This is a genomic window from Caulobacter vibrioides OR37 (assembly GCF_000372645.1).
GTDB lineage: Bacteria > Pseudomonadota > Alphaproteobacteria > Caulobacterales > Caulobacteraceae > Caulobacter > Caulobacter vibrioides_E.
In genome coordinates this window covers 1-98,146 of the sequence record NZ_APMP01000013.1, presented here as the reverse complement: position 1 = coordinate 98,146, position 98,146 = coordinate 1, and the positions used below count along the sequence as shown (strand labels likewise).

The 98,146-nt window shown below is 68.9% G+C and carries 71 protein-coding genes and 2 pseudogenes; 28 read left to right on the top strand and 45 right to left on the bottom strand.

Annotation, left to right across the window (positions count from 1 at the left end):
- Positions 1-80: 80 nt before the first annotated feature.
- The 3 genes from OR37_RS11770 to OR37_RS11760 all read right to left on the bottom strand — a co-directional run bounded on the left by OR37_RS11770 (position 81) and on the right by OR37_RS11760 (position 2,208).
- A complete protein-coding gene (locus OR37_RS11770) occupies positions 81-1,256 on the bottom strand; it encodes a phosphoserine transaminase (protein ID WP_004619966.1) in 1,176 nt (391 codons plus the stop codon).
- A 135-nt stretch (positions 1,257-1,391) separates the two neighbouring features.
- The gene (locus tag OR37_RS11765) at positions 1,392-1,823 is read right to left on the bottom strand and encodes a hypothetical protein (protein WP_004619964.1); all 432 of its coding nucleotides are present in this window, start codon (positions 1,821-1,823) and stop codon (positions 1,392-1,394) included.
- Between the two features lie 58 nt (positions 1,824-1,881).
- Positions 1,882-2,208, bottom strand: a complete 327-nt coding sequence (locus OR37_RS11760; RefSeq protein WP_004619963.1) for a hypothetical protein — start codon at positions 2,206-2,208, stop codon at positions 1,882-1,884.
- 185 nt (positions 2,209-2,393) lie between these two features.
- Between OR37_RS11760 and OR37_RS11755 the strand changes: the two genes are divergently transcribed.
- Positions 2,394-4,283, top strand: a complete 1,890-nt coding sequence (locus tag OR37_RS11755) for an ATP-binding protein (RefSeq protein WP_004619961.1) — start codon at positions 2,394-2,396, stop codon at positions 4,281-4,283.
- An 86-nt stretch (positions 4,284-4,369) separates the two neighbouring features.
- Here the strand turns inward: OR37_RS11755 and OR37_RS11750 are convergent, their stop codons facing one another.
- Positions 4,370-5,569, bottom strand: a complete 1,200-nt coding sequence (locus OR37_RS11750; RefSeq protein ID WP_004619960.1) for a glycosyltransferase — start codon at positions 5,567-5,569, stop codon at positions 4,370-4,372.
- Positions 5,570-5,815: 246 nt separating this feature from the next.
- Here OR37_RS11750 and OR37_RS11745 point away from each other — a divergent pair, with 246 nt between their 5' ends.
- Positions 5,816-6,160 (top strand): hypothetical protein, encoded by a 345-nt coding sequence (locus tag OR37_RS11745; protein ID WP_004619959.1) that lies wholly within the window; start codon positions 5,816-5,818, stop codon positions 6,158-6,160.
- Between the two features lie 11 nt (positions 6,161-6,171).
- Here OR37_RS11745 and OR37_RS11740 read toward each other — a convergent pair whose 3' ends face one another.
- A complete protein-coding gene (locus OR37_RS11740) occupies positions 6,172-6,993 on the bottom strand; it encodes a PhzF family phenazine biosynthesis protein (protein WP_004619957.1) in 822 nt (273 codons plus the stop codon).
- Positions 6,994-7,332: 339 nt separating this feature from the next.
- Between OR37_RS11740 and OR37_RS11735 the strand changes: the two genes are divergently transcribed.
- Together OR37_RS11735 and fixJ are read left to right on the top strand one after the other, a co-directional pair.
- On the top strand, positions 7,333-8,820 hold the full coding sequence (locus tag OR37_RS11735) for a PAS domain-containing sensor histidine kinase (protein WP_004619955.1): 1,488 nt from the start codon (positions 7,333-7,335) through the stop codon (positions 8,818-8,820).
- Entirely contained in the window at positions 8,813-9,424 is a 612-nt protein-coding gene (gene fixJ, locus OR37_RS11730) for a response regulator FixJ (RefSeq protein WP_004619954.1), read from the top strand. The genes OR37_RS11735 and fixJ overlap by 8 nt, the downstream gene beginning before the upstream one ends.
- Here fixJ and OR37_RS11725 read toward each other — a convergent pair.
- Together OR37_RS11725 and fixT are read right to left on the bottom strand one after the other, a co-directional pair.
- Positions 9,421-9,924 (bottom strand): hypothetical protein, encoded by a 504-nt coding sequence (locus OR37_RS11725; RefSeq protein WP_035017300.1) that lies wholly within the window; start codon positions 9,922-9,924, stop codon positions 9,421-9,423. The genes fixJ and OR37_RS11725 overlap by 4 nt on opposite strands.
- A 40-nt stretch (positions 9,925-9,964) precedes the next feature.
- Positions 9,965-10,324 (bottom strand): oxygen-responsive sensory/signaling system negative regulator FixT, encoded by a 360-nt coding sequence (fixT, locus tag OR37_RS11720; protein ID WP_004619949.1) that lies wholly within the window; start codon positions 10,322-10,324, stop codon positions 9,965-9,967.
- Positions 10,325-10,496: 172 nt separating this feature from the next.
- Between fixT and fixK the strand changes: the two genes are divergently transcribed.
- Positions 10,497-11,147, top strand: coding sequence for a transcriptional regulator FixK (fixK, locus tag OR37_RS11715; RefSeq protein WP_004619947.1), 651 nt, complete (start codon positions 10,497-10,499; stop codon positions 11,145-11,147).
- A 27-nt stretch (positions 11,148-11,174) separates the two neighbouring features.
- Here the strand turns inward: fixK and OR37_RS11710 are convergent, their stop codons facing one another.
- On the bottom strand, positions 11,175-12,497 hold the full coding sequence (locus tag OR37_RS11710; RefSeq protein ID WP_004619945.1) for an MFS transporter: 1,323 nt from the start codon (positions 12,495-12,497) through the stop codon (positions 11,175-11,177).
- A gap of 135 nt (positions 12,498-12,632) precedes the next feature.
- Between OR37_RS11710 and motA the strand changes: the two genes are divergently transcribed.
- Both motA and OR37_RS11700 read left to right on the top strand, forming a co-directional pair.
- Positions 12,633-13,499, top strand: coding sequence for a flagellar motor stator protein MotA (motA, locus tag OR37_RS11705; RefSeq protein WP_004619943.1), 867 nt, complete (start codon positions 12,633-12,635; stop codon positions 13,497-13,499).
- Positions 13,500-13,634: 135 nt separating this feature from the next.
- Positions 13,635-13,973 (top strand): hypothetical protein, encoded by a 339-nt coding sequence (locus tag OR37_RS11700; RefSeq protein WP_004619941.1) that lies wholly within the window; start codon positions 13,635-13,637, stop codon positions 13,971-13,973.
- Between the two features lie 110 nt (positions 13,974-14,083).
- Here the strand turns inward: OR37_RS11700 and OR37_RS22125 are convergent.
- Positions 14,084-14,167, bottom strand: a pseudogene (locus OR37_RS22125) (hypothetical protein); the annotation flags it as partial.
- A gap of 243 nt (positions 14,168-14,410) precedes the next feature.
- Between OR37_RS22125 and mnmD the strand changes: the two are divergent.
- Positions 14,411-16,162: a tRNA (5-methylaminomethyl-2-thiouridine)(34)-methyltransferase MnmD gene (gene mnmD, locus OR37_RS11695; protein ID WP_004619940.1), complete on the top strand. Its 1,752-nt coding sequence runs from the start codon at positions 14,411-14,413 to the stop codon at positions 16,160-16,162.
- A 241-nt stretch (positions 16,163-16,403) separates the two neighbouring features.
- On the opposite strand, the pseudogene OR37_RS22335 reads toward mnmD, so the two are convergent.
- Positions 16,404-17,623: pseudogene (locus OR37_RS22335) on the bottom strand (OmpA family protein).
- Positions 17,624-17,879: 256 nt separating this feature from the next.
- Here OR37_RS22335 and sapA point away from each other — a divergent pair.
- Complete coding sequence (sapA, locus tag OR37_RS11685) at positions 17,880-19,838, top strand: protease SapA (RefSeq protein ID WP_004619933.1); 1,959 nt, start codon at positions 17,880-17,882, stop codon at positions 19,836-19,838.
- Positions 19,839-19,967: 129 nt separating this feature from the next.
- Positions 19,968-20,180: a DUF5961 family protein gene (locus OR37_RS11680; protein ID WP_004619931.1), complete on the top strand. Its 213-nt coding sequence runs from the start codon at positions 19,968-19,970 to the stop codon at positions 20,178-20,180.
- Between the two features lie 3 nt (positions 20,181-20,183).
- Here OR37_RS11680 and OR37_RS11675 read toward each other — a convergent pair whose 3' ends face one another.
- The 5 genes from OR37_RS11675 to OR37_RS11655 all read right to left on the bottom strand — a co-directional run bounded on the left by OR37_RS11675 (position 20,184) and on the right by OR37_RS11655 (position 27,866).
- Positions 20,184-21,794 carry an alkaline phosphatase D family protein gene (locus OR37_RS11675; RefSeq protein WP_004619930.1) on the bottom strand — a complete coding sequence of 537 codons (1,611 nt, stop codon included), beginning with the start codon at positions 21,792-21,794 and terminating at the stop codon, positions 20,184-20,186.
- A 91-nt stretch (positions 21,795-21,885) separates the two neighbouring features.
- On the bottom strand, positions 21,886-24,150 hold the full coding sequence (locus OR37_RS11670) for a TonB-dependent receptor (RefSeq protein WP_004619928.1): 2,265 nt from the start codon (positions 24,148-24,150) through the stop codon (positions 21,886-21,888).
- A gap of 171 nt (positions 24,151-24,321) precedes the next feature.
- Positions 24,322-25,617, bottom strand: a complete 1,296-nt coding sequence (locus OR37_RS11665; protein ID WP_165570606.1) for a TetR family transcriptional regulator — start codon at positions 25,615-25,617, stop codon at positions 24,322-24,324.
- A gap of 135 nt (positions 25,618-25,752) precedes the next feature.
- The gene (locus tag OR37_RS11660) at positions 25,753-27,381 is read right to left on the bottom strand and encodes an ABC-F family ATP-binding cassette domain-containing protein (protein ID WP_004619925.1); all 1,629 of its coding nucleotides are present in this window, start codon (positions 27,379-27,381) and stop codon (positions 25,753-25,755) included.
- Positions 27,382-27,434: 53 nt separating this feature from the next.
- Entirely contained in the window at positions 27,435-27,866 is a 432-nt protein-coding gene (locus tag OR37_RS11655) for an Lrp/AsnC family transcriptional regulator (protein WP_004619924.1), read from the bottom strand.
- Positions 27,867-27,986: 120 nt separating this feature from the next.
- On the opposite strand from OR37_RS11655, the gene OR37_RS11650 reads away from it, so the two are divergent.
- From OR37_RS11650 to OR37_RS11635, 4 genes are read left to right on the top strand one after another with little or no spacing between them, the layout of a single operon-like run.
- The gene (locus OR37_RS11650; protein ID WP_004619923.1) at positions 27,987-29,087 is read left to right on the top strand and encodes a saccharopine dehydrogenase family protein; all 1,101 of its coding nucleotides are present in this window, start codon (positions 27,987-27,989) and stop codon (positions 29,085-29,087) included.
- Position 29,088: 1 nt separating this feature from the next.
- Positions 29,089-30,516: an FAD-binding oxidoreductase gene (locus OR37_RS11645; RefSeq protein WP_004619921.1), complete on the top strand. Its 1,428-nt coding sequence runs from the start codon at positions 29,089-29,091 to the stop codon at positions 30,514-30,516.
- The gene (gene amaB, locus OR37_RS11640; RefSeq protein WP_004619920.1) at positions 30,513-32,036 is read left to right on the top strand and encodes an L-piperidine-6-carboxylate dehydrogenase; all 1,524 of its coding nucleotides are present in this window, start codon (positions 30,513-30,515) and stop codon (positions 32,034-32,036) included. Before OR37_RS11645 ends, amaB begins: the two co-directional genes overlap by 4 nt.
- Before the next feature lie 11 nt (positions 32,037-32,047).
- A complete protein-coding gene (locus OR37_RS11635) occupies positions 32,048-33,064 on the top strand; it encodes a 2-oxoadipate dioxygenase/decarboxylase family protein (RefSeq protein ID WP_004619918.1) in 1,017 nt (338 codons plus the stop codon).
- Between the two features lie 98 nt (positions 33,065-33,162).
- On the opposite strand, the gene OR37_RS11630 is transcribed toward OR37_RS11635, so the two are convergent.
- Positions 33,163-34,695 (bottom strand): N-acyl-D-amino-acid deacylase family protein, encoded by a 1,533-nt coding sequence (locus OR37_RS11630; protein WP_004619916.1) that lies wholly within the window; start codon positions 34,693-34,695, stop codon positions 33,163-33,165.
- Between the two features lie 165 nt (positions 34,696-34,860).
- Here OR37_RS11630 and OR37_RS11625 point away from each other — a divergent pair, with 165 nt between their 5' ends.
- Entirely contained in the window at positions 34,861-35,370 is a 510-nt protein-coding gene (locus OR37_RS11625) for an Lrp/AsnC family transcriptional regulator (protein ID WP_004619914.1), read from the top strand.
- 13 nt (positions 35,371-35,383) lie between these two features.
- Here OR37_RS11625 and OR37_RS11620 read toward each other — a convergent pair whose 3' ends face one another.
- The 6 genes from OR37_RS11620 to OR37_RS11595 all read right to left on the bottom strand — a co-directional run bounded on the left by OR37_RS11620 (position 35,384) and on the right by OR37_RS11595 (position 40,407).
- Positions 35,384-36,370, bottom strand: a complete 987-nt coding sequence (locus OR37_RS11620) for a dipeptide epimerase (protein WP_004619910.1) — start codon at positions 36,368-36,370, stop codon at positions 35,384-35,386.
- Positions 36,370-37,374 carry a DUF1611 domain-containing protein gene (locus tag OR37_RS11615; RefSeq protein WP_004619909.1) on the bottom strand — a complete coding sequence of 335 codons (1,005 nt, stop codon included), beginning with the start codon at positions 37,372-37,374 and terminating at the stop codon, positions 36,370-36,372. The genes OR37_RS11620 and OR37_RS11615 overlap by 1 nt, the downstream gene beginning before the upstream one ends.
- Positions 37,375-37,419: 45 nt before the next feature.
- Positions 37,420-37,755 (bottom strand): Lrp/AsnC ligand binding domain-containing protein, encoded by a 336-nt coding sequence (locus OR37_RS11610; RefSeq protein WP_004619908.1) that lies wholly within the window; start codon positions 37,753-37,755, stop codon positions 37,420-37,422.
- 101 nt (positions 37,756-37,856) lie between these two features.
- Positions 37,857-38,306, bottom strand: a complete 450-nt coding sequence (locus OR37_RS11605) for an Lrp/AsnC family transcriptional regulator (RefSeq protein ID WP_004619905.1) — start codon at positions 38,304-38,306, stop codon at positions 37,857-37,859.
- Positions 38,307-38,336: 30 nt separating this feature from the next.
- The gene (locus OR37_RS11600) at positions 38,337-39,407 is read right to left on the bottom strand and encodes an isoaspartyl peptidase/L-asparaginase family protein (RefSeq protein WP_004619903.1); all 1,071 of its coding nucleotides are present in this window, start codon (positions 39,405-39,407) and stop codon (positions 38,337-38,339) included.
- Positions 39,397-40,407 carry a cyanophycinase gene (locus OR37_RS11595; RefSeq protein WP_004619902.1) on the bottom strand — a complete coding sequence of 337 codons (1,011 nt, stop codon included), beginning with the start codon at positions 40,405-40,407 and terminating at the stop codon, positions 39,397-39,399. The genes OR37_RS11600 and OR37_RS11595 overlap by 11 nt, the downstream gene beginning before the upstream one ends.
- Before the next feature lie 278 nt (positions 40,408-40,685).
- Here OR37_RS11595 and OR37_RS11590 point away from each other — a divergent pair, with 278 nt between their 5' ends.
- From OR37_RS11590 to OR37_RS11555, 8 genes are all read left to right on the top strand, one after another.
- Entirely contained in the window at positions 40,686-43,475 is a 2,790-nt protein-coding gene (locus tag OR37_RS11590) for a TonB-dependent receptor plug domain-containing protein (RefSeq protein WP_004619901.1), read from the top strand.
- A gap of 59 nt (positions 43,476-43,534) precedes the next feature.
- Complete coding sequence (locus tag OR37_RS11585; RefSeq protein ID WP_004619900.1) at positions 43,535-45,454, top strand: M61 family metallopeptidase; 1,920 nt, start codon at positions 43,535-43,537, stop codon at positions 45,452-45,454.
- Positions 45,455-45,735: 281 nt separating this feature from the next.
- Positions 45,736-48,441 carry a TonB-dependent receptor gene (locus tag OR37_RS11580; RefSeq protein ID WP_004619899.1) on the top strand — a complete coding sequence of 902 codons (2,706 nt, stop codon included), beginning with the start codon at positions 45,736-45,738 and terminating at the stop codon, positions 48,439-48,441.
- Positions 48,442-48,535: 94 nt separating this feature from the next.
- Positions 48,536-49,462 (top strand): LysR family transcriptional regulator, encoded by a 927-nt coding sequence (locus OR37_RS11575; RefSeq protein WP_004619898.1) that lies wholly within the window; start codon positions 48,536-48,538, stop codon positions 49,460-49,462.
- Positions 49,463-49,501: 39 nt separating this feature from the next.
- Positions 49,502-50,074 carry an HD domain-containing protein gene (locus OR37_RS11570; protein ID WP_004619896.1) on the top strand — a complete coding sequence of 191 codons (573 nt, stop codon included), beginning with the start codon at positions 49,502-49,504 and terminating at the stop codon, positions 50,072-50,074.
- Positions 50,075-50,231: 157 nt separating this feature from the next.
- Positions 50,232-51,545: a DUF5690 family protein gene (locus OR37_RS11565; protein WP_004619895.1), complete on the top strand. Its 1,314-nt coding sequence runs from the start codon at positions 50,232-50,234 to the stop codon at positions 51,543-51,545.
- Between the two features lie 29 nt (positions 51,546-51,574).
- Positions 51,575-53,707 (top strand): phosphocholine-specific phospholipase C, encoded by a 2,133-nt coding sequence (locus tag OR37_RS11560; protein WP_004619894.1) that lies wholly within the window; start codon positions 51,575-51,577, stop codon positions 53,705-53,707.
- A 495-nt stretch (positions 53,708-54,202) separates the two neighbouring features.
- On the top strand, positions 54,203-57,049 hold the full coding sequence (locus OR37_RS11555; protein ID WP_004619893.1) for a TonB-dependent receptor: 2,847 nt from the start codon (positions 54,203-54,205) through the stop codon (positions 57,047-57,049).
- A 121-nt stretch (positions 57,050-57,170) separates the two neighbouring features.
- Here OR37_RS11555 and OR37_RS11550 read toward each other — a convergent pair whose 3' ends face one another.
- From OR37_RS11550 to OR37_RS11510, 9 genes are all read right to left on the bottom strand, one after another.
- Positions 57,171-60,368 (bottom strand): efflux RND transporter permease subunit, encoded by a 3,198-nt coding sequence (locus OR37_RS11550; protein ID WP_004619892.1) that lies wholly within the window; start codon positions 60,366-60,368, stop codon positions 57,171-57,173.
- Positions 60,369-60,401: 33 nt separating this feature from the next.
- Positions 60,402-61,580: an efflux RND transporter periplasmic adaptor subunit gene (locus tag OR37_RS11545; protein WP_004619891.1), complete on the bottom strand. Its 1,179-nt coding sequence runs from the start codon at positions 61,578-61,580 to the stop codon at positions 60,402-60,404.
- 12 nt (positions 61,581-61,592) lie between these two features.
- Positions 61,593-62,822, bottom strand: a complete 1,230-nt coding sequence (locus OR37_RS11540; protein ID WP_004619890.1) for a TolC family protein — start codon at positions 62,820-62,822, stop codon at positions 61,593-61,595.
- Between the two features lie 57 nt (positions 62,823-62,879).
- Positions 62,880-63,263, bottom strand: a complete 384-nt coding sequence (locus OR37_RS11535) for a hypothetical protein (RefSeq protein WP_004619889.1) — start codon at positions 63,261-63,263, stop codon at positions 62,880-62,882.
- Positions 63,264-63,381: 118 nt separating this feature from the next.
- The gene (locus tag OR37_RS11530) at positions 63,382-65,790 is read right to left on the bottom strand and encodes a membrane-bound PQQ-dependent dehydrogenase, glucose/quinate/shikimate family (protein ID WP_004619888.1); all 2,409 of its coding nucleotides are present in this window, start codon (positions 65,788-65,790) and stop codon (positions 63,382-63,384) included.
- Positions 65,791-65,919: 129 nt separating this feature from the next.
- Positions 65,920-66,804 carry an ROK family protein gene (locus OR37_RS11525; RefSeq protein ID WP_004619887.1) on the bottom strand — a complete coding sequence of 295 codons (885 nt, stop codon included), beginning with the start codon at positions 66,802-66,804 and terminating at the stop codon, positions 65,920-65,922.
- A gap of 25 nt (positions 66,805-66,829) precedes the next feature.
- Positions 66,830-68,521: a carboxylesterase/lipase family protein gene (locus tag OR37_RS11520; protein WP_004619886.1), complete on the bottom strand. Its 1,692-nt coding sequence runs from the start codon at positions 68,519-68,521 to the stop codon at positions 66,830-66,832.
- A 250-nt stretch (positions 68,522-68,771) separates the two neighbouring features.
- Positions 68,772-70,943, bottom strand: a complete 2,172-nt coding sequence (locus OR37_RS11515; protein ID WP_004619885.1) for a TonB-dependent receptor — start codon at positions 70,941-70,943, stop codon at positions 68,772-68,774.
- Between the two features lie 107 nt (positions 70,944-71,050).
- A complete protein-coding gene (locus tag OR37_RS11510; RefSeq protein ID WP_054508548.1) occupies positions 71,051-72,064 on the bottom strand; it encodes an alpha/beta hydrolase in 1,014 nt (337 codons plus the stop codon).
- 221 nt (positions 72,065-72,285) lie between these two features.
- Here OR37_RS11510 and OR37_RS11505 point away from each other — a divergent pair, with 221 nt between their 5' ends.
- Together OR37_RS11505 and OR37_RS11500 are read left to right on the top strand one after the other, a co-directional pair.
- A complete protein-coding gene (locus OR37_RS11505) occupies positions 72,286-73,395 on the top strand; it encodes an alpha/beta hydrolase fold domain-containing protein (RefSeq protein ID WP_004619878.1) in 1,110 nt (369 codons plus the stop codon).
- Positions 73,396-73,420: 25 nt separating this feature from the next.
- Positions 73,421-74,347, top strand: coding sequence for an alpha/beta hydrolase (locus OR37_RS11500; protein ID WP_004619876.1), 927 nt, complete (start codon positions 73,421-73,423; stop codon positions 74,345-74,347).
- A 137-nt stretch (positions 74,348-74,484) separates the two neighbouring features.
- Here the strand turns inward: OR37_RS11500 and OR37_RS11495 are convergent, their stop codons facing one another.
- The 5 genes from OR37_RS11495 to OR37_RS11475 form a co-directional block, all read right to left on the bottom strand.
- A complete protein-coding gene (locus OR37_RS11495; RefSeq protein WP_004619874.1) occupies positions 74,485-75,813 on the bottom strand; it encodes an MFS transporter in 1,329 nt (442 codons plus the stop codon).
- Positions 75,814-75,893: 80 nt separating this feature from the next.
- Entirely contained in the window at positions 75,894-76,892 is a 999-nt protein-coding gene (locus OR37_RS11490) for an alpha/beta hydrolase (RefSeq protein WP_004619872.1), read from the bottom strand.
- A gap of 412 nt (positions 76,893-77,304) precedes the next feature.
- The gene (locus OR37_RS11485) at positions 77,305-78,291 is read right to left on the bottom strand and encodes a LacI family DNA-binding transcriptional regulator (protein ID WP_291843816.1); all 987 of its coding nucleotides are present in this window, start codon (positions 78,289-78,291) and stop codon (positions 77,305-77,307) included.
- A 316-nt stretch (positions 78,292-78,607) separates the two neighbouring features.
- On the bottom strand, positions 78,608-79,762 hold the full coding sequence (locus OR37_RS11480) for a glycoside hydrolase family 68 protein (RefSeq protein ID WP_004619866.1): 1,155 nt from the start codon (positions 79,760-79,762) through the stop codon (positions 78,608-78,610).
- Positions 79,763-79,964: 202 nt separating this feature from the next.
- Entirely contained in the window at positions 79,965-81,314 is a 1,350-nt protein-coding gene (locus OR37_RS11475) for an alkaline phosphatase family protein (protein WP_004619863.1), read from the bottom strand.
- Between the two features lie 187 nt (positions 81,315-81,501).
- On the opposite strand from OR37_RS11475, the gene OR37_RS11470 reads away from it, so the two are divergent.
- On the top strand, positions 81,502-82,467 hold the full coding sequence (locus OR37_RS11470) for a LysR substrate-binding domain-containing protein (RefSeq protein WP_004619862.1): 966 nt from the start codon (positions 81,502-81,504) through the stop codon (positions 82,465-82,467).
- Here OR37_RS11470 and OR37_RS11465 read toward each other — a convergent pair.
- Both OR37_RS11465 and OR37_RS11460 read right to left on the bottom strand, forming a co-directional pair.
- Complete coding sequence (locus OR37_RS11465; protein WP_004619857.1) at positions 82,456-83,589, bottom strand: SGNH/GDSL hydrolase family protein; 1,134 nt, start codon at positions 83,587-83,589, stop codon at positions 82,456-82,458. The two genes, OR37_RS11470 and OR37_RS11465, sit on opposite strands and share 12 nt — an antisense overlap.
- Before the next feature lie 73 nt (positions 83,590-83,662).
- Positions 83,663-85,984, bottom strand: coding sequence for a TonB-dependent receptor (locus OR37_RS11460; RefSeq protein ID WP_004619856.1), 2,322 nt, complete (start codon positions 85,982-85,984; stop codon positions 83,663-83,665).
- Between the two features lie 291 nt (positions 85,985-86,275).
- Between OR37_RS11460 and OR37_RS11455 the strand changes: the two genes are divergently transcribed.
- A complete protein-coding gene (locus OR37_RS11455; protein WP_004619855.1) occupies positions 86,276-86,818 on the top strand; it encodes an HD domain-containing protein in 543 nt (180 codons plus the stop codon).
- Between the two features lie 137 nt (positions 86,819-86,955).
- The gene (locus OR37_RS21825) at positions 86,956-88,230 is read left to right on the top strand and encodes a DUF5690 family protein (RefSeq protein ID WP_004619853.1); all 1,275 of its coding nucleotides are present in this window, start codon (positions 86,956-86,958) and stop codon (positions 88,228-88,230) included.
- A gap of 27 nt (positions 88,231-88,257) precedes the next feature.
- Here OR37_RS21825 and OR37_RS11445 read toward each other — a convergent pair whose 3' ends face one another.
- The 7 genes from OR37_RS11445 to OR37_RS11415 all read right to left on the bottom strand — a co-directional run.
- Positions 88,258-90,285 (bottom strand): M3 family metallopeptidase, encoded by a 2,028-nt coding sequence (locus tag OR37_RS11445; RefSeq protein WP_004619852.1) that lies wholly within the window; start codon positions 90,283-90,285, stop codon positions 88,258-88,260.
- Between the two features lie 138 nt (positions 90,286-90,423).
- Positions 90,424-91,035: a hypothetical protein gene (locus OR37_RS11440; protein ID WP_004619850.1), complete on the bottom strand. Its 612-nt coding sequence runs from the start codon at positions 91,033-91,035 to the stop codon at positions 90,424-90,426.
- Positions 91,032-91,379: a thioredoxin family protein gene (locus tag OR37_RS11435; RefSeq protein WP_004619848.1), complete on the bottom strand. Its 348-nt coding sequence runs from the start codon at positions 91,377-91,379 to the stop codon at positions 91,032-91,034. The genes OR37_RS11440 and OR37_RS11435 overlap by 4 nt, the downstream gene beginning before the upstream one ends.
- Positions 91,380-91,410: 31 nt before the next feature.
- On the bottom strand, positions 91,411-92,865 hold the full coding sequence (locus OR37_RS11430) for a metallopeptidase TldD-related protein (RefSeq protein WP_004619846.1): 1,455 nt from the start codon (positions 92,863-92,865) through the stop codon (positions 91,411-91,413).
- Positions 92,862-94,214 (bottom strand): TldD/PmbA family protein, encoded by a 1,353-nt coding sequence (locus tag OR37_RS11425; RefSeq protein WP_004619845.1) that lies wholly within the window; start codon positions 94,212-94,214, stop codon positions 92,862-92,864. Before OR37_RS11425 ends, OR37_RS11430 begins: the two co-directional genes overlap by 4 nt.
- The gene (locus OR37_RS11420; RefSeq protein WP_004619843.1) at positions 94,211-95,998 is read right to left on the bottom strand and encodes an ABC transporter ATP-binding protein/permease; all 1,788 of its coding nucleotides are present in this window, start codon (positions 95,996-95,998) and stop codon (positions 94,211-94,213) included. Before OR37_RS11420 ends, OR37_RS11425 begins: the two co-directional genes overlap by 4 nt.
- Before the next feature lie 16 nt (positions 95,999-96,014).
- On the bottom strand, positions 96,015-98,146 hold a 2,132-nt coding region (locus tag OR37_RS11415), incomplete at its 5' end, for a TonB-dependent siderophore receptor (RefSeq protein WP_004619841.1).

Genomic DNA, 98,146 nt, shown 5'->3' with positions numbered 1-98,146 from the left:
GCGAGCACTGAGGCGGCGGGGGGTCACCCCCACCCCTGCCCCTCCCCGCAAGGGGGAGGGGAGGCTCGGAGCATGAGAGTTTAAGCGGCGACCAGTTCGGCCGAGACGGTGGCGAAGGCCCAGTCGAGCCAGGGCGTCAGGGCCTCGAGATCCGAAGCCTCGACGGTGGCGCCGCACCAGATGCGCAGGCCGGCCGGGGCGTCGCGATAGCCGCCGATGTCGAGGGCCGCGCCCTCCTTTTCGAGCAGGCTGGCCAGCTTCTTGGCGAAGTCGGCCTGGGCGTCTTCCGGCAAGGCCGTGATCTTGGGATCCACGACCTTCAGGCACACCGAGGTGTTGGAGCGGATGTCCGGCGTGGCGGCCAGGAAGTCGACCCACGGGGTCTTGGCGACCCAGTCGGCCAGCACGGCCAGGTTCTGGTCGGCGCGGGCCTGCATGGCCTGGAGGCCGCCGATGGACGAGGCCCACTTCAGGGCGTCCAGCGCGTCCTCGACGCAGAGCATCGACGGGGTGTTGATCGTCGCGCCCTCGAAGATGTCGGCGGCGATCTTGCCGTTCTTGGTCATGCGGAACAGCTTCGGCATCGGCCAGGCCGGCGTGTAGCTTTCCAGGCGGGCCACGGCGCGCGGCGACAGGATCAGGATCCCGTGCGCGCCCTCGCCGCCCAGCGCCTTCTGCCAGGAGAAGGTCACGACATCGAGCTTGGCCCAGTCGAGCTCCTGGGCGAAGGCCGCCGAGGTGGCGTCGCAGATCGTGATGCCTTCACGGTCGGCCGAGATGAAGTCGGCGTTCGGCACGCGCACGCCCGAGGTCGTGCCGTTCCAGGTGAAGACCAGATCCTTGGCCGGATCGACCTTGGACGTGTCGGGCAGCTGGCCATACGGAGCGCTCAGCACCTCGACGTCGGGCAGCTTCAGTTGCTTGGTGACGTCCGTGACCCAGTCCTTGCCGAAGGACTCGAAGGCCAGCAGTTGGACGGGACGCGCGCCCAGCATCGACCACATCGCCATTTCGACGGCGCCGGTGTCCGAACCGGCGACGATGCCGATCAGGAAGTCGGCGGGAACTTCCAGCACTTCGCGCGTCTGGTCGATGGCGGCCTTCAGGCGCGCCTTGCCCAGCTTCGACCGGTGCGAGCGGCCGAGAACGGCGTTTCTGAGATTTTCGGGGGTCCAGCCAGGCCTTTTGGCGCAAGGCCCGGAAGAGAACTCGGGACGCGCCGGGCGGATCGCCGGCTTGGCGAGGGTCGTGGTCATAGCGATGTCTCCCATCCTTACAGATGGACTGCATCCCGTTGGGGGGATGTGGCCCGCAGGCGAAAAACCGCGTTTCGGGAGAGATTGCAAGAAAAGATTTTGCGGACCGACGAAGTCATCGTCCGCCCTCGGCAATTATTTTGCGGAGGGGGCCGACCGGCGGCGGGCCATGACCACGCCCGCCAGCAGGCAGACCAGCACGCCAAGGCTCACCAGATTGTTCACGAGGATATAGAAGGCGTCGTAACGCTTGGCCTCCACCAGATAGTAGGCATGGAGGCTGAACTGGACGGCCTGCAGCAGCACCGCGACGCCGAGCCAGCGCGTGGCGTGGCGTAGCGCCAGCATCAGAAGGCCTAGCGCCAGCAAGCCGTCCAGCGCCAAGTAGACGCCTTGAACGAGTTCCTTGCCGTGCAGCAGCCTGGCGAGGACGACGGCGACGAACGTCGCCAGAACCAAGGCCGCGCCGCTCCGCTCCGCCCGGCCGCCCCATCGCCACGCGCCAAGGCAGGCCGCCGCCAGCAGCAGCCAATTAATCCAGAATAACAGTTGCTGATACGCAAACATGCTTCGGGCCTCTAACCTAGATTAGAGGCCCGAAGGTATTAAACTATTGCAATGAGACTTAGATGGCCTCGCGCAGACCGGTCGGACCAGCGTCTTCCGGCTTGATGTCGCCGACCATGCGCGTGCGGAGGCCGAGGCGCAGACGGCTCTCGTCCAGCTGGGCATGGGCATCGACCATGGCCGTGCGCGCGGCGATCAGCGCCTGCATGGCATCGGCGACCTTGACGCTGACGTCATGGCCGAACGTGGCCGACAGGTTCAGATCCTTCCGCGCTTGCAGCAGCTCGGCCATCATCTCGCCGACTTCCACAATCGCCGCGTCCACGGCCGCCTCGGTCGAGACCAGCTTGTTGGCCACGCGTTTCGCAACAAAAACCTTTTCCAAGACCCGCCTCCGTTAATGAAACACTAAAAGTGAGGGTAAATAGATTGTTAAGGGAAAGGCAATCATAAAGTGTGTGTTAGTGATGATTTGTCGCGCGCGCTCGGAACATGGAAGCGAAGCGTTAGGGAGATTGTGGAACGCTACGCCTTGATTGGGTCTCCTCTTGATTGAGTCGACAACGCCGCATGAGCGAAAGTCACAACCATAGCGGGTCCACCCTCGCCCCGTTGCAGGCGAGAATCGCGGGTGTCGCCCTGGCGACGACCGTCCTCGCCCTGGTGGCCGCTTGTTTGTGCTTCATGTTGCAGCAGTGGAGCGTCGCGCGGCAGGAAGCCCGCGCCAATCACGAGATCCTGGCCAAGATGGCGGCCGCCGGCGCCGCCGCGCCGCTGGCCGATCACAACATGGTCGGCGCCTACCGCGCCCTCGAGGCCGTGGCCAAGGCGCCCGGCGTCGCCGGGGTGCGCATCAGCGACGAGCAGGGCCGCGTCGTGGCCCAGCTGGGCCCGGCCGATCTCGCCGACGTCGACACGCTGAGCCGCCCCATCAAACTGGGCGCCCAAAGGGTGGGCACGCTGGTGCTGCTGGCCGAGCATCCCGGCCTCGGCCAGACCCTGGCCCGCGACCTGGCCCTGACCGGCGCCCTGTTCTTCGGCGCCGCGGGCTTGGCGATCCTGTTGGCCAACAGCCTGGCCCGCCGCCTGGCCAAGCCCATGGAGCGCCTGTCCGAGGCCATGCACGAAACCGCCGTCGGCGGGCGCTACAAGCCCGTGGACCAGTGCGCCGACGACGACGTCTTCCACAGCCTGACCGCCAGCTTCAACCATCTGGTGGCGCGGCTGGAGACCAATGACGAGGACCTGCGCGGCGCCATGGCCGAACTGGTCCGCGCCCGCGACGACGCCAACGCCGCCAACGTGCTGAAATCGCACTTCCTGGCCAATATGAGCCACGAGATCCGCACCCCGCTGAACGGCGTGCTGGCCATGGCCGACATCATGGCCATGGGCGAACTCACCGACCCGCAGCGCGAGCGCCTGAGCGTCATCCGCGAGTCGGGCGCCGTGCTGCTCAGCGTCCTCAACGACGTGCTGGACCTGTCCAAGATCGAGGCCGGGCGGCTGGAGATCGAGGACCGCCCGTTCGACATCGTCCAGCTGGCCCAGTCGGTGCGCGAGGCCTACGCCCCCCAGGCGCTGGAAAAGAGACTCGCCTTCGAGGTCGCCGTCGCCCCCGAGGCCCAGGGCCTGTGGCGCGGCGACGCCGACCGTCTGCGCCAGATCCTGGGCAATCTGGTCTCCAACGCCCTGAAGTTCACCCTGGAAGGCGCGGTCGCCGTGCGCTTCGCCTCGGCCGAGGACGGCGACGGCCTGCGCATCGACGTGGCCGACACCGGCATCGGCATCGCGCCCGACATCCTGCCGCGCCTGTTCGACAAGTTCGTCCAGGCCGACAGCTCGACCACCCGCCGCTTCGGCGGCTCGGGCCTGGGCCTGGCCATCTGCCGCGAACTGGCCAACCTGATGGGCGGCACGATCAAGGTGCAGAGCCGCGAAGGTCGGGGCTCGACCTTCACCGTCCTGGTCAGCACGCCGCGCGAGGAGACCCTCACCGAGGTCCACTATATCGACGACGAGCAGCCCTCGCTGGCGGCTGTTCCGCGCGCCCCCTCCGTCGCTCGCCCGCGCGTGCTGGCCGCCGACGACAATCCGACCAATCAGAAGGTGGTCGAGGCCGTGCTGGCGCCGCTGAACGCCGAGGTGACCCTGGTCGCGGACGGCGCGGCCTGCGTCGAGGCCTGGAAGGCCGGCGACTACGACATCGTGCTGATGGACATCCACATGCCGGTGATGGATGGCGTGGAGGCCGCCCGGGCCATCCGCGCCCTGGAAATCGCCGAAGGCCGCGCCCGCACGCCGATCGTGGCCGTGACCGCCAACGCCCTGGCCCACCAGGTCGAGGGCTATCTGGCCGCCGGCATGGACGGCCACGTCGCCAAGCCGATCGAGGTCACCAAGCTCTACGACGCGATCGAGACCGCCATCGCCGCCGCCCGCATGGCCCGGGCGGCTTAGAGCGTGAGGCTGAAAGTGGGAACCGGTTTCAGCTTATCTCACGCTCTAAACAGTCTGTCCGTCCGAGCACGTCTCGAGGCCGAGGCTCAGGCCTCCGCCGTCGCTTCCGTCGCCCGCGTCGTCATCGGGGATTGCTCGGCGGACGTCCAGGGCAGAGCGGCGCGTCCGGCCACGCCCGCCATCAGGTCGAGATAGGCCGCGCCCGAGCGCTCGATGGTGAAGCGCGCGGCCTGGGCCCGCATCGCCGCCACGTCGCGGGGCCATCGCAGGATCCTTTGCATCGCCCCAGCCAGCGCCTCGACGTCGCCGGGCGGGGTCAGGTCGCCCAGCCGGCCGTGGTCCAGCAGCTCGGCCATGCTGACGCAGCAATCGGTGGCCACGATCGGCGTTCCGGCCGCCAGCGCCTCGATGACCACGGCCGGAACCCCTTCGTAGCGCGAGGACAGCACGAAGACGTCGGCCCGCCGCAGCCAATCCGAGGTGTCGGGCACATGGCCGACCAGCTCGACCCGGTCAGCGACGCCCAGCGTCTGGATCAGCTCGGTCAGACGCCCCCGCTCGGGGCCCTCGCCCAGGATCACCAGGCGGTCCCGCGCGCCCGCGAAGCTGGCGAAGGCGCGGATCAGCAGGCCAAAATCCTTCTGCGGATTCAGCCGTCCGACCCCGAGGAAGAGACGCCCGTCGCCGGGCGCGCGCGTCCGTTCGCCGGACGCGATGTCGGCCTGGCGGATGGCCGGATCCTCGACGATGGCCACCCGCTCGGGCGGCAGGTCCAGCGCCGCGATCATCTCGGGGCGCATCGGCTCGGCCAGCCCCACGAAACGCTGGATATGAAGGGCCTGAATCCGAAGCCACAGCCGGTAAAGCGCCCCCATCCAGGGCGAGAAGTCCTTGCGGTCCAGGCTGTTGCTGATCTTGCAGACGATGGGCGGGCAGCGCCGCCCCAACAGCAGCCGCACCAGCACGGCGACGATCGCGTAGGTGTTGCCGGCGCAGAATAGGACGTCGGGGTTCTCGCGCAGGATCGCCGCCGTCAGGTAAGGGACCATCCAGACCGACTCGAAGGCCACGGCCGGCGGAAAGCGCGGCGCGAACAGGTAGCGCACGGCGTCGGAGGCCTCCGCGGCCAGGGGGCCGTCCCGCCGGCCCATCACGGTCACGACCTCGCAGCCCGCCTCCGCCCACGCCCCGGCCAGCCGAAGCGCCACGCGCTCGACCCCGCCCGGCTGGAAGCTGTGCAGAAAGGTCATGATCGCGAGACTGCGCGACGGTTTGAGCGCGTTCATCACCCCTCCGGCGAACGGATCGACATTCCGACTAAGGATCACCCCCAACCGACGAGAGCGGGCCCACGGCCAAGATTACGGACGCTCGACGACGGTTCTGCTGGCGTTGACGCCACCGAGGCTCGGGTCCCTCAAACATGAACGGAACATAACGAGCGGCTCAGAACCGCTTCAGGCGAGGCGTGTTTTCCTGTCCCCATCGTCGCGATCGCCCGCGACACCCCATTTCGAAAGGAACCCGAACCGATGAAGAAGATCCTGATCTCGCTCACCGCGGTCTCGGCCCTGGCGGCCGTCACCCTTCCCGCCGTCGCCTCGGCGCAGTCGCTGTACGATCGACGCGACAATCTGGAGCGCCGCATCGACTGGGGCGTGCGCTCCGGCCAGCTGACGCGCGGCGAGGCCTGGCGTCTGCGCGGCGAGCTGCGCGACACCGCCCGCCTGGAGCGCGACTATCGTCGCGGCGGCTTGACCGGCTGGGAACGCGCGGACCTGGACCGTCGCTACGACAATATCAGCGCCCGCATCCGCTACGAGCGTCATGACAACCAGTACGGCTATGGCTACGGCCGCGGCCCGGGCCGCTGGTAAGCGGAAGGCCTTTAAGCCGGCTCCACCCGGAGCCGGCTCTCGATGACCGTGACGCCGCGGCCGCGCAACAGAACGCGCGCGCCGCGGCTTTCGCATTCCAGGTCGCCGCCCCGGCCGGGATAGGCCTGATGGAACCTCAGGACCGCCTGGCCCAGGCGCTCGCCGAACAGCGGCATCAGGATGCAGTGCGCCGAGCCGGTGGTCGGATCCTCGGGAATGCCGGCGGCCGGCGCGAAGAAGCGGCTAACCACCGCATAGGGCTGGTCCGGATCGGCCAGGGCGACGACCACGGTCTGGCCCGCCCCGTCGCGCGCCTCGCCGGCGATGCGGCCCAGCGCCGCCAGGTCGGGCTTCAGCCCTCGCACCGTCGCCTCGTCCTTCAGCACCGCGATCAGATAGGCCCCGGCCCAGACCTCGGTCGGCGCGACGCCCAGGGCGTCGGCCAAGCCCTCGGGAACGGGCGTCCGATGGGGCGGATCGGCGGGGAAGTCCATCTCCAGCCGCTCGCCGTCGCGCCGCACCGTCAGCGGTCCCGACAGGGTGTCGAAGGTCAGCAAGGGAACGTCGACGCCCATCTCGGCGAACAGCGCGTGGGCCGCCGCCAGGGTGGCGTGGCCGCACAGCGGCGCCTCGCGCGTCGGGGTGAACCAGCGCAGGCCAAAACGCGCCGAATCCTTGGTCTTCAGCAGATAGGCCGTCTCGGCCTGATTGTTCTCGGCCGCCAGGGCCTGAAGTCCGTCATCGGACGGCCAGGCGTCGAAGGGCTCGACCACGCAGGCGGGATTGCCCTTGAACGGGCCGCTGGCGAAGGCGTCGATGGTCCACTGGCGCATGGGGAAACTCCCGCGAAATCCAATGGTCATCGCTGTTATGCGCGGCGGGGGGCCGGCGCAAAGCCTTTATTGTCCCGGTGACAATCGCGCGGCCCGCCGCGCGCCATAGGCTTGAACAGCCCTATTTCATGTTCACCCGGATGTAGGTCACGAACAGCGTCAACGCGAAGGCCGAGAACGCCGCCACGACCAGACCCAGATAAGCCTCTTGTCCGCCCGACATATTCCATCTCCTCTGCAAGGCTGGAGGAGCATCTCGGTTACGCAAACGCCCTGCCTTGACCTGGCTCAAACGGGCTCGGCTATAACGGCGAGAGTCTGTTGGAGCTTTTCAAGCCAATGAAGCCGGCGCGAGGCCTGTCCTCGACCCTGTTCAGCGATCCGCGTCCCACCGCCTATCTGGCCGCCTGCGCGGCGGTGATAGCGACGGTGATCGCGCACCTCTATCTGCCGCAGGCCTTCACCGCGCCGTCGTCGTTCCTGCTGTTCGTGCCGGCGGTGCTGATCGCCGCGGCGCTGGGCGGCCTGGGACCTGGCGTCTTCGCCACCACCTTCGCCTGGGCCGCGGTCTGGTGGGAGACGCGGGGCGCTCCGTTCGACATGGTCAACGGCCTGGCGGCGGCGATCTTCCTGTCGGTCGGCTTCGGCATGGCCATCGGCGGCGGCTGGTTCCACGCCGCGCGGCGACGGGCGACGGCGGTCAATGACCACCTGCGCTCGATCCTCGACACCGTGCCCGACGGGGTGGTGGTCATCGACCGCGCCGGGATCATGACCTCGTTCAGCCCCGCCGCCGAGCGGATGTTCGGCTGGACCCAGGACGAGGTCCTGGGCCGCAACGTCTCGCTGCTGATGCCCGAGCCCTACAGGTCGGCCCACGACAAATACATGGAGCGCTACGCCCGCACCGGCGAGAAGCGGATCATCGGCTCCGGACGCGTGGTGGTGGGGCGGCGCAAGGACGGCTCGACCTTCCCGATGGAGCTTGCGGTCGGCGAGACCAAGGGCGCGACGCCCTCGTTCACCGGCTTCATCCGCGATCTGACCGAAAGCCAGGAGACCGAGACGCGCCTGCAGGAGCTGCAGAACGAGCTGGTCCACGTCTCGCGCCTGACGGCCATGGGCGAGATGGCCTCGACCCTGGCGCACGAGCTGAATCAGCCGCTGTCGGCCATCGCCAACCTGCTGACCGGCTCGCGGCGCCTGATCGACCGAGGCCGCGAGGCCGACCAGGCCAAGGTGCGCGACGCCATCGACCGCGCCGCCGCCCAGGCCTTGCGGGCCGGCGAGGTGATCCACCGGATGCGCGACTTCGTCCGGCGCGGGGCCAGCGAGCGCGCCGTCGAAAGCCTGTCCAAGCTGATCGAGGAGGCCTCGGCCCTGGCCCTGATCGGCGAGAAGGAACGGCAGGTCGACGTGCGCCTCGATCTCGACCCGCGCGCCGACGCGGTGTTCGCCGACCGGGTGCAGGTCCAGCAGGTGCTGCTGAACCTGATCCGCAACGGCATCGACGCCATGCAGGCCTCCGATCCGCGCAAGCGGGCGCTGCTGATCAGCACCGACCAGACCGAGGACGGCTGGGCCAGGATCAGCGTCGCCGACACCGGCCCCGGCATCGCCGAGTCGGTGCGCGAGCGCCTGTTCCAGCCGTTCATGACCACCAAGCCGCAAGGCATGGGGGTGGGCCTGTCGATCTCGCGCTCGATCATCGAGGCGCACGGCGGCCGCATCTGGGCCGAGGCCAATCCCGGCGGCGGCGCCCTGTTCCGCTTTACCCTGCCGCCCGTCGAGGCGCGCATCGCCCAGAAGGAGACCCTCGATGAGTGACGCCCCCCAGGTCGTCCACGTGGTGGACGACGACGAGAGCGCCCGCGAGTCGCTGGCCTTCCTGCTGGAATCCGCCGACTTCGAGGTCGAGTCCTACGCCAGCGCGCCGGCCTTCCTGGACGCCCTGCCGACCGCCAAACCGGGTGTGATCATCACCGACGTGCGGATGCCCGAGATGAGCGGCCAGGACCTGGTGGCCCGCCTGTCGGCGCTGAAGGTGCGTATGCCGATCGTGATGATCACTGGACACGGCGACATTCCAATGGCCGTCGAGGCCATGCGCTCGGGCGTGGCGGACTTCCTGGAAAAGCCGTTCTCGGAATCGCGGATGCTGGACGCCCTTCGGCGGGCCTTCGACCTGGTCGAGGCGCCCAGCGCCGTCTCCGACGACCAGGCGGCGATCCACAAGCGCATCGAGACCCTGTCGGAGCGCGAGCGCCAGGTGCTGGACGGCGTCGTCGCCGGCCACGCCAACAAGGTCATCGCCCGCGACCTGGGCATCAGCCCGCGCACGGTCGAGATCTACCGCGCCAAGCTGATGACCAAGATGCAGGCCGACAACCTGGCGGCCCTGGTGCGGATGACGCTGTCGGCGCGGGGTTAGGCGCGGGTTATCCCGGCCGAGCCGAAGGAAATCGCCGCGACGATCGCCGTCAGGCCGATCGGCAGCGGCCCGTCGAACATCATCGGAATGCCCGTCGCGATCGAGAAGACGTTGTCTGGCGACACTTGCGCGCTGATCGCCATCAGAACCAGCACGAGGCCGAAGATCAGCGCCGACACCAGGCCTCTGAGGACGCGCGACGGCAGGACGGCTCCGACGACGCCAACGCCCATGCCCAGCAGCGCCATAGCGACCAGGAAGGGGACGAGGCCTAGCACGAACACCGCGACCCAGGCGCCGCCCGTCGAGATGTCGCTCCGCGCGATCCGCAACGATACGAACTGGGTGGGGATCGTCCAGAGCAGCAGCAGGCCGCAAACAGCGTGGAACAGACCGACCAGCAGGCCCCGCGCCGCTCCCCCGCCGATGCTTCGGCTGTTTTCCACCATGTTGGAGACCTCGGGAAAACCATTACGATCCGCGCGCGCGAGCACGGCCATCGTCTTTAGCCCGTAAGGCGCCAGGGGGTAAGGCCGCCCTCTAGACCTGGGCGCCGAGGACCTCGGCCAGCCGGCGGCCCAGGGCGTCGTCCAGCAGGGGCTTTTCGACCACCGACACGCCGCGCACGCCCGCGCGCACCAGCCGCTCGGCGTCGCCGGTCAGGACGATGGTCGGACGCCCGCCCACCCGGTGGGGCCAGGAGCGATCGCTGTCGTCGATGACCACGCAGGCGGCGGCGCTGCAGTCGACGCAGGCCATGCAGGCGTCGGGCGCGGCCGGGGCGCTGACGGCGTAGCCTTCCGTCTCCAGGGAAAAGCGCAAGGCTTCCCTCAGCGGCTCGTCGGCCACCAGGAGCAGGATCAAGGGTCGGGGATCCGACAGGTCAGGCCGATCGCACATGGCGCCCAGACTCCGCGCGATCCCGCCGCCGCGCCTTGATCGGCGTCAAAACTCGACGGGTACGCGGACGCGCCTAAGCAATTCCCCTTAGCGAGGCTTCCTTAGGCGTGGTCCACGAATTTCCGCGCGGCGTCCGGGGCGCGATAACCCTCTCAAGCCAAGGGGGTTCTCCATGTTGTCTCCGATCCGCGCCAAAAGCTTTGACACCGATCATCTGTTCGACGCCGCCTTGCCCACGCCGGGCGCCTGCCTGCGGCTGACCCGCGACGAGGAGATCTTCGGCGAGGGCGAGGACGCCGACTACATCTACCAAGTGGTCTCGGGCTCGGTGCGCACCTATCGCATCCTGCGCGACGGCCGTCGCCAGGTGGACGCCTTCCTGTTCGCCGGCGACTATTTCGGCTGGGAGATGGGCGAGGCGCACCGCGTCACCGCCGAGGCCATGTGCGACACCAGCGTGCGGATGATCCGCCGGGGCGCGCTCAGCGACCTGGTGGCGCGTCGCGGCGACGCGGCCCGCGCGGTCTTCCACCTGACCGCCGAGGGCCTGCAACGCAGCCAGGACCACGTGCTGATGCTGGGCCGCCGCTCGGCGATCGAACGGGTCGTGGGCCTGCTGCTCGACATCGCCCAGCGCACCCGCGCCGACGCCGAGATCGACGTGCCGATGGGCCGCCAGGACATGGCCGACTATCTGGGCCTGACGATCGAGACCGTCTCGCGGGCCCTGACCAGCCTGCAGGACGAGGGCCTGATCGCCCTGCCGACCGTGCGCCACGTGGTGCTGAAGGACCGCCGCGCCCTGGAGCGGATGGTTCTCTAGAATATCGCGCGGAGTAGCGGGCGCCCCCTAAACCCCGCCCTCGTCGGCGCGCTCCAAGCCCGCGATCGTCGCCTCGGTCTCGGGTCCGGTCTGGGAGATCGCGCGCAGCATGGCCTGGCGCAGGGCGTAGGCCAGCAGGCCGACCAGGATGGCGGCGTTCAGCACGAACGGCCCCCATCCGACGCGCTCGTAGAGCAGCACGAACAGCGGCGCGACGACGACGTTGAGGCCGTTGATCGCGGCGATCGCGCCCGCCGCCCCGGCCTGGTCGCGCGCGCCGACCGACAGCGAGGCCCCGGCCGTGAAGCCGGGCCGCGCGAAGCCATAGCCCAGGCAGGCGATCGCGTAGCCGATGGCGACGGCGGCGTAGTCCGGGGCGAAGGCGACGACCGCGTTGCCCACCGCCGCGCAGCCGACGCCCCAGCGCATCAGCTCGCGCGGGCCCATGCGGAACATGCGGATCAGACCCCACTGGGCCAGGAGGCCCGCCACCGCCCCAGCCGCCATGGCCAGGGTGATGAAGCCCTGGGCCTTGATCGGCGAAAGGCCCAGCTTGTCGATGATCAGAAAGCCCAGGGTCTGGGTCTGGGCCGTCTGGCACGAGGCGACCAGGAAGCCGAAGATCAGGAACGGCTTGAGGCGCTCGTCCTTCCACAGGGCGACGTCGGAGCCGCCGCCCAGGAACGGCAGGGCCCGTCGGCGGCGCGGCGGCGTCTCGCCGCCCCCGACCGGCTTGAAGGTCTCGGGCAGGCCGCGATGCACGACGAACAGCATGACGGCCGCCAGCACGGCGAAGGCGAACATCGGCCCGGCCAGGGTGACGATCGGCAGCACGAACAGCGGCGCCAGCAGCGGCCCCACCACCGTGCCCAGGCCCGTGGCCCCGGCCAGGGTGGCCATGGTCTGGGTGCGCTCCTCGCGGCTGGTCCGCTCGGCCATATAGGCCTGGGTCGCCGGGTTGGCGGCCGAGCCGAAGCCGCCGAAGATCGCGCGCGACAGCAGGAACAGCACGAAGATCACCATCGGCGCGGCCACGTGGCGCAGGCCCGCCGAGACGACGATGGCGCACAGGCTCATCGACAGGCAGAACCCGCCCAGGCCCAGCAGGATCAGCGGCTTGCGTCCTCGGATGTCGGACTGTCGCGCCCAGATCGGCGAGGTGATCGCCCACAGCACCGCCGACAGCGAGAAGATGGCCGCGACCATGGCGTCGGGAATGCCGATCTGCCGGCCGATGGCGGGCAGCACCGACAACATGCCCGTGTTCCCCAGGGCGGTCGCCACGGACACGCCGAAGAGAATGGCGAATGGGCCTCGGTTGTCCCGGGCCTCTTGAGTCTCCCCTGTCATCAAACAACCGTTAGACCTACCCGCGACAGGGCGCAATCCGTCGCGGCCATCGCGGCCTTATGGTCGCGCAGGGAACCTTGGATTAATCATTAAATCCGATGATGCGCCGTCATTCGCGGGGTCGGCTAAAGCACCATGTTCCAGATCATCGGCATTGTCCTGCTCTTCGGCCTGGTGTTCGGCTCGTTCATCATGTCCGGCGGCAAGATGGACGTCATCATCGAGGCCGCCCCGCACGAGCTGATGTGTATCCTGGGCGCGGGCATCGCCTCGTTCCTGATCTCGAACTCGATGACGACGATCAAGGCCACGGCCGGCGGCTTCGGCAAGATCTTCAAGGGCCCCAAGTGGAACGCGGCCGACTATCGCGACCTGTTGAGCCTGCTGTTCCTGCTGACCAAGACGATGAAGTCCAAGGGCGTCATCGCCCTGGAAAGCCACATCGAAAAGCCGCACGAGAGCACGATCTTCGGCCGCTACGCCAAGATCACCCACGACCACTTCGCCGTCGACTTCATCTGCGACACGCTGCGGATGATGACCATGAACCTGGAAGATCCGCACCAGGTCGAGGACGCGATGGAAAAGCAGCTCGAAAAGCACCACCACGAGGCGCTCGAGCCCGCCCACGCCCTGCAATCCCTGGCCGACGCCCTTCCGGCGCTGGGCATCGTGGCCGCCGTGCTGGGCGTGATCAAGACCATGGGTTCGATCACCGAGCCGCCCGCCGTGCTGGGCGGCATGATCGGCGGCGCCCTGGTCGGCACCTTCCTGGGCGTGTTCATGGCCTATGGCCTGGTCGCGCCGTTCGCCCTGCGCCTGACCTCGGTCGTCAACGAGGAAGGCGCCTTCTACAAGATCATCCAGGCGGTGCTGGTGGCCCACCTGCACGGCAACGCCGCCCAGATCTCGGTCGAGATCGGCCGCGGCAATGTCCCCTCGCCGGCCCAGCCCAGCTTCGCCGAGCTGGAAGAGGCCCTGTCGCAGATGCCGAACGAATAAGACTCCCCGCGGCCTTCGCGGGCCGAGAGGTCGCCTGATCACGGCCCCGTGAAGTCCTGGCTTGCGCGGGCTTTCGAACCGGTATTCCCTTCGCTGAAGGCCGCCGCGAGGGCGGCCGTCGCCAGGGGAAACCTCATGAGCTCCACCGTTCTTCGCAAGTTCCTGATCGCCGGCGTGGCCGTCGCGGCCCTGTCGCTGGCCGCCTGCGGCAAGAAGGACGCCGCCGAGGGCGACAGCGCCGCCGCCAAGGCCGCCGCCGCCGACGCCAGCACCGTGACCGACGCCGCCTCGGCCAAGGACCAGGCCGCCGCCGACGCCAACAAGGCCGCCGCCGACGCCGCCGCGGCTCCGGCTGCGCCGCCCGCCGACAGCATGGCCGCGGACGCCGCCGCCACCGGCGCCACCTCGGCCCCCGCCTCCGCGCCCGCCGACGCCCCGGCCAAGAAGGAAGAGGCCAAGAAGGACGCCCACTAGGGACGCCCCACCCGGGATGGCGGCGGCGTCGCCATCTCGGTTGGGAACGCCGTTATGGGCGGCCCGAGGCGATGGTCTGGGCGGGTTGGGTTTCCGTCCTTATTTCAACCGTCATCCCGCGCTTTATGCGCGGGACCCATTTGTCCGCCGCAAGTGCAGCGCGGAACTAAGCGCTTAGGTGAAAGCTGAACCATGGGTCCCGCGCATAAAGCGCGGGATGATGGGCGGTAGGTGAGCGCTGAATATCCGAACGCCCGCCCTGGCTCGTGAAAAGCCATCACCGCCAGCGCCGAATGCGGACCCTCGGACCATTCCCGCCCGCGCGTGATGAAGGGTGGAAATAAGATCCCCTACCCATCAAAGCGGGAAGAGACAGACCGCCCAGCGACCGCCCTTTTCCGTTGACGCCATGCCCGCCTCGGCGCTCTAGCAGCGGCATGAGTTCCAACGTCTCTTCCGATGGCTCGCCGCTGGTCTGGCGCGAGGACGGACTGCCGCAGTCGAGTCTTTACGGCGACGTCTATTTCTCCAGCGTCGACGGCCTGGCCGAGACGCGGGCGGTGTTCCTGGCCGGCTGCGGCCTGCCCGAGCGGTTCGGCGCCCGCTTCACCGTCGGCGAGCTGGGGTTCGGCTCGGGACTGAACATCGCCGCTTTGCTGGACCTGTGGCGGCGGGAAAAGCCGGCGGGGGGGCGGCTGAACATCTTCTCGATCGAGGCCCACCCGCTGACGCGCGACGAGGCCGCGCGGATCCTGGGCCACTGGCCCGAGCTGGGCGAGGCGGCGAAGGCGCTGCTGGACCACTGGCCCGGCCGGGCCCGGGGCTTCCACCGGATCGACCTGCCCGGCTTCGGCGCGGTGCTGGACCTGGCCGTGATGGACGTGGTCGAGGCGCTGGAGGCCTGGGACGGGGCGGCCGACGCCTGGTTCCTGGACGGCTTCTCCCCCGCCCTGAACCCGGCCATGTGGCGCGACGAGGTGCTGGCCGCCGTCGCCGCCCGCTCGGCGCCGGGCGCGCGGGCGGCGACCTTCACCGTGGCCGGCGCGGTGCGGCGGGGTCTCGCGGCGGCCGGCTTCGAGGTCGCCAAGCGCCCGGGCTTTGGCCGCAAGCGCGAGCGCCTGGAGGCCTGGGTGCCCAGCCAGGCCGCCGGCGCCGCGCCCCCTCCGCCGAGGACCCTGGCCGTAATCGGCGGGGGGATCGCCGGCGCCGCCCTGGCCCGCGCGGCGCGCGCGGAGGGTCTGGAGGTCGTGGTCGTCGACGATCCGGACGCGGTCGCCGCCTCGGGCAACCCCGCCGCCCTGGTCACGCCGGCCCTCGACGCTGGCGGCGGCCCGCGCGCGGCCCTCTACGCCCAGGCCCTGGCCCGCGCCGCGAGCCTGTACGCCGCGCTGCCCGACGCGGTGATCGCGCGGGGCGTGCGGCAATTGCCCCAGACCGAGCGCGACCCGGCCCGCTTCGCGACCGTGGCGGGCCAGGACCTGTTCGAGCCGGGAACCATGACTCTGGACCAGGACGGCGCCCTGGCCATGGGTTCGGCCCTGGTCATCGCGCCGCCCGTCGTGACCGCCGCCTGGACCGGGGAGGTCCTTCGCCGCCGGGTCGCCAAGCTGGAGCGCGACGGCGCGGGCTGGCGGCTGCTGGACGCGGCGGGCGAAACGATCCTGGGCGTCGACCGCGTGGCCCTGGCGACCGGCGCGGCGATCGCCGACCTGGCCCCGGACCTGGTCGTCCGCCCGGTGCGCGGCCAGGCCAGCTGGACCGCCGGTCCCTCCACGCCCGCCGTCGCCTTCGGCGGCTACGCCGTTCCGACGCGCGAGGGCGTGTTGTTCGGGGCGACGCACGACCGTGACGACACCGCCACCGACGTGCGCTCCGAAGACCACGCCCGCAATCTGGAGACGCTGCGCAAGGGCCTGCTCGGCCTGGCCGCCCGGCTGGACGGCGCCGCCTTCGAGGGCCGCGCGGCGGTGCGCGCCACCACGCCCGACCGACTGCCGCTGGCGGGGACCAGCGACGACGGCCTGATCGTGCTGGCGGGCCTGGGCTCGCGCGGCTTCTGCCTGGCGCCGCTGCTGGCCGAGCACCTGGTCGCCCGGATGCTGGGCCGCCCCTCGCCGCTGCCGCGCCAATTGTCGCACCTGGTCGAACCCGGCCGTTTCGACTCGCCTGCCCGGCGATACGGCGTATAGTTGAACACGGTTATCGGAGCGCTCGGGGCGGTCGCTTGTCGCCTCGCACGTTCCACCCCACGCGGCCGGCGCCCCCGGCTTCGTCGACGGCGGACCTCCGCCCTCTTGGTTCCGCCGGATCGGACGCTCCCGACGCCCCATCGGGAGCGTCTTTTCGTTTCCGGACAGCGCTTGCCGACGCCCAAGAAAAAGGGGCCGGCCCGAAGGCCGACCCCCATTCCCACTTCCTTGATCGCTAGGATCAGAAGGTGATCGAAACCGTCGAACGGCGGTTCAGCGGTTCCTTGACGCCGTCCTTGGTCGGCACGGCCAGGTCCTTCTCGCCCTTCCAGTCGACCGACAGGGTCGTGGCCGGGACGCCCAGGCTGACCAGGCCGTCGGCCACCGCCTTGGCGCGGCGTTCCGAGAGCTTCTGGTTGTACTTGTCCGAGCCCGAGGTGTCGGTGTGGCCGACCACCACGATCTTGGAGGCGTTGCCGCCCTTGGCGTAGTCGGCGGCCTGCTGCACCACGGCCTGGGCTTCCGGCGTCAGGATGTACTGATCGAACGGGAAGTAGACCACGAACTCGCGAGCCTCATAGGCCGGAGCCGGAGGCGGCGGCGGCGGGGGAGGCGGCGGCGGGGGCGGAGGCGGCGGAGGGGGCGGCGGGGGCGGAGGCGGGGCGGCGGGGGCGGCGGGGCCGACCCGAAGGTGTAGCGCAGACCCAGCGTCACCGACGCGTCCTTGTAGCGACCCGAGGCGTAGCCGACGTCGTAGATGTTGCCGACGCCGGGGCCCGCGTTCTGGGTCACCGAGCCCCAGTTGAGCTTGGAGGTGCGCAGGTAGCGGCCGGTCAGGTCCAGCGACCAGTTGTCGGCGAAGTTCCACGCCACGCCGGCGATGGCCTGCAGGGCCATGGCTTGGTCGGTGTCGTTGAAGTTGGTGTTCTGGTACGGCGCGAAGCCGCCCGTGGCCGGCAGGCCCGACAGCTGGCCATAGGCCTTGTTCTGCACCCACGCCACGCCGACGCCGCCGCCGATGAACGGGTTGAGGCTCGAGTTCGGGGCGATGTCGAAGATGGCGTTGGCCATCGCCGTCTGGGCCTTCAGCGAGCCGTTCGGCTTGCCGCAGGCCGGCGAAGCGGCGGAGCGGGTCACGCCGGGCGCGCACAGGCCGATCGGCTGGGCGGCGTTGGCGGTCGGGCTCAGGACGCTCTTCAGATCGCCGGGGCGATAGCCGTATTCGGCTTCCAGACGGAAGTTCGGCGAGAACTTGTAGCCGAAGCGGCCGAAGCCGGTCCAATCGTGATCGCCCGAGAACGTCCAGTCCAGATTGTTCGTGGTGGTGGTCTTCACGCCCGACGGATCGTGATAGCCGACATCGGCGGCGACGTACCAACCACTGGTGGCGCTTTGCGCCAAGGCGCCCGAGGCGGCGCTCAGCGCAACCGCCGCGACGCCGACCAGCAACCGCATATTCATAAGCAAAACCCTCTGTTTGTGTCGCGGGTCAGACACGTCCCCGGACCAGCACCACAAACGCGCGATCCCCGAATTTGGGTGTTGCTGATAAGCAACAAAAGCGGAGCAAAAACGGTCGAAAGTTCGGAACCCGACACGGGACACCCTCTGAAAGCGTGACCGGAGCGCTGTGCCGTCATGTCGCAAATAGCGAAGATTGCAGAGGAATTCGACACCGCCCATACTCGCCGCGACGGGGACGCTAGGAGTACGGCGCTTGAGTCAGAATTTGTTCCCGGACGGCCCGGAACCCGCGTCGATCAACGGCGTCGAGGGGCCCAGCGCGTTCGTCAACGCCGACTCCCGCACCGGCGTGGTGGGCGGCAAGCCCAGCATGACGGTCGACCAGGCCGCCTCGCAACTGCTGCGCGGCGAGCCAGGATGGTCGGCGGCGCTGGGCGTTCCGGCGACCGTGACCTATGCCTTCCGCGCCACGGCCCCGACCAAGATGCCCTCCGACACCTCGGGCTTCTCTCAATTCAACGCGGCCCAGATCACCCAGGCCGAGAAGGCGCTGCAGGCCTGGTCCGACGTGGCCAACATCACCTTCGTCCGCGTCGGCTCGGGAACCAGCGGCGACGCGGCCTATAGCGACAGCGCCTCGATCCTGTTCGGCAATTACAGCGCCGGCGAGTCGGGCGCGGCGGCCTTCGGCTTCTATCCGGGCAATACCGCCGTCAGCAGCAGCTCCGGCGACGTCTGGCTCAACTCGACCCTGTCGTACAACACCAACCCGTCGGGCTCGAACTATGGCGGCCAGGTCCTGGTCCACGAGCTGGGCCATGCGATCGGCCTGGCGCACCCCAGCGACTACGAAGCCAGCGCCAACAAGACCCTGACCTACGCCAACGACGCGTCCTATTACGAGGACAGCCGCCAATACACGGTGATGTCCTATTTCAGCGAGAGCAACACCGGCGCGTCGTTCGGCGGCGCCTACGCGTCCTCGCCGCTGCTGGACGACATCGCCGCCGCCCAATTGGCCTATGGCGCGAACATGACCACGCGCACCGGCGACACGGTCTACGGCTTCAACTCCAACAGCGGCCGCGACTGGTTCACCGCCACCTCGGCGTCCAGCAAGCTGGTGTTCGCCGTCTGGGACGCGGGCGGCAACGACACCTTCGACTTCTCCGGCTACAAGGTCCCCCAGACGATCGACCTGCGGCAGGGCTTCTTCTCCAGCGTCGGCGGCCTGACCGGCAATGTCGCCATCGCCATGGGCACGGTCATCGAGAACGCCATCGGCGGCTCGGGCAATGACATCATCACCGGCAACGCGGCCGACAACATCCTGACCGGCGGGGCGGGCAACGACACCCTGGACGGCCAGGGCGGCTTCGACACCGCCGTGTTCGCGGGCAAGTTCGCGAACTACGCGCTGACCGCCAACGCCAATGGCGGCTGGACGATCAAGGACAATGTCGGAACCGACGGCACCGACACCCTGGTCAATATCGAGAGCCTGGCCTTCTCGGACCGAACGGTGTCGATGGTCGACAGCCGCGTGGCCTCGGCCATCACCGCGGTGCTGCGCCTGGCGCCGTTCATCCCGGCCGCGGAGCCGATCACCAAGACGATCGCCACCGCCATGGCCGGCGGGGAAAGCTCCGCCGACGCCATCGCTCAGGTGGTCAAGGCCGCCGCCGGCGCCAGCGCCGTGGCCGTGCTGTCCTATGAGTTCTTCACCGGCAAGACGCCGACCGCCGCCGGCATGGACTATCTGGTCTCGCCGACCGGCCCGAACGCCAACAACCTCAACAGCGCCTACTACCAGTCGTTCAATCTGGAGAACCGCTACATCAATTTCGCGGTCAATCTGGGCAAGCTGGGCGAGGGCAAGGACGCTTTCGTCGCCAGCTATGGCGCGCTGAGCCTGTTCGACGCCACCCGCAAGGCCTATGCGACGATCTTCGGCCTCACGCCGACCGACGCCAAGATCCACGCGCTGATCGATACGCGCGCCGACTATTTCGCCAGCTATGGCGGCGACGGCGCCAACGGCCAGGGAACCAAGGCGGCGATGGTCGGCTGGTTGATGGCCGAGGCGGTCAAGGCCGACGTCGGCGTCTACGCCAAGTCCGCCGACGCGCTCTTCGCCGACCAGGTCACCCACAACGTGTTCGGCGTCGACCTGATCGGCGTCTACGCCAAGCCGGAATACAATCTGACCTGAATCCGTTTCGCGTCCGGCGCGTTTCGAGGGGGCTAGAGCCTTATAAATCAAACATTTAGAGCGTGATAAACGCCGAAACCGCTCACACTTTCGGCTATCACGCTCTAAGGCCAGATCCGGAGCCGGTCCATGCCCTTCACCGTCCGCGTTCGCGATCCCCACGCGCGTCACGTGCGCGCGTTCGACGAGGCCACCCCCGAGGCGGCGGCGCTCGCCTATCTCGAGGACTTCGCCCACGCCCCGGACGCGGCGATCGCCGTCGTCGTCCGCGACGAGGACACCGGCCGCGAGCAGTGCTTCCGGGTCGATCTGGCGACCGGCGAGACCCGGCCTTGCGGCTGATGGTTAGCTCGACTGAGTCCAGGCGCTGACGCCGTCGCGCTCGGCGACCGCGCGAGCCCGGCGCTGGACGAAGGTCGAGGACGTCGGCGCGCGGGAATCGGCGACGGCGACGAAGCTGGTCTCCACCGCCTCGCGCGTCAGATGGACCAGGACGAAGCCGACCGCCAGCGGGTCGCACCACAGGACGTCGCGGTTGCGCTCGGCCAGGCGCTGGCCGAACGGGGTGTCCTTCATCTCCAGCACCACGCCCAGGGACGGGCCGGTCAGGGTGCTGGTCGACACCTCCACGGCCACGCGGCCCCGGTCGTCGTGCAGCTCGTTGACGAAGGCCATGTGGCTGTCGCCCGACAGCACCACCGTGCGCGCGCCGCTGGCGCGGATGGCGTCATAGATCCTCTGGCGCTCGGCGGCGTAGCCCGACCAGCCGTCGAGGTTCAGCATCGGCAGCTCCAGCTTGGTCAGCTCGAAGAAGCCCTTCATCGGACCCGAGGCCGGGGCCCAGCGGCTCATGTCCGGATAGACGTAGTCGGCCATCACCGTGGCGCTGCCCAGCAGCACCCAGGGCTTGCCGGCCGCCACCGAAGCCTTCATCTCGCCGGCCAGCCAGTCGATCTGTTGCTGTCCGACCATCCGGCGGGCGGGATCGGCGATCTTGCGGCGGAAGCCGTCGAGGTCCGGACGGCCGTCGGGCAGCCGGTCCAGATCCTTGGCCAGGGTCAGCTGGGCCTCGCGGGCCTTCAGCCGGGTCTCGGGCACGATCAGCGTGGCCAGGTCGCCGAACGCCACCGATCGCTGAATCCCGTAGGGATCGGCCGGGTCGGGATCGCGGATCGGCATCCACTCGTAATAGGCGCGGACGGCGGCCGCCTTGCGCGCTTCCCAATCGCCGTCCTTGGCGGGGTCGTGATGCTGGGCGCCGTGCATCCAGTCGTCATTGGCGATCTCGTGATCGTCCCAGGCGCAGATCCAGGGGGCGCGCTGGTGGGCGGCCTGCAGGTCGGCGTCGGCGCGCGCCTGGGCCAGGCGGCGGCGATAGTCGTCCAGCGTGACCGTGTCGCGCGGCGGGTCGACCTGACGCACGGCGGCGAGACCCGGATAGGTCGAGGCGCCGTATTCGTAGATGTAGTCGCCGATGAACAGCACCGCGTCGAGGTTCCGGCGCTCGGCGATGGCCCGATAGGCGTGGAAATAGGCCATGCCGTACATGGCGCAGCAGGCCAGGGCGATATCCAGATGATCGGTGCGCCCGACCGGCAGGGTGCGCGTGCGGCCGATCGGCGAGCGCTGGCCGCCGGCCTCGAACTGGTACCAGTAGTCGGTCGCCGGCTTCAGGCCGCTCGCCTCGACCTTGACCGTGAAGTCCCGCTCGGCGCCCGTCGCGAAGGCGCCCTGCCCGACCACGTCGCGCAGGCCCGGATCGGTGGCGATGCGCCAGCGGCCGGTCGGCTGGTCGAGGCCCGTGACCCGCGTCCACAGCAACATGCGGTCCGGCGCCGGCTCGCCGCTGGCGACGCCGTGACGGAACACCGGTTCGCGCGCCCGCGCCTCGGGGGCCAAGGCCGCGACGCCCAGGGCCAGGCCCGAGCCCACCACCCGCCTGCGATCCATCGTCATGTCCAGCTCCTATCCAAAACGCGAGAACCTCGCCCCGGCGCGCGCGACGCGCCGGGGCGAGGCCGATGGCCGAAGGGGAAACGGCCGTCGATCAGTAGCGGTACGACACCCGCACGCCATAGGTCCGCGGCTCGTGCGGCGACGCCGTCGCCGCCGAGATAAAGGCGTTCCGCGTTTCTTCGAAATAGCTGTTGGTCACATTGTTCATCCAGACGCCGACGGCGTACTTGCCGTTGGCAGGACGCGCCGTCAGGCTGGCGTTGAACAGCCAGTAGTCGCCGATCACCGAGTTCGACGACGTGCTGAACTGGTCGCTGCGATAGTTGTAGTTGGTCTCGGCCTCGACCTGCCAGGCGCCGACGTCCATCACGTAGCTGACGGAACCCTTGTAGTCGACGCGCGGGAACGGCAGGCGCTCGCCCGAACGGTCGCTGTAGATGATCTTGTTGTACTGGCCGGTCACCGGGTCCTTGGCGGCCTCGGTGGCGGTGGCGTTGACGAAGAAGAACTCGTCGTACTGGCCGTACTTGTAGCCCAGCGACTGGCTGATCGTCAGGCGCGCCGTCGGCTTCCAGGTGATTTCCAGCTCGCCGCCCTCGATGTGCGACTTGGGCACGTTGATGATCCGGCCGACCCGCCCCGTCTGGGTATAGAGCACGCCCTGCAGCTGCTCGTCGCGATAGTCGTAATAGAAGACGGCCGCGTTGACGCGCAGGCGACGATCGAAGAACTCCGAGCGCACGCCCGTTTCGTAGGCGATCAGCTTTTCCGGATCGAACGGGTCCAGCTGCGAGGGCAGGCCGCTGTTGTAGGTGGTGAAACCGCCCGACTTCACCCCGCGCGCCACGCTGGCATAGCCCAGGACGTTGCCGGTGAAGTGATATTCGGCGCCGACCTTGCCCGACCACTCGCCCATGTGGCGGTTCTTGCTGGTGCTGGCCAGCAGCGAATAGGTCGGGGCCAGGATCTCGGTCTTGAAGCCCTTCAGCTCGCGCGTCTCGTCCTCCCAGCGCAGGCCGCCCGACAGGGTCAGGCGCTGGGTCAGATCGTAGTCGAGGTTGAAGAACACCCCGGTGGTCTCGACGTCCTGCTTGTAGGTCGTCGACATCCAGTCCTTCAGGCTCGCGGCCTCGGAGAAGTCGGAATAGAAGCCGCCGTTGACGGTCTCGGTCGAGTGGTAGAGGCCGGTCAGCCAGCGGAAGGCCTTGTCGCCGGGCGAGGCCAGGCGGACCTCCTGCGACAGGGTGTCGATCTTGTTGAAGAAGTAGGTGCCGGCCTCGTTCGAGGCGGTGGCGTCCCAGTCGTTGAATTCGCGACGCTTGAAGTCCTCGTAGCCGACCACCGCCGTCAGGGCGGCCCAGCCGAAGTCGTGGCGCAGGCGGGTGTTGACGCCCCAGCCCTCGTTGTTGCGGAACGGCTTGGCGTTGGTCGGCGCGCCGATCAGCTGGGCGAAGTACGGCGAGATGCCCCAGCCGGTGATGCGCGGATCGGTGTCGATCGGATACAGCCGCCCGATCGGCGCGTAGTTGTGCGACTGGAACGGCCGCGTCACCAAGCGCAGGCCCAGGCCGTCGGACTGGTCGCGGTTGTAGTGCACCGAACCGTCGATCTCGGTCTTGTCGCTGGGCTTCCAGTCCAGCTTCAGCCGGGCGGCCCAGCGATCCTTGTCGCCCAGCTTCTCGTGGGTGTCGCGGTTATATTGCCAGGCGCCGCCCTGGTCGGTGGTCACGGCCAGGCGCGCGGCCAGGGTCTCGGTCAGCGGACCCGAGACGAAGCCGTCCACGTGCGCGGCGTCGAAGCGGCCATACGAGGCGGTGACCCCGGCGTCGAACGTCCGGGTCGGGGCGTTGGTGATGACGCTGACCGCGCCGCCGGTGGTGTTGCGGCCATAGAGAATGCCTTGCGGACCGCGCAGCACCTCGATGCGGGCCACGTCGAACAGCGCGCCCTGGGTCATCGAGCCATACGGATAGGCGATCTCGTCGACATAGACGCCGACCGTGCCGGTGTTGTTGGCGGCGTAGTCGGTCAGGCCCACGCCCCGGATGCGGAACTGCGGCTGGCCGCCGCCCAGCTGGCTGGTGACCTCCAGGTTCGGCACGCTGTTTTCCAGGTCGTTGACGGTCTGGATGTTGCGACGATCCAGCTCCGAGCCGCTGATCACGGTCAGGGCGGCGGCGACCTTCTGTTCGGACTCGGCGCGGCGGCGCGCCGTGACGGTCACTTCGTCCAGCCGGTTGGCGACGGCGTCGTCCGCGCTCGGCGCGGGGCTTTCGGCCGCGAGGGCCGGCCCGGCCAGCATGGCCGCCGTGCTCATCAACGCGGCGATGAATTGTGCTTTCGACAGTCTACGCATGACGCCCCTTCTTTCCCGGATACGATCGCCGGAAAAATCATCTGTTCGACAGCGAGGGCATATAGGGCGGCGGCGTGTCGCTTTGATGAACCCCTTTGAATTAGCCATACTGGCCGCACAACCCGCGCTTGAAACCCGGGATTGGCGGCCCTTCCGATATCGGACGTTCGACTAAGCCTGGATCAACGGAACCAGGGTCAGGGCGGCCTGGCCCAGCCGCGCCTCCAGATCGCGCCCCTCGGTCTCCGGAAAGGCCGCGCTCAGCAGGGCCGCGCCCTTGATCCAGATCGCGAAGCGCATGGCGGCCAGCCGCGTCATGTCGAACATCGGCGGCCAGACGGCGTGGCGGCGGGCATAGGTGCCGCCCCCCTCCGGCCCGCGCAGCAGCATGGCCAGGTTCTCGAAGGCCGGATCCCGCCGCGCCATCAGGCAGATCTGGGCGATCAGGCGGGCGTATTTGACATAGAAGCCCGCCAGGCCGGGCGCCTCCGGCGGGCCGGGACGCAGGGTCGGAGCCAGCAGAGCCGTCAGTCCGGCCAGATCCGACGGCCGCTCGCCGTCGCGCGGACTACGGACGTCCAGATAGCCGGGGATCTCTCGAAACACCGCGTGCCAGATGGCCTCGGTCAGGAAGCCGCGCATGTCGGCGAAGTGGTAGAGGATGGTCGAGGTCGAGACGCCCGCCGCCTGGGTGACCGTGCGGTTGGTCACCGCGCCGACGCCGCGCTCCAGGATCTGGTCGGCGCAGATATCGAGCAGGCGCAGCTTCACCGAGCCGGCCTCGTAACGCTTGCTCGGCGGTTCGGGCAGCGGCAGGGCGTCGTTGAACCAGTCCGCCACCGCCGGTTCGCCGTCGGGCGCGGCCGCGAACGCCATGGCGACCAGCCCCTCCAGGCTCTCGCGCAGCAGGAGCTCGTAGTCCAACCGCCGCGCCAGGGCGCTGGCGTAGAGCTCCTCCATCAGCAGGTAGGGCGGATAGACCGCGCTCAGCCGCGCCAGCCGCGCGTCGCGGGCCAGGAAGGCGCCGAGCTTGGCCTCGCGCATCGCCATCCAGCGCCGCATCGGCTCGCGGACCGCCCGCGGCGCTTCGGGATCGATCAGCACCTCTTCCCAGATCCGCGCGAAACGCGCGCCCGGCTCGGCGCGGGCCAGCACGTAGCGCGCGGTGATGTCGACCACCCGCCGCTGATCCAGCGCCAGCCCGTCGACCCGCGACAGGAACGCGTCGTGGAAGGCCGCGTCCTCGACCATCGCCGCCTCGACCATGGCCGCGACAACCCCGGCCTTGGTCTGGAAGAGGTTGAAGATGACGGTCGTGCTCTTGCCGATCGCCGCCGCCAGGTCGCGCACCGACAGCGCCGCCAGCCCCTGCTCGGCGACGATGTCCATCGCCGCGGCCACCGCGCGCGCCCTCGCCTCCTCGCGATCCGGAGCGGTGACGGCCATCGAAACAGAGCGCGCGGGCATGCCCGACATCTAAGCCGGATTCACCGTTGAGCGACCCACGTTTTTCGCGATGCGCGTCGGTAAATTCGCGAAGAGGCCGGGGGGCGGCCGCCCCGCCGCGCGAAAATGCTCTAAACTTTTGATCTATAGACCTTTTTATCCGCCCGGATGCAGGCCCGGCGCTTCCTGGCCGGTGCGGGCGACATATTCGGTGTAGCCGCCGCCGTACTGGTGGACGCCCTCGGGCGTCAGCTCCAGCACGCGGTTCGACAGGGCCGCCAGGAAGTGGCGGTCGTGCGAGACGAACAGCATGGTGCCCTCGAAGTCGGCCAGGGACGCCACCAGCATCTCCTTGGTCGCCATGTCGAGGTGGTTCGTCGGCTCGTCCAGCACCAGCAGGTTGGGCGGATCGAACAGCATCTTGGCCATGACCAGCCGCGCCTTCTCGCCGCCCGACAACACCCGGCAAGGCTTCTCCACGTCGTCGCCCGAGAAGCCGAAGCAGCCGGCCAGGGTCCGCAACGCCCCCTGCCCGGCCTGCGGGAACGAGCGTTCCAGCGACTCGAAGATCGTCTCCTCGCCGTCCAGCAGGTCCATCGAGTGCTGGGCGAAGTAGCCCATCTTGACGCTGGCCCCGATATTGACCGCGCCCTGGTCGGGCTTGATGTCGCCCGCCACCAGCTTCAGCAGGGTCGACTTGCCCGCGCCGTTGGCGCCCAGCACGGCCCAGCGCTCCTTGCGGCGCACCAGGAAGTCGAGATCGGCATAGATGGGCCGCTCGCCATAACCCTTGTGGACGCCGCGCAGGCTGATCACGTCCTCGCCGGAACGCGGCGGGCTCTGGAACTCGAACTGCACCGACTGGCGCCGGCGCGGCGGCTCGACGCGCTCGATCTTGTCGAGTTTCTTGACCCGACTCTGCACCTGGGCGGCGTGCGAGGCGCGCGCCTTGAACTTCTCGATGAACTTGATCTCCTTGGCCAGCATCGCCTGCTGGCGCTCGTACTGCGCCTGGCGCTGAGCCTCGCTGAGCGCCCGCTGCTGGTCGTAGAAATCAAGGTCGCCGGAATAGGTGATCAGCTGGCCGGCGTCGATCTCGATCACCTTGCCGATGATGCGGTTCATGAAGGCGCGGTCGTGCGAGGTCATTAGCAGCGCGCCGTCGTAATTCTTCAGGAAGGCTTCCAGCCAGATCAGGCTTTCCAGGTCCAGGTGGTTGCTGGGTTCGTCCAGCAGCATGGCGTCGGGACGCATCAAGAGGATGCGGGCCAGGGCCACGCGCATCTTCCAGCCCCCGGACAGCAGCCCGACGTCGCCGTCCATCCGCTCCTGGCTGAAGCTGAGGCCGGCCAGCACCTCGCGCGCCCGGGCCTCCAGGGCGTAGCCGTCCAGCTCCTGGAAGCGCTCCAGCACCTCGCCATAGCGTTCCATGATCGCGTCCAGCTGGTCGGCCTGGTCGGGATCGACCATGGCCGCCTCCAGCGTCGCCATCTCGGCGGCCAGGGCGCTGACGGGGCCGACGCCGTCCATCACCGCCGCCACGGCGCTCTGGCCCGACATCTCGCCGACGTCCTGGCTGAAATAGCCGATACGCATGCCCGGATCGATCGCGACGATGCCGTCGTCGGGCGGCTCCTGCCCGGTGATCATCCGGAACAGCGTCGTCTTGCCGGCCCCGTTGGGACCGACCAGCCCGACCTTCTCCCCCTTCTGGACGCCCATCGACGCCTCGATGAACAGGAGCTGGTGGCCGTTCTGCTTGGAGATGTTGTCGAGGCGGATCATGGGGCGGTCTGCTACCCGCTGGGAAGGCGGAACGCCAGCCCCGAGCGCCCGCCCTACCGGTCGAACTTGGTCGAGAGGATGATCGACGAGGTCGTGCGCTCCACGCCCGGGAGGTGGCCGATGCTGTCGATCACCTCGTCCATCCGGGCGACCGAACCGGTGGCCGCCACCGCGATCATGTCGTAGTCGCCGCTGACCGAGTGCAGGACACGCACCTCGGCGATGGCGCGCAAGGCGGCTTCGACCGCGCGGCTTTCCTTGGGCGCGACCTTGATCATCACCTGGGCGCGGACGGCGCCGTGCTGGTGGTCCGGCGCCAGGCGCGCGGCATAGCCGACGATGACGCCGTCGCGCTCGAGCCGTTCGATGCGGCTCTGAACCGTCGTGCGCGAGCGCCCCACGCGGCGGGCCAGGTCGGCGGTCGAGGCCCGCCCGTTCTCGCGCAGCGCGTCGAGCAGCTTCTGGTCGACCGCGTCGATCGTCATTTCGCCAAGACACCCCTGCGTTTCGCCGAAAATTTCCCATCATTTCGACGGGAGCGCCACTATAATTCGTTTATGCGCCCCGCATCATGGATCTCCGTCTTTCAAGGGAGAGCGAGACGCATGAAAGAGGTCGTGGTTGTCGGGGGCGGCAAGATCGGGTCGATGATCGCCGAGATGCTGGCGGGGTGCGGCGACTACGCGGTGACCGTGGCCGACGCCTCGGCCCAGGCGCTGGAGCGGCTGGAGACCACCGCGCCGGTGCGCAAGGTCCAGGTCGACATCGCCGACGCGGCCGCGCTGGATCGCCTGCTGGCCGGCAAGTTCGCCGTGCTGAGCGCCGCGCCGTTCCACCTGACCGTGGCCATCGCCCGCGCGGCCAAGACCGCCGGCGCCCATTATCTGGACCTGACCGAGGACGTGGCCAGCACGCGCGCGGTCAAGGCGCTGGCCAAGGACGCCCGCAGCGCCTTCGTTCCCCAGTGCGGCCTGGCGCCGGGCTTCATCGGCATCGCCGCCTATGACCTGGCCCAGCGCTTCGACGAACTGCACGACGTGCGCATGGGCGTGGGGGCCCTGCCGAAGTTTCCGTCCAACGCCCTCAACTACAATCTGACCTGGTCGACCGACGGCCTGATCAACGAATATTGCGAGCCGTGCGAGGCCATCGTCGGCGGCGTCCGTCGCGAGACCCAGCCGCTGGAGGACCGCGAGGAGTTCGCCCTCGACGGCGTGCTGTACGAGGCCTTCAACACCTCGGGCGGGCTGGGCACGCTGTGCGAGACTCTGGACGGCAAGGTGCGCAACCTGTCGTACCGCACCATCCGCTATCCGGGCCACGCCGCCCTGATGAAGGCCCTGCTGAACGACCTGCGCCTGCGCGAGCGCCGCGCGGTGCTGAAGGACATCCTGGAAAACGCCCTGCCCGCCACCCTGCAGGACGTGGTCATCGTCTTCGTCAGCGTCAGCGGCCTGCGCGGCGGGCGGCTGATGCAGGAAACCTACGCCCAGAAGATCTACGGCGCCCCGATCGGCGGCCGCGCCCGCAGCGCCATCCAGATCACCACGGCGGCCGGCATCTGTACGGTGCTGGACCTGCTGGCCGAGGGCAAGCTGCCCACCGCCGGCTTCGTGCGGCAGGAGGACGTTGTGCTGGCCGACTTCCTGGCCAACCGCTTCGGGCGCCGCTACGCCCCGAGCCAAGCCGAAGAGCTCGCCGCCTGACGTGCTGGACGCCCGCCATCTGACCGCGCTGGAAGCCCTGGTCGGTCCCGCCGGCCTGGCGTCGGATCCGGCCGCCTACGAGACTCCGGCCCGCTACGCCCGGGGCGTGGCGGCGGCCGTCGCGCGACCGGCGACCACCGCGGAGGTCTCGGCCGTGGTCGGCTATTGCGCGCGCGAGGGCCTGGCCTTCGTGCCGCAGGGCGCCAATACCGGCCTGGTCGAGGGCTCGACCCCCGACGCCAGCGGCCAGCAGCTGGTGCTGTCGCTGGACCGCCTGACCGCGCCAATGGAGATCGACGCCGCCGACCGCACGGCCACGGTCGGGGCCGGCGCGCGGCTGTCGGCCCTGAACGCGGCGCTGGAGCCGCACGGACTGTTCCTGCCCATCGACCTCGGCGCCGATCCCAGCCTGGGCGGCATGGCGGCGACCAACACCGGCGGCGCCCGGTTCCTGCGCTACGGCGACATGCGCCGTCACGTGCTGGGCCTGGAAGTGGTGCTGCCGGACGCCCACGGCACGGTGCTGACGCTGTCGCACGGCCTGCGCAAGGACAACGCCGCCATCGCGCTGCGTCAGCTGTTCGTCGGCGGCTGCGGGGCGTTCGGCGTGATCACCAAGGTCACGGTCGAGGTCCATCACCGCCCGCGCCAGACCGCCGCCGCCCTGCTGATCCCGCGCGACCTGGACGCGGTGCTGCCGCTGCTGTGCGCGTTCGAGGCCGAGGCCGGAACGATGCTGACCGCGTTCGAGGGCATGTCCGGGGCGGCGATGACCCGGGCCATCGCTCATGCGCCGACTCTGGCCAATCCGTTCGCCGGGGGCGTTCCCGACTACGCCGTGCTGGTCGAGCTGACCCGGTCGTGGGCGCCCCGCGACGGCGAGGCCAGCCTGGACGAGACGCTGCAACAGATCGCGGGCCGACTGCTGGAACGCGACGACGCGCCCCTGGCCGACGCCCTGTTCGGCTCGACGACGAAGATGTGGGCCCTGCGGCATTCGCTGTCCGAGGGCCTGCGGGCCAGCGGGCCGGTGATCGGCTTTGATCTCAGCTTCCGCCGCCGCGACCTGGCGCGCTTCCGGGCCGAGGCGACGGCGATGCTGGCCGCCGACTTCCCCGACTACGCGCTGTGCGACTTCGGCCACATCGCCGACGGCGGCGTGCACTTCAACCTGGTGGGTCCGGACGACGCCGACCGCCGCGCGGCCCTGCGCGAGGCGGTGCTGACCCTGGCCGTCGACGGATTTTCCGCCAGCTTCAGCGGCGAACATGGTCTGGGCCGAGCCGTGCAGACCGCCTATGACCGCTTCACGCCGCGCGCGGTGCAAGACTATTCGGCCGCCGTGGCCGCCGTGTTCGGACGCGGATCGGCCAGCGTCCGGCTGGCGTCCGCCGCGTCCAGCCCTTTCTCAGTCCAGGAGTCCCGATGACCGCCCTGCCCTCCGCCATCGCCGACGCGCGCGCCCTGCTGGAACGCCTGGGCGTCGATCCCGCCGCTCTGGACGGCGGCGCGCTGGCCGCCCGCTCGCCGGTGACCGGCGAGGTGCTGGCGCGCCTTCGCGAACACACCGCCGACGAGGCCGGCCGCGCGATCGAAACCGCCCACCAGGCCTATCTGGCCTGGCGCAAGGTCCCGGCGCCGCGCCGGGGCGAGCTGGTCCGCCTGCTGGGCGAGGAGCTGCGCGCGGCCAAGACCGACCTCGCCGCCCTGGTCACCCTCGAGGCCGGCAAGGTTACGTCCGAGGGGCTGGGCGAGGTGCAGGAGATGATCGACATCTGCGACTACGCCACCGGCCTGTCGCGCCAGCTGTTCGGCCTGACCCTGGCCACCGAGCGTCCGTCGCACCGGATGATGGAGACCTGGCACCCGCTGGGCGTCGTCGGCGTGATCAGCGCCTTCAACTTCCCGGTCGCGGTGTGGTCGTGGAACGCGGCCCTGGCCTTTGTCTGCGGCGACGCCGTGGTCTGGAAGCCCTCGGAAAAGACCCCGCTGACCGCCCTGGCCGTCCAGGCCCTGTTCGAGAAGGCCCGCGCCAAGTTCGGCCCGGACGCGCCCGACGGCCTGTCCGCCCTGCTGATCGGCGGCCGCGCCGTGGGCGAGGCGCTGGTCGATCACCCCAAGGTTCCGCTGGTCTCGGCCACCGGCTCGACGGCGATGGGCCGGCAGGTCGGCCCGCGCCTGGCCGCCCGCTTCGCCCGCGCCCTGCTGGAGCTGGGCGGCAACAACGCCGCCATCGTCGCGCCGTCGGCCGACCTGGACCTGACGCTGCGCGGCGTGGCCTTCGCGGCCATGGGCACGGCCGGCCAGCGCTGCACCACCCTGCGCCGCCTGTTCGTGCACGACAGCGTCTATGACGCCTTCGTGCCCCGCCTGAAGGCCGCCTATGCCAGCGTGCCGGTCGGCGATCCGCGCGCCGACGGCGTGCTGGTCGGCCCGCTGGTCGACAAGGCCGCGTTCGACGCCATGCAAGCCGCCCTCGACCAGGCCCGCGCGGCCGGCGGCGCGGTCACCGGCGGGGCCCGCGTCGATATCGCCGGGCCGGACGCCTTCTATGTCGCCCCCGCCCTGGTCGAGATGGACCGCCAGGCCGACATCGTCCGCCACGAGACCTTCGCGCCGATCCTCTATGTCATGCGCTACGGCGACCTGGCCGACGCCATCGCCGCCCAGAACGACGTGGCCCAGGGCCTGTCATCGTCGATCTTCACCCTGAACCTCCGCGAGGCCGAGCTGTTCGTGTCGTCCGAAGGCAGCGACTGCGGCATCGCCAACGTCAATATCGGTCCCTCGGGCGCCGAGATCGGCGGGGCGTTCGGCGGCGAGAAGGAGACCGGCGGCGGCCGCGAGGCCGGCTCCGACAGCTGGAAGGCCTATATGCGCCGGGCCACCAACACCATCAATCACGGGACCACCCTGCCGCTGGCGCAGGGCGTGACCTTCGACGTCTGAGGACCTTGCCCATGTCGCATCTCTCCACCCTCGTCGCCTCGGTCCGGGGCCAGAAGGCGGCCACGGCGATCCTGGACGTCCTGGACATCGCGCCCGTCCTGACCGCCGAGACCGACGGCCCGGTCTCGCGCGCGGTCTTCGCCATGGCCCTGAACGCGGCGCTGTTCCATGACGTGATGAACCGCGTGCCGCTGGGCGCGGCCTACGTGACCGAGCGTCGGGCCGAGGGCCACAAGATCCTGTTCGACCATGGCGCCCTGCGGACGATCGACTTCGGCGACGGACCGACCGGCGCCTTGCCGGCCGGACACCTGGCCTTCGCCCGCATCCTGGCGCCGCTGGGCTACGCCGTCGCCGACGTCTATCCGCTGGACCGGCTGAAGATGACCGGCCGGGCCTACGCCCATCTGGACCTGCCCGAGGCGATCCCGCAGTTCTTCGTCAGCGAGCTGCACGTCCAGCGTTTCTCGCCGGCCTTCCAGGTCATCGCCCACGCGGTGTTCGACTCGTCGGCCGATCCGCTCGGCGCGGCGGCCCGCGCGGCGCTGGAGGCCTTCGCGGCCCAGGGCGCGTGCGATCTGGACCAGGCCCGCGCCGCTCTGCCGGAGGTGATCGCCGCCTTCGCCCGCACCCACGGTCCGCTCCGCCTGGAGCACTACGAGGCGCTGAAGGCGGAGTCGGCCGAGGCCGCCTGGATCGCCACCGAGGGCCAGGCCTTCAACCACGCCACCGACCGCGTTCCCGACGTCCAGGCGGTGTCCGACGCTCAGAAGGCGCTCGGCCGACCGATCAAGGACGCCGTCGAGATCTCCGGTTCGGGCCGCGTGCGCCAGACCGCCTTCAAGGCCCAGCCGGTCACGCGGGCGTTCGTCACCGACGCGGGCGAGGAAAGCCGGGTCGTGCCGGGCTCGTTCCACGAGTTCATCAGCCGCGACCGCTTCGTCGACGCGCACGGCGTCGAGCGCCTGGACCTGCGGTTCGACAGCGGCAACGCCCAGGGCATCTTCAAGATGACGGAAGCGGCTTAGAGCAAGAAGCGCGATGAAGCCATCGCGCTTCTTGCTCTAGATTCTTGTTTTCGCATCGCTTTAGCGGAAAACCGGCGTCCACTTTTCCGCGCGATGCTCTAGCCCCCTGGCCGCCAGCCGGCCCGGCGCACGACCTGCCCGGGCCGCGCGGCCGTCGGGACGCCCTTGTCGAACACGACGGCGCCGTTGACCCAGACGGTGCTGACGCCGCTCGCCAAGGCGTTGGGATGCTCCAGATCCGCGCGGTCGGCGATGCGCGCGGGATCGAACAGCACCAGATCGGCGTGGAAGCCGGGCGCGATGGTTCCGCGCTCGGCGATCCCCAGCTGGGCGGCGGTCTGGGCCGACATCTTGTGAACCGCCTGCTCCAGCGTCAGCAGATGCTTTTCCCGCACATACACCCGCAGGATCTTGGCGAAGGCCCCGAAGCCGCGCGGATGCAGGCCATGGGTCATGCCGTCCGAGCAGATCACCGAATGCTTCCAGGCGACGAAGGCGGCGATGTCGGCCTCGGACATGGCCGAGCCGATCACCGCGTCGACGCGCTCGACCTCCGGATGGGCCGAGCGGTAGGCTTCCGATTGCTTGGTCAGGGCCAGATAGGTCTCGACCGGATCGGCGCGCCGCTCGGCGGCGATCTGGGCGATGGTCTTGCCGACCAGCGAGGGATCGGGCGCGAACACCGCGATCCGCAGGCCCTCGGGCGTGGTCAGCTTTGTCAGGGCAAACCGCGCGGCGGCCCGGTCCTCGAAGTTCCGCTCCGGCAGCAGCACCGACAGATTGCTCTGCCAGTAGCCGTAGGGATAGACGTCGGCGGTGATGTCCACGCCCTGGGCGCGGGCGGCGTCCAGCTTGGCCAGGATCTTCGGCGCCTCGCCCCAGCGGTCGACGATGCCGATCTTCAGGTGCGAGATCTGCACGGGCAGCTTGGCGTCTCGGCCGATCGCGATGACCTCGTCGATCGCCGCGTCCAGCTTCACGTCCTCGCTGCGCATGTGGCTGATATAGCGTCCGCCGCCCGCCGCCGCCGTCTTGGCCAGGGCCACGACCTCTTCCGGCGGTCCGTAGATGCCCGGATCGTATTCCAGCCCCGTCGACAGGCCCAGCGAGCCGGCGCGCAGATCGCGGGCCAGGTCGGCGCTCATGGCCGCCATCTCGGCCGGGGTGGCGGGACGCTTGTAGTCCTGACCCATGGCCCGGGCCCGCAGGCTGCCGTGGCCGGTGTAGGAGGCGACGTTGACGGCCAGCGGCGAGCGGGTCAGCTGGTCGAAATAGGCGCCGATCGGCAAGGCCGACTCGCCGTCCTGCCCGACCACGATGGTGGTCACGCCCTGAGCGGCCAGCATCGCCATCTCCGGCGTCTTCTCGGCCTGGCGGTCGTGGTGGCTGTGGGCGTCGATGAAGCCGGGCGCCAGGGTCAGGCCCTTGGCGTCGACGATCGCCTCGCCGGGCCGGGGCTTGAGCTTGCCGACGGCGACGACGCGGTCCTTGTCGATCCGGACGCTGGCGGCCCGCGCCGCGGCGCCGGTCCCGTCCACTACGCGCGCGTGGACGATCAGGGTCGAGGCCAGGGCGCTGGACCCCAGCAGGCAGGCCAGCCCCAGGGCCGAACCGAAAAGGGAAAGTCTCATGCGCTCACGCTCTGTTGCCCGCCCGGACTCTAGCGCGCGCCGGCGAGGGTTTCCGCTGTTTCGAGGCCTTCGGACGCGAGGAGCCTTCCCGCGAGGCGGCGCGGGCGCTTACCTTCGCCGCCCGCTTCGCGCTAAGCCTTTGGGCGACACCCGCAAGGAAGGCTCATGAGCGATCAGCGCAAGGATCTCGATCGGATCGACATCAAGATCCTGGCGCTGCTGCAACGCCAGGGTCGGGTCACCAAGGCCGCGATGGGCGAGCTGGTCGGCCTGTCGGCCTCGCGCTGCTGGGAGCGGATGAAGCGGCTGGAGAAGTCCAGGATCATCCGGGGCTACCACGCCGAGATCGATCTGGGCCGGCTGGCCAAGCTGTCGACCTTCGTCGTGCAGATCAAGCTGACCGACTATTCCTACGCCCGGGCCAAGGTGTTCGAGGCGGGGATCGCCGACCTGCCCAACGTCATCGGCTGCCAGGCGGTGCTGGGCGACGTCGACTATCTGATCACCATCGCCGCCTTCGGCATCGAGCACTATCAGACGATCATGGAGCACATGCTCGACACGCTGAACGTCTCGTTCGACTACGTCACCCTGCCGGTCACCAAGAAGCTGAAAGGCGAAGGCGCCCTCGACCTGGCGGCGCTGCTGGCGACAGGTCAGGACCTGGAAAGCTGAAACCTAACGCGCTCTATCCCCAGAGATCGGGGCCGTTCGGCCTCAGCCAGCCGTCCAGGTAGCCGAAGCCGCCGTCGACGTCGCGGACCAGCTGCATCGGGCAATCCAGGTCGACGATCTCGCACGTCTGGGCCAGCAGCAGCGCCGGGGCGATGCCCAGAGACGTGCCCTCCATGCAGCCGACCATCAGCCGCAGCCCCCGGGCCCGCGCCGCGTCGGCCAGGGCCAGGGCCTCGGTCAGCCCGCCCGCCTTGTCCAGCTTGATATTGCCGAACGCGTAGCGGCCGACGACCCGGTCCAGATCGGCGCGGTCGTCCAGCGACTCGTCCGCGCACAGCGGCACCGCGCCGCGATAGTCGAAAAGCTCGTCGTCGCGGCCGACCGGCAAAGGTTGCTCCAGAAGCTCCACCCCCAGCGCCGCCATGCGCGGCGCGCGGTCGTTGAGCTGGGCCAGGGTCCAGCCCTGGTTGGCGTCGGCGATCAGGCGGGCGCGCGGCGCCGCCGCCCGGATCGCCTCAAGCCGCGCCATGTCGTCGGCGTCGCCCAGCTTGACCTTCAGCGCCGCGTAGCGCGCGGTCCAGCGACGGGCCTTGGCTCCCATGGCCTGGGGCGTGTCCATGCCCAGGGTGACGAAGGTCTCGAGGGTGCGCAGGGGCGCGAGGTTCGCCCGGATCGTGGCCGAAACGCCCGACCGCTTGGCCTCCAGGTCCCAGAGGGCGCAGTCCACGGCGTTGCGCGCGCCGCCAGGCGGCAGAAGGGACGCCAGCGCCTCGCGGTCCAGGCGCTCGCCACGATCCAAACGTTCGGAAAGGTCGCCTAGTTGTTCCAGCATCCGGTCCGGCGTGTCGCCGCGATAGTCGACCCCGGCCGCCTCGCCGCGCCCGATCGCGCCGTCGGCCTCGATCTCGACCTCGACGACCACCGCCTCGGTATAGGCCTTGCGGGCGATGACGAAGGGCTCGATCAGGTCGTGGACGCGCCTGCGCGCGGTCAGGCGCATCAGGCCGCGACCAGGCCGTCGACGATCGCCGCCACGCCGGTGCGGACGGGATCGCAGCACGGAATCCCCAGCTGGGCGGCGACGTCGCGCAGGTAGTCGGCGGCGGCCTCTGGCGACAGGCGCGAGGTGTTGACGCAGACGCCCACCACCCGCGCCGCCGGATTGGTCAGCCGTGCGTGCCGCAGATTGAGCTCGATCGCCTCGGCCAGGCTGGGCGTCGGGAACGACTCCAGCCCGTCGATGGCCGCGCGGGTGGCGTCGTGGCAGACGACCAGGGCGTCCGGCTGGCTGCCGTGCAGCAGGCCCAGCGACACCCCCGCATAGGCCGGGTGGAACAGCGAGCCCTGCCCCTCGATGACGTCCCAGTGATCCGGGTGAGCCGCCGGGCTCAGGACCTCGGCCGCCCCGGCCACGAAGTCCGAGACGATGGCGTCGATCGGCGCGCCCGAGCCGGCGATGAAGATGCCGGTCTGGCCCGTGGCGCGGAAATCGGCGCTGACGCCGCGCGCCTTCAGGTCCTTGGTGATGGCCAGGGCCGCGTACATCTTGCCGACCGCGCAGTCCGTGCCGACCGTCAGCAGCCGCTGTCCGTCGCGCTTGACGCCCTCGCCGACGACGATGAAGCGCGGATCGGGCTCGCGCGCCTCGAACAATCGCCGCCCCAGGCGCTCGGCCGTCTCGCGCACGCGCGGCAGGCTGGCCAGGCGGGTGTGCAGCCCGGACACCAGGTCCAGCCCCGCTTCCAGCGCCTCGATCAGCACGGCCTCCCAGTGCGGCGGGATAAAGCCGCCGGCGTTGGCGACGCCGATCAGCAGCGACCGCGCCCCGGCGGCCTTGGCCGCGCCGGGCGTCATGTCGGAGAGACCCAGATCGACCTCGCAGCCCGGCAGGCGCAGTTGGCCGACGCAGGCGTCCGGCCGCCAGTAGGCGACGCCCAGGGCGGTCTTGGCGCTGACGCGATCGACGTCGGCGAGGAACATCAGGCACGGATAGGGAAAGTCCACGGCGGATTCTCGTGTTGGCGTTTTTTTGGGAGCGCGCGGCGGTCTTCAGGTCGCGAACGACGCGGCGCGGGAAAGGCTGGCGGAGGGGGTCAGGCGCGAGGCCAGGGCGGCGCTGACGCCGCGCAGGCGGGCGATCTCGGCGATCAGCGCGTCCAGCGCCTCGTCGTGGGCGGCCTCGACGACCGCGACCAGGTCATAGTCGCCGGAAATCTGGTGCAGGGCGGTCAGGCCGGCGACGTCGGCCAGGGCGCGCTCGGCCTCGGCCATGTCGCGGCGCGCCAGCCGCAACATCACGTGGGCCCGCGGCGCGGCGCGCGCGCGGCCGGCGTCGGCCGCGACGCCCAGGAAGCCCGGTCCCGTGTCGATCCGCTCGAGGCTCAAGAGGTTTCTCCGCTGAAGCTCACGCGGCAGCTTATGCCGCGCGCTCCCCAGGAAACCGTCGAGTTGGGCGGGTCCGGCGAGAGAAACCGCCGCGCTTGCCCCTAACGCAGGACTTTCGTCGCCAGCAGGATCGACGAGGTCGTCCGCTCGATGCCCTCGATCTCGCCGATGCGGTCGATCAGCGTGTTGAGCTCGCCGACCGTCTCGGCCTCGACCACGGCGATCAGGTCGTACTCGCCGCTGATCGCGTGCAGCGCCGAAAGCTCCGAGATCGCCGCCAACGACTCCTCGATGGCCTTGGCGTGCTTCAGCTGGGCCTTGATCATCACCTGGGCGCGGATCAGCCGTCGATCATAGGGGTCGCCGAGCCGCACGGTGTAGCCGCCGATCACCCCGTCCTCCTCCAGGCGGCTGAGGCGGGCATAGACGTTGGCGCGCGACAGGCCCAGGTCGCCGGCCAGCTTGGTCACCGGCTGGCGGGAATCCTCGCGCAGCATGGCCAGCAGGCGGCGGTCCAAGTCGTCCAGTCCCCGGTCATCCGATTTCGTCACGCCGTCAGCCCCCCTGCTTGGCGCTTCAAATCAACGCGGTGAAGGCTCGTCGGCATAGATCGCCGTGCGCGGCGTCGGCGCCGCCGAGGAGATCGCGCCGCGATACATGCCCAGGTCGTTCATGCCGAACGCCGCCCGGCCCTGGCCGTCGATGGCGATCAATCCGCCGTCGCCGCCGATCTTGGTGATCGAGGCCATGGTCCCGTCGGCGGCCTGCTGGATGGTCTCGCCCTTCCAGGCCACGCGGTCGCAGACCTGGCGCGCCGCGGTTTCGCGGATGAAGTACTCGCCCGAGCCGGTGGCCGACACCGCGCAGTCCCCGTCGCGGGCATAGGTCCCCGCGCCGATGATCGGGCTGTCGCCGATACGGCCCCAGCGCTTGCCGGTCATGCCGCCGGTCGAGGTGGCGGCGGCGACGTGGCCCTTCTGGTCGAGGGCCACCGCGCCGACCGTGCCGAAGAGGTGGGTGGGATCAAGCATGGCGTGCTGATCCTTGCGCCAGGCCAGCAGCTGTTTCCAGCGATCCTCGGTATAGAAATACTCTGGCGGCGCCTGTTCCAGACCCATTTCCTTGGAGAACTGGTCGGCGCCCTCGCGCGCCAGCATCACGTGGGGCGACTTCTCCATCACCGCGCGAGCCAGGCTGATCGGATTGCGTGTGCGCGTGACGCCGGCGACGGCCCCGGCCTTCAGGGTCGCGCCGTCCATGATCGCCGCGTCTAGTTCGTTGCGGCCCTCGGCCGTGAACACCGCGCCCTTGCCGGCGTTGAACAGCGGATTGTCCTCCAGCACGCGCACGGCGGCCTCGACGGCGTCCAGGCTGGAGCCGCCGGCCTTCAGGATCTTGGCGCCGGCTTCCAGGGCGGCGTTCAGTCCGGCGCGATAGGCCTTGTCCTTCTCGGGGGTCAGTTCCCCGCGCTCGAGCACGCCCGCGCCGCCATGCACGGCCAGCGACCATTTCGGCGCGGCGTCGCCGTCCGCCGGCGATGAAAGGGCCGGAGAGGCCAGGGCCAGGCCGCAAAGGGTCAGAAGGGCGAGGCGGCGAGCGGTGTTGAGCGTCATCTTGATCTCGGTCTGGAGCGCGCGGGCGTTATCGGTCACTGCGGATCAGGGTTCCCTTGTCCACGCGCGCGGTGATCGTGAAGTCGGGCTTGGTGACCTGGAAGGTCTTGAAGTCCAGCGTGCTGTCGGGACCCAGCCCGACGATGGGGAAGGACGCGTAGGTCAAGGGCTGTCCGGCGATGATCGTGGCCGGCGCCTTCAGCGGCCGCACCAGCCAGGCGTGGCCCGGCCCGTAGTAACGGCCCACGCCCTGACCGTCGATCAGCACGGCCCCGGCCTCGTCGACGCCCAGGCCCGTGATGGAGGGGTCGTTCTCCTCCTGGATCAGGCGTCCGACGAAGGTCACCAGCCGGCCCTGGCGATCGCGCTTGTCGAAGTGGGTGTCGGTGATGACCTTGGACAGATAGGGCAGGTGCAGGAAGTCGCGCACCAGGGTCACGCTGGGCCCGGTGGGGTTCTTCAGGGCGTCCGGCGAGGTCAGGCTGATCGAGTCCAGGCAGCCATAGACGTAGCCGCCCAGCACCGCCAGGCCGGCGCTGGTGCCGCCGATCGGCTTGCCGGCCTTGACGTGGGCGTCCAGCGCCTTGTTCAGCGCCGAGCCCTTCCAGGCCCGCACATAGTTGCTCTGGTCGCCGCCGCCGAAGAAGATTCCGTCGGCGTGGGCGATGATCGCCAGCAGCTTGGGATCGTTACCGGCGTCCTCGTCGTGGATCACCAGGGTCTCGACCGAGGCCGCGCCGCCGACGTCGTTGTAGATCTCGTCCTGCAGCTCGCGACCGCCCCGGGCGCGCAGCACGACGATATGGCCGCCGCCCGACTGCTTGACGAACTGCCGGAAGGCTGCGACCGGCCAGTCGCCGCCGCCGAACAGGCCCAGCAGCGGGCCCGTCTTGCCGGGCGTCGGCGCGTTCACGTCGCCGATCCGATAATATTCGTAGCCCGGGCCGACCGCGTCGGGTCCCGCCGGAATCGCCGCGCTCGCGGCGCCCGCGCCCAGCAGCAAGGCGGCCATGGCCGCCGCCGTTCCCCATCGAGCCATTCGGTTTCCTCCGTTCGCCCCCAGCCTAGTCACCGGACGGGCTTTCGCGAGCGGTGACAACGCGTTCCACCGTCGAAAACAGCAAGCCGCCCGACCTTGCCGGCTTTATGACCAAATTGCTGCACGATGTGCGCAATATGTCCATAAGTTTTGACAAAATGACTTTTCCGACTTCCAATCTGAGAAAGTCGCGATCCAAATGGGGCCAATTCCCATGCGGCGCCGGGGCTCGAGCGCCCCGGGGCTGGACCGACGACGCAACAAAAAAGGGGGACAGGATGAAGACGCATCTTCTTCGCGCCAGCGCGCTGGCCGGCATGGCCGGCTTCATGATCATCGGCCAGGCCAACGCTCAGACGACGACGTCCAGCAACGGCGACGCGGTCGAGGCGCTGGTGATCACCGGCTCCCGCATCCCCCGCATCGCGACCGAGGGCCCCGCGCCCGTGACGGTGATCACCAGCGACAGCATCAAGGCCGCCGGCTTCAACAGCGTGCCGGACGTCATGCGCTCCCTGACCCAGAACGGCGGCGAGACCCAGACCCAGCAATCGTCCAGCGGCATGGACTGGACCCCCGGCGCCCAGCAGGTCGACCTACGCGGCCTGGGCCCCAACCACACGCTGGTGCTGGTCAACGGCCGCCGCATCGCCGACTTCCCCCTGCCCTACAACGGCAAGAGCGCGTTCACCGACACCTCGTCGATCCCGCTGGGCATGATCGACCGGATCGAGGTGCTGAGCGGCAGCGCCTCGGCGGTCTACGGCTCGGACGCCATCTCGGGCGTGGTCAACTTCAACCTGAAGAAAAAGGTCGACGGCACGACCGTCGACGTGACCTTCGGCGACTATGAGCACGGCGGCGGCGCCAGCAAGCGGGTCAATGTCTCGACCGGCTATTCGAAGGGCGACTTCAGCCTCGCGATCGGCGGCGAGTTCGTCGACCAGCACCCGATGTGGGCCTACGACCGCGCCATCCAGGACAGCACCAAGGACAGCCCCAGCCGCCGCACCGCGATCGCGCGGCGCGACTTCCTGCGGATCGATCCGTCCGAGGACGTCTATGTCGATCCCGGCGCGAACACCTGCAAGGCGCTGTCGAGGCTCAACAACGGCTCGATCGAGTACGCCAGCCGGCCGGGCTGGGGTCCCGACGGCGATCCGGGCTTCTATTGCGGCAGCTACAGCTCGATCGGCTACGGCACCATCGTCAGCGAGCGCAAGAGCGCCAATGTCGTCGCCTCGCTCAACTACGCGCCGCGCGACACCCTGTCCTTCTTCGCCGACATCTCGGCCGGCTATAGCCGCACCCGGCAGTTCCAGGACGTGCTGAACTGGGAATATCAGGACGCCAAGGGCAGCGAGGACGGCATCTTCTACAACCAGTTCAGCGGCGGGCTGGACGAGTGGCACCGCAACTTCACGCCCGAGGAAATGGGCGGGCTGAACAACGGCTTCATCAAGAACGTCTCGCGCACCTTCAGCATCACCCCGGGCGTCAAGGGCGCGCTGGGCGGCGGCTGGAACTACGAGGCCTTCTACAATTTCAGCCAGTACCGCTCGTCGATCAGCTGGCCCAAGGTGGTCGCCGCCAAGGCCAACGCCTTCTTCCTGGGTCCGCAGCTCGGCGTGGATCCCGACACCGGCTACGCGATCTTCAACGCCGATCCGGCGCGTCTCTACAAACCGCTGACCACGGCCGAGTACGACTCGATCACCGCGCGCACGACCTATGAGCCCGTCGCGCGCCAGCAGGGCGTGTCGTTCCAGATCAACCAGGCCGAACTGTTCCGCCTGCCGGCAGGTCCGGTCGGCTTCGCGGCCGTCGCCGAGTACGGCCACCAGTCCTACAAGCTGGGCCTCGATCCGCTGGCCACCGTGAACTACTACTATCACCTGCGCGACGCCGACGGGTCGGGCGCCCGCGACCACTGGGGCGCCGGCTACGAATTCCGCGCCCCGCTGCTGAGCACGGTCGAGCTGTCCACCGCCGGCCGCTATGACAGCTACAAGTACGACAGCAACACGATCGACAAGTTCACCTACAACGGCGGCGTCGAGTGGCGGCCGATGAAGACCCTGCTGCTGCGCGCCGCCTACGGCACCGGCTTCCGCGCCCCCGACCTGCACTATGTCTTCGCCAAGGAGGGCATCAGCCACCCCTCGGGCACCGACTATTATCGCTGCCGCGTCGAGCAGCCCGGCCAGGACATCGGCGACTGCAGCTACGCCGACGAGGGCCTGGTCAAGGTGCGCCTGGGCAATCTCGACCTGAAGCCCGAGACCTCCAAGTCGTTCAACTACGGCGCGGTCTGGTCGCCGGTGCGCAATTTCGACATCTCGGTCGACTACTTCCGGGTCCAGCTGGACAACGCCGTGCTGGACATGAGCCTGGACAGCGTCCTGCGCCAGGAAGCCGACTGCCGGATCGGCCAGACCTCGGCGGGCACGCCGGTCAGCGTCGGCTCGCCGACCTGCGTCGACGCCCTGGCCCGCGTGAAGCGCAACCCGCTGACCGCCGCCATCAATCCGGGCGCGATCAGCAGCGTGGCCATCAACCCGATCAACGTCGCCACCGAGCGCACGACGGGCATCGACGTCGCGGCGCACTATCGCTTGCCGACCAGCGCGCTGGGCGTCTTCGACTTCAGCCTGGCCCACACCTGGGTGCACAATCACACCAGCCGCCAGTATCCGGGCGACCCGATCAAGAACGAGTTGGCCTTCGACAGCGGCTACGACATTCCGCGCACCAAGAGCAGCGCCTCGATCAACTGGCGTCTCAACGCCCTCAGCGTCGGCCTGCACGGCCAGCGCCTGAGCCGGATCCCGAACTACAACAACGACGGCTGGACCAAGGCGACCTACATGGTCAACGGCACGGTGCAGTATGACCTCACCGATCGCACCCGCCTGAGCCTGGCGGTCGACAACCTGTTCGACCAGAAGCCGCCGCGCGACCCGACCTATTCGGGCTATCCGTACTATGACACCTCGTGGTTCTCGGCGACCGGGCGCAGCTATTACCTGCAGCTGACCCACAAGTTCGGCGGCGCCAGCGGCCTTTGATGGCGCGGTCCGGAGCGGTCGCGCCGGCGGCCGCTCCATCCCTTCGCGCGGGAGTGTCCATGACGCCGAAGCTCTTCCTGGCCGCCTGCCTGGCGCTGTCGATGTCGCCGGCGCGGGCCGATCCCCGCCCGGCCCCGCCCACGCCGCCGATCCCGGAGGCGCGGGCGGTCGACTATCCCGGCGTCATCGACCTGAAGGTCGATGTCAGCGACACGACGCGCAAGGTGTTCCGGGTCACGGAGACCCTACCCGTCACGCCGGGTCCCCTGGTGCTGTCCCTGCCCAAATGGATCCCGGGCGAGCATTCGCCCAGCGCCCAGATCGTGCTGATGAGCGGCTTCACGATCACGACCGACACCGGCCAGCGCCTCGAATGGCGGCGCGATCCGGTCGAGATGACCGCCTTTCACGTCGACGTGCCGGACGGCGTCCGCGCCCTGACCGTTCGACTGGAACAGCCCACGGCCCAGCCCGGCGGTCCGGTGCGGATCGCGGTGACGCCGAACCTGGTGCTGCTGAAATGGACCGCCGTCGCCCTCTATCCGGCCGGCCACGCGGTCGGCCGCATCCGCGTCAGGCCCACCCTGACCATTCCAGAGGGCTGGCGCCTGGCCACCGCCCTGGACGGCGCCGAGACGACCGGCGCGACCACGCGCTTCGCCGTCACCAGCTTCGAATCCCTGATGGATTCCCCGGTCTATGCCGGGCGCTACAAGGCCGAGTTCGATCTCGACCCCGGCTCGCCCCGGCCCGTTCGCCTCAGCGTGTTCGCGGACGCGCCCAAGGACCTGAAGGCGACGCCGGCCCAGATCGACACGCACCGCCGCCTGGTCCAGCAGGCCGACAAGCTGTTCGGCGGCGCGCGCAACTTCGATCACTACGACTTCCTGCTCAGCCTCAATCCCACGGCTGGCTATCTGGGCGCCGAGCACCAGAGGTCCAGCGAGAACGGCTACAACTCCGGCGGATACTTCACGGCCTGGGACACGGCGTTCAACGGCCGCGACATCCTGGCCCACGAATATGTCCACGCCTGGAACGGCAAGCACCGGCGTCCGGCCGACCTCTGGACGCCCGACTACACCACGCCGATGCGCGACAGCCTGCTCTGGGTCTATGAGGGCCTGACCGAGTACTATGGCGACACGCTGGCCACGCGGTCGGGACTGTTCTCGCCCGACCAGATGCGCCAGCGCCTGGCCCTGATCGCGGCCAACGCCCAGGCGACGCCGGGCCGCTGCTGGCGCGCGCTGCGCGACACCACCAACGCCTACATCATCAATTCGGTGGGCGGCACGGGGTCGACCAGCTGGCTGCGGGCGCTGGACTATTACGAGGAAGGCCAGCTGGTCTGGCTGGACGTCGACACCCTGATCCGCGCGCGCACCGAGGGCGCCAAGTCGCTGGACGACTTCGCCCGCGCCTTCCTGGGCGTGGACGACGGCGACATGACCGTCTCGACCTACCAGTTCGAGGACGTGGTCGCGGCCCTGAACGCGGTGACACCCTACGACTGGGCGAGCTTCCTGAACGCGCGCCTCGACGCCCACGACCACGCGCCGATGGACGGCCTGACCCGTTCGGGCTGGACCGTGGCCTTCGAGACCCGCCCGTCGGCCTATATCCGCGCCACCGAAAGGGACGCCAAGTCGAGCCTGCTGACCTTCTCGCTGGGCGGGGAGATCGGCTGGGACGGCGCGGTCAAGGAGGTCCTGTGGGACGGGCCGCTGTTCCAGGCGGGCGTCATCGCCGGGACCCACATCGTCAAGGTCGGCGGCAAGCCCTATGCCCCCGAGACCCTGAAAGCGGCGATCACCGCCGCCGCCAGGCCCGGCGCGCCGCCGATCGTCCTGACCGTCAAGGCCGACGACAAGGCGCGGATCGTGCGGATCGCCTATCACGGCGGCCTGAAATATCCGCGCCTGAAGCGCCTGACGGACCAACCGGACCGACTGACCCAGATCCTGTCGCCGCGCTAGAGCCAGCGCGTTCGAGCGGTTTAGCCGCTCACACTTAAGCCTGACGCGCTCTGGAGCCCGCGCGGCTCCCGACAAGCGAACGGACGCCGAAGCCGGCCCGGCCCCGGCGCGCGCCCACGCGCGCTTTTCGACACGGGTTCGCGGCCTCGCTGTCAACAAAGCATCATAATCTGTAATTATAGAACTCTCGTTGTCATAACTAATATCAATTTTTAGCCGGAAGCCGACGCTTCCGGCCCTGCCTCCGCTCGTCCTTCTTCTCACCAGATAGGAACCGCTTCATGCCGCCCTATTTCCCGGGCAAAGCGCAGCGATGCGCCGCCCCTTCGCTCGCCGTGCTGACGCTGCTGGCCAGCGCCTGCACGCCCGCCCTCGCCTGGGCCGCCGACGCCCCTGACGATCAGGTCGACAAGGTCGTCGTTCTCGGCGCGAAGGCCGGCCGCGACAAGCCCAACGACGTCAGCCAGACGACCACCATCTCGGCCGCCGAGATGCTGGCCATTCCCAACACCAACGTCGTCGACGTCCTGGCCCGCACGCCGGGCATCTCCGTCAGCGCCACCGAGGGCCTGTCGCCGTCGGAAGGCAACCACGGCGGGATCGACGGCGCCGGGCGGGGCACGAGCAACTTCGTGTCGATCCGCGGGCTGTCGGGGTCGTACAACGTCAACCTGCTGAACGGCGCCAACGCCGCCCAGGGGATGCCCTACAGCCGCAACATCTCGCTGGGCCTGCTGCCGCCGATCGGCCTCAAGCAGATCGCCGTGTCGAAGACCTCGACCGCCGACATGGACGGCGACGCGGTGGGCGGCACGCTGGACTTCCAGACGCCGGTCGCCCGCGATTTCGGCAAGCGCTACAATCGGGTCTATCTGCAGGGCGGCTACTCGCCGCTGGCCCATGATTATCACGCGCCGGCCGGATCCTATCTGGGCCAGGCGGAATTCGCCCGCCAGTTCGGCCCCGGCGACGCGTTCGGCGTCTACGCCACGGCCTATTACGGCAAGCGCCGCTTCGCCTCGACCATGCTCGACTTCCAAGGCGGGCAATGGGGCTACGCGGTGTCGGTCGGCAAGCAGGGAACCAATCCGGACGGCTTCAGCCGCCAGGACAATCTGATCCTCAAGAGCGTCAACGCCCAGTTCAGCCGCGGCGAGGAGCTGCGCTATGGCGGGGCGCTGTCGCTGGACTGGCAGGGCGAGAACGCCAGCCTGTGGCTCAAGGCGACCCACGCCCGCTCGGACATCACCCAGCAGATCTATCAGAAGGGCATTCAGGCCGGGAACTATCCGGCCCCCGTGCTGCGCCCGGACGGGCTGTACCAGAACGGCGAGAGCGACGGCGAATATCACTACTGGTTCGAGACCGCGCCGTCGAACGCGCGGCTTTCCTCGGTCCAGCTGGGCGGCGAGACGCGGCTTGGCCGTCTGAAGCTCAGCGGCTCGGGCTTCTACAGCTATGGCCTCAGCGCCGCCCCGGACCACGCCGAGATCACCTTCCTGGCCAGCGCGGCCAACGACCTGAACGGTCCGTTCCAGGTGACCTATCGCGACCGCTACCCGATCCCGCTGCTCAGCGCGGCCCAGCTGGCGCGGCTGAACGACAACAGCCTGTTCGCCTATCAGGTCGGCAGCGGCGAATACACCGCCGCCACCTCATCGGCGAAGGTCTATGGCGGCAAGTTCGACGCCGCCTACGCGCTCGACGGCCTGTTCAAGGAAGTGGCGGCCGGCGCGAAGTTCACGCGCAGCGACCGCGACAGCGACAATGTCGACTACTCCAACATCGACTTCGCGCCGCTGAACGCGACCCTGGCCACCAGCAGCCTGTTCAACGGCCAGGTGATCGCCGACAAGGACCGCTACCCCTACACCCTGCCGACCGGCGACGCGGCGGAGCTGACGCGGCTGGCGGCCAACGCCGCCGCGGCGGTCACCCTGTCGCCGGACTCGCGCTACAAGAACGTGCTGGCCGGCAATGAAAGCGTCGCCGCCGCCTATGCGCTGACACGGATGCGGTGGGGCGCGCTGGAGATCCAGCCGGGCGTTCGCTACGAGGACACGGTCATCCACAACCGCTTCTGGTCGAAGGCCAATAGCGCCGGCCAAGTCTCGGGCTTCCAGACCAACCGCAGCGCCTATCACATGCTCCTGCCGTCGCTGCACGCGGTGCTGCGGAGCGACGACGCCGGCGTCTTCCGCGCGGCCATCTGGCGGAGCTATTCGCGTCCGGCCTTCTTCCAGCTGGGCGGCGGGCGCACGGTCAAGCGCAATACCGACGGCACCTTCTCGGTCACCGAGGGCAACCCCAACCTCCGGCCGATGACCTCGACCAACTACGACGTGTCGTGGGAGCGGACCCAACCGGTCTATCGCGTCGCGGTCGCGGCCTTCTACAAGGACATGAACGACTACATGTACGATCGCGGCACGGACTATCGCAGCACGCCGGCGATCGTCACCAACGACACGACGGTCAGCAAGCCCGTCAACGGCGGCCGCGCCCACGTCTATGGCCTGGAGCTGGACGGCGAGTACCGCTTCCGCGACATGCCGGGCGCGCTGTCGGCCCTGGGCGTGGCCGGCAACGTGACGCTGCAGCGCTCGCAAGCGCGGCTGCTGGACCCGACCACCGACCCGACCCAGCCGATGGCGGGCACGCCCCGGACTCTCTACAACGCCGCGATCTTCTTCAATCCGAACAAGTTCGAGGCGCGCCTTTCCTATCACTTCAACGGGCGCGTGCTCAGCAAGTACAAGTTCGGGACCACCGGCGGCGCGCTGATGAGCGAATGGACGCAATCGACCCGTTCGCTGGACGCCTCGTTCGCCTATCTGCCGACCCCGTCGGTCCGTCTGGCGGCGACGGTCAGCAACCTGCTCGACAACTATAGCTTCTACCGCACCGTCGGCCGGGACGCCGAAACCGTGCCGCAGATCGTCCGCGCCGGCCGCCAGGCGGCGCTGTCTCTGTCGGTGACATTCTAGCGAAAACCTCGAATACAGCCTGGGGGCGTGGGTGTTGCCGCGCCCCCAGAACCGACTAAAAGAGCCCATCATCAATTTTGGTTATGAGCTCGCGATGACCGGCGACGACCCTCGTTCCGAACGCGCTTCCCGTCGTCGCGAGGGCAGCGGTTTGTCGATCGGCGCGCTGCGCGCCTTCGTCGGCGTGGTCGATCACGGCTCCTTCTCGCGCGCGGCCGCGGCGATGGGCGTGTCGCAGCCCAATATCTCCAACCAGATCAACGCGCTGGAACAGGCGTGCGGAGCGCGCCTGCTGAACCGCCGGTCTCACGACCAGAGCCTGACCGATGTCGGCCGCGAGCTTTACACCCGCGCGCGCCTGGTCATCAGCCGGATGAACGACTTCGAGGCCACCGCCCGGCTGTTCGGCGGCATCAAGCGCGGCCGCCTGGTGATCGGCTTCTCCACGCCGCCGTTCACGATGCCGCTGATCGCCGAATATCGCCGCACCTATCCCGACATCGAAATCGGCACGCGGCTGGGCAACACCCAGTCCCTGATCCGCGACGTGATCGAATGTCGGGTCGACGTGGCGATGGTCTCGATGCTGGAGCCCGACAACAGCCTGGCCTGCCATCTGCTGCGCGAACAGGGGCTCAACCTGGTCGTTCCCGCCGATCACCCCTTCGCCCAGCGCGAGGCGATCGACGTCAAGGAGCTGGCCGGACTGTCGCTGATCCTGCGCGAGGAGGGCTCGGTCACCCGCGCGCTGACCGAACAGGCGCTGGCCTGGGTCGGCGCAACGCCGACCACCGCCCTCGTGCTCGAGAGCCGCGAAGCGGTCAAGGAAGCCGCCGCGTGCGGGATCGGCTTCGCCTGCATTCTCGAGGGCGAAACCGGCAGCGACAGACGCCTCAAGGCCCTGCCGATCCGCGGCTTCCGGCGCACGGCCGGCGTCTATCTCGTCTCGCTGCGCGAAAGCGCCGAGATTCCCGCTCTGGGCGCGTTTCTGGGGCTTGCTGGCGGCGGCGGCGAAATATAAACATCCAAAATCAAAACCTGATTTGGATTTGTATAAATTATGACGTCGTCGCCTTCGGAAGCGCTGCGAGAGGAAATTCGCGGCCTGTATCTCGGCCTGGGCGAACGCGCCTACGGACTTTATGAGATGACCCAGCTGGCCCACGCCCTGCAGTCGGCCGCCCACGCCGAAGCCCAGGGCCTGTCGTCGGCGATGGTCATGGCCTGCCTGCTGCATGACGTCGGCCACATGGTGCACGATCTGGGCGAGGCGCCCGCCGAGGCGGGCATCGACGACCGGCATGAGGAGTTGGGCGCCGACTGGGTGGCCGAGCGCTTCCCCGAGACCGTCGCCGCGCCGATCCGCCTGCACGTCGCGGCCAAGCGTTACCTCTGCTCGGCCGCGCCTGGCTATCTGTCGACGCTGTCGCGGGACTCGCTGCTGTCGCTGGTGCTGCAGGGGGGCCTGATGTCGGCCGACGAACAGGCGGCCTTCCTGGCCCAGCCCCACGCCGAGGCGGCGGTCGCCCTTCGCCGGATCGACGAGCTGGCCAAGGACAAGCACGCGCGCCCCGACCCCATCGAGGCCTTCCTGGACCGCCACCTGACCTCGGCCCTGACCCAGGCGGCCTGACCCAGGCGCCGGACCCTCGGCGTCATCATGACATCATATTCTTTAGTTATACGGAATGTGATTTCATAATCTAACGCAATTCAACGTCGCGGGCGCGTCGCCGCCAAGCCTGGCGCGCGCCCGCGACCGCGACCGCGGACCGAGCAGGGACACCGACATGCCATCGCCAATCTCGCGGATGCTCAGCCGGGCGGGCCCGGCCTGGGTGGCCGCCTATGCGTTGCTGACCAGCTTCACCACCTATTTCTGCATGTACGCGTTCCGCAAGCCGTTCGCGGTGGCGAGCTACGCGGCGACGCCCGGCTGGCATTCAGCGCTGGACTTCAAGGTGACGATCGTCGTCGCCCAGGTGATCGGCTACGCGCTGTCGAAGGCGATCGGCATCAAGATGATCAGCGAGGCCCGACCCCAGGATCGCGCCTGGATGATCCTCGGCTTCATCGGCGCCTCCGAGGTCTCGCTGGTGCTGTTCGCGATCCTGCCCGCCCCGCTGAAGGTGGTGGCGATCTTCTTCAGCGCCCTGCCGCTGGGCATGATCTGGGGCCTGGTGTTCGGCTATGTCGAGGGGCGCCGCAGCTCCGAATGGCTCGGCACCGGCCTCTGCCTCAGCTTCATCGTCTCGTCGGGCGTCGTGAAGTCGGCCGGCCGCTCGCTGATCGACAACTGGGGCGTTCCCGAGTTCTGGATGCCGGCGGCGACCGGCGCGCTGTTCCTGCCGCTGCTGGTGCTGTCGGTCTGGCTGCTGTCCCAGACGCCGCCGCCGGACGCCCGCGACCGGGCCGAGCGGATGCCGCGCGGGCCGATGCCCAAGGCCGAGCGGCGCGCCTTCTGGGCCCGCGCCGGCATCGGCCTGGCCCTGCTGATCGTCGCCTATGTGGCCCTGACCGCGCTGCGGGATTTCCGCGACAACTTCGCCGTCGAGCTGTGGCATGGCCTGGGCTACGACGGCAATCCGGCGCTGTTCACCCTGTCGGAGCTGCCGATCGCGGCCTTCATCCTGGCGCTGTTCGGCGCGACCGCCTGGATCCGCCGCAACAGCACGGCGGTGATCGCCTATCTCTGCATGATCCTGGCCGGCGCGGCCCTGATCGCCGCCGCCACCCTGGCCCTGCAGCTCCACTGGATCGGCGCGATGACCTGGATGATCGGCGTCGGCGCAGGCGTCTATATGGGCTACATCCCCTTCAACGCCGTGCTGGCCGACCGGCTGACCGCCGCGATGGGCATTCCCGGCAACGCCGCCTTCTTCATGTATCTGACCGACGCCTCGGGCTATGGCGGCAGCGTCGCGCTGCTGCTGGTCAAGAGCCTGGGCGTCAAGCTGAGCTGGCTGAGCTTCTTCCTCGGCGCCTGCTACCTGGTCGCCCTGGTCGTCGGCGTCGCCACCCTGCTGGCCCTGCTCCACTTCCATTTCAACACGTTCCGCCGCGTCGCCCAGCCGCCGCGCGCGGCCGCCCCCGCCCTGATCTGAACCCGCCCTAACCCGGGAGAGCGATGACCATGTCGTTTGATCGCCGCGCCTTTCTGAAGACAGCCGCCGGGGGGCTCGGCGTCGCCGCGCTCGCCACGCTGAACCGCGCGCTCGCCACCCCGGCGCACCACCGCACCGGCACGATCCGCGACGTCGAACACGTGGTGATCCTCACCCAGGAGAACCGCGCGTTCGACCACTATTTCGGCACGCTGCCCGGCGTGCGCGGCTTTGGCGATCCCCGGCCGCTGCGGCTGCTGAACGGCCAGACCGTCTGGCGCCAGCCCAGCGACCAGCACCCCGACGGCTTCGTCCAGCCGTTCCACGCCGACTCCCGCACCGCCAACGCCTATGTCGTCGACGGCGCCGACCAGCATCACACCGCCGCCACCCTGCTGGTGAACGGCGGGCGCTACGACCATTGGGGCGAGTCCAAGCAGATGGACCGGCGCATGGCCTACTACACGGCCGCCGACCTGCCCTTCTATCACGCCCTGGCGTCCAGCTTCACGGTGCTGGACGCCTATCACTGCTCGACCCTGACCCAGACCTATCCGAACCGGATGCACATGATGACCGGCTGCAACGGCGGCGGCGCGGTGGGCGGCGATCCGGTGATGACCAACTACGGCCACGACGAGACCCCGTGGGCCGACATGGCGGCCGACCAGCCGATCACGCCCTACGCCTGGACGACCTATCCCGAGCGGCTGGAAAAGGCCGGCGTCAGCTGGAAGGTCTATCAGGAATACGACAACTACTGCGACAACATCCTCTCGGTGTTCGCCCCCTACCGGCCCTGCCCCAGGGACTCGAACCTCTATCGTCGCGGCCGCGCCTGGGTGTCCGAGGGCCGGCCCGAGCCCGATCGCAGCCGCTCGGACGGGACGCAGCTGGTCGAGGCGTTCCGGCGCGACATCGCCAGCGGCCAGCTGCCCCAGGTGTCCTGGATCGTCACCGCCCAGGCGCTGTCCGAACATCCCGAGGGCGTGCCGGCCGCGGGCGAGCACCTGACCGCCCGGCTGATCGCGGCCCTGGTCGAGCACCCCGAGGTGTTCTCCAAGACCGTGTTCATGATCAACTATGACGAGGCCGGCGGCTTCTACGACCACATGCCCCCGCCGATGCCGCCCGCCGACGCCAGCCGCGGCCACAGCGGGGTCAGCGTCGCGGGGGAGTTCAAGGACTATTCGAACCACCCCCACCCGATGGTGCGCGGCGTCCAGCCGATCGGCATGGGCATTCGGGTGCCGGCGATCATCGTCTCGCCCTGGACGCGCGGCGGCTATGTCTGCTCGCAGCTGTTCGACCACACCTCGACGCTGATGTTCCTGGAAAAGCGCTTCGGCGTGCGCGAGCCGAACATCTCGCCCTGGCGGCGCGCGGTCGCGGGCGATCTGACCGCCTGTTTCGACTTCAAGACTCCCAACGCCGAGACGCACAGCCTGGGCCTGCCCGACACCGCCGACTATCTCGACCGGATCGCCCACGCGGCGCGCCAGCCGACCCTGCGGATCCCGGCCACGCAGGTCGCCGCCGTTCAGGATCCGGCCCGCCGCCTGGCGCGAGCCCTGCCCTATCGCCTCGCCGTCGACGGCGGCGTCGTCGACGGCCGCTTCCGGGTCACCTTGGTCAACCAGGGCGAGGTCGGGGCGGTGTTCACCCTCCACGACTACGCCGCCTACGCGCCGGCCGCCCCGCGCCACTACACGCTGACGCCTGGCGAGCGGCACGTCGCCGACCTGTTCGCCATGGAAGACGTGCGCGACTACGACCTCGTCGTGCACGGCCCCAACGGCTTCTATCGCCGGTTCCGGGGCCACCGCGAGCGGGCCGGCGGGCTGACCGCGGCGGTCTCCGAGACCGGGACCGGCGGCCTGGCCGTTCAGCTTCGCAATGACGGCGCCAAGCCCCTGAGCGTGACCCTGACCGGCGAGCCGGCCTATCCCTTCGCGTTCGTCGAAGGCGCCGAGACGGCGGCCCTGCCGCCCGGCGGCGAGGCAAGGCTGGTCCTGGACCCGTCCGCCAGCGATCACTGGTACGCCTTCCGCCTGACCCACGACGCCGACAAACGCTGGAGCGCGCAATTCGCCGGTCACGTCGAAACCGGCCGGGTCAGCCGCACCGACCCGGGCATCGGCAAGATGGTGCTGAACGCCTAGAGCCTTATCCGCTCGAATGGAATCATTCGAGCGGAAAATAAGTCTCTAAATCAAACATTTAGAGCGTGATAACCGCCGAAACCGCTCACACTTTCGGCTATCACGCTCTAAAGGCCGCCTGAATTCAGAAATTTAGAGCGCCAGCGGCTCGCCGCTCGCGCTTGAGTTTCGCGCGCGCCTCCTGGTCCGGGGCCGCCCCCCCCTGACGCCGCGCCCCAGGACGCGGCGCCCTTTCACAACCTCCTGGCGTCAACAAGCCGTCATACTTTTTTCGTATAGATCAAATTGTCTCATTCGCATTTTTTATGATCGCGGTTCGTAAAGGGGGCTTCACGAACAGCGCATCGCGGACGGGATACGGCCTCGCACAGCTCAAGCCTGAACGCCCTCTCACAGGGGTGTCGGGTCGTTTTTTGCCCGACGGTGACCCACCGCCGGGAGGTGAAGGCGCGCGCCCTTGGGGGGCGGGCGTCGGGACAGATCAACGGAGTCACCATGTTCAACCCGCCATCGCGCCTCAAGCTCGCGGCCCTGACCGGCGCCAGCGTCCTCGCGCTCGCCTTCGCGCCGGCCGTCCATGCCCAAACGGGCGATCAGCAAGCCCAGAACGCCCCGGCCAAGCCCGCCGCCGACGCCGTCAGCGAGCTGGTCATCACCGGCCAGCGCCTGTCGACCGCCAACTCGATCGACGAGCAGAAGAAGGCGACCGGCGTCGTCAACGTCATCTCCGCCGACGACCTGGGCAAGCTGCCCGACGCCAACGTCGCCGACGCCCTGGCCCGCATTCCCGGCGTCAATGTCGTGGTCAACCAGGAAACCGGCGAGGGCGAGTACGTCTCCATTCGCGGCCTGGCCAGCACCTACAACGCCTATTCGATCAACGGCACCCGCGTGGCGCTGACCGACTCCAGCTCGCGCAAGATGTCGATGACGGTTCTGCCGCCCAACGGCCTGAAGGCGATCGCGGTCTACAAGACCCTGACGCCGGACCTGGACGGCGACGCGATCGGCGGCGCGGTCAACTTCGTCACCCCGACCGCCTTCGACTTCCGCAAGCCGACCCTGCGCGTCTTCGCCTCCTACGGCCTCAATGACCGCGCCCAGAAGGACAACGAGCCGGCCGGCAGCGGCCAGATCCAGATCGACGTCGCCCGCAAGTTCGCCGACGACCGCCTGGGCCTGTTCGGCTCGGTCTATTACGGCAAGAGCCACTACACCAACGAAGAGACCGAGAACGACGGCGAGTGGGAGCCCTACCACTGGCGCAAGAACTCGACCGAGGCCATCGACAGCCGCTCGATGTACCTGCCCGGCATCGACCTCGACTTCCGCCGCGGCGAACAGAAGCGCTATGGCGGCAACTTCTCGATCGACTATCACGTCGATCATCACGAGTTCTATGTTCGCGGCCAGTACGCCAAGCTGAACCGCAAGGGCGTCAACGACTATACCGACGAGCGCAGCCGCACAACCGCGCGCCTGACCCAGGTCAATCTGGACGACACGACCCTGCTTCAGCCCGAGCAGATGATCATCGGCAAGGACCCGGTGAAGGGCAACATCTACGGCTACACCGTGGCCCAGATCGTCGACGCGGACAAAGACGGCCTCATCACCGACGCCGACCGCAAGTCGAGCAAGTCGTACTGGTCGCTATTTGGCCGTTCGGGCGTCTGGAACCCCAAGGCCTTCCAGTTCGCCCGCACCTTCGAAACCCAGGACCAGGACTCGTCGCTCTACACGATCAACGCGGGCGGCCACAGCCGCTTCGAGCGCCTGACCCTCGACTACGACCTCAGCTATTCCTACGGCGAGAAGGGCACGCCGCTCTATTACGGCATCGGCTACAACTGTGACAAATGCTCGACCGATCCGATGTTCACCTCGACCGGCATCCTGTGGTCGTCGGCCGATCCGCGCTTCCCTCAGGCGCAGCTTCCGGCCTACGCCGCCAATGTCGACCATCGCGACGACCTGCTGCCGTTCGACGGCGCGTCGATGAACAAGAACAAGCAGTCCGACGCCCGCACCGCGTTGAAGGTAGACGCCCGCTACGAGCTGAACGGCCTGATCGACTACGTGAAGGGCGGCTTCAAGTATCTGAAGTCGGAGCGCGAATATGACTCCACGCCGATCTGGGAAGGCGACCTGTCCGGCACCGCGCTGAACGGAAAGTCGCTGGCGGCGTCTGGCCTGGTCGAGCGTCAGGTCAGCGGCCTGTTCACCGACCGCTACTACTACGGCTCGATCATGAGCCGGGACCGGGTGATCGCCGCGCTGGACGCCGCGCGCGCCGCCCATCCGGTGTCGTATTCGACCGCGGACCTGAACAGCGACGACAAGAAGGGCTCGGAAACCATCTATGCCGGTTACGCCCTGGCCCATGTCCGGTCGGGGGCTCTGGAAGTCATCGGCGGCGCCCGCGTCGAACACACCAAGGTCGAGACCACCACCTGGATCAACGACGGTACGACGTCCGGCTTCGGCAAGACCAACCGCGACTACACCAACGTCCTGCCCAGCGTCACCGCCGTCTATCGTCAGGGCCTGAAACTCGTCTATCGCGGCGCGATCTGGACCAGCTTCTCGCGGCCGGAATACGCCAACATCTCGCGCGGCGAGAGCGTGACCCGCGATCCGGCGACCAAGGAGATCATCGCCATCAGCCGCGGCAATCCGGACCTCAAGCCCGGCGAGTCGCTGAACTTCGACCTGTCGGCCGAATATTATCCGGACCGTTCCAGCCTGGTGTCCGTCGGCGTCTTCCATAAGAAGATCAAGCACTTCATCTTCACCAACGGCCGCTCGGTGAACGCCGACACCAAGAACGGCACGATCACCATCACCCAGCCGCAAAACGGCGAGAAGGCGACCCTGACCGGGGTGGAGCTGAACCTGATCAAGTCGTTCGAGGGGCTGGGCGCGCCGTTCGACGGCTTCGGCGTCGAGGCCAACGTCACCGCCCAGACCTCGTCGGCCGAGACCGGCCTGGACTATCGTCGCGGCCACCCGATCTCGTTCATCCAGGCGCCGGACCTGATCTACAACACCTCGCTGACCTATCAGAAGTACGGCATCGAGGCCAAGCTGAGCTACCAGTATCAAGGGGCCTACATCGAAGACACGCGCGACAACGCGGTCGACAAGTGGGTTCAGCCCAACAAGTCGCTGGATCTGCACACCCGCTACAACATCCGTCGCGGCCTGACCGTCGACTTCGACGTGCAGAACATCCTGGATGGGCACCGCTACTACACGACCAAGGGCAAGAACCCGTCCTATCAGAAAGACTACATGGAGCCGGGCCGCAACTTCATCCTGCGCGTGGCCTACGCTTACTGACTTCGACCTGACGTGGACCGCGTTCGGGCGGCGACTTCCGCCCGAACACGCCCCGGAGCTTCCCCTCAACTCGCCCTTCCGGCCCGCGCCGGAAGGGCTTTTCTTTGAGCCGAGCCTTCGCTCAGGCCGGCGTCTTCCCGCGCGGCAGGAAGCGGCAGATGGCCGGCAGGACGAACAGGGTCAGGGCCGTGGCGGTGATCAGTCCGCCGATGACGACCGTGGCCAGCGGACGCTGGACCTCCGCCCCGGCGCCGGTGGCCAGGGCCATGGGCGCGAAGCCGAGAGAGGCGACCAGGCCGGTCATCATCACGGGCCGCAGACGCTCCACGGCCCCCTCGATGATCGCCGTCTCCAGCGTCATGCCGGCCGACAGTCGCCGCCGGATGGCGGTCATCATGACCAGGCCGTTCAGCACCGCCACGCCCGACAGCGCGATGAAGCCGACGGCGGCCGACACCGAGAACGGAAGGCCTCTCAGGGCCAGGCCGAACACGCCGCCGGCCAGGGCCAGCGGGATCGCCGAGAACACCGCCGCGGCCGGCGCGGCGCCGCCCAGGGCCATGAACAACAGCCCGAAGATCAGCAGGAAACAGAGCGGCGCGACGAGCGCCAGGCGCGCCTGGGCGGCCTTCAGGTTCTCGAACTGCCCGCCCCAGACCAGCCAGGAGCCGGGCGGCAGCTTGACCCGCGCCTCGACCTCGCGCCGGGCCTCGTCGACAAAGCCGCCCAGATCGGCGCCCCGGACGTTGGCCTGCACGACCACGCGTCGCTTGCCGTTCTCGCGGCCGACCTGATTGAGGCCCTCCGAATACGAGAACTTGGCCAGGTCGCGCAGCGGGATCGCGGCGCGCGTTCCGCCCCCGCCGGGCGGGATGACCGGCAGGGCGCCGACCGCGTCGAGATCGTTTCGGCTGGCGTCCGGCAGGCGCACCACGATGTCGAACCGGCGGTCGCCCTGGAAGACGAGCCCGGCCTGGCGACCGCCCATGGCCACGGCCAGGGTGTCGGCGACCGCCTCGACCGTCAGGCCGTGGCGGCCGATCGCCTCGCGATCCAGCTGGACGTCCAGGGTCGGGAAGCCCGAGGTCTGCTCGACCTTGACGTCCGCCGCCCCCTTGACCCCGCGCAGCACCGCGGCGATCTCCTCGGCGGACTTGGCCATGGCGTCCAGGTCGTCGCCATGGACCTTGACGGCGACATCGCCCCGGACGCCGGCGATCAGCTCGTTGAAGCGCATCTGGATCGGCTGGCTGAACTCGTAGGCGTTGCCGGTAAGACCTTCCAGCTTGGCCTCGATGCGGCCGATCAGTTGGGCCTTGGTCTCGAGCTTGTCGGGCCAGTCCTTCCGAGGCTTGAGGATGACGAAGGCGTCCGAGGCGTTGGGCGGCATCGGATCGCTGGCCACCTCGGAAGCGCCGGTCTTGGAATAGACGAAGGCCACCTCCGGAAAGCCCGCGATCACCCGCTCGATGCGCCGCTGCATCCGCAGCGACTGCTCCAGCGAGGTCGACGGAATGCGCAGGGCCTGGATGGCCAGGTCCTTCTCGTCGAGTTGCGGCGTGAATTCCCGACCCAGCAGGGCGAAGGTCGCCACGGCGGCGACGAAGACCCCCACCGAGCCCAGGATCACCGGCAGCGGACGGGCCACGACCTTGCGCAACAGGGGCTCGTAGCGGGCCTTGGCCCAGCGGACCGGCGCGACCTCCTTCTCGGCGACCCGCCCCCGGATCAGCAGCGCGATCATGGCGGGAATGAAGGTCAGCGACAGCGCGAAGGCGCTGGCCAGGGCCAGCATCACCGTGATCGCCATCGGCGAGAAGGTCTTGCCCTCGACGCCGGTGAAGGTCAGCAGCGGCGCGTACACTAAGAGGATGATCGCCTGGCCATAGACGGTCGGCGCGATCATCTCGCGGGCCGCCTCCCGGGTTTCCGAAAGCCGCTCGGGCAGGGTCAGAAGGCGGCCTTCGTGGCCCTGGCGCTCGGCCAGGCGACGCAGGGCGTTCTCGACGATGATCACCGCGCCGTCGACGATCAGGCCGAAGTCCAGGGCCCCCAGGCTCATCAGATTGCCCGAGACGCCCAGCCTGTTCATGCCGATGGCCGTCATCAGCATGGAGAGCGGGATGACCAGCGCGGTGATCAAGGCGGCGCGGAAGTTCCCGAGCAGCAGGAACAGCACCACGACCACCAGCAGCGCGCCCTCGGTCAGGTTCTTCTCGACGGTCCTGATGGTCGCGCCGACCAGCTTCGAACGATCGTAGGTGATCTGGAGCTTGATCCCTGGCGGCAAGCGCTCGGCGATCCGCGTCAGCTGCTCCGCCGAGGCGACGGCGACGGCGCGGCTGTTCTCGCCGGTCCGCATCAGCGCCGTGCCGACCACCACCTCCTCGCCGTTCTCGGACGCCGCCCCGCCGCGCAGGCCGCCGCCGACCTTGACCACGGCCACGTCGCGCACGCGGACCGACACGCCCTCGCGCGCGGCGACGATGGCGTTGGCGATCTCGTCGACCGTTCGCACGCGGGCGTCGGCCCGGACCAGGAACGCCTCCCCGCCCCGTTCGACGAAGCCGGCGCCGACCGCCAGATTGGCCGCCTCGAGCCCCTTGGCCAGATCGCCGAACGACACGCCCAGGGACGCCATCCGGATCGGATCCGGCTGGACCACGAACTGCTTGTCGAAGCCGCCGATGGAGTCGACCCCGGCCACGCCCGGAACCGCGCGCATCCCCGGCCGCACGATCCAATCCTGCACCTCGCGCAGATAGGCCGCCTGGGCGGTGGGGTCGGCCAGTCGCTCGCCGGTCGTCGTCAGGTAGGCGCCGTCGGTTTGCCAGCCCGGCGCGCCGTCCTGGCGCTTGGCGCCCTTGCCGCCCGGATGCTCGAAGGCCACCGTCCACATCAGCACCTCGCCCAGTCCGGACGAGATCGGCCCCATGGCGGGCTCGACGCCGGCCGGCAGGCTTTGGCGCACCTGGGTCAGACGCTCGGCCACCTGCTGGCGCGCGAAATAGATGTCGGTCTTTTCCTTGAAGACGACGGTGACCTGCGAGAAGCCGTTGCGCGAGATCGAGCGCGTCGACTCTAGGCCCGGGACGCCGGCCATCGCCGTCTCCACCGGAAAGGTGACGAGCTTCTCCACCTCGGCGGGCGCCAGGGTCCCGGCGACGGTGTTGATCTGCACCTGCTTGTTGGTGATGTCGGGAACCGCGTCGATCGGCAGGCTCGCGAGGTTGTGGACGCCCAGGGCGGCGACCAGCGCGACCAGGGCGATGACGGCCCAGCGGAAGCGGACCGAAAGGTCGAGGACGCGGCCGATCATCGGACGCCCTCCCCGCCTGGGGTCCCGCGCGCGTTAGTCCTCATGACGGGCCTCCCCCTTGCCGAGTTCGGCCTTCAGCAGAAAGGCGCCCTTGCCGGCGATCCGTTCGCCGGCCCGCACACCCGAGACGATCTCCACCTGGCCGGCGCCGCGACGGCCGACCCGCACCGGGCGCGTCTCGAAGCCATTCCGAGTACGGACGAACACGACATCCGCGCCGTTGATCGACTGCACGGCCTCCTCGGGCGCGACGAAGCGGCCTCTCACCGCGACCGCGCCGTCCCGCGGCGTGATGCGCGCGCGCAAGGCCTGACCGGGCGCGAGGGCCGGCGCCGGGCCGTTCAGGACGAGGACCGCCGTGGCGGACCGGCTCTCGGCGTCCAGGCCCGGGGTCACGCCGCGCACCGAGGCCGTCACCGGTCCGTCGGCGGTCTCGACCACCGCCGGGTCGCCCGGCCTGACGCGTCGGGCGTCGGCGGCGGGCAAGGCCGCCTGGATCTCGACCCGGCCCGGATCGGCCACCCGGAAGAGCTCCGAGCCCGCCGTCACATAGGCGCCGAGCGTCGCGCTGGCGGCCGTGATCCGGCCCGAGATCGGGCTGGTGACGAGGAGGCCCCGGCCGTCGCCGCCGACCCCGGCCGCCGCGACCGCGCTGTTGGCGCGGCGCAGCTCCGCCTCGGCGATGGCGGCCTCGGCCCGCGCGGCCTCGAGATCCTGACGCGCGGTGATGCGCGCCTCGAACAGCGTGCGCTCGCGGGCCAGGGCTTGGCGGGCCGCCAGGGCCTTGGCGGCGGCGGCGGCGCGCTCGGCGCTGATGGCGGACGCGTCCCGGCTCTCGATCATGGCGACCGCCTCGCCGGCCGCGACCGGGTCGCCCAAGCGCTTGTTGATCCGCGTGATCGCGCCGTCCGCGCGGGCGGCCAGGATCGCCGCGCCGTGGGGCATGGCCACCACCGTGGCCTGGGCCGGAACGGCGGCGTCGAGACCGCCGTCGGCCAGGACCAGCACCTGGACGCCGTCGGCGGCGATCCGCTCGGGGGGCATGTCCACCCGAGGCTTCTCGTCGGCGTGATCGTCCTCGGGCTTGGCGGCGCTCGCTTGCCGGGCGGGCCCGGCGAACAGCGCCTTGCCGACGAGGGCGCCGCCCCCGGCCGCCAGGAGGCTGCTGGCCGCCACGGCCGTCAGCAGGGTCTTTCCGTCCATGGATATCATGATCAGCTTTCCTTATTGGGCGGCGGCGCGTTCGAGCGCGGCCAGCGCCTTGGCGCGCTCTAGGCGCGCGGCGATGAGATCGGTTCGGGCGGTCGTCAGGGCCGTCTGGGCGTCGAGCACGTCGAGCAGCGAGAACTTGCCCGCCTCGAATCCCCGGCGGGCCAGGTCCACGGCGGTCTCCGCCCCCGGCAGGATCCGCCCCCGCAGCGCCTCCACCCGGGCGTTGGCCGCGACCAGCGAGGCCTGGGCGTCGCGCAGCGTCCGGATCGACCGGGCCAGGGCCAGTCGCTCCCGGGCCTCGGCCGCCGCAGCGTCGGCCCGCGCCGCCGCGACCGCGCCTTGGTTGCGGTTGAAGACCGGAATCGGCGCGGAGACGCCGACGACGAGGGCGGCGTCGCCGTTCTGCTGGAACCGCCGCACGCCGGCCTGAACGGTGAGATCGGGGCGAGCCGCGGCCCGTTCGCGGTCGATCACCGCCTCGGCGGTCCGCCGTTCGGCCCGGGCGAGCCGCGCGTCCAGAGTCTCGGCCGGATCGACGCCCCGCGCCCCGACGGCCTCCGGCGCGGGCGTGTCGACGAGATCGACCGCGTCGGCCGCCTCGCCCCACAGCGTCGCCAAGGCCCGCCGCGCGGCCTCGGCTTCGGCCTCGGCGGCGACCACCGCGGCGGCGGCTTCCCGGCTGGCGGCCTCGGCCCGCAGGGCGCGCAGCGGCGGCTCCCGCCCGGCCTCGACCAGGACGGCCGCCGCCTTGGCCAGGCTTTCGGCGCGCTCGGCGGTCTCGCGGGCCAGCGACAGACGGTCCCGCGCGGCCAGCGCCTCGGCGTAGCGCGCGGCGACTTCCTGATCGAGATCGGCCTTGGCGATGGCGGCGCTCAGTCGGGCGGCCTCGACCTCGGCGACGGCGGCGGCCTGGCGCGCGCGCCGCTTGCCGCCCAGTTCGAGGCGCTGGCTGACCGACAGCGTGGTCTCGGCCGACTTGAAGTCGCGGTATTGACCCGCCCCCGCGAGGTTCTCGGACTGCAGGCCGGCTTCGGGATTGGGGGGCAGGCCGGCCTGGCGGGCGCGGCCTTCGGCGGCGGCCACGGCGGCCTGGGCCGCCGTCAGGAGCGGGGATCGCACCTGGGCGCGCGCCAGGGCGTCGGCCAGGGTAAGCGGCTCGGCCGGAGCGCGCGCGGGCGCGCCAAGACCGGCCATCGCCACGGCCGCGCAAAGCACGGCGGGGCGGACATGTCGGGAGAACATGGAAAGTCCCAGATGAGGTTGCTGACGAGGGGGATCGCGCGCGATGGCGCGGCGTCGTCAGGCTCTGGGCGGTTCGTTGGGCGCGTCGGGCGTGTTGGACGGCGGAACCCCGCCGGCTTCCGGCTTCAGGGTCGGCGGGAGGATGGTCTTGAACGCGAAGGCCGCGCCGACCGCCGGCGCGACGGGCGCGGCGTGGTGACAGTGGCCGTGCGCGCAGGCTTCGGCGCCCGCCTTGCCGGGATGGGCCTTGCCGGGATGGGCATTGTCGGCGTGGTCCGGACTCGCGACCGCCTCGTCGGCGCCGACTTGAGCGCTGGCGCCGGGCGCGTCCTCGGCGCCGCAGATCAGGGCGTCGACCGCCGGCGTGACGGTAAAGACCAGCAGCAGGAGCGCGCACAGCGCTCCCGACACCGTCTTCAGCCAGTTCCGCGTCGAAGCCATGGGCTGGCTATAGCCGGGAAGCCGCCAGCTGAGAATGTGTTACATAATCACGGCCGACCAGCGCCCTCGAAGATCCAGCCTGTCTGGTTTGGAGGGATCCCTCCAAACCAGACAGGCTCTAGCTCGGCAGCGCGTAGGCCACGAGCGCGTCGCTGATCTTGGTCTCCATGAAGTGATGCCCGCCGGCCATGATGACCAGATACTGCTTGCCGCCGATCTCGTAGGTCATCGGCGTGGCCTGCCCGCCGCCGGGCAGGTGGTCGGTCCACAGCGTCTTGCCGGTCTTCAGGTCGACGGCCCGGATCAGGTCGTCGGTGGCCGCGGCGATGAAGATCACCCCGCCCGCCGTGACCACCGCCCCGCCGTTGTTGGGCGTGCCGATCTCGATGGGCAAGCGCGAGGGAATGCCGAACGGACCGTTGTTGCGCGCCGATCCGAACGGACGGTCCCACAGGGTCCGGCCGGTCCGAAGGTCGATGGCGGTCAGCCCGCCATAGGGCGGCTCCTTGCAGAGCAGGCCGGTCAGGGGCAGGCGCCAGCCGGCGTTGACGTCGATCGCGTAGGGCGAGCCCCACTGCGGGTCGCCCGCGCCTTCCGCGCCCTTCTTCATCGAACCGCCGCGTTCCTCGCCGCGCGGCGCCCAGCCCTTCTTGTCGGCCTCGGCGCGAGGCACCAGGCGGTTGTAGTTCGGCATGTCGTTGTAGTTGGCGACGATGACCCCGCGCGCCGGGTCGACGGCGATGCCGCCCCAATCCGAGCCGCCGTTATAGCCGGGATATTCGACGTAATGACCCTTGGTCTCGGGCGGGGTGTAGAAGCCCTTGTAGGTCGCGCGGCGGAACTGGATCCGGCAGATCATCTGATCGATCGGCGACATGCCCCACATCCGCTTTTCGGTGAGGTCGGCCTTGCGCAGGGTGTGGAACAGCGAGAACGGCTGGGTCGGCGCGCGCTGCTGGGGTTCGACGCCGCCCTGCGGAACGGGCTTTTCGACCACGCCGGTCAGCGGCGCGCCGGTGCGGCGATCCAGAACATAGAGGTCGCCCTGCTTGCCCGGCAGCACCAGGGCGGGGACCGTCCCCGCGCCGGTCGGGAAGTTGACCAGCGTGGCCTGCGAGCCGAGGTCGTAGTCCCAGACGTCGTTGTGCACCGCCTGGAACGACCAGACCTTCTTGCCGGTGGTCACGTCCAGGGCGACCAGCGAGCTGGAATGGGCCTTCTCCAGCGGCGAGCGGGTCGAGCTCCAATAGTCGACGGCGCTGTTGCCCAGCGGCAGATACACAAGGCCCAGGGCCTCGTCGCCGCTGGCGGTCGTCCACATGTTGGGCGTGCCCCGCGTATAGGTCTGGCCGGGCGGCGGCGCGCCGGTCAGGTCCGGGCGCGTCATGTCCCAGGCCCAGCGCAGCTGTCCGGTGACGGCGTCATAGCCCTGGATCACGCCCGAGGGCGCGTCGCGCCGCTGGCCGTCCAGAACCTGGTGGCCCGTGACGACCACGCCCCGGACGATGGTCGGGGCCGAGGTGATCGAGAACATCCCGGCCGCCGCCTTGCCGACGCCCTGATTGGTGTCGACCTGGCCGCCGAAGCCGAAGCCCGCGCAGGGCTGGCCCGTGCCGGCGTCCACCGCGATCAGCCGCGCGTCCAACGTGCCCTCGATGATCCGCCGGGCGCACGGTCCCGAGGCGTTGGGCGCGGCGTAATAGGCGACGCCGCGGCAGGCGGCCGTATAGGGGATGTGGATGTCCGCGACCTTCGGATCGAACCGCCAGCGTTCCTTGCCGGTAGCGGCGTCGAGCGCGATCATCACGTTCTTGGGCGTGCACAGATACAGCGCGTCCCCGACCTTCAGCGGCGTGGTCTCGGCGCCGTACTGCTTCTTGGCCTCGGGCGTGTCGGGCATGTCGCCGGTGTGGAACAGCCAGGCGCGCCGCAGCTGGCCGGCGTTCTCCGGCGTGATCTGGGCCAGGGTCGAGTAGCGCTGCGCGCCGTAGGTTCCGCCATAGGCCGTCCAGTCGGCCCCGGCCGCCATCGTCCCGTCCATCGCCAGGAGACCGCTTGCCGAGGAGGGCTCGCCCGGCTTGCCCGGGGCGGCGGCGATGGCGACGGCGGCGACGCCGACCATGGTCAGGATCAGGGAGCCGGCGAAGAGCCCGCCGGCCAGTTTCCGCGCCCGACGGTCGACGGTCAGCAACGGCGCGCAGGCCAGGGCCAGCCACAGCAGGACCAGCGGCCCGACGAGCCTCGGGACCAGCGCCCAGCCGTTCAAGCCGACCTCCCAGAGCGCCCAGACCAAGGTGGCGGCGAACACCGCCGCGTACAGCCACACGCCGGTGATCCGCCGCGTGATCAGCAGCACGCCCGAGACGATCAGCCCCAGGCCCGCGAGACCGTAGTAGGGCGATCCATGAAGCACGGCCAGCCAGGCCCCGCCGACCGCCAGAACCAGGCCGATCAGCAAAAACGCCGCGCCCAGAAGACGCGGCGGCCACGAAGCCACACCATTCGAGCGCTCGCCGTTCAGGGGCATGGTCCGTCCTCCAATACGGTCGGATAACCGCCCTGGCCCGGCGTGGTTCCGGGGCCATGTCGGCTCGTCGTCATTGGACAGCGGCGCGGCGCTTCTAGGGGGCCTCCGCCAGGCGCGGACTTTCCAGGGTCAGGCAGAGGCGTTTTCGGCCAGGACGATCGCGCCCAGGACTCCGGAATTTTCCCCCAGCGCCGGGGCGACGAGATAGTCCTCCAGGACGCCCGGGCGGCGAAGGTCGGGAAGATAGCCGCCCAACCAGGACGCCACGCGCTCGCGGGTCCGGGACAGCACGTGAGGCGTCTGACCCACGCCGCCGCCCAGCACGATCCGACGGGGCGCTATCGTGTAGGTCAGCGCGACGATCATCTGCGCCAAGTAGTCGGAGACGAGGTCCCATAGCGGATCGTCGGTGGAAAGGGTTTCGGCCGGACGGCCCAGCCGGGCGGCGAGCGCGGCGCCGCTGACCAAGCCCTCGAGACAATCTCCGTGAAACGGACACGCGCCGACGAACGGATCCGACGCGGGATCGCGGCGCACGGGCAGATGCCCCAGCTCGGGATGCAGAGCGCCATGAACGGGCGCGCCATTGACGACCAGACCGACGCCCACGCCGGTTCCGACGGTGATATAGGCATGGTCGGCCAGACCCGCGCAGGCGCCCCAACGCCCCTCGCCCAGCGCCGCGCCATTGACGTCGGTATCGAGTCCGATGGGCAGTCCCAATCCGCTCAAGACGCCCAAGAGATCAACGCCGGACCAGCCGGGCTTGGGCGTCGCCAACAGCCGACCGTGGTCCGCCGCGCCAGGATCTAGCCTCACCGGTCCGAAGGTGGCGACCCCGACGGCCCTCAGACCCGACCGGGCGCGTCGCGCCTCCAGCACCTTGAAAAGCGCCTCCAGAGTCTCGTCTGGCGCCGTGGTGGGAATGCGCACACGGTCGCCGAGATCCTCGGGCCCTGACCCAAACGCGACCACGACCTTCGTGCCGCCGATTTCCACGCCCGCATAGGTCATTGGGCATCGCCTCCAAGACGTCTCTTCACCGGATCGCCGCCCGCTCGTCGGCGTCATGATCGCGTTCAAGGCGGCTCTGGACGTCGAAGATCATGGTGGCGCTTCCTTCGGCGGACATCGGATCCCAGCGCGGCAGGCCCGCGTGGTTGGGATCCCCGCTCCGCGCGAAAGCGACGAAGGCGTCCGCGACCTTGGCGCTCAGCGCCGCGGCGTCCTCGCCGCCGCCCGTCATGGAGTCGCAGCGATCGGTGTTGGCGAAGGCGAAGGGGATATCCAGGCAGTGAAACGCGCGCGGCCGGCCGTCCAGCACGGGCGAGCGCCAGTTGAACGCGTAGAGATAGGCGGGCGCTCCGCCCTGGCGCGCCTTGACCGCCGCTTGATCGACCGCGGCCTGGCGGATCGGCGCGGTCGCGATCCGCGACCAAATATCGAAGGGACTGGCGTTCGGCGTTCGCCGTCGAAACGCCGCCACCAGGCCGGCGCCTCTTCCCGGCAGGAAACGCTCGGCCCTCGCGGCGAGCTCGGCCTCGCTCATGGTCTCGACCTCCGGATGGTTTATTCCGTGGACGAACTCATTGAGCGTCGTGCCGACCATCAGCGGCACGTTCGCCGAAATCGCCGGCGCGTCCGGATGGAACGGACAGGTCGGCAGAACGGCCCCGTCGACCACGGGGGCGAAATCGAGCTGGTTCGGGATAAGGCGGGCGTCCACGAAGCCGTCGAAAGGCTTGTTGACCCGCGCCCGGACTCTTTGCCCCGCCTCCAGAAGGCGCGCGTGCGGCATGGTCTGAAGGCGGGCCGCGTCCGATGCCGCAAGGCCCAGTTCGGCCAGGGTCAGATCGGTCAGGCGCCGCGCCTTCTCCTGGGAGACGGCCCAGCTGAACGAGCCGCTCATGACGATGGCGCGATGAAAGAGACCGCGGGCGGCGGGCATGCCCATCAGGGTCGAGACCTTGGCCCCGCCCCCAGACTGACCGAAGATCAGGACACGATCAGGATCGCCGCCAAACTGGGCGATGTTGTCGCGAACCCACGCCAGGGCCGCGACGATATCGAGCATGCCGACATTGCCAGACTGGGCGAACCGCTCGTCGACATGGGACAGATCAAGATACCCCAGGACATTCAGGCGATGGTTCAGGGTCACGACCACCACATCGCCGCGGCGCGCGAGGTTCTCGCCGTCGAAGGCGGGCAGGTCGTGCCCCGAGCCGGCCGCGAAGCCTCCCCCGTGCAGCCAGACCATCACCGGTCGTCGCCCCGAGGGCGCCAAGCCAGGCGTCCAGACATTGAGCCTTAGGCAATCCTCGCTCTGAACGGCGTCGTTCCATTGAAAGACAAAGGCTTCCTCGTCGTTTAGGCGCCCTGTTCCCTGGTCCTGGGGACAGATGGGTCCGTAGTGGCGCGCGCTGCGCGCGCCCGTCCAGGGCTCCGGAGGCCGCGGCGGCAGGAACCGTCCCGTCCCGCCCGTGGGCGCGCCATAGGGCACCCCCTTGAAGATGTTTATCCCGTCGCGCACATAGCCGGCCACGCGCCCAGAGGCGGTGGCCGCTTGCGCCACGCCCGCGCCGGCGGTCAGGCCGGTCCTCGCGGCCCGGGTCGTCGCCCTCGCCGGCCCCGCCATCGCGCCCTGGGCGCCCGCGACAAGCGCCGCGCCCTTCAGGATGGAGCGGCGCGCCACGCCTGAGCCGCGGCGATCCTCGAAGACACCGCTCATGGAAGAACCCTCGGTCGCTGCGACGCTCATCGACGGATGCGTCTGGTTTCCAAAGAGAGAAAGTCGCGGGGAGAGCGGCAGGGGCGCATCTCCCCGCGCGAGAAAAGGGCCGCTTCGCCGCCGCGATCCCCGCGACGGCGAGCGCGCCCATCCTCAGTTGGGAGAATGATCAAGCGCGGACATCGGCGCCCGCGCTGATCGGTGCGGGCCTAAAGCCTGTTTATCGGCTCACGCTTAAACATGACGCGCTCTAGTTGAAGTCCAAGCTCAGGTTCACGCCGATGGTCCGCGGACGCGGCCCGGCCAGCAGGGTCGGGCCGTTCGCCGCGGTGGGTCCACGCTCGTCCGACAGGTTCTCGCCAAAGAGCTTGACCGTGTAGGCGCCCTTCCGAACCCCGACGCTGGCGCGATAGAGTTGGTAGGGGTTCAGCGTGTTGACGGTGGGATCACTATTGCGCGCCTTGCCGACGGCGGTGGCCGAGGCGTTGGCGAACACGTCGTAAGCCCCGATGCTCTTTTGATAATTCACATCCAGGCGCCAGTTGTACGGCGGCGTGTTGAAAAGCTCCTGGCCGCTCTTGTTCCGCGGATTGGCGGCGGCGAAGGCGGGGATGACGTTGGTGAACTCCGAGGTGTTGACGTTGCCAACCACGGCCAGGTTGAGGCCCTCGATCGGGGTGTCCCACGACGCCTCGATATCGATCCCCTGCGTCTTGGCGTCGCCGAGATTGGCGAAGGCGGACAGGCCGATCGACGTATTGAAGGCGCTCTGCAGGTTTGTGTACTTGATGTCGTAGGCGCTGACCGAGAGGTGGAGCTTGTCGTCGAACAGCTTGCCCTTGGCGCCGATCTCGATGTTCCGCAGCTTGTCGGGCGTCAACGAAACGCCGGTCGGCACGCCGTCCGCGATCACCGCGTTGGCTTGGGCCTGCGACTGCAGGATGCCGCTCCGGAAGCCCGTGCCAGCGTTGAAGAACAGCATCCACTTGTCGGACGGATAGTAGGCCAGGTTCGCCCGCCAGGTCAGGGCGTCCGGCTTGGCATGGCTCGTGATCAACTGACCGTTGGTCACGGACTCCGAGGAGCGATCATCCTTGAAGTAGCGGAGCCCCAACAGAGGCACCAGCTTGCCGCCCATCAGGTCGTAGCTGACTTCCGAGAACACCGAGGCATTTTCCGTGCGGGTGATCGTGCTTCCCCCCAGCTTCAGGGTGGGAAAGTTCAGGGAGAAGGTATAGAGGCCGCGCGCCTTCTGGTAGAAGGCCCCGCCCACCCAGTGCAGCGGGCCATCGCCGGACGTGGCGAGGCGGAACTCGTTCACGAAGCTGTTGGCGTCGCCGCCATTGATCAGCGTGCCGATCCCTAGCGGCGCGCCAAGGTTCAGCGCCACGCCAAAGCCGCCCGGCAGCGACTTCTGGTATGAGGTGGCGTTGGTCAACGTCAGACCATCGAACGCATGGGTGACGGTCGCCGAGTAGTAGTTCGCGCGCCGACGATCATAGCCGTTGACCGTGCCCTGATAGGCCGCGTAGGGCGGATCCACCGAATTCATGACGTTCAGATAGTCTTGGTCGGTGCTGAACCGCCAAGCGCGCAGTCGCACGGTCGTGAGGTCGGTGGGTTTCCACAAGAGCACCGCCTGGAGGTTCTTGGCGATGACGCCGTTGGCGTCCGTCTTGTAGGGCGTCCCCACCGGAGCCCCCTGATAGATGTCGTTGTAGCCGGCCCGCTTGTCGTAGCCGCCGCTGACGCGCAGCCCCAGCTTGTCCTCGATGATGGGGATCGAGACCGCGCCGGCCACGCGATAGTTGGGATCGCCCGCCTCGCGCGTCCCCGACAGTTCGCTTTCGGCCGTGAAGCCCATCCGGCTAAGGCTAGGATTTTTGGTGCGATAGATGATCGCGCCGCCCATCGAGCCCGAGCCGTACAGCGTGCCTTGCGGCCCGCGCAGCACTTCCACCCGTTCGATGTCGAAATATTGCAGCGGCGGCGCGGCCTGATTGTTGGGAACGCCAAACGGGGTATCGTCCAGATAATAGCCGATCATGCCGTCGCCGACCGGTCCGCCGGCGCCCGAGCCCCGGAACGAGAAGATGCGGTAGCCCGCGCCAATTTCCTGGGCTTGCGACGCCCCCGGGATCATCTGGATCAGGTCCGCGCCATCGCGCACCCCGCGCTCGGTGAGCACCTTCTCGGAGAAGGCCTGGATCGCGACGGGCGCCCGCGCGATGACCTGAGAGCCCCCCTTGAGCGCGGTGACCACCACCTCGTCGAGCTTTTCCGGCGTCGCCGCGTCGCCCTGGGCTTGCTGGGCCAGAGCCGGACCGCTGGCGGCGGCGATGAACGCGCCGGCTAGGGCCGCCAGGCTAACTCCACGCCAAAGCGCTGAACGCGACCGCGTGTTGAATTCAATCTTTCTCACGACGATACCTCCCCATTTTTATTGTCTAGCGATATGAATGTAATCGATTGCCGCGCTCTTCGCGACACCCCGCATGAGCCTCTCTCGCGCGCCGGTCTCCGCTCACATCAGGCGAACGCGGCGCGCAGCCCGCTCATCCACGCGGCGGTGAACGCCTTGGACGGTCGGGCTTGCGGCGCCACGAAATCGAACCCGTGATAGGCGCCGGGCGTGAGCTGGAACTGGGTCGGCACGCCCGCGAGCACCAAGCGTCGCGCGTATTCGAGATCCTCCTCGACAAAGAGATCGATGCCGCCGACGCCGATAAAGGCCGGCGCCAGGCCGCTCAGGTCGGCCACGCGCGCCGGCGAGGCGCCGCGGGGCGGCTGGCCCTTGCCGGCGGGGGCGCCCAGAAAGCACGACCAGCCAAAGCGATTGCCAGCCTCGTTCCAGCCGATGCGGCCAATGGACGACGGAACCCGCCGCGTGCTGCCGGTGCGATCGTCGAGCATGGGATAGATGAGGACCTGATAGCGCAACTTCACTTCGCGGCGATCGCGCGCGGCGATAGCGACCATCGCCGCCAAGCCTCCGCCGGCGCTTTCGCCCATCACCGCGATGCGGTCGCGATCGACGCCCAGCGCCTCCGCGTTACGATGCAGCCACGCTAGCGCCGCGTAGCAATCCTCGACCGGGCCGGGAAAAGGCGTTTCGGGAGAGAGCCTGTAGTCCACATTGACCACCAGGCAATCCAGCTCCGCGGCGATGGTTTGACAAACAGGCGTGGCATCCTCGGGACGCCCCAGGATGAACCCGCCGCCATGGATATGCAGCAACGCCGGTCGCGGCTTGGCGCTCGAGACGGCGCCGATGATCTGCACGGGCACGTCCGGCCCGCCTGGAGCGCCGGGAACGACGCGGCGCTCCACGGCCGGACTGGCCAGGGGCTTTGGCGGCGGGGGCAAATGAGCGCGCAAGGCCAGAAGCTGCGGCACGGTCCAGTTCGGTTGAGGCTTGGCCAGCAGCGCGCGGGCCGCGTCCCGCAGCTCCGGATCGACATTGGCCAGAAGATCCTCGCCGCTCGGGCTGACGCCCGCCAAGGACGGGGTCGCGCCCGCGGCGACCGCGGCGCCCAGCATCATCGCGTGCAAATCGCGTCTCGATACGGCCAAATTAGCCTCCCCGACTCGGAGCACTTCGGCTCCTCCCTAAAGTGATCCCCGAAAAGGCAATCGATTACAACCCCCGCGAAGAAGAAACTTGCAATCGATTACCGAGGCGTTTTTAGTTCGGTCCAGCCGAGGCCGCGGCGCGAGACGAAACACCAATCGACGGCCCGGACCGACCGTAGGGAGAAGACGAGATGGAAACCCGAAACGCGCGCGGGCGCGGTGCGGTCAAGGCGACGGTGATCGCCCTGCTTGCCTTGGCGGCCAGCGTCGCCGCGGCCCAGGATCGTAAGCCCTCGCCGGTGCGGGTCGATCCAGACGGAACCGTCCTGGCGCCGGCCATGAGCGTTCCGGTCTCGAGCCTGCTGTCGCCCGAGGCCAAGGCCTATATGGCCGAGCACCTGCGCCAGATGCAGCAGCCCGAATTGCTGGCGCAAAAGGACGGGGTTCCGATCTTCATGGAATCCTATCTGGCCCGGCAGCGCGTTCTGTTTCCCCATGACCGGGTCGATGCCAAGATTGGGGGCGTGCACGTCTATGACTATACGCCCAAGGGCGGCGTATCGCCCGAGAACCGCGCCCGCGTGCTGATCAATCTGCATGGCGGCGGCTTCATGGGCTGCTTCCAGGGTTGCGGCGAGCTTGAGTCCCTGCCCCTGACCAGCCTGGGACGCATTCGCGTTGTCGCCGTGGACTACCGACAAGGGCCGGAACATCACTTCCCGGCCGCCAGCGAGGACGTGGCCTCGGTCTATCGCGAACTGCTGAAAACCTACCCCGCCAAGAACATCGGCATCTATGGCTGCTCGGCGGGCGGAATGCTGACCGGCATGTCGGTCGCCTGGTTCCAGGCCCACGGCCTGCCGCGTCCCGGCGCGATCGGCATCTTCTGCGCGGGCGCGACCTTGTCGCCGTCGGGCTTCGGCGGCGACGCCGACTTCTTCACCGGTCCGCTGGGCGACGCCCGTCCGCCAGCGCCCTGGCCGCCCGCCCGCCCGGCCTCGGAGGGTTCGGCCCTACCCTATCTCGCCGGCGCGAGCGTCAAGGATCCCCTGGTGTCGCCGACCGCCTCGGACGAGGTTCTTCGCCAATTCCCCCCGACCCTGCTGATCACCGCCACCCGAGGCTTCGAGCTGAGCTCGACGGTCTATACCCACACCCAGTTGGTCCGGTTGGGCGTCGAGGCCGATCTCCACGTCTGGGAAGGCCTGTTCCACGGATTCTTCTACAATGCCGACGTGCCGGAATCGCGCCAAGCCTACGATGTGATGTTGAAGTTCTTCGACAAACATCTGGGCCGCTGACGCGCCAGGGATCAGGAGCGCGTCAATGCCCAGAGCCACGCCGGGTGCGCCGGAGCGCGCGCCCAAAGGCTGGACCAGCCTCCCCTCGCCGAGCGGACGCGGCCAACTCCGCGTTTTACGCGGTTTCGCATCCCGCGATCTCGCGGCCCGCGACCTCTATGTCTGGAGGCCCGATGGAGTGGACGACGACGCGCCCTTGCCGGTGCTTTACATGCAGGACGGCCAGAACCTGTTCGACGCTCGGCTGGTGCCGTTCGGCGTGGCCTGGGAGGCGGACGCCTGCCTGTCACGACTGATCGACGCGGGGCGAATCGCGCCGATCATGGTCGTGGGCGTCGCCTGCACGCACGAGCGCTTCGCCGAGTACGCCCCCGCGCTGATCCTGGAGCAGCTCGCCGCGCCAGCGCGTCAGGCGATCCTCGACGCCTGGCCTGGCGCGCCGAAATCAGCGGCCTACGCCCGGATGCTGGTCGAAGAGATCAAGCCTCTGATCGAAGACGCCTTCGCCACCTCGCCGGGACAGGCGGGCGCTTTCCTCGCGGGGTCTTCGATGGGGGCCGTGGCGGCGGCGGAGCTGCTGGCGCGATATCCCGAGACTTTCGCGGGCGCGGCCATGCTGTCGGCCCATTTCAGCCTGTTGCCCGTAACGGAGACCGAGCCCCTGCCCGCGGGCTTCGCGGAGGACGTCGCGCGCGCCGTGGGCGTGTTCGCCCGACGCCATATGCCGCGCGCGGGGTCGCATCGCCTGTGGCTGGACAGAAGCGCGCTGAGCATCGACCGCTTCTATCCGCCATCGCACGCCGCCTTGGTCGGCGCGCTGAGCGCGTTGGGCTACGTCGAGGACAAGGATCTTCGCGTTCGCGTCTATGCCGGCGTCGGCCACGACGAAGGGGCGTGGCGCGAGCGCCTCGACGAAGCGCTCGCCTTCCTGCTGGCGCCCTTTCCGGTCTGATTGATCCAATCAGCTCGTAAGGGGCTCTAGAGCCTTATCCGCTCGAATGGAATCATTCGAGCGGAAAATAAGGCTCTAAATCAAACATTTAGAGCGTGATAACCGCCGAAACCGCTCACACTTTCGGCTATCACGCTCTAAGCCGCCGCCGGCCGCGCGCCGGTCGACCGCCCCGCCCAGAGCACGCACATCGCCGCCGCGCCCATCAGCGCCCCGCACAGCATCAGCACGCGACGCGGATCGCCGGCCAGCAGGCTGTCGAAATAGAGGGGCATGGTGACCGCGTTCAACAGCATCGGCGTCACGATCATCATGTTGAAAATGCCCATGTAGACGCCGGTGCGTTCGGGCGGGATGCTCTCCGACAGGATGATGTAGGGATTGCCCATGATGCTGGCCCAGCCCAGCCCGACCCCGATGGCCGGCGCGAACAGCCAGACCTTCTGAGTGACATGGGGTATGGCGAACATGCCCAGGCCGGCCGTCAACAGACAAAAGGCGTGCATGGCCGCGGCCCCGAACCGCCGGGTCAGCGGGGCCATGGCGAAGGCGGCGACGAAGGCCACGCCGTTGTAGAAGCCGCCGACCTGGCCGTTATCCAGCACGGCCCTGCGGAAACTCTCCGACAGCGGATTGGCCTCGCCATAGACCGACCGGCTGATCGAGTAGATGACGTAGTTCCAGTAGCCGAACATGGCGTACCACTGAAACAGGCTCATCAGCGCCAGCTTGCGCATGGTCGCCGGCATGGTGACGATCGCGTCCCAGATCTCGCGCAGCGTCGCGGTCGCGGTCAGGGGCAAGGCCTTGAGCCGGTCCTTCTGCGCATCGCTCAGCGGCAGCTCGGGCACGCGGAAGATCGACCACAGGATCGTCGTCAGCGACAGCACCGCGCCCACCGTGAACGCCACGCGGGTGATCACCGGGATGCGGTGGGCGTCCACCGCGTTGATGTCGAAGCCCAGCATGTTGACCATGAAGCTCGGCGCCAGATAGGCCAGCATCTGGCCCAGGCCCGTGAAGGCGCTCTGCGAAAGAAAGCCAAAACGCCGCTGCTCCGTGGACAGCCGGTCGCTGACATAGGCCCGGTAGGGCTCCATGGTGATGTTGTTGCCCGCGTCCAGGATCCACAGCAGGCTGACGGCCGCCAGAATGGTCGGGGACAGCGGCATGAAGAACAGCCCGACGGCGCACAGCACCGCCCCGAACACGAAATAGGGCGTCCGCCGCCCCCAACGCGTGACGGTGCGGTCGCTCATCGCGCCGATGATGGGCTGGACCAGCAGGCCCGTCACCGGACCGGCCAGTTGCAGAAGCGGAATGGCGGCCTCGTGGGCTCCGAGATAGGAATAGATCGGCGCCATGTTGGACTGCTGCAGGCCAAAGCTGAACTGCAGGCCCAGAAAGCCAAGGTTCATCTCCACGATGCGAAGCCAGGGCAGTCTGGGCTTCAGCGCGTCTTCCATGCGTCTTTCCTCCGTGGACGCGTTCAAAGGCGTCTCGATCGTCTTGATGTGGGGTCCACGGCCTGGGTGGCGGACGGGCTTCAGCCGGCGACGGCGCGCTGGAGCCACAAGTCGAACAGGTCCAGCCACCGGCCGTCGGGCGCGTTGGGCGAGCCCAGGCCAAATCCGTGTCCGCCCTCCTCCAGGAAATGCGCCTCCGCGCGGACGCCGGCCTTACGCAGGGCCTCGAGCATCATCAGACTATTTTCCGGAGGGACGGCCGTGTCGTCCAAGGCGTGCGCCAGGAAACACGGCGGCGTCTCGGCCGAGACATGGCGCTGGGGCGAGCGGCGCGCGACCAGATCCTCCGTGGGCGCGGGTCCCAGCAGCGAAAGGCGCGTCTGCGGATTGGCGTAGGGCAGCGCCAAGGTGATCACCGGATAGATCAGACCGACCGCGGCGGGTCGCGCGCTGAGCGCGTCGGCCGCGTCGCGCGGGGCGTACAGGGTCTCGGCGTGTTCGGTGGCCAGCGAGGCGATCAAGTGCCCGCCGGCCGAAAAGCCGAGCGCGGCGACCCGCCCAGGCTCGAAGCCGAACCGCCTGGCGTTGGCGCGAACCAGCCGCAAGGCGCGCTGCGCGTCCTGCAGCGGCACGTTCCAGAACTCGCTCCAGCCTTCTCCCGGCAGCCGGTAGATCAGGACAAAGGCGGTATAGCCCCGCGTGGCGAGGGCCTCGGCGACGGCCACGCCCTCATGAGTGCCGACGACGAAACTATAGGCCCCGCCCGGCGCGATCAGCACCGCCTTGCCGTTGCTCTTGGCGGGCCGGAATACGTGCAGCGACGGCTGGGCGACGTTGCGAAAGAAGCCCGGCGGAAAGTCGGCGGGAACGGGCTGGGCCTTGAAGGGACCGTTCGGCGCCGCGCCCGGCCAGAGGGCGATCGCCTCGGCGCGCGCCCAACTCGCGGGCAGCGGTCCCAGCGCCGGCGGCGGCTTCAACGGTTCGCGATCGGCCAGGGCCTGGCCGCCGCCCGCCACGGCCAGACCCGCGCCCAGGACGAGGCGTCGCGACAACGCGAAGTGGCCGTGCTTGGCGCTCATGGAGTCGCTCGCGCTCTTCAAGTCAGGAGCCCTTTGTCGGCGCATGTCCAGCCAGCGCGGCGGCGGATCGCCAGGCGGCTCTTGAGAAGGAAAGCCGAGACGAAGCCTGGGACGGCGACGTTGACGCCCTGCCCGCTCTCCATCCCATCGACGGTGGCCGCCGTAAGATCTTGCATCGCCTTTTCTCCCCAACGCCGCGGCGCCGCGTATCATCTCCCGCTCGTGGACGGCGGGCGTTGCGCCTGGGCCCTAGAGTCTCGCGCGTCAAATGGAACCATTCGAAGCGGATAACGCGCTCTAGGCGTAGCTTTCGGCGACCCCGGCACAGTGTACGGCAATCGATTGCCCGTCAACCAATCCCGTCATCTCGCCGCGCAAGACCACGACGTCGCGCCCGATTGAGCGATAGATCCTAACGGTCGCCCGCGCCCGTCGAAGCCCGCGGGGCGAGCGTCGGCGTCAGAAGCACCGACGGCGCGTCCTCGTCGCGCAGAAGCGCCAGCAGCGTATCGACCAGGGCCTTGGCGCCCTTGTCCAGATCCTGCCGGACCGACGTCAGAGGCGGCAGGGTATGACGCGCGACGTCAAGGTCGTCGAAGCCGACGACCTTGACGTCGGCGGGCACGGCGCGACCGCGATCGGCCAGCGCCTGGATCGTCATCATGGCGATGGTGTCCGACGCGGCGAAAATGCCGTCGACGCCATCGGCGATCCCCAGATAGTCCGAGATGGTCGTCAGAGCCATCTGCGGCACGAAGTGGACGGGCAACAGCGCCCCGGCCACGCCCTCCGCGGCCTCGATCGCGTCGCGGAACCCCCGCAGCCGTTCCTCGACCTCGGGGGCGTTGGGATCGCCGAAGAAGGCCAGCTTACGGCACCCCTGGGCGATCAGATGTTCCGTCGCCATGCGTCCGCCCAGACGGTTGTCGCTGCCGACGGTGTGATAGGCGTGACCGGCGATCTGAGAGCCCCAGACGACCATCGGCCTGTAGGTCTTGGCGGTCTGGTCCAGCACCCGCGCCTGATCGGACTGTCCAATGACGATGATGCCGTCGACCCGGCCAGATTGGGCGATACGGTCCAGCCAGTCGCCGTCGCTGGGCACGACGCGGCTGAGCAGGGCGTCGTAGCCCTGGTCGGCCAGCCGATCGGCCACATGGCTGATCAGGGTCATGAAGAAGGGGTCGGACAGATGCTGGGTTCGCTCGTGACCGAGAGGCACCACCACGCCGATCGCCCCGGTCCGCCCGATCCGCAGATTGCGCGCCGTCGTGCTGGGCTTGAACTGCAGCTCGGCGGCCAGCTTTTGAATGCGCTCGCGCGTCGCCGCCGACAGGTGGCCGGCGCCCGTCAGGGCGCGAGACACGGTCGCGGTCGATACGCCAGCGATCCGGGCCAACTCCTGGATATTCTGAGGTCTAGCGCCGGCCGTCTTCGAGCCGGGCCTAGTCTTCGGGGGCAAGGCAACCTCAATGAAACACGTTGGGTGGTTCAGCGGACGGCAAGGCGGTCTCTTCGTCAAGACCAGCGCCCCAGAACTTCGGAGTGTCGATCTAGGTCGATTCCAACATCCGTTGGAGGGCGGGCGGTGTCGAGGACCACCTCCGGCTGGCCGGCGCCGGAACAATGACGAGAGCCTTTTCGAGACAGCGTCGAGATCGCCCTAGCAATCGATTGCCCCTAACGTGGCCCGCTCGCCACGCACCGGGCCGGCGCTAGACGTCCAGTTCAGCCTGATCGCCAGCCAATCGCAGCCGCAGCGCGGGCGCGAAAGTGGCTCCGAAGCGACGCGCGCCGGTCGCCTCGCGGCCACGCCCCCAGTCGTCGATAAAGCTGATCACCGACAGGTCCGGCAGCACCAACCAGCTATAGGCCTGACGCGGGGCGGCGGGCGGATTGGCGAAGACCAGCCCCGTCCCGTTCAGAGGCCGCCAGCCTTGCATCGGATGTTCGGACACCATGCCATAAAGGCCCGTCGGGGCATGGCGCAGAGTCGGCGCGAACACGTGGGTCTGGGTCGACCAGAACATGTAATAGAGCCCCCCCGCCATGACGACATGCGGCCGTTCGAGCTCGTTGTTGACGTCCGTCGCATCGATCAGCGGCGGAGCCAGACGCCAGTCGTCGGCCTTGCCCGAGGAGGAGAGGGCCGCGCCGATCACACCGTTGAAAGCCGCCCCGCCCGCCGCCGAGCCGGCGAAGAAAAGGTAATGGCCGCCATCGCGGGGGTCATGGAAATAGGCGGGATCGCGGAACGCCTTGATGGTCCCGATGACCCCCACGCCGCCGTCGCTAGCCATGTAATGGGCCGCGTCGCGCTCGACGACCTCGCGCAAGTCCCTCCAGTCGAACAGCCTGGGCCGATCACCGGACGTCTCGAGGCTGGCGCGGGCGCTGAAAAGCCGCTGCTCGAACGTCGGGGCGGTCTCGCCGCGCCGGCCCGTCGCCGTGAAATAGAGGGTCAGGGCCCGCCCGTCCGCGTCCACGACGGCCGAGCCCGACCATTCCCGGCTCCCCGGCGAGAATCCTTCCGGCATCGCCGGGCCGAGGGGCGACCAACCCGCCGCGTCGCGCCGAAACAGATGAATTCGGGCGTGTCCGTGCCGATCGTCGGGATCCTCGAAGCGAGGCGCGGCCAGAGCCATCCAGAGCGTCGCGCCGTCCTCGAACACCATCGGCGCGCCCGCCTGGGTCTGGAGGGGCCAGGCGTCCCAGATGTCCAATTCAGCGCTCACGCGAACGATTTCGCGCTCGCCGATCAACGGCGCCGTGCTCATGGCCAGAGGGTCGATCCGCGCCACGTCGGCGGCCGTCCAGCGATCTGGAACGGCCCGTTCGGCGCTGATCGCTAAAGGAATGACACTGGACATGCGCTCTCCCGGTCGGCTGGATGATGGCGGGCTCCAGCCTGGCCGGTGTAAAAGAAAGCGACCGCAAAGGCAAACGATTGCCAACGCCGCGTTCGCGGCATCCCGAGGCTTGGTCGAAGGTCGCCCGGTCCAGCGCCATTCGCGAAGCACGGCCTCGATCCACACGCAAAGAATGGCTAGCGCCGAGCCGGGCGCGCCCGCCTTACCGGGCGGGCGCGCGCTCCGACTTGAGGAGGTTCTCACCCGTGCTCGGCAAGCCCATCACGGCCGCCAGGGTCGGGGCGATGCTCTCCATGCGGATGACCCCGAGATCGCGCCCCTTGGGAATATCGGCGCCCTGGATGAAGAACGACGAGCGCATTTCCGGATAGCTGGCGGGATAGCCGTGCATCCCCCGATAGCGGCTCGGCGACACCGGCGGCGCATTGGCGTCGCGGCCCATCTCGAAACCGATCTCGAAGCCGACGCGGAACGCGGGCGCGTGGCCCGCCGCGTAGGCCGGCGTCTCGGTGAGGTCGTCCACCTGGCGGATATGGAACGACGCGTCAGTCTTCAGCGTGGAGAGGAACGCGCGAACCCGGCCGCGCAGGTCGGGATCCTCGGGCCGGGCCAGATACACCGCGGCCGTCGCGCCGCCCCATGGCAGGGCGTCCCAGGACTCGACCTGGCTCTTGTCGGCGCTGAACCGCGCCAGACCCTCGTCGGCGAAGGCCTTCAGCAGGTTCACGTCGTCGTGCAGCGGCGCGAAGCCGTGGTCGGACACCACCGCCACCACGGCGTCGGGATCGGCCGCCTTGGCCGCCTCGGCCAAGTCGCGGACGACCTGGTCGACATTGCGCAGGGCCGCCTTGGCCTGCGGGCTGCCCGGACCGAACAGGTGCTGGGCCATGTCGAAGGCCGAGAAGTTGATCAACAGAAGTCGGGGACGCCGCGACTTCAGGATCTCGGCGGCGAAGCGGCCCGCCACGCGATCGGAGTCCGGCATGTGCATGATCGCCTGGGCGAGCTTGAAGCCGGTCTTCTTCTCCAACTCGTCGACCAGGCCGGGCGTCGACATGGCCCGGATCAGCTTGACGTCCTCCGGGGTCTGATCGCGCCAATAGAGGGGGATGTTGTAGTCGATGTCGGCCCCGACCGTGACGGGCCAGTTGACGCTGGCGACCTTGCCGCCGGCTTGCCGGACCTGGGTCCACAGCGTCGGGGTCCGGATGTCCTGCGCGTACCAATAGAATTGGTTGGCGCCCGGATGGATGGGATCGAACACGATGTTGTCGATGACGCCATGCTGTTCGGGCGCGACCCCGGTGACCAGCGAGACATGGTTGGGCAGGGTCAGGGTCGGGGTTTCGTTGCGAACCGAGTCCGCGTAGCTGCCTCCGCTCAGAAACCCGCGAAGATAGGGCAGGTCCGGATCGCCGGCGTTCGGGTCGGTGATCTCGCTGGGGCGCATCCCGTCGATCGAGATCACCACCAGCGAATGGCCCTTGGCCATGGCGTTGGACGCCATCGTCAGCGCGGCGACCATGGCCGCGAACCGCATCAGCGAACGCATCGGACTCCCCCTCGTTTTGAAGCTCTCTCAATATATGAACTTAATATATGTCACACGTATGATTATATATGTTGATTGGAATGAGGGTTGGCGCGGGACGCGCCGCCCGGCATGATCGCGCCTCGCGCGTCGATGGAAACCCCCGGCTCGGGCGGTCCGCGGACCTGGGCGCGTATCGGAGTTTTGGATGGAACAGAAGAAAGACGGCAAGCGCGGCTTGGGGGCGCTGAGCCTGCAGGTGCTGCGGACCTTCGTGACCGTCGCCGAGACCGGCAGCTTTTCCAACGCCGCCAAGCTGCTGGAGATCGCCCAGCCGACGGTCTCGTTCCAGATCGCCGCCGTGGAGGACATGCTGGGCGCGACGCTGTTCCACCGCCGTCCCAAGCCCGAGCTGACCTCGATCGGCCGGGACGTCTATACGCGCGTGCGGATCATCCTGAGCCGCGTGAACGAGCTGGAGGCCAGCCTCGACCAGTTCAAGCAGCTGGAGCTGGGACAGATCCGGATCGGCATCAGCGCGCCCCGCTGCGCCATGTCGCTGATCGGCGCCTTCATGCGCGCCCATCCGGGCGTCGACGTCCACACCATCGCCGGCAATTCGGACGATCTGCTGGGCCTGCTGGAGCAGAACCGCATCGACATCGCGGTCGCCGGCCTGCCCCAGGCGGTGACCGACTTCAACTGCCGCCTGATCGAGGCCATCCACCTGTGCGCCTGGCTGCCGGCCGGCGACGCGCTGGCGGGCCGCTCGGCGATAGACCTCGACACCGTCGCCGCCCTGCCCCTGGTCATGCGGGAGCAAGGATCGATCACGCGACGGATCTTCGAGAGCGCCTGCGCCGAAAAGAACCTGACGCCCGACATCCGCCTGACCCTTCATGGCCGCGAAAGCGTTCGCGAAGCGGTCGCGGCCGGCGTCGGCGCGGGGATCGTCTTCAACTCCGAAGCCAATTTCGACTCCCGGGTCAGCTTCATCCCGATCGAGCCGCGGATCGTCGCGGGCACCTATCTGATCTATCCGGAAACGCTGAGCGACCTGCCCGCCGTGCGCGCCTTCGTCGACCTGACCGAGCGCAAGCAACCTGGCTCGCCGTCGCTTTTGCCCGCCGCGCAAGGCGCCCGCGCCGACCGCCCCGCCGCTTCAGTCGCCTGACAGCAGGCGATCGACGATCGGCGTGGCGCGACGCCCGATCAGCTTTTGTCCGATGTCGGATGGATGAAGGCCGTCGACCAGCAGGCCGGCGTCCGCTTCGCCGAGCAGCGCGCGGCCGTCGCGATAATGCAGCCGCCGATCGCCCCCGGCCCGGCGCCGCTCGACCAGACCTTCGAGCACGTGTCGGGTCGAGGCCCCGGTCAGCGCGCCCTCGGCCAAGCCGGCGGGACGGGACACCGCCTCGATCCCCCGCGCGCCGCGTCGCGCCGGTCCGGGATGGTTTTCGAGGACGCCCGCGTAGAGCGGCGAGATGACCAGGATCGGAACATCCGGGCGCGCGTCGCGAATGATGTCGAGAAAGGTGTGGACCGCTGGAATGAAGGCGCGCTCGCGCATGGCGTCGCTGCTGACCACGTTGACGCCGATTTCCAGCGTCAGGATGTCGGCGTCGCTTCGCGCCAGGGCCTGGGCGACGAAGCCCTCCAGCAGGCAGTTGCCGCTGTAGCCCAGCGAGGTGAGATCCAGGTCCAACGCGCGCGCCACGATGGCGGGCCAGCAGTCGCTGGGGCCATCGGCCTCCTTGCCGTGGCTGATCGAGCTGCCGTAGTGCAGCCAGGATCGCCGGCCGGGAGATGGCGGCGAGGCCGTCGCCTCCGCGTCGATCCGCAGGGCCTTCAGGGTGATCGCGGCGTTTTGGGGCAGCCACAGTTCCAGCCGCTTCGGCCCCGGCGGCAAGCCCTCGAAGCGAAGGCGGGTCGTCGGTCCCGCCTCCTGGATCACCCCCGGCGGCGAGGACCCGAAATCGACCAGCAGCGTCGGCCCTTCGGACACGACGCGGCGCTCGAACAGGCGATCGTCGACGAAGAGGTCGAAGGCCACCGTCCGACGTTCGCCCCCGACATAGCGCAGGCCCGCCGCCTCGACGTCCAGCTCCAGCGCGCGGGTGTCGCTGTCGACCCGCAGTCGCATCCCGGCCGCCATGCTCGCCGTCAGCACCAACTGAGGATCGGGGTCCCGTCCCTCGGCGGCGGCCGGCAGCCGCGATAGACGAAGGCCCTCAGAGGTTCGCGCGCGGCTCACGACGCCGCGAACGAGATCGTCTGTCGGATCCAGGTTCCGCACGGTCTCAAGGCTCCGGAAGCGGGCTATGACAAAGGCGTCCGGCCACGGCGTCGCGCCGTGACCGGACCTTCGATCAATAGCGCAGCTTGAAGGTCGCGCCATAGGATCGCGGTTCGCGGAAGAACCGGATCTGGTCGCCATAGGCGCCGCTCTGCGAATAGACCTGGTTCAGATGGTCGGCGAGGTTGGCGCCGAACACCGTCAGCGACCAGCGCTCGTCCATGGCCGCCACGCCGATCTTGGCCTCGATGGAGCTGTGACGGGGGATATATTCACGCGCGACATTGACCACGTTGGAATAGGACGAGGTCTCCATGGAATAGCCGCCGCCGACAAAGGCGTTCAGCGTCCCCGTGATCGGCCGCTCATAGGTCGCGGCCAGATACAGCTTGTAATCCGGCGCGTAGGGCAGCCGGTTGCCGGTGCAGCTGGTGTTGAGGCCGTTGCAGTTCGCGAATTCGGTGAACCGGGCGCGGTTATAGGTGAAGTTGGCGGTCAGGCTCAGGCCTTGCAGCGGGATCGCCTCCAGCTCGGCCTCGACGCCCTTCGAGCGGGCCTTGCCGGCGTTGGCCAGGCGCGCGACCGACGATCCGGTCACGGTGGGGGTCCACTGCGACACCTGGAAGCCGGTGAAGTCCTCCAGGAAGCCGGTCACGTTGAACCGCAGGCGGCGGTCGAACCATTCGGACTTGAGCCCGATCTCGTAATTGACCGAGGACTCGTCGCCCAGCCGCAGCCCCGCGTCGAACACCGCCTGGGTGACGACGCCGGTGTTCCAGCCGCCCGCCTTGAACCCCTTGGACGCGCTGGCGAACAGCGTCGTGTCGCGGGTGGGGTGATAGCTGATCGAGACCTTGGGCGTGAACGCCGTGAAGGTCTGCTTGTCGGTCTGGTCGGGGAACTGGCCGAAGGCGGCGTAGGCCAGGTTGGCCGCGTTGGTCGGATCGGCGCGCAGAGGATCGTTTTCCGAGAAATGCTCCAGCGTCTTGCGGATCACCGAATAGCGCCCGCCCGTCTCGATCTCGACATTGGACGCGGGCCGGTAGAGCAGCGAGCCGTAGGCCGCGTAGGACTGGTCCGACACCGTCGCGGGCGCGCGGATCACGGTGTTGTTGTAAAGCCGCAGCGGCGAAACCGACACGGCGGCGGGAATGACGGCCTCGGCGACGCCGCGGCTCCAGAAGGTCAGGGCCGCGAATTCCGAACCCAGATAATAGCGGGTGTTCGCGCCGTTCTTGCCGTCCTGGAAGTACAGGCCGGCGATGAAGCTGAGCGGCTGGGCCGAGTCGCTGGCCAGGCGCAGTTCCTGGCTGAATTGGCGCGAAGTCTGGTTGAGGTCGTAGACCCGGCCCGAGGCCGGCAGGTCGGTGGCGTCGGAAATCTGCTGGAAGCGCTCGGACTGATAGGCGCTGATCGAGGTCAGCTTGAGCCCGTCGCCCAGACGCCAGTCGACCGTGCCGATGAAGAATTGCGACCGCCCCGTCTCGCCCTGGTCGCTGCCGTCGGCGATCTGCAGGGCGCCCGGCAGCGGCAGACCGCTGAACTTCGGATAGAGCTTCTGGAAGCTGGCCCATTGGGCCGGCGACCAGACGCCGATGGTCCAGATCGACTTGTTGTCGTCCCACAGGCCCGAATACTGCAGATTGATATCGACATTGTCGTTCGGCTGATAGCGCAGCTGGGCCCGCGCGGACTTGCGATCGACCCCGCCATAGGCGCGGTTGAGATAGATGTTGTCGATGAAGCCGTCCGAGGTCTCGTTGGTCAGCGTGACGGCCAGGGCCAGCTTTTCCTTGATCAGCGGCAGGTTCGCGCGCGCGCCGAACCGGCGGTGGCCGAAGCTTCCGGCCTCCGCGACCGCCTCGCCGCCCAGGGCGTTCAGGTCGGGCTTGCGGGTGGTGAAGCTGATCGCCCCGGCGTCGGTGTTCATGCCGAACGTCGTGCCCTGGGGACCCCGGAGGAATTCCACCCGCTCCATGCCCAGCAAGGTCTGGTTATCGGCATAGGACCGCTTGATATAGACGCCGTCCAGATAGGCGCCCACGCGCGCGTCGTAGCCAGGCGTGCTGGCGTAGTCGACCACGCCGCGCATGCCGATCTGGCCCACGGTCTTGGCCCGGTTGACGGCGAAGGTGACGCCCGGCGCGGCGCGCTCGAGATTGTCGAGACTGACCGCGTTCAGCTGCTCGATCCGCTTGGTGGTGAACGCCAGGATCGAGACCGGGACGGTCTGCAGCTTCTCCTCGCGCCGCTGGGCGGTGACGACGATTTCCTCGACGCTTCGCGAAGCGGTCGTCGCCGCCGGAGAGGTCTCCGGCGCTTCGGCGCGCGCCGGGCTGGCGGTCGCGGCGAGCGCGGCCGCGATGACGAAGAGCGATGGTCCGAACCTGTTCATGGAAGCCCCCAGGGTTTGCCTGACGCGCGCGGCGTCGCCTTTTGGATCGATATTGTTGATTATGATATACGTCAAAATCGATGAAACTAATGTGATGGCGCAGCGCCTGGACGCGCGCTTCACCCGAAAACCGTCCCGATACCGCCTATATTCGCCGCGACAGCGACGCGCGGCCGCTTGGCCATTCGCGTTCAGGAACACCCAATCATCGACTTATGTAATAATACCGGTATTGATATCCATAAACATGATTGATAGAGGACCTCACCAGCCCGAAGCCAGGAGCGTCCGATGACGGAGACCAAGCCCTATTTCCCCACGCTCGAGGCGCTGGACGCCTATCTGGAGGAGATGGCGAACCGCCCCTGCGAGGCGCCCGAGCTGAGCGAACTGGACCACGGCCTGCAGTGCGCCGCCGTGCTGAAGGCAATGAAGCCCGACGATGTCGAGCTGCAGGTCGCCGGCCTGCTGCACGATGTGGCGCACGGTCTGTGCCACATTCGCGACCACGCCGAGTTCGGCGCCGACGCGCTGCGCGGCCTGATGAACGATCGGGTCAACGCCCTCGTCGCCCTGCATGTCGCCGCCAAGCGGTACATGGTCACGACCCAGCCGGACTATCGCCAATGCCTGTCGCCCACCAGCGTGCGCAGCTTCGAGGCCCAGGGCGGCGACATGACCGCCGAGGAAGTCGCCCGCTTCGCCGAAGATCCTCATCGCGACGACGCCCTGCTGCTCCGCGAGGCCGATGACGCCGCCAAGGTGCTCGGCAAGGTCGTGCCGGGCCTGGAGACCTGGCGCGACGCCCTGCGCGCCTGCGCCCGGGCGGCCTAGAGCCTTATCCGCTCGAATGGAATCATTCGAGCGGAAAAATAAGGCTCTAAATCAAACATTTAGAGCGTGATAACCGCCGAAACCGCTCACACTTTCGGCTATCACGCTCTAGTTTCTGACGGCGCGCGGGGAAAACGATGGACGGCCTGAGAAACCTTCTGCGACGGCGTCCCGGCCTGGTCGCCCCCTGGGCCCTGTCGTTCGCGTTCGCGACCTATTTCTGCATGTACGCGTTTCGCAAGCCGTTCACCGCCGCGACCTACGACCATGTCGTCGGCTGGCCCTTCGCCCTGGACTTCAAGGCCACCCTGATCCTGAGCCAGGTGTTGGGCTACACCCTCTCCAAGGCCCTGGGCATCAAGGTCGTCGCCGAGGCCGGCGATCGCGGCCGCGGGTGGCTGATCCTGGGGCTGATCGGCCTGAGCGAGCTTTCCCTGGTGCTGTTCGCCGTGCTGCCGACGCCCTTCAAGCCGGTGGCCATGTTCCTGAACGGCCTGCCCCTGGGCATGATCTGGGGACTGGTCTTGCGCTATCTCGAAGGGCGGCGCACCAGCGAGATCCTGGGCGCGGGCCTGTGCACCAGCTTCATCCTGTCCTCCGGCGTGGTGAAGAGCGTCGGGCTCTGGCTGCTGGTCAAGGGCGGGGTCTCCGAGGCCTGGATGCCCGCCCTGGCCGGCGCGCTCTTCCTACCGATCATCGCCGGCGCGATCCTTCTTCTGGCCCAGACCCCAGCGCCCGACGGCCAGGACCAGGCGGAAAGGACCCCTCGCGCGCCCATGCGCAAAGCCGATCGCCAGGCCTTTTTCCACCGGCATCGGCTGGAACTGTTCCTGCTGGGCGGCGCCTTCACGATGCTGGGAGCCGTCCGCGATTTCCGGGACAATTTCGCCGTCGAGATCTGGCGCGCCTTGGGCTACGCCAAGACCCCCGAGGTGCTGGCGCTGTCGGAGGCTCCGGCCGCCCTGCTGGTGCTGGCGACGGTCGCGGTGCTGGCCCGGGTCAAGGACAACCGCCTGGCCGTTCGGCGCGTCCACCTGGCCATGCTGGGCGGCGTCGCGCTGGCCCTGATCGCCACGGTCCTGTTCCAGCTCAAGGTGATCGGCCCGATCGCCTGGATGGTCAGCCTGGGCGCGGGGATCTATCTCGGCTACGTGCCCTGCACCTCCATTCTGGCCGACCGGCTGGTCGCCGCCCTGCGCTCGGGGGGAAACACCGGCTATCTCGTGAACCTGTTCGACACCTGGGCCTATCTGGGCAGCGTCCTCATCCTGCTGGCCAAGGCGTTCGCCTGGCGGGACATGAGCGGGCCGCCATTCTTCATCGCCCTGGTCTATGCGGGCCTGCTGATCGGCGCGTTCGGCCTTCTGATCTCTTACAGCCGCTTCCGGGACCCGGGCGCCGCCCTCGTCTGACGGGTCGCCTTTAGTTCAGGCCGTTGTTCAGGCAAGGCCTCGGCGTATCAGCAGCGCGTCGATCGTCGCGTCGCGCCCCCTGAACGCGCGAAAGCTCTCGGCCGCCGTCCGGCTGGCGCCGCGCGACAGCACCGCCTCGCGGAAGGCCTCGCCCGTGGCGCGGTCGATCACGCCCGCCTCGACGAAGCGCTGGAAGCCGTCCGCCGCCAGGACCTCGGCCCACAGATAGCTGTAATAGCCCGACGCATAGCCGCCGGCGAAGATGTGCGTGAAGGCGTGGGGGAAGCGATGCCACGCGGGCGGACGGACGACCGAGACCGCGTCGCGCACCGCCTCGATCGTCGCCATGGGATCCACGCCCGCCTCGGCGAGGTGAACCTCCAGATCGAACAGCGCGAATTCGACCTGGCGCAGCACCGCCATGCCCGACTGGAAGCGCCGCGCCGCCAGCAGCTTTTCAAATATCTCGGCCGAAAGCGGTTCGTCGGTCTGGTAGTGCCCCGACATGCTGACCAGCACGGTCGGATTCCAGGCGAAGTCCTCCATCAGCTGGCTCGGCAGCTCGACGGCGTCCCATTCGAAGCCGTTGACGCCGGCGATGCTGGGCCGCTCGACCCGCGTGAACAGGTGGTGCAGGCTATGCCCGGTCTCGTGCAGCAGGGTGATGACGTCGGCGTGCGAGAGCAGCGACGGCGCCGCCTCCCCGCGCGGCGCGAAGTTGCAGGCCAGATAGGCGACCGGCGGGCTGGTCGTGTCGCCTTCGCGAAGCCTGGGTCGCGCTTCGGACATCCACGCGCCGCCCCGCTTGCCCGGGCGAGCGTGCAAGTCGACATAGAGGCCGGCGAACACGTCGCCTGTCTCGTCGGCGACGTCGAAATAGCGCGCGTCGCGATGCCAGAGCGCGACATCATCCCGGGCTTGAAGACGCAACCCGAAGAGCCGCTCCAGCAAGGCGCGCCAGCCCGCGAGCACCCGCTCGACCGGGAAATGGGCCCGCACGGTCTCTTCATCGACCGCGTAGCGCGCGGCGCGAAGACGCTCGGCGACGAAGCCGATGTCCCACGGCTGGAGGTCGTCGAGGCCGAGCTCGGACGCGGCGAAGGCTTTCAGATCGGCGAGCTCCCGTTCGGCGATCGGACGGGCGCGCGCGGCCAGGTCCCGCAGGAAGCCCAGCACCTGCTCGGCGCTTTCCGCCATCTTGGTGGCGAGCGACCAGGCGACGGGGTCGCCGTAGCCGAGAAGGGCGGCCAGCTCGCGCCGAAGCGTCAGGATGCGCGAGATGCGATCGCTATTGTCGAACAGCCCCGCCTGCGGCCCTTGGTCCGAGGCGCGCGTGCCGAAGGCGCGATAGACCCGCGCCCGCAGGTCGCGGTTCTCGGCGAAGGTCATGATCGCGCCGACGCTGGGCGCTTGCAGCGTAACCAGCCAACCCTCCAGGCCCTTGGCCTTGGCCGCGTCGGCGAACATGGCGAGATCGGCTCGCGACACGCCCGCCAGAAGCGCCGGGTCGGTGACGTGCTCGGACCAGGCGTCGGTCGCGTCGAGCACCGCGCTGGCGAAGTCGTTCGACAGCCGCGACAGCTCGACCGAGATCTCGGCGAAGCGGGCGCGCGCGGCCGGTTCGAGCGCGACGCCGGACAGCTTGAAGTCCCGGATCGCGCGCTCCACGGCCACCCGGTCGGCGTCCGGACGCGCGGCGAAGGCGGGCGTCGCCGACAGAGCGACCAGCACGTCGTGGACATCGCGGTTCTGGCGAAGGCGCGTTCCGGCCTCGACCAGTCGCTTGGTCCCTTCGGCATAGGCTTCCCGCAAGGCTGGCGTGTCGGCGACGCGATGCAGGTGCGACACCGTCAGCCACACGGCGTCGAGCCCCAGCGCGGCGCGCTCGAGCGGCATCCAGGCCGCCTCGAACGTCGTGGGTCGCTCGGCGGCCAGCCGGGCGACCACCGCGTCCTGCTCGGCGATCGCGCGGTCCAGCGCCGGCAGGATCAGGTCGGGGGTCAAGGTGTCGAACGGCGGCGGCCGGGTCGGATCACGGAGCGCTTCGGTCGTCATGACAAATTCCTTCACCGGCGCGCGGAAACCGCCGAGTCCGCGAGCCTTTTCGCCGGATGAACCATCCGAAGCGTTCAGAAAGGCTCTAAATTTCTGATTTATGAGGCATTTAAAACAGCTAACCGACTCCAAGCCATCTCAGCGGCCAGCCCCGGCGATCCAGGCGGCGACCTCTGCGCGACAGGCCGAGAAAGCCGCGTTGGACGCCCGTAGCTGCGCCACGAAGCGTTTCTCGAGCGCGGGGTGGGCCTCGGCGAACAGGCCAGGGATCTGTTCGCGCGCCGGCGCGGCGTCGACGCCCTCGCCGGCGCCGATCAGGGTGAGGATGCTGATCGCCTCGGCGTCGTCGGCCTGAGTCCATCCCGTCGCCAGCGCGGCGCGCCAGGCCCTCAGGTGGCACAGGGCGGTCAGCACCTCGGTCAGGCCGGCGCCGGCGTCCGCCAAGGGCCAAGCGGCGGCTTCGGCCACCTTTCCCAGCAGGACCAGCAGGCGGTCGTCGTTGTCCGACAACGCCACCGCCTCGCGGCGCGATCGCCGCCACGACGCCGGATCCTCGACGCCGTCGCGGTGCGCTTCGAGAAGACCTTCCAGGACCGGAGCCGCCGCCTCGGGCCAAGGACGCGAGGCGTTCAGCATCCAGCCCAGCAGCCGGGTGTCCTCGGCGACGTGGGCCCAGGCGGGATCGACCGGCGGGACGCCCAGCTGCCCGCGCAACGTCCGCATGGCCGGCGTGAGAGAAGCTTCCGTCATGCGGACGCGCCGCCCTCGACGGCTTCGTCCAGCATCATCGCCAGGCGGGTGCGGCTCTGGCCGCCGACGTGACGGGCGACCTGTTGACCGCCGCGGCGCACGATCAGCGTCGGCACGCCGCGCACCTCGAATTGCTGGGCCAGAGCCGGCGAGGCCTCGATGTCGATCTTGGCCACCGCCACGCTGTCGGCATAGGCGCGAGCGATGTCCTCGACAGCCGGCGCCATGGCCTTGCACGGCCCGCACCAGGTGGCGCTGAACACCAGCATCTGCGCGCGCTCGCCCGTGACGGCGTCGAGCGGATCGAGGCTTTCCCCCGAGATTACCGTGATATTCTCAGCCATGGCTCTGTCTTTCGTTACGCGTTGGACTGGATCAGGAAGCGGCGCCGCCGACCATCATCTGGTCGATGCGGATGGTGGGTTGGCCGACGGCGACATCGAGGTGCTGGCCCTGCTTGCTGCAACTGGCGACGCCTTCGTCGAGGCGCGGATCATCGCCGACCATCGAGATGTGCTTCAGCGCCTCGTGGCCCACGCCGATCAGCGTGGCGCCGTCCACGGGCGCGGTCAGGCGGCCGTTCTCGATCATCCAGGCCTGGGTGGTCGAAAAGTTGAAGCGACCGGTGACGATGTCGACCTGCCCGCCGCCGAAGGCGGTCGCGTAGAGGCCGTCCTTGACCGAGGCGACGATGTCGACCGGATCGTCGCGCCCTCCCACCAGGAAGGTGTTGGTCATCCGAGGCATCGGCAGGTGGGCGTAGGATTGGCGGCGACCATTGCCCGTGGGCCGCATGTTCATCAGGCCAGCGTTCAAGCGGTCCTGCAGCAGGCCCGTCAGCACGCCGTCCTCGATCAGCGTCGTGCGCTGGCCCGGCGCGCCCTCGTCATCGACCCCCAGCGAGCCGATGCTGCCCGGCACGGCGCCGTCGTCGACGACCGTGACGCCGGACGCGGCGATCCGCTGGCCCAGCTTGCCGTCGAACGCCGAGAGCTTCTTGCGATGATGGTCGCCTTCCAGCCCGTGGCCGACCGCCTCGTGGAACAGCACGCCGGGATAGCCCGGTCCCAGCACGATCGGCATGGTTCCCGTCGGCGCGGGGCGGGCGTCGAGATTGATGATCGCCATGCCGACCGCCTTGGCGATCATCGCCGCCAGCCGGTCCTCGGACAGATCCGCCGCCCCATGGCGCCCGCCCAGTCCGGCCTGGCCCCGGGCCCGGCGCCCGCCGGACTCGGCGACGACATCGACGAACAGCTGGGCCGTCGGTCGCATGTCGGCGGCGACGCGGCCGTCGAGATCGGCGACCAGGATGGCCTGATCGACGATCCTCAGGAAGGCGTTGACGCGGACGATGCGCGGGTCGGCGGCGCGAGCCCGCCGGTCGACCGTATCGAGGATCGCGATCCAGGCCGCGGCGTCGCCGGCCGCGTCCAGGTCGATGGCCGGGTAAAGCTGGTGGCCGCCCGTCGGCGCCGCCGGCGACACGCTCACCTGACCGCCCTCGCCGCCGTCGAGCGCGCGCACGGCCTCGGCCAGGGTCGCCAGGGCCGGCGGGTTCAGCGCGGCCGAATGGGCGAACGCGACCTGAGCCCCCCGCGCCAATCGCGCGCCCACGCCCTGGTCGATCTGGAACGATCCGCCGACGACGCGGCCGTCCTCCAGGCGGAAGGTCCGCGAGCGCTTGGACTCGAAGAACAGGTCGGCCAAACGCGATCCCGCCGTCGCCGAGGCGCCCAGCGCGCGCGACAGGTCCGGAAGGTCCAGCCCCGCCGGCGTCAGGATCCGTTCCCGAACCGCCTCGAAGGTGGTCATGGCGTCGGCCGTCATCCCAGGCCTCCGATCCGTAATCCGTCGATCAGGATCGATCCGGTTCTGATCGCGCCGGCGCGGTGCGTGTCGTCTCCGACCGCGACGATCGCTCGCAGCATGTCCTTGAGATTGCCGCCCACCGTCACGTCGGTGACGGCGTGAACGGTCTCGCCGTTCTCGATCCAGCTTCCCGCCACCGCGTAGGTCCAGTTGCCGGTGATCGGATCGGCCGCGCCGCCCATCAGCCGGGTGACGACCAATCCCCGCCCCATCAGACGTCGCAGGGCGTCCAGCGAGCCGCCGGGGGCGCGGCTGGACAAGCGCAGGTTCCAGGGTCCGTCGGCGTTGCCCGTCGAGACCATGCCCAGCTGCCGCGCCGAACGCGTTCGCAGGAAGTATCCTTCGACGACGCCCGCGTTGAGGATCGCCCGGCGCCGCCCCGCCACGCCTTCGCTGTCGAAGGCGCCGCTGGCCAGGCCGTAGGGTTCGGACGGGTCCTCGGTCAGGTCCAGGTGATCGGCCGCCGCCGCCTGGCCCAGAACCCCGGGCAGGAAGGTCGCGCCGCGATTTTGCGACGCGCCCGACAGCGCCGCGACCAGGGCGCCGACCAGGGCCGTGGCCACGCGGGCCTCGAAGATCACCGGGCCGGTATGGGTGACCACGGCGCGGGCGCCGAGCCGACCGGCGGCGCCTTCGGCCGCGCGGGCCGCCAGGGTCTCGATGGAGTCCAGCGCGTCGAAGCGACGGTCGATGCTCTCGGCGCTATCATTGGCGGCGCCGCTGGCGTCACGGGCCAGGGCGACCGCCCAGATGTTGTGGACCGTGGCCAGCTGGCCGCGGCGGAACCCCGTCGAGGTCGCCAGGGCGGTCGCCACCTCGCTCGACGACGCGCCGGCCGCGACGGTCTCGACGCCGATTCCGGGACCCGGACGGGCGGCGCGGATCAGGGCGTCGCCGCGCAAGGCCATGGCCCGCAGAGCGCTTATATCGAGGTCGGCGGGCGCGTCCAGGAGCGGCGAAGGCGTGTCGGCGGCCATCTGGTCGAGGTCCGGCGGCAAGCCCTCGGGATCTTCCGAGACCCGTCCCGCCAAGGCGAACGCTTCCTCGGCCGCGCGGCGCACGGCGGCGGCGTCCAGGGCCGCGGTGCTGGCCGTTCCGGCGCGGGCGCCGCGATAGACGGTCAGGGTCAGGCCCTGCCGCGCATCGCGCAGCGCCGTGTCGGTCGCGCCCTCCCGCGCGGTCACCCGCACGCCGGCGCTGGCCCGGGCCGAGGCGACGGCGTGATCGGCGCCCAAGGCGCGCGCTATCGCGACGGCGCAGGCGGCCACCTCCTCCATCTCCGCCGGATGCGCGGCGAGCAGCCTCACTGGGCGGCCTCCGCGATCGGCCGGACGACGGCGCGCCCCTCGGCGATCACCAGCGCGTGGGTGTGGTAGCGGTGCAGCCGTTCGTCATGGACCACGCTGATCAGCGTTACGTCCGGCAACCGCTCGTCGATCAGGTCGTGGAAGCGGCTGGTGTTGGCCGGATCCAGCGCGCTGGTCGCCTCGTCCAGGATCAGCAGGGTCGGCCGCTGCAGCAGGATGCGCGTCAGCGCGATCCGCTGCTGCTCGCCCGGCGAAAGCTCGTCCTGCCAGACCCGCGACACATGCATGTCTTCGGCCAGGTGACCGAGATTGACCTCTTCCAGCAGCTTGGCGATCACCGCGTCGTCATGGGCCTCCGGCGGATCGGGGAAGCAGATCCCGGCCTTCAGCGAGCCGATCGGCAGGTACAGGCGCTGCGGGACGAACATGGCCGTGGCGCGATCGGCCAGCGCGACCTGCCCCTCGCCATCGGGCCACATGCCGCCCAGGGCGCGCAGCAGGGTGCTCTTGCCCGCGCCCGACGGACCCCGGATCACCCAGCGCTCGCCGTCGCGCACCCGCCAGTCGCCGATCTCCGCCAGCGGCTCGCCGTGCGGTCGGCGCAGCAGCAGGCCCGAGGTCGAAAGCGCCACCCCCGGCGACGCGCCGGCGACGGCGACGATGCCGGACACACGGGGATTGTCGATCGCGTCGTCCAGCGCCTGCAGGCGGTTCAGATAGGACAGCTGCGTGGCCATCCGAGGATACAGATGCACGAAGAAGCCCAGGTGCGGCACCAGCTGCGAAAAGGCGTCGCGGCCGCCCATGACCTGACCGAAGGTGATCGCGCCCGCGAAGTAGCGAGGCACCAGGATGAACAGCGGAATGAGCGAGCCCAGGCGTTCGTAAAGACCGTTGGCGCCGTTCAGGCCGATCAGCGACAGGATCACCGCGCGGACGCCGCCTCGGACTTCGTGAATCGCCTTATGCAGAGCGTTCCGTTCGGCGGGCACCGCGTTGGCCAGGCCGATCTGGGCCGCGTTGCGGCGCACATGAACCAGGCCGGCGCGGAAGTCGGCCTCGCGGTGCTGCCACCGCATCATCGCCCGGATGTAGGGCTTGCCCAGCAGCACCATGATCACGCTGCTGACCAGCACATAGGCGACCGCGTACCAGACCGTGCTGCCCGGGATCGATATCGCGTGGCCCAGCAGGGTGAACTGGATCGGGCCGGCGGTCTCCAGCAAGATCATGATCGACGAGAACGCCGAGACGACCGCGCTCAACATGGTCATCATGATCGAGAGCGAGCCCAGCTCCGGATCGGTGATCAGCCTGATATCATCCGCGATCCGTTGGTCGGGGTTGTCGATCATCCGCAACCGCTCGATCTCGGCGTAGCGGTGGCGCGCCATCCATCGATCCACGTAGCGCTCGGTGAGGTGTATCCGCCAGCGCAGACAGACGCTGCGCCGAATCCAGGGCTCGACGATGACGAAGATCATCTGCATCGAGAGGATGCCGGCGAAGGTCAGCAACAGCGTGTTGAACCCCGTGATGTCGCGGTTCTCGACGCCATCGAAGAAGCGCTGCTGCCAGCGGTTCATCATGACGAACAGGTAGGCCCCGGCGAACTGGAAGACGGTGAGCGCCAACAGCGCGAGCCACGCGAACTTCCAGTCCTTGGAGCTCCAGTAATCCCACAGCAGCCTGAAGATCAGCCGCCCGCCCCTTCCCCAGGACCGCGATGACTCATGCTTCCCCTCGCGAGGGGGCTCACCGGATTGAACGGACTGCGACAGCATCAGCGGGAAGCCCTTATCAACGGAAGCGGTAGCCGACGGTCAGCCGCCAGGTGCGCGGCTCGCCGAGGGGCACGTAACTGGTGGCGGGGGTGACGCCGTAGTTCACGCGGTTGAAAATGTTGTGGACGCCGAAATTCACATCGATGTCGCGCACCGTCAGGAAGGCGTTGAGATCCACCTGATTGGTCGAGGGGATGTGATTGGCCCCGAACCGGTCGACCGCGATGCTGGACCGGCCGTAGACCCCGCCGCCGAACCCGGCGACCACGCCGTCGGCGAGACGATGGCGGTATGAGCTATAGAGGTTGTACTGATCGCGCGGCGCCATGGCGACGGTGGTGCCGTTCTTGGCGCTGGGGCTGAGCAGGCTGTAGTCGGTGCGGGTGAAGCCGCCGCTGATCAGCCAGCCCTTGATCGGCTCGCCCGAGACGCCGAGGTCGACGCCCTCGCCCAGCTGGCCCGGCACCGCGATCTGATAGCGCGGCGCGACCGGATCGTTGATCCGCAGATTGCTCTGACGCAGGCTGAACCAGGAGGCGTTGACCAGAACGCGCTTGCCGAACAGGTCGAGCTTCAGGCCAACCTCCTGGTTGCGCGTGCGGTTGTCCGGCAGCCGGTTCTGAAAGCGGTCCAGTTGAAAGCTGGGAATGAACCCGTAGGCCAGCGATCCGTAGACCGACAGATTGTCGGTGACGTTGGCGACGATCCCATAGCTGGGCGTCACCGCGCCGTTCGACTTGTTGTGCGTGGTCGGCCGACCCGCGATATCGACCGTCGCGTCCGTGGTGGTCTTCCGGGCGCTGGCCATGAAGGCCAATTTCCAGACCTTGGCCAGATATTGCCCGTAGAACGCGTTCTGCTTGCCGACGACGCGGTTCGCGAACTGATATTGGCCGGCGAGCGGATACAGCGTCCCCTGCTTGGTGATGTAATTGTAGGGGAACATGCCGGGGCCGTCGGAATAGACCGCGTCATCGGCGACGACATTGTAGTCGCTGGCCATCCCCCCCAGAACCACCTTGTGCTCCACGGGACCGGTGATCGCGGTGAACCGCGCATAGCCGTCCACCGCGTTGTTCACGCTGTGCTGCTTGACGCCGCTGCGCGACAGGAGCAGCAGCCCATTCGGCGCCAGCAATACAAACGGCGAGTATTGGCGCAGCAGCAGCGACGTGTCCTGATGCTGATAGTGTCCCGACAGCAGCAGCCAGGGCGCGACCTGCTGCTTGGCCTGCAGGTCGTAGGTCACGGCCGAGATCCGCGAGAACTGATCCTTGTCGCCGACCAGCGGATGGTCGCGATCGGTCGGATAGGGCTGGTTCGTCGCGGCGTTGAAGATGGTGTAGGGCGTCATGCCGAACACCTGCCGCCCCAGGGTGACGCTGGCGATGACGTCGGTCTGGGCGTTCTTGAAGCGCAGCGACGGCGCGAGCAGATCGTCCTGGTTTCCGCGATAACCGCCGGCGTTGTGGTCGGCGCCGGCCGCGGTGGCGATGAGGCGAGCGGTGAACCGCTTGTCGTCCGACACGGCCCCGTTGGCGTCGAACGTGACGCGCGCCGCGCCGAACGAACCGGCCTCGCCCGACACGTACAGGCGCTTTTCGGCGCTGGGCTTCTTGGTCACGATATTGACCGTGCCGCCCAGGCTGTCGCCGCCCAGCAGGATCGCGTCGGGCCCCTTCAGCACCTCCAACCGCTCGATATTGGCGATGGGCTGGGTGCTGCCGGCGGCGAAGTTGCTGCTTGACGAGGTCGGCATCCCATTGACCGCGCCGCCCGACGAGAAGCCTCGCACCGTATAGGTGACGCCGCTTTGGACCGTGGCGGTGTTGACCGTCACGCCGCCGGCGTTGCGCAGCGCGTCGGGCAGGCTCTGGGCCTGCTGCTCGGCGAGCAGTTTGGACGAGATGACCTGGGCGTTACGCGCCTGGTCGCGCAGGGACTCGCCGGTGCGGGTCGAGCCCGTCTCGCCGCGCACCAGGACGCTGGTCTCGGCCTCGTCGCGCTGGGCCACGACGACGATCTCGCTGAGGACGCCGTCCTTGTCCTCGCGAACCGCGGTGTCGGCCTGGGCCTTGGCCTTTTTCGCCTTGGCGGCGCGGCGCGCGGCCTCGCGGGCGGCGCGGGAGGCCGGCGCGGCCTCCGGCT

Bases quoted from the DNA above. Each gene is read 5' to 3' on its own strand.
- OR37_RS11660 (WP_004619925.1), bottom strand. From the start codon at position 27,381: ATGATCCGCCTCGACAACATCTCCAAGCAGAACGGCCACCAGCTCCTG.
- OR37_RS11590 (WP_004619901.1), top strand. From the start codon at position 40,686: ATGAAGACGCATCTTCTTCGCGCCAGCGCGCTGGCCGGCATGGCCGGC.
- OR37_RS11700 (WP_004619941.1), top strand. From the start codon at position 13,635: ATGAGCTCCACCGTTCTTCGCAAGTTCCTGATCGCCGGCGTGGCCGTC.
- OR37_RS11440 (WP_004619850.1), bottom strand. From the start codon at position 91,035: ATGACGGAAGCTTCTCTCACGCCGGCCATGCGGACGTTGCGCGGGCAG.
- OR37_RS11670 (WP_004619928.1), bottom strand. From the start codon at position 24,150: ATGCGTAGACTGTCGAAAGCACAATTCATCGCCGCGTTGATGAGCACG.
- OR37_RS11545 (WP_004619891.1), bottom strand. From the start codon at position 61,580: ATGATATCCATGGACGGAAAGACCCTGCTGACGGCCGTGGCGGCCAGC.
- OR37_RS11550 (WP_004619892.1), bottom strand. From the start codon at position 60,368: ATGATCGGCCGCGTCCTCGACCTTTCGGTCCGCTTCCGCTGGGCCGTC.
- OR37_RS11480 (WP_004619866.1), bottom strand. From the start codon at position 79,762: ATGTCCAGTGTCATTCCTTTAGCGATCAGCGCCGAACGGGCCGTTCCA.
- OR37_RS11735 (WP_004619955.1), top strand. From the start codon at position 7,333: ATGAAGCCGGCGCGAGGCCTGTCCTCGACCCTGTTCAGCGATCCGCGT.
- OR37_RS11505 (WP_004619878.1), top strand. From the start codon at position 72,286: ATGGAAACCCGAAACGCGCGCGGGCGCGGTGCGGTCAAGGCGACGGTG.
- fixJ (WP_004619954.1), top strand. From the start codon at position 8,813: ATGAGTGACGCCCCCCAGGTCGTCCACGTGGTGGACGACGACGAGAGC.
- OR37_RS11575 (WP_004619898.1), top strand. From the start codon at position 48,536: ATGACCGGCGACGACCCTCGTTCCGAACGCGCTTCCCGTCGTCGCGAG.
- OR37_RS11710 (WP_004619945.1), bottom strand. From the start codon at position 12,497: ATGACAGGGGAGACTCAAGAGGCCCGGGACAACCGAGGCCCATTCGCC.
- motA (WP_004619943.1), top strand. From the start codon at position 12,633: ATGTTCCAGATCATCGGCATTGTCCTGCTCTTCGGCCTGGTGTTCGGC.
- OR37_RS11510 (WP_054508548.1), bottom strand. From the start codon at position 72,064: ATGATGCTGGGCGCCGCGGTCGCCGCGGGCGCGACCCCGTCCTTGGCG.
- OR37_RS11680 (WP_004619931.1), top strand. From the start codon at position 19,968: ATGCCCTTCACCGTCCGCGTTCGCGATCCCCACGCGCGTCACGTGCGC.
- OR37_RS11460 (WP_004619856.1), bottom strand. From the start codon at position 85,984: ATGAACAGGTTCGGACCATCGCTCTTCGTCATCGCGGCCGCGCTCGCC.
- OR37_RS11580 (WP_004619899.1), top strand. From the start codon at position 45,736: ATGCCGCCCTATTTCCCGGGCAAAGCGCAGCGATGCGCCGCCCCTTCG.
- OR37_RS11565 (WP_004619895.1), top strand. From the start codon at position 50,232: ATGCCATCGCCAATCTCGCGGATGCTCAGCCGGGCGGGCCCGGCCTGG.
- OR37_RS11530 (WP_004619888.1), bottom strand. From the start codon at position 65,790: ATGCCCCTGAACGGCGAGCGCTCGAATGGTGTGGCTTCGTGGCCGCCG.
- OR37_RS11555 (WP_004619893.1), top strand. From the start codon at position 54,203: ATGTTCAACCCGCCATCGCGCCTCAAGCTCGCGGCCCTGACCGGCGCC.
- OR37_RS11560 (WP_004619894.1), top strand. From the start codon at position 51,575: ATGTCGTTTGATCGCCGCGCCTTTCTGAAGACAGCCGCCGGGGGGCTC.
- OR37_RS11725 (WP_035017300.1), bottom strand. From the start codon at position 9,924: ATGGCCGTGCTCGCGCGCGCGGATCGTAATGGTTTTCCCGAGGTCTCC.
- OR37_RS11740 (WP_004619957.1), bottom strand. From the start codon at position 6,993: ATGCGCCAGTGGACCATCGACGCCTTCGCCAGCGGCCCGTTCAAGGGC.
- OR37_RS11635 (WP_004619918.1), top strand. From the start codon at position 32,048: ATGTCGCATCTCTCCACCCTCGTCGCCTCGGTCCGGGGCCAGAAGGCG.
- OR37_RS11435 (WP_004619848.1), bottom strand. From the start codon at position 91,379: ATGGCTGAGAATATCACGGTAATCTCGGGGGAAAGCCTCGATCCGCTC.
- OR37_RS11540 (WP_004619890.1), bottom strand. From the start codon at position 62,822: ATGTTCTCCCGACATGTCCGCCCCGCCGTGCTTTGCGCGGCCGTGGCG.
- OR37_RS21825 (WP_004619853.1), top strand. From the start codon at position 86,956: ATGGACGGCCTGAGAAACCTTCTGCGACGGCGTCCCGGCCTGGTCGCC.
- OR37_RS11455 (WP_004619855.1), top strand. From the start codon at position 86,276: ATGACGGAGACCAAGCCCTATTTCCCCACGCTCGAGGCGCTGGACGCC.
- OR37_RS11430 (WP_004619846.1), bottom strand. From the start codon at position 92,865: ATGACGGCCGACGCCATGACCACCTTCGAGGCGGTTCGGGAACGGATC.
- OR37_RS11570 (WP_004619896.1), top strand. From the start codon at position 49,502: ATGACGTCGTCGCCTTCGGAAGCGCTGCGAGAGGAAATTCGCGGCCTG.
- OR37_RS11500 (WP_004619876.1), top strand. From the start codon at position 73,421: ATGCCCAGAGCCACGCCGGGTGCGCCGGAGCGCGCGCCCAAAGGCTGG.
- OR37_RS11625 (WP_004619914.1), top strand. From the start codon at position 34,861: ATGAGCGATCAGCGCAAGGATCTCGATCGGATCGACATCAAGATCCTG.
- OR37_RS11630 (WP_004619916.1), bottom strand. From the start codon at position 34,695: ATGAGACTTTCCCTTTTCGGTTCGGCCCTGGGGCTGGCCTGCCTGCTG.
- OR37_RS11475 (WP_004619863.1), bottom strand. From the start codon at position 81,314: ATGCGTTCGCTGATGCGGTTCGCGGCCATGGTCGCCGCGCTGACGATG.
- OR37_RS11750 (WP_004619960.1), bottom strand. From the start codon at position 5,569: ATGAACGCGCTCAAACCGTCGCGCAGTCTCGCGATCATGACCTTTCTG.
- fixK (WP_004619947.1), top strand. From the start codon at position 10,497: ATGTTGTCTCCGATCCGCGCCAAAAGCTTTGACACCGATCATCTGTTC.
- OR37_RS11620 (WP_004619910.1), bottom strand. From the start codon at position 36,370: ATGCGCCTGACCGCGCGCAGGCGCGTCCACGACCTGATCGAGCCCTTC.
- OR37_RS11495 (WP_004619874.1), bottom strand. From the start codon at position 75,813: ATGGAAGACGCGCTGAAGCCCAGACTGCCCTGGCTTCGCATCGTGGAG.
- OR37_RS11595 (WP_004619902.1), bottom strand. From the start codon at position 40,407: ATGGCTCGATGGGGAACGGCGGCGGCCATGGCCGCCTTGCTGCTGGGC.
- fixT (WP_004619949.1), bottom strand. From the start codon at position 10,324: ATGTGCGATCGGCCTGACCTGTCGGATCCCCGACCCTTGATCCTGCTC.
- OR37_RS11755 (WP_004619961.1), top strand. From the start codon at position 2,394: ATGAGCGAAAGTCACAACCATAGCGGGTCCACCCTCGCCCCGTTGCAG.
- OR37_RS11665 (WP_165570606.1), bottom strand. From the start codon at position 25,617: ATGCCCGCGCGCTCTGTTTCGATGGCCGTCACCGCTCCGGATCGCGAG.
- OR37_RS11535 (WP_004619889.1), bottom strand. From the start codon at position 63,263: ATGGCTTCGACGCGGAACTGGCTGAAGACGGTGTCGGGAGCGCTGTGC.
- mnmD (WP_004619940.1), top strand. From the start codon at position 14,411: ATGAGTTCCAACGTCTCTTCCGATGGCTCGCCGCTGGTCTGGCGCGAG.
- OR37_RS11490 (WP_004619872.1), bottom strand. From the start codon at position 76,892: ATGAGCGCCAAGCACGGCCACTTCGCGTTGTCGCGACGCCTCGTCCTG.
- OR37_RS11675 (WP_004619930.1), bottom strand. From the start codon at position 21,794: ATGACGATGGATCGCAGGCGGGTGGTGGGCTCGGGCCTGGCCCTGGGC.
- OR37_RS11525 (WP_004619887.1), bottom strand. From the start codon at position 66,804: ATGACCTATGCGGGCGTGGAAATCGGCGGCACGAAGGTCGTGGTCGCG.
- OR37_RS11770 (WP_004619966.1), bottom strand. From the start codon at position 1,256: ATGACCACGACCCTCGCCAAGCCGGCGATCCGCCCGGCGCGTCCCGAG.
- OR37_RS11765 (WP_004619964.1), bottom strand. From the start codon at position 1,823: ATGTTTGCGTATCAGCAACTGTTATTCTGGATTAATTGGCTGCTGCTG.
- OR37_RS11655 (WP_004619924.1), bottom strand. From the start codon at position 27,866: ATGACGATCGACGCGGTCGACCAGAAGCTGCTCGACGCGCTGCGCGAG.
- OR37_RS11585 (WP_004619900.1), top strand. From the start codon at position 43,535: ATGACGCCGAAGCTCTTCCTGGCCGCCTGCCTGGCGCTGTCGATGTCG.
- OR37_RS11745 (WP_004619959.1), top strand. From the start codon at position 5,816: ATGAAGAAGATCCTGATCTCGCTCACCGCGGTCTCGGCCCTGGCGGCC.
- OR37_RS11650 (WP_004619923.1), top strand. From the start codon at position 27,987: ATGAAAGAGGTCGTGGTTGTCGGGGGCGGCAAGATCGGGTCGATGATC.
- amaB (WP_004619920.1), top strand. From the start codon at position 30,513: ATGACCGCCCTGCCCTCCGCCATCGCCGACGCGCGCGCCCTGCTGGAA.
- OR37_RS11445 (WP_004619852.1), bottom strand. From the start codon at position 90,285: ATGACGACCGAAGCGCTCCGTGATCCGACCCGGCCGCCGCCGTTCGAC.
- OR37_RS11470 (WP_004619862.1), top strand. From the start codon at position 81,502: ATGGAACAGAAGAAAGACGGCAAGCGCGGCTTGGGGGCGCTGAGCCTG.
- OR37_RS11520 (WP_004619886.1), bottom strand. From the start codon at position 68,521: ATGAGCGGTGTCTTCGAGGATCGCCGCGGCTCAGGCGTGGCGCGCCGC.
- OR37_RS11420 (WP_004619843.1), bottom strand. From the start codon at position 95,998: ATGCTGTCGCAGTCCGTTCAATCCGGTGAGCCCCCTCGCGAGGGGAAG.